Origin of the sequence: Micromonospora rosaria (assembly GCF_001567585.1) — a bacterium.
GTDB lineage: Bacteria > Actinomycetota > Actinomycetes > Mycobacteriales > Micromonosporaceae > Micromonospora > Micromonospora rosaria.
Genome location: NZ_LRQV01000003.1, coordinates 1 through 115,343, shown reverse-complemented (window position 1 = coordinate 115,343; position 115,343 = coordinate 1). Strand labels below are relative to the sequence as shown.

Here is a 115,343-nt window from a genome sequence, read left to right as displayed (position 1 = left end):
GCCGGCCAGATCGCCCGACTCAACGACCTGACCCCGGCGTCCGGCGCTCGCCACAGCAAGCCCGACATGGCCGTCATCGACGGTTGAGAACAGCAGAACGTGCGGATCGGCCCTGCCTCGGCCGCAGGTCAAACACCTGAAAGGGCATCATGCAGAGCAACGTGATCCGGGTCGGCATCATCGGCGCGGACACCAAGGCGACTCCTACGCCTGGCAGCTTGCTGATCAACTGCGTGGCTACTTCTACATCCGTCGAAACGCGCGACCCTGGCTGACCACCGGCATGTCGGCGTTGGCCGCCGTCGAGGCGGACCAGGACGCCCGGGCGCAGGCGGCAATGCACCAGACGATCGGCCAGGCGCACTGGGCGGTGGGGGAGCACGTGTGGGCGCTGGAACGGTTCCGGCACGCCGCCTCCCTGGCGAAGGAGTGCGGGTGGCGGGTCGGCCTGGCCTACCAGGAACACAACATCGGGCTGGTCCACGTCGCGCTCGGTCATCTGAACGAGGCGCCGGCGCACTGCCGGCGTGCGCTGGAGATGAGCCAGGACAACGCCTTCGAGCACGTCCGTGCCGTCACGCTCAACAACATGGGTTCGTTGTGCCACGATCGCGGCCTGCTCCGGGAGGCAACCGAGCACTTCTCGGCCGCCCTGAAGATCAACACCCGCGACTCCCGGCACCGATCGGCAATGGTCAACCTCGGCATGGTGCTGCGGCAGCTCGGCCGGTACCCGGAGGCCCACGACCATCTGAAGGCGGCGCTCGCCTACTACCGGCGGATCCGCTCGCACTCCGCCGAGATCGCCATCCTCGACGAGCTGAGCTGGCTGCACACACAGTCGGGCATGCCGAGCGCCGCCGTCGAGGCCGCCCAGCGCGGCCTGGCGATGAGCCGGCGGCTCCACAACCGGCGGACGGAGGCCGCCCTGTTGTGCGCGCTCGGTGCCGCGCTGCTCAGTTCCGGTGCCGTCGCCGCGGCCGAGCAGCGGTTCCGGCAGTGCCTGGACCTCGCCTACACCTGCTCCTACCCGTACCTGGAGGCACAGGCCCATGTCGGTCTGGCCAGGACCCACCTGGCCGCCGGTCGGGCCGACGACGCCGAGAGGGACGCCAAGACCGCCCGGGACATCGCCCGCCGCCGCGGCTACCACCACCTGCACTGCGAGGCACTGCTCGCACACGGCTCCGCCTGTCTCGTCGCCGGCCGCGCCGGCCAGGCGGTCGCGGACTGCACGGAGGCAGCCGAGCTGATCGAGAGAACGGGTTCGCCGTTGCTGGCCGACCAGGCCGCCCACATCATGGCGCTGGCCCGTCAGCCGCCAGCTCCGACGGGAGTCAGGTGAAGAAGGGGCGCGGGGACCGCACCGGTCACACCTCGGTGACGGTCATCAGGTCGGCGAGGCCGGCGATGGTCAGGACGGGAGCCAGCAGTGGGCTGGCGACGAGGTGGATCCGGTCGACGTGGGGGAACAGGACGGCCAGGCCGGCGCTGTCGAGGTACTCCAGGGCGGTCAGGTCGACCGTCAGCCGGCCGGGGGCGGCCTCCACGGCGCGGGTGAGGGCGGCCCCGAAGTCGGCGGCGTTACTCATGTCGACCTCGCCGGTCGCGGTCAGGACGGGGGTGCCGTCGGGCTGCTGGCCGCTGGTGAGGGTCAGAGCGGTGGTCATGGGATCCTCGCCTGCATGTCGATGGTGGTGCCGGTGGCGCCGGAGGTGACGGTGATGGAGTCCATCAGGGCCCGCATCAGGACCAGTCCGCGTCCCCGATGGGTGTCCTCACCCGGCTGCGGGGTCTTCCAGCGCCCGCTGTCGGTGACGCTGAGGTGCAGACCGTCGGCGGTCGCGGTGGCCCGCAGACGGATCCGCCCACCGGGGCTGTCACGGTGGCCGTGCTCGATGGCGTTGGCGCAGGCCTCCCCGGCGGCCACCAGGACGTTGTAGGCGTCGGTGGGATCGAGCCCGCAGCGGTTCAACCAGCCGCGCAGGGCGGTGCGCACCGGTGCGAGACCGGCGCTCTCGGCGGCGAAGTCGAGTTCCAGCGGGCCGGGGTGACGGTAGAGCAGGACCGCCACGTCGTCGTCGTAACCGCCGGACGGGGTCAGCTGGTGCATGACCTCGGTGGCGAGGGCCTCGATGGGCTGGTCACGCCCGTGCTGGAGCACCGTCACGACCTGGTCGATGCCGGCGGTCAACGGCTTGCGGCGGCGTTCGACGAGCCCGTCGGTGTAGAGCATCAGGATCGCCCGCGCCGGGAGGAACTCCTCGACCTCGGGCCGCTCATCTCTGCCCCGGACCCCGAGGGGACGGGAGTGACCCTGGTCGAGCAGCCGGGTGGTGCCGTCGGGAGCGGTGACGATGGCGGGAGGATGCCCGGCGCTGGCATATCGCAGCTCCCCGGTGGCCGGGTCGAGGACGGCGCAGAAGACCGTCGCGCAGAGGGCCCCGGGCACCTGGGCGGCGAACCGGTCGAGCGCGGTGAGTGTCCGGGACGGGCTGGAGTCCTGGAGCAGCAGGGCGCGACAGGCGCTGCGCAACTGCCCCATGACGGTGGCGGCCTGCAGCCCGTGACCGACACAGTCCCCGACGACGATACCGATCTGCCCGTCGACGAGCGCGATGGTGTCGTACCAGTCACCGCCGACCTTCAGCGGCCGGGTGGCCGGCGCGTACCGCACGGCGAAGTCACGGGGCAACTGCGAGGGGCCGAGGATGGCCCGTTGCAACGCGAGGGCGGTCTCCCGCTGCTGGTCGATCTGCTGCACCCGGTGCAGCCCCTGACCGAGGTGACCCGCCAGCAGGGCCAGCAGGGTCTCGTCCTGCTCGGTCACCGGGCGCCGCTCGCCGAGGTCGATCCAGAGCGCCATGGTGCCGCGGGGATGCTCGACCGCGATCCCGACCCCGGTGGTCTGGTCCGCGACCGTGGTGAGCAGGGGCCGGTCCCGCAGGTCGGTGAGGGTCCGCCGGCGTTGCTCGGTGAGGGTGTCCCACCGCTGGTGCGGGTCGGTCGTGGCCACCGTCGGGGTGGGGGAGCCGTCGAAGACCACCGCGAGGACCCGGGTGGCCCGCCACAGCCCCTGCAACTCCTCCAGGACCCCGTGCAGGGCGTCGGTGAGATCGTCCGCCCGGGACAGCCGGATGCTCAGGGCGGCCAGCGCGCTCTCCCGTTGCACCGCGTAGTGCTCCGCCGTGACGTCGCGGAAGGTGCCGACGATGACCCGCCGGCCGGTGTCCGGGTCCTGCACCTGGTTGAAGGCGGCGGCGACCCACAGCCGATGCCCGTCCCGGTGGGTCACCGGAATGGTGTACGTGCCGCTGGGGTGACCGACGAGCAGGGTGAGAGCGTCGGCGACCTGCTGGTGTGCCTCCGGCTCGGTCTCCCGGCTCGGCCACCACGGGTGGACGGGTGCGTAGGGAAGCCCGTCGGGGCCGTAGCCGAGGATGTCGGTGAAGGTGGGGTTGATCTCGACGACGGTGCCCTCCTCGTCGCAGACGAAGAAGGCCTCCTGGAGCGAGTCGACCAGCGCGGTGCGCCACCGGGCGTGGTGGTTGCGCAGCCGGGCCAACTTCACGTTCGTCCGCACCCGGGCCAGCAGCTCGGCGGCGGCGAACGGCTTGACCAGATAGTCGTCGGCACCCGCCTCCAACCCCTCGATGGAGTCCTCCTGCCCGGCCCGCGCCGACAACAGCAGGACCGGAGTCCCCGCCGTCCGGGGTTCGGCGCGCAGGGCTGCCACCAGTTGCAGACCGTCCAGGCGGGGCATCATCACGTCACTGACGACCAGGTCGGGCTGGGCGACGCGGGCCGCCTGCAGGGCCGCCTGGCCGTCGTCGACCGCCTCGACCCGGTGACCGGCCGCGCGCAGCAGGCGGGTGAGGTACTCCCGCATGTCGGCGTTGTCGTCGGCGACCAGGATGTGCGCCGGGTTGGCGGACACTGCGGTCGTCGGCGCCGGCACGCTCCGGGCGACCTCCGCGTCGAGGGACACGGAGGGCTCCGCATCCGTCGGAGCCTCCGGTGGCAGCCACCGCAGCACCTCCTCGACGAAGGGTTCGGCGGTGGCGAAGGGGTCGCGGTCCCGGGGCCGGGCGACGGTGCCCGGCGGCAGGTGGGCGCTGCCGAAGGGCAGCGCGATGGTGAAGGTCGTGCCCACCGCGAGGGTGCTGTCGGCGGTGAGGTCGCCGCCCTGCAGCTCGACGAGCTCCTTCACCAGCGCCAGGCCGATGCCGCTGCCCTCGTTCGATCGGGAGCGGACGTTCTCGATGCGGTGGAACCGTTCGAACAGCCGCGGCATCTCCTCGGCGGGCACCCCGATCCCCGTGTCGGCGACGGTCACCACGGCCCGGCCCTCCTCGGCCCGCAGCCGCACCCGGATCGTGCCGTCGAAGGTGAACTTCAGGGCGTTGCTGAGCAGGTTCAGGATGATCTTCTCCCACATGCCCCGGTCGACGTACACCGGCTCGGCCAGCGCCGGGCAGTCCACCTCGAAGGTGAGGCCCGCGCGTTCGACGGCGGAGCGGAAGACGCTGGCCAGGTCGGCGGTGACCGCGGCGAGGTCCACCGGCTCGTAGCGGGCCTGCATCCGCCCGGCCTCGATCCGGGAGAAGTCCAGCAGCGTGTTGACCAGCTTGCCGAGTCGCAGCCCGTTGCGGTGCATGACCTGCAACTCCTCGCGCACCCCCTCGTCGGTGTCGCCGAGGCGGGACCGCAGCTCCGCCAGCGGGCCCATGATCAGGGTCAGGGGAGTACGGAACTCGTGGCTGATGTTGGAGAAGAAGGCCGTCTTGGCGCGGTCGAGCTCGGCGAGCTCCTCGGCCCGCTGCTGCTGCGCCTGGTAGCTGCGGGCGCTCGCGATCCCGGCCGCCACGTGTCCCGCCGCCAGTTCGACGAAGCCCCGGTACCCGCCGTCGAGCGGCCGGTACCGGTTCAGCCCGGCGACCATGAAACCGTACGGGGCGCCGCCCTGTTGCAGCAGCGGCACCAGGAGAGCCTGGGTGGGCGGCTGGGACCAGGCGCCGGTCGGCAGCCCCACGAACGCGGCGCCGTCGAGGGGGACCAGGACCGACTCACCCCGCGCCAGCGCCGCCACCGGCCACACCGGGGTCGGCTCGTCGGCCGGAATCGTGCCGAGGGCTGCGGAATGACCCGCAGGTATGCCCGCGGCCGCCGCCAGGTGGGCGCTGCCGTCACCCGCCAGGAGGTAGATCGCCGTGAAGGGCAGGTCGAGGTCGTTGCGGCCGAGCTGCCGGGTGACGAAGGCCAACGTCTCGTCCTCGGTACGCACCACACTGGGATCGGAGCCGAGGTCACGCAGCGTGGCCATCCGCCGTTCCCCGACGACCCGCTCGGTGTCCTCGCTGACCACGCACAACATGCCGACGAGGGCGTTGTCGTCGTCGCGCAGCGGGCTGTAGGAGAAGGTGTGGTAGCTCTCCTCCCGGTAACCGGACCGCTCCAGGAAGAGCAGCAACGCCGCATCCCAGGTCGCCACCCCGGTGCCGAGCACCCGATCGATCCGGGGGCCGATGTCCGGCCAGATCTCCGCCCACACCTCACGGGCCGGGCGGCCCAGCGCCCACGGGTACTTGCGGCCGAGGGTGTCGCGCCGGTACGCGGCGTTGCAGAAGAACGTCAGCTCAGGACCCCACGCCATCCACATCGGGAAACGGGACGACAGCAGGATGTCCACCGCCGTACGCAGGCTCTGCGGCCAGCCGGTGGGCTCCCCCAACGGCGTCGACGCCCAGTCCACCTTCGTGAGGTCACTGCCGATCTCGCCGTCGCCAGCGAACACGTCGGCGCTGCTCAGAGGCCGTTGTTCAGCGCTGCTCATCGTCGCGACACTCCCTCGAACCGCACGCCCAACCCGGCAGCGACCAGCTGACCGCTCAGGACCGGTGCCGACCTCGGCGTCAACGTGCCGACGGCGCAGATGCCTCGCGCCATCGTAGAACAAGATCAGCCTGCCGGCCCGGCGACGCCGACGGCGTAGGCGCGGGGTGGTTCGCCCCTGCGCCTACGCCCCAGCGGGGCGGGATCAGAGCTGGAAGCCCGCCGGCTGACGCTCGGTCGTGGCGGCCAGCCGGGCGACCTCAGCGGCCGGGACCGGATTCAGGGGGACCGTGGCGAGCCAGGCCTGGAGCTCGGGCAGGCTCAGGCCCGGCGGGATCTCGCCCACGTAGGCCGGAAAGTACAGCAGGGTGTTGGGGCCCACCCGCCAGCTCTCGGCGAGGGCACCGACGTCCACGGCGTCGAAACCGATGGCGTCGAGCAGCTCCGCGACCCGCTTTTTGGCGTCCGGGTCGTCGCCGGTGACGGGCAGCGCGGTGCGGTCCGGGGCGCCGGCCGGGCGGGGCAGCTCCCGCAGCAGCCGGCCGTTGACGTTGTGGAACGCCTTGACCACGTGCGACCCGGCCAGGAACCGTTGCACGAGCTCGCTGGAGGTCAGCTCGTCGGCGTCGAGCTCCGGACGGGACCAGCCCGTGAACGCCGGCGCGTAGTTCATCGTGTCGATCACCGTCTTGCCGGCGAGTGCGGCACGCGGTAACTGCTCGTAGCGGGCCAGCGGGATGGCCGAGACGACGAGGTCAGCCGCCTCCGCCGCCTCGGCGGGAGTGGCGGCGCGGGCGAGCGGGCCCAGCTCGGCGACGAGGTCGACGAGCGTCTGCGGGCCGCGCGAGTTGCTGACCACGACGTGCCAGCCGGCGCCGACGGCGCTGCGGGCGATGGCGGAACCGATGGCGCCGCTGCCGATGAGGCCGAGTGTTCTGGTCATGTGGCTGCTCCGTGGCGAAAGGGGTGGAAGGGCTTGTGCTGGTTACGCTAGGAGCTGCCATTGATGTGAGGTCCCGAGGATGTGGCGGTGGTCATAGGTGCGCATCGGGGAGCTGGCACGCCGCAGCGGCGTGAGCGTTCGGTCGCTGCGCTACTACGAGGAGCAAGGATTGCTGACGGCCGAGCGCGACTCGGCCGGCCGCCGCCGCTACCCCGAGTCCGCCGTCGCCCGGGTCGCGCTGATCCGGCGCGCGTTCGCCGCGAGCCTGTCCAGCCGGGCCCTCGCCGATCTGCTGCCGCTGCTCGAGGCGAAGTGCATACCCCGGTCCCGGGCCATGCTGATCGCCGAGCGCGAGCGCCTGGAGGCGCAGATCGCCGCGCTGACCCAGGCCCGCGTGCGCCTCGACGAGGTCATCACGGTGGTGAGCGAGCCGGACTGGACGTGCGACTCCTGAAGGCGGAGACGGGTGCGTTGACACCCCACTCGTTCATCGCGTCGAGCACGGGACGGAGCGCCCAGCCCAGCGCGGGTCAGCTCGTACACGACGCGGGGCGGGATGTGACCCGGGCCGTCACGGGGACACCGCATCGCACCCTGGTGGCGCGGATCCGCGCCCTCGATCGGCGTGCGCTGTTCCTGAAGCAGCCGCCACCGCCGGTCGAGCCCGGTCAGCGGATGGAGACATCAGCAGGGACGGTACCTCGGCGGAAGCCGCTGCGGCCGGCAGGGTCTTCCACAACTTTGCCGTCATTCCTGGGGCTCCCTCGGCGCGCTGTCCGGCAGGGAGAACGCTCAGGTAACGGCGTGATACTCGGTCGCCCATCCGTGTGCGGACGCGCTCGGCGATGGCGTCGAGCAGGGGCTCACGGCGTCGTGGTCGAGCCTGCGGTACGGCGACAGCGAGCGAAGGAGATCCCGGCCGCACCCGGTCGTACAGCTCCGGCACCTCGTTGAACACCCGACCGAGGTCACGTCGGTCCGCGCCTGCCATCGCCCTATCCTGCCCGCCGCCGGGAGCGGCGGCGGCCGCCTCGCAGGGACGGGAGCCCTGCTCACCGGTCAGGGGCGCAGGAAGGTGACCCGTTCGGCGGTCTCGGTGAGCTGGAGGGCGAGGTCCCCCGAGTCCACCTCGGCCGCCGGCACCCCCAGGGACCCGGCGATCGCGGCGGCCAGCCCGGTCGGGGAGATCGTCCCCCGGGGGCCCAGGGGCAGGGGTCCGACCGGGTCGGGAACCCGTTCCGAGCCTTCCGGGGCCCGCAGGGTCTTGCCGTAGCTGCCGGGGGAGTGCGGCTCCACCGCCAGGTGCTGGGCCTCCGGGGGCTGGTGCAGGTCCAGCCGGGCCAGTTCCCCCTCGAAGAGGCAGAGCAGCACCTCCGGGCTCAGTCGGCGGGTCACCCAGGGGGTCAGGTGCCCGGTGCCGGCCCGGTCGGCGTACCCGTCGACGAGCAGCCCCGGGTAGCCCGAGACCACCTGGGAGCGGATCAGGGCCCCGGTGAGGGTGGGGAACTCCACCGGCAGGGGAGCGGCGGCGTCGCGGGCCTCGTCGGCGGGGCCCAACCGGCCCACACTGACGGCTCCGTCGACCAGGTGCCGGACCCAGGTCTGGTCCACGCCGAGGAACCGGATCGACTCGGCCGGCAGCAGCCCCTCCTCCGGTACCAGGTAGCCGAAGGGCACCCCGTCGAGCCGGGTCAGCCCGGTCAGCCAGTCCCGCACCCCGGGCGGGAGGGTGTCGTCGATCGGGGCCACGGACAGGGGGTACCCGGTGTCGGCGTTGCGGGCGGCGCGCTGGGTCCGGGCGGCCTGCTGGTCCCGGCGGCGACGCCACCCGTACAGGGCGGTGGCGGTGTCCCCGCTGCCCAGGGCGAGCAGCCGGCCGAGCTGCCAGGCGGCGGCGTACCCCAGGTCGAACATGCCCAGCTCCGGGTCGAAGCGCAGCAGGGCGTCCCCGGTGCGGACCGGGGCCACCCGCCCCCCGTCGGTGGGGCCGGGCACCAGGGGCCCCCGGTACCAGCCGATGCTGCTGCCGCCCTGCCGCAGCCGGTGCCGGGCGGGCACGAACCCCTCCGCGAGGTACCGGTCGGCGGCGGGCTGCCCGGCGGGGGGAAGCCGGAGGGCGGCCCCCTCCTCGGCGAGGTCCCGGACCAGCGTGGCGAAGGTGTGGTCGGCGCTCACCGAGGCGAACCGCCAACTGGTCAGGCTGACCAGCCGGACGGTGTCCCCGACCGGGGCGGGTCCCCGGTCCAGCACCCAGGACCCGTCGGTGGCCGGGGTGAACCGGTGTTCCAGGGAGACCAGGTGCACCACGCTGGTCATCCCGGCCGGCGGCAGTCGGGTGCCGACCACCACCGCCGTGTCGGCCGGGTCGTTCCCGTCGGCGCGGACATGGGCCAGCAGGGGCAGGTCGGCGTACCCGGGCAGCAGGTCGGCCAGCAGGGCGGCCGGGACGTCGATGACGGTGACCGGCTCCTGCGCCGACTCGTGGGACTCGGCAGCGGCGGCGGCCGGCGGCAGCCAGGGACCCGCCCCCACCTGCCCCAGGGGCACCGTCGAGACGGGCGGTGCCTCCTGCTCGGTGAAGAGCAGCAGGGCCAGCCAGGGCGGGGTCTGCGGCCCGGCTCCCCCCGGGCTGCGTTCCCAGGGCAGGGTGGCCCGCTCCAGCACGATGTGCGGCAGCACGGTGGCGTGGTCCCCGACGCTGCCCTCCGGCGGGAACACCGACCGGATGAGGGCGGGAGCCAGACCGAACCGGTCCCCGGCGACGGTGAACCGGCGGGTGGTGGTGAAGTCCGCCGGTTCCAGACTGACCCGGTGGGAGAGGGTGACCTGGTAGTCGCCGGCGGCGAGCACCGGGCGGTGCTCGCGGCGGAAGGTCACCGGGGACTCAGACATGGGCTGCCACCTGGGGGATCGCGTGGAACTGGGTGGTGTCGAAGCCGGCGGTGTCGAGCACCGCCGAGGGGAGCAGGGCGGCGGCGACCGCGCTGCGAGTGGCGGCGACCCCCGGGTCGGCCATCGCCGTGCGGATCGTGCTCGCCCGCGCCGCCGGCCCGTCCGGGACGACCGGCCGCCGCGGCGGCGGCGCCAGGGTGATCACCTCCCGCGTGTACAGGGGGGTGTCGGCCGTCAGGGCGGACCGGTCCACCCGGACCGCCCGGGCCGGGGACGGCGGCCGGGGCCGCAGCTCGTACCCGGTGACCAGGTCCTCCACCAGGGCCGGGTCGGTGACCTGAGGGGCGAGCCGGCCACCCCACAGGGCGAACGGCAGCCCCTGACGGACCGGGGTGTAGTCGAACCGGTCCTCGACCGGGAGCCCTTCGTGGGTGACCACGATCCGGTGCACGGCGGTGACGGCGCCCGGGGCCAGGTCGGCCGGGCCGACCCCGAACGCGGTCCGCCCTCCGCCGGTGGGCAGGGCCACCTCCCGCTCCCGGGTGCCCCGGACCGCCCCGCTGGCCGGGATGGCGCTGGTGGTCGACACGACCAGGGTGGCCGGGTCGACGATCCCCAGATCCTCGGCGGCGGCGTCGGGGGCGGCACGGTGGGTGTCGGCCCGTACCGACAGGCCGAGGACCCGGTCCCGGGGCGGCAGCAGGGTGTCCCGGAACCGGTCCCAGCTCACCGGCTCCGGTTTCGCCCCGCCGGCCGAGCCGAAGGAGATGCGCATGGTGACGATGCCCAGGTCGATGGCGGCGGTCCCGCCGAAGTCCGGACCCCACAACTGGACGTCGGTGCCGACCTGCACGCTCAGCGTGTGGGTGCCGAAGAGGCTGAAGGTGTACGACACCCCGATGCTGACGTGCAGGGACGCCTCGTAGTGGTACGGCTGCCAGGAGATCAGGAAGTCCATCGAGGCGTCGAACCCGGCCCGCAGGGAGTCGTCCTGCCACAGCGCGGTGACCCGGCCACCGGCCATCAGGGTGGTGGGGGTCAGCGCGAAGTACCCGGCCCCGGAGATGCTGAACTGCTTCGTGACCTGCCAGGCGAAGCCGAGCCGGGGCACCGTGGGGTAGTGGGCGGGCACCGGGAACTGGGGGTGGTAGCCACCGGCGGTGAGGGCGAAGTCCCCGGCGTGCTCCCCGGTGAACCAGGTGGCGAAGGCGAACCCGCCGGTCAGGTGGCAGTCCGGGGCGAGCAGGTACGAGGCCCGGGTGAGCTGGGCCTCCACCGCCAGGTACCCGTCGTCGGGGACCAGGGTGGCGCGGATGGCGAGTTGGATCTGGGCGACCGGGCTGACCGGTCCCGCCCCCGCGTCCGGGGCGGGCAGCACCACCGTGGCCATCCCCAGCACGTCCAGCTCGAACCGGTGCCCGAAGGCGGCGGCGACCAGCAGGAAGGCGTCCACCATCTCGAAGGAGTTGACCCGCAGCCCCAGGGCGAGGAAGTAGTCCCCGACCGAAGGCGGCAGGTAGTCGGCGAGGATCCGCAGCTCGTCGGCGAGGGTGGTGCCCGGGGGCGGCCCGGTGATCGCGTCGGCCACCAGGGGGAAGCCGGCCACCTGGTCGATGGCGGGGGCGATGAACCGCCGGTTGTACCCGAACCCGCCCGCCAGCCCCCGCAGCGACAGGGCGGGCGGGCCGGCGTGCAGGCCGTTGAGGTAGGCGTAGGCGAACAGGGACGGCCCGGCGGGGAGCTGGACGTAGGCGCCCATCGCCCCGACGGAGAAGGTCGGGGTCCGGACGCTCAGCCCTCCGCTGTAGGCCGGGTAGCGGACCCCCTCGTACTCGATCATGTCCTTGCGCAGGGCCCCGCCGATGCGCAGCGGGACGGTGTCGTAGGCCAGCCCGATCCCGGCCAGGTCGAAGGTGGGCATCGAGAGGGGGTTGGTGGCGGAGACCCCGATGGCCAGCCCGCTCAGCGAGAGGGTCAGCCCGGCGACGGTGACCGAGGCGTCCAGCAGCAGGGCGATCCGGGCCTCCTGGCCGGGGGACTGCCGCCAGGCCAGGCCGACCCGGGAGATGTGCAGGGGCCCGAAGGACCGCTGCACGGTGAGCCAGGTGGCGTCGTCGCCGGTCCGCACCGGCGCGGGGGCGCCCGTGGCGGGTGCCGGGGCGACCCCCGGAGGGCCGCCGACCGGTACCGCCAGGGCCTGGGTGAAGGGCCCGAGCAGCAGGGTGGCGTCCACGGTGAACCCGGCGGCCAGGTCCCCGGCGGGCAGGGCGAAGCCCGCCGGGAGCAGCGCGGCGAGGGCGGCGGCCTCCGCCGCCGGCAGGGCGGTGGTGGCGGCGAGCAGCCGCAGGGGGTCCACCCCCATCGTGGTGCGCCGCAGGTGGTCCCCGACCACCGGGAGCCGGCCCAGGTCCAGGGTGGCGGCGACCTCCACCCCGAAGAGGTACCCGGTGCGGGTGCCGTTGCCGGAGAGGGCGAACAGGGCCTGACGCAGGTCCAGCCGGATCCCCTCCGGCACGTGCGCGGCGGCGGTGGGGGAGAGGGCCCCCACCAGGGCTTTCAGGTCGGGTACCGGGTCGGCGGGCAGGTGCCGGTAGGAGGCGGCGAGCCGCCGGGCGGTCGGGTCCTGGGCGAAGTGCAGCTCCAGGGTGGGGTGGAAGGTGCCCCCCTGCACGGGTACGGCCAGGTCCAGGGTCCCGGCGACGGACCGGCGGGCGGTGTCCACGGCCAGGGTGAGGGCCACGTCGGTGCCGTCGACCGGGAACCGGGTCCGCCCGGTGAGGAAGAGACGCCCGGCGCCGGTGGAGACCTCGGCGGCCAGATTGTCCACGACGGACTCGGCCAGCGGCGCCGGCAGGGCCAGCCCCCCGAAGCGGTCGGCCAGGTCGGCGAAGAGACGCCCGATGGGGATCTCCTCCCCGGGGCCGGTCTCCCCGGCGAACTCCCAGCGCCGGCCGGGGTCCGGGTCGTAGCCGGCCCGGACCATCACCGCGACCCCGCCGAGCAGCAGCCCCGCCCGGGCGTGGAAGGTGGTGCCGGTGGGGTCGTGCAGCAGGTCGAAGCCGACCTGGGTGACGGTGACCTGCTCGGTGATCCGCCAGACGCCGTCGAGGACGATCTCCCCGTCGAAGGAGGCGGGTACGGTGGCCGAGGGCACCACCGCCCCGGCCTGGAACCGGGTGACCGTCAGGTCCGGGACGTGGTCGGGCTCGTCACCGGTGAAGTGCCGGTAGACCTCCCGGATGCGCAGGGGCGGGTCGTCGGCGCGCAGCCCGCCACCGATCCGCCGGGTGGTCGAGTCGGCGACCAGCTCCAGGGTGCCGTCCGCGCCGATCCCGAACAGGCCGCTGACCAGGACCGACACCTGGGCGGACGGGCCGGGGGAGACCACCCGCACGGTCAGGTCGATCTGCTGAAGGGTGAGCAGCCCGGGGATCACCACCCAGTCCGCCTCGGTGTACAGGGTCATGGTCAGGTAGTCGACCGGGTTGGCGGCGGTGGGATCCACCGCGAGGGTGACCGCCCCCAGGGTGATGCCGGCCCCCGGATCGATGCCGAAGGGGACCGGCAGGGTCTCCAGCCCGACCAGGCCGGCGATGTCGGCCAGGGTCAACGGCCCCAACCCGCTGAAGTCGGCGGTGAGGACCAGTTCCTCGCTCCAGGAGGCGAGGCGGGCGTCGATGGTGATCTTGTGGTCCTCGGTGAGCCCGGTCATGCTGCCCGCCGACACCGGGATGCCCGCCGCGATGACCAGCGCCCCGCGGACCTGGTGGTCGAGGGTGTTGTAGTTCAGCTCGGGCAGGCCGAACAGCCCGTACCGCAGCGTGGTGAGGGTGAACAGGCCCAGGTCGAGGCCGGCGTCGGCCGGGCCGTACAGGGCCACGCTCGGCACCAGGGGGGTGGCCGGGGTGATTTCGGGCGGGGCGAGGGAGGTCATGGTGACCTCCCCGGAGAGGGGATGGCTCTCGCCGGGGAAGAGCAGCCCGACCAGCTCCATCCCGGGCCGGACCAGCAGGTCCCCCTCGAAGGCCAGCGGGGTGGCGGTCGGGTCGGGCGGGTCCGCGCTCTCCGCGATGAGGTCGGTGTCCAGGCGCAGGACGGCCCCGCTGAACCGGAGGGTGTCCAGCAGGGTCCCGCGCAGGGGCGGGAAGGTGTCGGCCAGGGACCAGTCGCTGCCCGGCCGGACGATCACCTCGACCCGGCTGACCACGTCGCCAGTCAGGGTGAACCGGAGGGTCACCTCGGCCCGCTCGAAGGGGCCCGGGGAGCCGGTGCCGGTGACGGTGACCGGGTTGGCGGCCTCGGCGCGGACACAGCCGGTCAGGGCCAGCCGGCCGGCGGGCAGGAACCGGCCCAGGTAGGCGGCGGCCGAAGGGTCCAGGGCGGCGACGGGCAGGTCGAGCCGACCGGAGGGCACCCCGGCCAGCAGGGTCTCCAGGGCCTCGGGGGTCACGCCTGCTCCCAGGTGATGTCGAGGTCACCGTGGGACCCGGTGATGTAGACCGGGGCCGCGAAGGGGAACTGGAGGGACTTCGGGGGCACGTAGTTCTCGGAGTCCCAGGCCCACCCGGAGTGGGGCGGGGTCTTCCCCCGGCCGCTGTCGACGAACCGTTTCACGTAGCGGTCGACCACGGTCTTCGAGGGCAGGTGGTGGTTGGACACCCCCTCCTTCCCGGCGCTGATCAGGGCCCGCTCCTTCGGGTCCAGCAGGTTGACGAACTCCAGGGAGGAGGAGGTGCAGTCGCTGCCGTGGTGGGCGATGTGGACGATGTCGACACCCTTGAGCCGGACCCGGTTCTGGGCGGCGTACTTCCCCCGGGTCATCAGGTGGTGCTCGGTGCTGCGGGTGGAGTCGCCGCAGAGCAGCAGCTTCTTGCCGAAGACCTCCACCAGGAGCACCACGCTGCCCCGGTTCTTGCCCTGGGCCGCGTCCTTGTCCTTCTTGTAGTCGTTGGTGACCCCGGCGGCCAGGATGGTCACCGTGCAGGCCGGGTCGGTCTCGGCGACGATCCGGATGCCGCCCTGGGCGTCGAGGCAGTCGATGTCGGTGGCGGTCTTCGCCGCCGTGACAGCGATCCCCTCCAGGGTGATCTCCCCGGCCACCTCGCCGTCCTTCAGGGTCTTGGTGGGGTCGACCGCGTTGTGGATCACCCGACGGATCAGATTCTCGTTCCGCACGTGGGACCGCACCCAGCGGTTGGCGGCACCGTAGCCGGCGAAGTCCCCGCTGTGGTAGACCCGGCCGACCTCGACCCGGTTCGGCTTGTCGGCGAGCACCGTGGCGAGCTGGTTGTAGTGGTCCTCGTCGGAGTGGGTGAAGACCAGGATGTCGACGAACTGCGCCTTCGGGGTCTTCAGCGGCTTGCCGAAGGCGTCGGTGGCCTGCACCGGGCCGAGGAACTTCGGATCCTCCAGGCAGGCCCGGACCCGCTTGGTGTAGAGCTTCTCCTTGGTCTCATCCATCTCCTTCGAGCTGGAGCCGCAGTCGACGAGGATCAGCCGACCAGCCGGGGTGCTCAGGGCGATGCAGTCCCCCTGCCCCATCTTGACCATGCGCGCGTAGAACTTCCGGTCCCCCCGGGTGCCCGGGGTGGCCGGTGGCCGCTTGCTGATCTCGTCCTCCCAGAGCTTGGACAGGGCCGCGGCCTCCTCCCGGAGCTTCTTCGCGTGGTCCCGCTCCAGCTTGATCCGCTTCCGCCTGGACTCCTGGCGGTTCTCGTCGAGGATCGTCTCCCCGTCGTTCAGTCCGAGCCAGTCGTCGGCCGTCCGCCGCTTGCGCTTCGCCGGGGGGTTCGGGTGGGTCATGCTGCTCTCCTCAGCTCGGGAAGGCGATCCGCCAGCGGCCCTGGCTGACCCGCTCGCCCTTGCGCCGCCACGTGAAGACGTGCCGGCGGTCGTGGTCGAAGGGGCTGAAGTCGGCGGCGTAGGCGAACTCGTTCTGCAGCACGTTGTAGAGGTCGAACTCCAGCTGCCCGGCGGCCAGCCGCAGCAGGGCCCGCAGCTCGTGGGCGCCGATGGTGACCCCGTCCACGGTCAGCGCCCCGAAGATCCCCCGGGCGGCCTGCACGTCACTCAGCTCGTCGGAGCCGCCCTGCTTGAAGGCGAAGCCCTCGGGGCGGCCCTCGATGCGGTGCCAGAACTTGTGGGAGTGGTGGAAGCGGATGCTGGGGTAGACGTCCACCCCGGCCGGGGTCTGGTCCTGGTACAGCTCCAGGAACAGCACCCCGCCCCCGGTCTGCGCCTCCCGCCGGAGCTGGAGGTGGTCGGAACCGGCGGTGAGCACCGACTGGCCGGCGGCGAGCCGGGTACCGCGCACCTCGTCGGCCTGGAGCCGGGGGGTCGTCACGGTGCTGGCGGTCAGCGCCCCGGTCGTCACGCCGGTCAGCTCGTCGGAGGTGCCCTGTTTGAAGGCGAAGCCCTCGGGGCGGCCCTCGATGCGGTGCCAGAACTTGTGGGAGTGGTGGAAGCGGATGCTGGGGTAGACGTCCACCCCGGCCGGGGTCTGGTCCTGGTACAGCTCCAGGAACACCACCGCGCCCCCGCTCTGGGCCTCCCGCCTCAGTTGCAGATGGTCGGTGACCGCCTGCACGGTCAGCGGGGACGGGGGCGCGGTGGTGCCGATGCCGACCTTGTTGCCCACCGGATTGATCGCCAGCGGCGCGGCGCCGTGGGACTGGATCCACGAGTACCCGGTGTCGTAGCCCAGCCGCAGGTTCGGCTGGCCGGTGGGGCCGACGATGACGCTGCCCCCGTGGGCGTCGCCGGTGTCGTCCACGATGTGCAGCCGGGCCTGCGGAGCGGCGGTGCCCAGCCCGGCGTGGCGGGCAGAGAAGACCATCGGCGCCCGCTCCACCTCGGCGCTGAGCTGACCGTCCCGGAACCCGGGAAGGTTGCGGTAGGCCAGCACCACCGGGGCGTGACCGGGGTCCGGCAGCCCCTGCACCTCCTCCAGGGTCAGCTCCAGGCACCCCCCGGGCGGCAGGGTCGTGTCCTGCTCGGGAATCAGGGTCCACTGGGCCCGGTCCGCCAGCATCTCCCGGTGGACGTGCCAGCCCCCGGGAACCGACCCGCCGACCCGCAGGGTGACCGTGCCGGCGGTACCGGCGGTGGTCAGGGCCCAGTCCCGGGTCTCCTGCTCGCCCTGCACCTCGAAGGAGAGGACCAGTTCGGTGGGGGCGGTCCCGTCCGCCCCGGCCAGCGGCACGGGCATCTCCCGGGAGAGGTTGGCCACCCGGACCCGTAGGTCGCGGGGCGTCCGCCCGTCGCTGAGCACCCGGTCCCCGCCGACGAACCCCAGGTGCAGCGGCACCTCGGGGCGACCCCGGTGGTTGACGATCTCCACCACCTGGTGCCGGGCCCCGACCAACTCGCTGGGCTCCCCGCTGTACCCCACGCGCCGGTAGCCCAGCTCCACCCGACTGCCCCGGGTGCCCCCCACCCCGTCGGCCCGCAGCCCGCTCAGGGGCAGGTCGAGGGAGGTCCCCGCCGGCAGGGTCAGCCCCTCCGGCCCGCGCAGCCAACCGGTGGACCCGGCCACGAACAGCTCCCACCCCGGCACCTGCAGGGCCGGCCGGGAGTCCACGGCCAGCACCCCCTGGCGGAAGCCCACCGACAGGTGGTGGCTCTCCGGGCCGGTCGGCCCGGACGCCGACCAGAGCACCAGGTCCTGGCGGGAGGAGTTGCTCACCCGCAGGGTCAGGGTCTGCCCGCCCGGAGCGTCGTCGATGTACAGCACCGGCTGGTCGTCGACGTTGACCAGCTCGAAGGTCAGGGGATGGGTCCGGACGAAGGACGCGAGCAGAGCCTCGTCGGCGGCCATGTCCCGGGCGATCTCCGCCACCGAACGGGGACCGTCGTACACCCGCAGGTGAGCCGCGGCCAGGGCAAGGTGCGAGCTGACCGAGTTGGGGTCGCGGCCCAGGGCGAACCGCTCCCCGCTCGGCTGGACGGGCCCCGGCATCACGTCCTCGGCCACCACCACCCCGTCCAGCACGATCCGGGCGGTACTGTCCCGGCTGGTCACCGCCAGGTGGTGCCACTGGTCGAAGGTGAACGTGCCCGGCCCGGCCTCCTGCCGGAACGGCCCGTTGACCGTGGAGCCCTGGTACACGATCCGACCGTCGTCGTGCAGCCACAGCACGAAGTGACCGCCCTGACCGAAGACGACCGCCATCGAGTTCGACGGCATCGAGGGCACCCGCACCCAGGCCATGCTGGTGACCGGCCGGGCCACCCCCACGGTGCTGACCACCGCGTCGGAGCCCCCGCCCAGAACCAGGCAACTACCGAACCGGTCGTCGGCGCGGACCTGCGGGGCACCCTCGACCTCCCCGGTGGCCGGGCCGGCCGGGGAGCCGGTGACCAGCGGACCGGGGGCCAGGTCGTCGAGCTGCCAGTGCAGCAGCAGCGCGGCGCTCACGCCGGAGAACCCGGGACGACGGGGGCGGCGGAGCCGGTGGAGACGGCGGCCCCGGGAACGGTCGGTCGGGCCCCGGCCGGACCCCCCTCCGGGTGGAGCTGGGCCCCGGCCTGCTGGCCGATGCTCTCGATCAGTTCGTACACACGGACGTAGGGCATCTGACCCAGGGCCTCCAGGATCACGTTCGTCTGGTCGAGGGTGAGGGAGAGGGTGATCGGGGGCATCGCTCGCATCCTTGATCCGGCCGGGTCACCCGGGCGGTGACTCATCAGGTGGTGACTCATCGGGTGGTGGCCGCGGTGGGCAGCGCGAGCCAGCCCTCCCGCAGGGTCACATCGGTGGGGAACCCCGGGGTCGGGGCGGGCGGATCCTCGGTCTCGGTCCAGACGTCACCCGCCCGCTCCCGCCACGTCCACCGGCGACCCGGCTCGGTGGCGGGCAGCACCAGCCCGACCCCGGCCGCGTCGGTCAACACCGGGGCGGCGAGGAAACCGGTCTCCAGCCGGGCCAGGGCATCGTGGTGGTGGGCGGGATCCAGCCGCACCGAGACGGTGGGCAGGATCCCGGTGGTGGCGTGCAGCGCCCCGGCCGGCTCCAGGAGCACCGTCAGGGTCTCCTCGGGCAGACCGAAGGCGAGCCGGACCGGCGGGTCCGTGCCGGCGGCGGCCATGCCGGGCACGTCGTGGTACTCGACGCCGAGGCTCCCGTCGGGCTCGTGCCGCCAGTAGCCCAGCACCCCGTCGCCGAGCCGCCCGTACGCCCCCACCCGCACCGGGAACCGCACCAGCGGGAACCCGTTGGTCTCCCGACCGGTCCGCCCCAGGTCCTGCCGGAACACGTTCCAGTCCTGGTGGATCGCGGGCGGGCCGAGCAGCTCCAGCCCCAGGCTCAGGCGCAGCACCGCGATCGGCCGGCCGGTGAGCCGGGACCGGACCTGGTGGCCGCCATCGCCCTCCTCACCCACCGCGTCGAGGGCCTCGACCAGGGAACCGAACAGCTCCCCGAGCCGGTCGGCCCCGTACCCCCGCAGCCGGTCGACGACGGCCCGCAACCCCGGGTTCCCGATCTGCTCCACGGCGGGCACCCCCCGGCTGGGGGCCGGCAGCCACCGGGCCAGGTCCGGGCGGTCCGGGTCCGGGTCGGGCAGGAGACTGCCCAGCCACTGGCCGGCGGCGGCGTGCACCCGTAACCCGTCGTCGAGCAGGTCGGGCAGGAGCCACCCGCAGACCGGGGAGGACTCCACGAGCCCGCTGACCGGCCGGGCCGGCTGCTCGGCGTCGAGCAGCCGCAGCCGCAGCCGGGCCGGCTGCGCCACCCGTGGCGGCAGGGCGATCCAGCCCGGCCGGTCCGGCACCCGCAGCCGGGTGGTGGCGGCGGGCCGGTCCACCGACAGGTCGTGCCCGACCCCGAAGGAGTCCACCACCCGCAGCCGCAGCAACCGCAGGCAGCCGGCCCGCAGCGGGTTGAAGTCGGCCAGCGGCACCGGGCCCTGCCGGTTCTGCTCCCCGACCCGGTCCCGCACCTGCTCGGCGAGGAGCTGCCCGGACGGGAAACCGAGAGGATCGAGGATGGGAAGCTGGCGGGTCAACCGCCGCATCAGCAGGGCGTCGTTGAACCCACCCAGGCTCTGCGCCAGGTTGCTCCCCTCGTGTTCGGCCAGATGCGCGTAGGCGGCGGCGAGCCTCCCCAACCGGGGATCGGCCGACCCCTCGGCGCACCAGGCGAGCAGCGCCCCCGGCTCCCCGGTCACCTGCTCCGGGGTGAGCGGCCCCAACCCGGCCGCCACCCGGTCCTCGTTGTACCGGGCCAGGGGGCCGCCCGCGAGGTACCGCAGGATCCGGGCCGAGAGCAGCGGACGGGTGGCGGTGGACAGCACGGTGCTGCCGCTGTAGGTGACCGCCGCCCGCTCGGCCAGCCGGTGCCCGGGACGGGGCTCCAGCTCCACCTCCCCGGCCGGGAGCCGGTAGTTGAGGCTCACCACCTCGGGGTCGTAGTCCCGGTCGGTGGGGTCCAGGTTGGTCCCCGCCGCCGCCGGCAGGAACTCCACCTCCCAGTGCAGCAGCAGGGGATGCCACGGCTGCCCGGTCCACCGGCGCAACGCCGGGTGCGGCTCGGGCAGCCCGGTGAGGAAACCGTCCACCAGGTCACCGGCGGCGGCCACCCCCTCGGCGTCGGCCAGGACCCCGGCCGCCCCCGGGGCCTCCACCAGCACGCAGGGCAGCAGACCCGCCGGGTGCTCGCCGTCGCTGCCGTACCGGTCCGACCCGGTGGCCTCGGCGCCGGTCAGCAGCACCACGGGCTCGTTGGGCACCTGGTACGAGTCGTCGGGGAGCTGCTGGAGCCGGTACCCGGCCCCCTCCGGCAGCGCCGCGTTGACCCGGGCCACCACCGCCTCCACCGCAGCGAGGGCCGTCGCCAGCCGGTGGGCCCGGGTGTCCCCCGGCCCGGTCGGGGGGAACTCCCCGGTCTCGGCGAGCAGCGCGTCCAGGGCCGCCATCTCCCGGCGCAGGTAGGCCGCCGCCAGGTCCGGGTCGGGGTAGTCCGTCCGGTTCTCCGGCGGCGGGTAGGCGCAGGTCAGGTACCGGTGCCAGTCGGCGAACAGCCGCTGCCGCAGCCCGTCGGCCTGCGCCTGCGCCTGCTCGTGGGCGGCCTGGGCCGCGTTCAGGGCGACCAGCAGGTCACCCAGCTCGGCCGGCAGGTCGGCCACCTCCCGGGCCGGGGCGGCCCCCAGCGGGGCGAGACCGGCGGGCCCGGCGGCGGTGAGCAGGGCCGCCGGGTCGACGCCGGGGACGGCGTCCTGCGGCCGGACCGTCCACCGGGTCCCGGCGGCGACCGGGGTGAAGGCGGCGGTGTGCCGGGCCTCGGCGAGCCGTTCCGGCAGGTCCAGCGTGGCGGACTCCAGACGGTCGGCGACGTCGATCGCCTCCAGCAGCTGCTCCATCTCGTCGGCGTTCACCCCCGGCAGTTCCGCGCCCAGGTGGGCGGCGAGGGCCTCGGTGGCGCTGTCGCCGAGGTAGACCCCGGTTTCGGTGGTCCCTGTCTCCAGCAGGGACAGCTCCTCCTCCGGGTCGAGGGTCAACCGGCCGACGCAGACCATCCGCTCCGGGGCCGCCCCCTCGGGTCCCGCCGCCCAGCCCAGCTCGTCGGCGACCCGCTGCGCCCAGGTGCCGGCACCGGGCCGGGCCAGGATGCCGGCCAGCTCGTCCAGGGCGGGGGAGGCGTACCAGCCGAGGAGGTCGTAGCGGGTGCCGGCCGGGGGCCGGGTGCCCTGCGGGTCGAAGAACCCGAAGACGCTGGCCGAGTGGGGGTAGAAGGCGGCGAAGGTGGGCTCGCCGTACCCCAGGGCGGTCAGCCGGGCCACCCGGTCGGTCTCCGGCCCCGGCCACGCCCCGAGGGGCAGCACCCGCCCGAGCCGCCGCCACGGCCGACCCGACGGGCCCGGCGGATCCTCGGGGGAGAGGGGGTACGGCACCGACGAGGTCGACCCGTCGGTGAGGGCGTCGCTCTCCACCACCCACCGGGCCCGCCGGCCGTCGGGGTCGGTGCGGGTCACCAGCCACCGGTCCGGTACCCGGGGCGGCTGCCCTGCGTGCGGGCCGTGTACCAGCCGGGTCAGGGCGTCGGGCAGGGCCCAGTGCAGGTGCACCCCGGCCCGGAGGGTCAGCTCCTCCTCGAAGGGGGCGGGAAGGATCCCCTCGCTGAGGAACGGCTGGTCGGGGTGCACGTCCCGCCCGGTGACCGGGTCACGGTAGGGCAGGCGGGTGAAGTCGGCGACCGGGCCGGCGACGGTCCGCTGGGCCGGGAGCCACAGTGCGTCGATGCGGACGGGTACGGCGAGCAGACGCATGGGGCATCCCTCTGGGGGCGGACGGGCAGCGCGGACCACCCTACAAACGAGATGGGATTCCCACCCTCCATAAAGTCGACAGTGGACTTGTGCGGAGCGCCGTAGCGGTGTCAGCCCTCCGTGATGTAAGACCGACTTCGGCGGTCTGTCCAGGTATCGACGACGATGGCCACCCTGGAGATGCCGAAGCCGGCGGCGAGCGGGGCCATGTCCTCGGCCTTGCGGAACCAGACGAGCACCATCAGAGCCTGGTAGAAGCAGATCAACACCCGGGTGCCACGGCGGGTACCGCAGGCCCGATGCTGTGCGTACAGCAGGCCCGCGAGGTGCTGGAAGAGTTCCCTCGGAACGTCCACCATGGCGCGATAGGCAATCACGTGGAGCCCGTCTCGAAGACGTGTTTCGACCGTCACAAGTGGCGGACGCCATAGCCGGCTTGTCTGGGCTCAACGCCCCACCAGCAGGGAAGCCCTGCCCGGCGAAAGTACGTGCGAGAATTTAGCATTCAAGGAGGACAGAGTCTTCGCCGATCAAATTAACCTACTCAGGCCTTCGCGAAACGGTCAATTCACCTGCCATCAAGAACCCTGACGCCTTGCCAGGACGGGACCGTGTGCGTACACTGTCGACACAGCCGACGGGGGTCGCTTCATTGTCCACTACTCAAGGAATGAACGAAGGCTAACAGCCGTCTCGACAGTTGAAACGTCGAGACGATGCAATGTCTCACCTGACCTCCGTCAGCGGATCAACGGTTCTCGCTGTGGAGGTAAAGTGGCAAAGTTCTCGTCAGGCAAGAGGCCCCTCACGGCCCTTGCGGCAGCCTTAACTGCAGCTTCCATGTTGGCCGTGCCCGCCCCTGCGCAGGCTGGCACCTGCTCCACTCCCGGCTGCGGCGGAGAGGCAACCAACGCAAGCACGCGCGGCATCATGATCACCAATAACTGGTGCGCCGAAGCGGGCACCATCACCTACACCGGCGAGTTCTTGCCGACGGCCTGCGTTCCGGTGGCGAACCGACAGAACGGATACACTTTCCCCGCTTCCTTCACTCTCCAGCCAGGACGCCGCTCGAACGAGTACCCCAAGTATTACGACACCGACGGGATTCGCCTCCCTGCGAACTGCATCACCGACGTGGTCATCGACGGCAACGGCGTTCGCTACGACAGGCAAGGCATAAGCACTCACCAATGGCGTAAATTCAGCAACAGCCAGACATGGGTCGTCACCGGAATCTACTGCTAGGCCAAACTCAATCCACCGCCAAGCCCTGGCTCTGACCAAGATATAGGTTTGGGTTAATTTGGGACGTGGAGCGGGATTCGTCGCTGACGGCGCACCCGAATGTGGACACTTTTAATGCTGCAACGGCAGTTGGTCAGGGGTGGCCGCGTCGTCGGTAGTGGCAGGTGCGGGCCTGGCGTTGGCGGCGTCGTCGCCAACGGGACCAGGCCCATACCTGTTCAGGTTCGTAACGATCAACACCCCGGCCGGGTCACCGAGATGCTCGACCACGTAGTCCCGCACATCGTCACGGACGGCGTCGACGTCCCAGTCCGCCCACCGCACCAACCGCTGCATCCCGTCCGGCGACACCTCACCGGCCTGCTCAGCCAGGGTCCACCCGTTCTTCCGGTCCACGCCCGAGACCAGCCCACACAGGTACTGCCGCGCCCGCCGACGCGGCTCCGACCGGCGGAACCGCACCCCGATCCGAGCATGGAGCCGGTCGAGTTCCGCATGCCACCGGTCGGCATCAACATCCGTCTCGACCTGACCAACGAACACGAGCAGCGCTCGACTCGCTCAGTGCCGTTGCATTACTGGACCGCCTCGAGCAGCAGCCCGGCGAGCTCGACGGGCGTGGTGATCATGCAGTCGTGGCCGGTCGGCAGTTCCCGCACCCGCTCGCCTGCCGGGACGGGACGCCGGGTGATGCCCGCCGGCCGACCGCTGACGCAGTGGATGTGCGTGCGTGGGATCGTGCGCGCGGCCGGGTTGTCCAGCCGGACCGGCTCTTGGAGGCACCGCACCGGGTGGTCCGACAGCATCGAGCGCAACCAGGCGACGTCGTCGGGATCGGTGACCCCGAACAGGCCGAGCGGCGGTGGCTGCTCCGGCATCGGCGGAACCCGCCAGCCGTCCACGGCGACGTCGATGAGCTGCTTGGTGACCGGAAGGACGTCGACTGCGGTTTCGCCGTCTTCGGGGACCATCGCGTCGAGGAACACCAGGTGCGCGATCGACTCCGGGGCCCGGTTGGCAACTCCCGATACGACCATCCCGGCGTAGCTGTGCCCGACGAGCACGACGTCGTGGAGACGCTCGTCCTCGATCAGGCCGGCGACGTCGTCGATGTGGGTGCTGAGCCCGACCTCGGGGCCCAGCAGGTGTGCCTTGTCGCCGTAGCCGGTCAGCGACGGCGCGAGCACCCGGTGCCCGGCCGACTCCAGGAGCGGGATCACCCGGTCCCAACTCCGCCCGCTGTGCCAGGCGCCGTGTACCAGCAAAAATGTGGGCATGGTCGTGCGGTTCCTCCTCGTGCCTCGGTACCCTTCGGTAACCGAGAACATCGTGATCCCCACGACGTGCCCCGGGCAATACGGCACTTTGCGGTGCCCCGGTTCTCAGGAGGTAACCATGCAGGATCCGTGCCAGGCCCGCGAAGTCCTCGGGATCGTCGGGGACAAGTGGGCGCTGCTGATCGTGCGTACGCTCAAGGACGGGCCGCGGCGCTTCACCGAGCTCAAGCGGGCCATCGACGGCATCAGCCAGCGCATGCTCACCGTGACGCTGCGCGACCTCGAGCGCGACGGGATCCTGACGCGCACGGTCCGCAACGTCATGCCGCCGCACGTCAGCTACGAGCTGACCACGATGGGCCGGACCCTGCGCGAGGCCACCGCGCCGCTGCTCGAGTGGAGCATTACGCACCTGCCGCACATCGACGCCGCCCGTGCGGCGTACGACAACCGCTAGTCTGCGCCTCGGATTCGTTGACCATGTTCAGTCTGAGCCACATGCCGAAGACCGGAGGGCCGGAGGCCGTGTTGACGTTGACCGACGAGGAACGGGAGGTGTAGGCGTCCCCTCACAACGGAGCGACCGAGCGGCGTTGGCCGACATGAGCCTGGTGTGCGCCGCCAACGATCCCGTGGCGGGACCTGCCGCAGCGTTACGGGCCGTGCAAGACCGCGCATGAACGACTGCGGATCTGGACGGCCGACGGCACCTGGGAAGGAAGGGCGACCAGATCGCCCGCCGCCAGGCGAAGGGCTCACGAGGTGGCCGTCCACCAGGCTTCGACCCGAAGGTGTACGCCGACCGCAACGTCGTCGAGCGCTGCCTCAACCAGCGCGAACAGGTCCGCGACCTGGACACCCGTTATGCCAGGCGCGTGGCCTCCTACCGATCCGAGATCATCATCGCCGTCATCGTGTTGTGGCTGCGTACCGGCGTCCAGGGCACGCCCTGGTCCATCTGGCTCTGCGCGGCTCACAGCAGCGTGGTCAGCACACCTCCGTCGACGCGCATGGCCGATCCGTTGATCGCGGAGGCGAGGGGACTGGCGAGGAAGGTCACCGTGTTCGCGATCTCTTCCGGTTCGATGAACCGCCCCAGCAGGGAAGTCTCGTTGGCGCCGATGACCGCCGCCTTCATCTGCTCCTCGGGGACGGACTGCGCGTCGGCCAGCGCCCTGACCGTCCCGGCGACGCCGTCGGAGTACGTCGGGCCGCCCAGCACCGAGTTGACGGTCACCGCGGTGCCCTTCGTGAGCTTCGCCAGTCCGTTGCCCACCGAGAGCATCGCCGTCTTGGAGGTGCCGTAGTGGATCATGTTGGCGGGGATGTTGACGCCCGATTCGCTGCTGACGAAGACGATCCGTCCCCAGCCCTGCTCCAGCATCGTCGGCAGGAGCCGCCGGGCGAGCCGGACGCCGCTGAGCACGTTGACCTCGAAATAGCGCCGCCAGTCGTCGTCGGAGATCAGCTCGAAGGGCTTGAGCTCGAAGAGCCCGACGTTGTTGACCAGGATGTCGACGCTCGGGATCTGCTCGCACAGCCGGTCCACGTCGGCGGTGACCGCGAAGTCGGCGGGCAGGCCGGTGACGGACACGCCGGGCACCTCGCCGCGCAACGTTGCCACGGCCTTGTCCAGCTTCACCGCATTGCGGCCGTTGAGGATCACGTCGCAGCCCTCGGCGGCCAGGGCCCTGGCCGCCGCGTAGCCGATGCCCTGACTCGATCCGCTGATGAACGCGGTCTTGCCCTTGATCTGCAGGTCCATGTGTTCTGTTCTCCTCGGGAATGGGCCGCCGGCCGGAGCCGGGACCTCGTCACCCCGCCGGATCTCGGCAGCGGCAGGTTCGATGGTGTCAGCGGCCGATGAGCAGGCGATGAGCGAACAGAGCAGGACGGGTTCCCGAGGCGGCCCCCACACCTGCTCGGCACCTGACCACGCGCGATCCGGCCAGGCCCCTGCCACGATCCCGGCCTTCGGCCGTGTTCAGGGCCGGTACCGGGCGATCATGGTCTCCACCGCTTCCGCCACGGCCCGCTCGATCGCGGAGGGTTCGGGCGCCCAGTCGGTGAGCAGGAGGGTGGGCCAGAAGACGAAGTTGGAGATCATGCCGAGGAACTGGGTCGCCGCGAGGGTGGGGTCCTCGACCTTCGCGGAGCCGGCGACGTGTGCGGCGGCCAGGTATCGGCTGACCGACTCGAAGTAGGGCAACTTTCCCTGGCTGAACTGGGCTTCACCGAGTTCGGGGAAGCGCGGCAGCTCGGCGATGACGATGCGGAACAGCGCGGTCATTCCGGGGCGGGTGAGCAGTTCGACGTACCGGTGGCCGATCGCGGTCAGGCCGGCCCGCAGGTCCTCGGCGGACGGGTCCGGGCCGCCGGAGTCCTCGGCCCCCCAGGATTCGGTCACGATGGCGTCGAAGAGTGCCGCCTTCGTGGGGAACTGCTTGAAGAGGGTCGCCTTCGAGACCCCCGCCGCCTCCGCGATCCTGGCGAGCGAGGTGCTGTCGTAGCCGGACGCCAGGAACAGGCCGGTGGCGGCCTTGAGGATGGCCGCCCGCTTCTCTGCTGCCACGCGTCGGTGGTACGCCGAGGGTTCGGTGCTCATGGGTTCCAGTATGCCCGATCGCGAGGTGAGTCACTTGACTCACCTTTGCTCGGGCCGGTAGCGTCCGATGGTGAGGTGAGTCGGTCAGCTCACTTAACTAATCCTCTCTGAAGGGGTGCACATGACACGCTTCACCCACCAGACCGCCCTGATCACCGGCGGCACCGGCGGACTCGGCGAGAGCCACGTACGGGCCTACCACGCCGAAGGCGCGAAGGTCGTCATCGGCAGCACGGCGGGTGGTCTGAGCAGGGCCACGCAGCTCGCTACGGAACTGGGCGAACGCGCCCTCGCGGTCCGCCTCGATGTCACCAGCGAGGACGACTGGGCCGCTGCGGTCACCGCCACCGAGCAGGCCTTCGGCACGCTGACGATCCTGGTCAACAACGCGGGCGTGCAGAACCCCGCCACCACGATCGAAGCCACCGACCAGGCCCGCTGGGACCGCGCCTTCGCGATCAACGTGACCGGCCAGTTCCTCGGTATCAAGACCGTCACCCCGGCGATGCGGCGCGCCGGCGGCGGTTCCATCGTCAACATCGGATCGACCATGGGGTACGGGGGAACCGCACTCTACGCCTCGTACGTCGCCAGCAAGTGGGCGGTCAGGGGCCTGACGCTGAGCGCCGCCCTCGAGTTGGGCCGCGACAACATCCGGGTGAACGCCATTCACCCCGGCGTCATCTCGACCAGGCTGATCCACGAACCGGCCGCACCCGGCGAGCGGCCCATCTCGGACTTCTACGACCCAGCGCCGTTCGCGATCCCCCGACTCGGCGCCCCGGCGGACGTGAGCGCGGCACTGCTCTACCTGACCTCACCGGAGGCATCGTTCGCGACCGGCACCGAGCTGGTGCTCGACGGCGGCCTGCTGCTCGGCCCGGCGCTGCCGGCGGGTGTCGCCGAAGCCGCCTGACCTTCCCGACCCCGCTGCGGGTCGCCTCGGAGAGGCCACCGCGCCAGGCGAAGTCCAGCCGTAGGTACCCGGGCCGGTGGTAGGAGCCGGACTGCGACACGGTCGGCCGAGGAGCTGCCGCGGCACGCGACGGCTCGACCGCCGCCGGTCGGCGACGATCGCAGCTACCCCACCCCCTACCGGCGTACCACGTCAAGGTCGCTACCCCGGTGTGATGCCCCACCCCACACCGCTTCCCTACCTTCTCCTCGTCACCACGGACGAGACAGAGGGAGACGGATGGATGCGCCGCTTCGGGACGTTGCTGACCACCGCGGTAGTGACCACCCTGGTGATCGGCGGCACGCCCGGCACCGCCTCGGCGACCAGCCGGAGCGCGCCGGACGGTCCGCTCCCGGGCACCGCCGCCTGGCTGGCCGACCGCTCACTGGGCAGGCAGCTACCGGACCCGGCCACGGCCAGCCCGCCGGAGGTGGCGGCCTTCTTCGCCGGCCTCACCAACGCTGAGCGGCACCGGCTCGTCGAGGACCACCCCACCGTGGTGGGCAACCTCGACGGCACCCCCGTGGAGCTCCGGTACGAGGCCAACGCCGCCGCCGGCGACCAGGTGCTGGCGTACGATCCGCGTGGCCGTGGGCTGATCACGCAGGTCGTGGGTGACCTGCGGCGCGCCGCCCACGTGGCGGTGGTCGTCCCCGGTGCGGACGTCGACGCGGCGAGGTTCGACCGGACGGTACGACAGGCCGCCGATCTCCAGGAGGAGGCGGGCGACGACACCGCCGTCATCGCCTGGGCCGGCTACCGCACCCCCTCCGGCATCGGCCTCGATCTGGCGACGGGTCGGCTCGCCGAGAGCGGTGCCGAACGCCTCGCCCGTTTCGTCGACGGCCTGGACGCGGCCGGCCTCCCCGACCCCGTCCTCTTCTGCCACAGTTACGGCTCGGTGGTCTGCGGCCTCGCCGCCGCCGGCACCGACGCGAGCGACATCGTCGTCCTGGGCTCGCCCGGCCTGCGTGTCGACGACGCCGCCGCACTGCGCACCGGTGCGCGCGTCTGGGCGGCGAAATCCCCGCGGGACTGGATCGACCGCGTGCCCAACGTCGAGTTCCTGGGTCTGGGCCACGGCGCGGACCCCACCTCGCCCGGGTTCGGCGCGACCGTCCTGCCCGCCGACGACGTCCCCGCGCACGACGCGTACTTCACTCCCGGCACCACCACCCTGACCGCCTTCGCGGAGATCGCGGGTGGAGGCCGGCGATGAGGGTTCTCACGGCCTCCGCGACGCTCGCCGCCGCGATCGACGCCCGGACCCCCGCCCACCGCGACCGCGCCGTCGACGGGCTGCGCGCGCTGGCGCTCCTGGCCGTCCCGACCGGCCACTGGCTGGTCGGGGGTTTCACCCTCGACGCCGGCGGGGGACTGCACAACGCCAGCCCGCTGGCCACGGTCGGGGCGCTCGCCCCGGCGAGCTGGATCCTCCAGATGCTGGGCATCTTCTTCCTGGTCGGCGGCTACTCCTCGTACCTCTCCTACCAGCGCCGCGCGGGCTCGGCCCGCGAGTGGACCGCCGGCCGGCTGCGGCGCCTGGGCCGTCCGGTCCTCGGGGTCACCGCCGGGTGGGCGCTGCTGCTCCCGATCCTGTACTACGGCTTCGGCTTTCCCACCGTCACGCTGCACACCGCGTCGACCCTGGTCGTCCAGCCCCTGTGGTTCGTCGGCGTCTACGCGGTGATCACCGCCCTCACGCCGTACTGCGTCGGCGCCTCCCGGCGGCTGGGCTTCTGGGCCGCCGCCCCGCTGCTCGGCTCCGTCGCGGTGGTCGACTTCCTGCGGTACGGGCCGTACGCGGACACGGTGCCGCCCTGGCTGGGCCTGCTGAACCTGCTCACCGGCTGGATGTTCGCCTATCAGGTGGGGGTGTCCTGGGCGGACAAGCGGCTCAGTCGCCGCCAGGCGTGGCTGCTGCTGGCGGGTGGCGCGGTCCTGTTCGCCACGCTGCTGCTCGCCTTCCGGTACCCGGTGTCGATGGTGGGCGTGCCCGGCGCGGTCCGTACCAACTCCCATCCGCCGTCCCTGCTGGTCCTGGCGCTCGCGGCCGCCCAGTCCGGTGCGGCGGTCCTGCTGCGCGACAGGCTGGCGCGCCTGCTGAGCCGCCCCACCCTGTGGGCCCCGGTGGTGATCATCAACCTGCTGGCGATGACGATCCTGTGCTGGCACCAGAGCGCGATGCTCGCCGTCGCGCTCCCCGCCTCGTCCGTCGGCGAGATCGCCGGTCTGACCGCAGCGCCGGACACGGCCGGATGGGTGCTGGCGCGGCTGGCCTGGATGCCGCTCTTCGCGGGGCTGCTCGTGGCGATCGCGAAGGTCGCCCGGCCCCTGGACGCCCCGTGGGAGCGTACCGGCGTGGCCCGCCGCGTGGCGGTGGGCGTGCTGGCGGCCGGCTTCGGCTACTTCGCGTTGGCGGCGTGAGCGATGGAGCCACGCCCCACCTCCACACCATGCATCGAACAAAGGAGTACCACCATGTCCTCGGCCGTCGACACCGTTGCACCGCAGCCCGGCAGCACCCCCGCCGGAGCCCTTCCCCGCAGCTCCGGCAGCGAGTTCACGCCGCTGTTGCGCGCCGTCAAGGAACGGGGACTACTCAAGCGGCGCACCGGCTGGTACGCCCGCACCATCGTGACCAACGCCCTCGGCCTGGCCGCCGTCGTCACCGGGATGGCCCTCGTCGGCGGCTCGTGGTGGGTCCTGGTGCTGGCCCCCGTCCTCGCCGTCCTGTCCGCCCGCACGGCGTTCATCGGCCACGACGCCGGGCACGCCCAGATCAGCGAGCACCGCGCCGTCAACCGCCGCATCGGGCTCATCCACGGCAACCTGCTGCTCGGCATGAGCTACTCGTGGTGGAACGACAAGCACAACCGCCATCACGCCAACCCCAACCACATCGACAAGGATCCCGACGTCGCCGCCGACATCCTGGTCCTCACCAGCGAGCAGGCCGCCACGCGCACGGGCCTGCGCGGCTGGCTCACCCGCCACCAGGCCTGGCTGTTCTTCCCCCTCACCCTCCTGGAGGGGATCGCCCTGAAGGTGTCCGGACTCCGGTACCTGCGCCGCCAGACCGGCCGTGAGCGGCTGGTGGAGGGCGCGCTCCTGGTCGCCCACGCCGCCGGCTACGTCACCCTGCTCCTGGCCACCCTGCCGCTGACCCACGCGCTCGTCTTCGCCGCGATCCACCAGGCCCTCTTCGGGCTGCACCTGGGGATGGCCTTCGCACCCAACCACAAGGGGATGGAGATGCCCGACCCCGACGGCGAGAAGTGGGGGCACCTGCGGCGGCAGGTCCTGACCTCCCGCAACGTCAGGGGCGGGGTGCTCACCGACTGGTTCCTCGGCGGGCTCAACTACCAGATCGAGCACCACCTGTTCCCCGGCATGCCCCGCCCTCATCTGCGGCTCGCCCAGCCCCTGGTCCGGGCCCACTGCCGGGACCTCGGCATCCCGTACGCGGAGACCGGTCTCATCGACTCCTACCGCCAGGGCCTGCGACACCTGCACACGGTGGGAGAACCGCTGCGCGCCGACCGTACGCCGACGCCCCGCTCCTAGGGTGGTGACCATGACCGCAGCGCAGGAGGACCAGCCGCGGGCGCTCCTGGCGGATGCCTCCCGTCGGTGGGTACGGCTGCTGCCGTGGGGGGTGGCGCTCGTGCTCTGCGTCGTCCTGCTGCCCACCACCATCGGGGTGCTCAGCGCCACCTACGGACTCGGCGGCGGCATCGCGAGCGCACTGGCCGTCGCGCAGACGGCGCCGCTGCTGCTCGCCGTCGTCCGCCCGCTGCAGGCCTGGTACGTGATCTTCGTCGCCGACGTGGCGGGGGCGCTCGTCCTGCTCGGTGTCGGCTTCGACGCGGGACTCCCGTGGCCGTTCCCGCCCATGGAGATCGTCGGGTACGTCGGCCTCTGCCTCGCCCTCGGCCTGCGCGAGCAGCGCCGGACGCTGCTGCGGGTGTGGCTGGCGACGACGGGCGTGGGCGTCGTCCTGGCGTTCGTCGCGCCCGACGGGACGAGCGGCAACGGCGTCCTGCTCACCATTCTCGGCGGGGTGGCCCTGCTGGTCGCCGGTGCGCTCCGTGAGTGGCACGAGGTGCGGCGCAGACTGGTCGTGCAGGAGACGATCAGCGAGGCCGAGCGGGGTCGGCGGACGCTGCTGGAGGAACGCACCCGCATCGCGCGTGAGCTGCACGACGTGGTGGCGCACCACATGTCCGTCATCACGGTGCAGGCGGGCACCGCGGAGTACCGTCTCGACGGGCTGACGCCGCAGGCGAAGGAGGAGTTCACCTCCATCGCAGCGACCGCGCGTGAGTCGCTCGGCGAGATGCGCCGGCTCCTCGGCGTGTTGCGCAGCGAGGAGGCGCACGGCGAGCTCGTGCCCCAGCCGGGCCTGAAGCAGGTCGGGCACCTGGTGGAGGCGACAGCGAGGGCCGGCGGAGCGGTGGAGTTCACCCCCTGCGACGCCGACGTTCCCGAGGCGGTGGGCCTCTCGGCGTACCGTATCGTCCAGGAGGCGCTCGCGAACGTCGTGCGGCACGCGCGGGGTGCCTCGACCCTGGTGTCGCTGTCCCTGTCCGAGGACGGGGAGCAGCTCACCGTCCTGGTCGTCAACGGCGCGCCGCCGGTGCCGCCCACCGTGCCGCTGGAGGTGAACGGCACCGGACACGGCCTGGTCGGCATGCGGGAGCGGGTACGGCTCCTCGGCGGCAGCCTCGACGCGGGGCCGCTGCCGGACGGCGGCTTCCGGGTGGCCGCCCGGCTTCCCCTGATGGAGAGGGACGGCACGTGACGACGCGGGTCATCATCGTCGACGACCAGGCCATGGTGCGGGCCGGTTTCGCCGCGCTGCTCGGCGCCCAGAGCGACATCGACGTGGTGGGCGAGGCCGCCAACGGTGCGCAGGGCGTCGCGCTGAGCCGCCGTACCCGCCCCGACGTCGTGCTGATGGACGTCCGCATGCCCGAGATGGACGGCCTGGAGGCTGCCCGCCAGCTGCTCACGCCGTCACCCGGTGTGGCGCACCGGCCGCGCGTCCTGATGCTCACCACGTTCGACGTCGACGACTACGTGTACGAAGCACTCCGGGCGGGCGCGAGCGGCTTCCTGCTGAAGGACGCCCCGCCGGCCGACCTCATCGCGGCGGTACGCGTCGTGGCCTCGGGTGACGCGCTTCTCGCTCCCTCCGTGACGCGCCGTCTCATCGCGGACTTCGCCAGGCAGCGTCCCGTCGCGAGGGGCAGGCCCGCGCTGCGGCTCAAGGGTCTGACGGAACGCGAGACCGAGGTCCTCACCCTGGTCGCCCGGGGCCGCTCCAACGCGGAGATCGCGGGCACGCTGGTCCTGGCCGAACAGACGGTGAAGACCCACGTGAGCCGGGTCCTCACCAAGCTCGACCTGCGCGACCGGGCCCAGGCGGTCGTCTTCGCCTACGAAGCGGGCCTGGTGACCCCGGGCGAATAGCACCGCCCCCACGCCAGGCCCCGGACCTGGCTTCGCCGCCTCCGCGCCCGCTGGGAGATCCGTGGCGGCATCGACGGAGCCTTGCGCGCCCTCGCCTGCGCCAGCAGATGATGGCGCAGACCCCACACACGGAGGGTCAGGAGTTGTCAGCCGACGTGGTGCTCGCCCGTCGAATCGGTGACCGTCACCGGCGTGCCCACACTGCGCAGGAGGGCGAGCGTGCCGGGATCGCCGCCGTAGACGAGCAGGTGCTGGCCGGTCGTTTCGGAAACGGTGAAGCTGTGGTGGGTGAGCGCGATCCGGCCGATCGCCGGGTGGTGGAAGGTCTTGTCGCCGGGCGGTTTGCCGGCCACCGTGTGCGAGTCCCAGAGGCGGGCGAAGCCGGCGCTGCGGTGGTAGACGTCGTCGACGAGCGCCTGGACGCGGGGGCGCGCGTCGGCGCGGCCCCACGCGCGCCGCAGCATGGCGACGTTGCCGGCTGCGATCGTGTCCCACTCGGTGAAGAAGCGCGGTCCTGCGGGATCGAGGAAGATCATCCGGGTGAAGTTGGTGGGGCGGGTGAATCCGGCGTGCAGCGCCGTGCCGAGCGCGTTGGCCGTGAGGATGTCCTGGGCGTCGTCGTAGACGAAGGCTGGCGTGGTCTCCCACTGGTCCAGCAGTCGCCGCAGCGCGGGCGAGACCGGTCTGCCGGGCGCGGTGGCGCTGTCGAGGACACCGGCGCCGGCGAGCCGGTGCAGGTGTGTCTGTTCCTCGCTGGTCAGCCGCAGCACCCGGCTGAGCGCGCCGAGGAGTTGCGTGGACGGGTGTCGTTCCCGGCCCTGTTCCAGCCGTTTGTAGTAGTCGACGCTGACGCCGGCCAGGGCCGCGACCTCCTCGCGTCGCAGGCCCTCGATCCGCCGCCGGCCCCGGGGCAGCCCGGCGTCCTCGGGGTCGACCCGGGCGCGGCGGGCGCGCAGGTACGTGCCGAACTCCGTCTCGGTCTCGCCCATCCCGCGAGGGTAATCCGGAAACGATCAGGTTGCGGGGGTGTGCGGCACCCCCGCGAACCGCGGCCTCCACGACCGGCCCGCCGCGACCCTAGCGTCGAGATCGTGCCCCCGGACCGGCGGCGCGAGTGCACCGGATGCACGGATATGACGAGCAGAGGGAGATCGGCATGTCGTACACGGCCGTCGAGGAGCGCAACCTCGACATCGTGCGGACCGCCCTGCGCGGAGCGGCGAGCGACTTCACCAGGTTCTTCGACGAGATCTTCGCCGACGACGTGGAGTGGACGATCGCCGGGCACGGTCCGGTGGCCCGCACGTACCAGGGGATGAAGGATCTCTACGACAACGCGGAGGCGGCGCTCTACCAGCGGCTGGCCGAGCCGCTGGCCGTCACGCCGCACGGCTCCTGGGCCGACGGGGACGAGGTGATCGTGCGGATCAGGAGTGCGAGCCGCGCGATCGACGGCGAGCCCTACCGCAATGAGTACCTCTATGTCCTGACGATGGCGGATGGGAAGGTCGTCTCCGGCATCGAGTGGCTTGATTTGCACGCCTACTACGGGATCGTGGAGCGCGTGCACCGGTGAGCCGGTGCCGTGACCTGAGACCGGCGTCCGGGACACGGTACCTCGGCTCAGCCGCCTGACGCCGTCCACGGGACGCCGGGGCCTGCTACCTGGGTGCGGACGAGTGGCCGACCGGCACCTCGGCCCTCGACGGCCGCCGCAAGCTGGTGGCGGGTCGGGAGTTCGGCGAGTCGCAGTCGGGGGTGGCCGTCGTCGCCTGAGGCGACTCGCCCAACGCGAATCCCTCACGTTGACGGGTTGTCGTCAAGCAGCGCACCCCGATCTCGCTTGTCAACGCCGGACACTGTGCGGGCGGGTGCAGATCCGCGACCGCGCCGACGAAGCGGGCCCGGCACACTACGCTCGGCGACCACCCCTCGCGGCGTCGTGATCCTGGCCGGCGGCCTGTTCCTCGGCTACCTGGTGGCCCGGTCCCGGCACCGTCCCTGACACCGGTCAGCTGCCGAGCAGACGGCGGATCTCCGGGGCCGCGGGGTGCGCCGGCGCGACGGCGAGGAACCGGCGCAGCGTCGCCGACGCGACGGTGGGACGGGTGATGCGCTGGGCCAGACCCAGGACCAGCAGCCCGTCCGGTGACTCGGGCGCGTGGTCGAGGACCTGCCCCGCCGCCTGCTCGGCTCCGGCGGCGTCCGCCGCGCGCAGCAGGGCGAAGGCCAGACGCAGCCGCACCCCGTCGTCGGGGCGGTCCCTTAGCGCCTCCCGGTACATCTGCGCGGCGGCGTCGTAGCGCTGCTGGCCCTCCAGGTCGTACGCGAGCTTGAGCGCCACCGCCGTCGGGTCGGTGCGGGGAGTGACGGTCGGCGGGGCGAGGCGGTCGGCGGCCACCGCCACGGCCACCACCAGTGCGACCAGCCCGGCTGCGGCGAGCCACCAGACGGGCCGGCGCGACCGTCGCCGGGTCGGGCGGTCCGCCGGGCTGACCCGCGCCGGACGACGGGCCCGCATCGTCCGCGCGGCGGCGGCACCGGCACCGAGCAGCGCCAGTGCGGGCACCACCCACAGCAGCAGCCCCGGGCCCCGCGCGGGCGGCTGGGCCAGCACCTCCTCGCCGTAGCGCGCCACGAACCACCGGCGGATCTCGTCAGGGCTGCGGCCCTGCGCCGTCTGGTCGGCGATCACCTGCCGCATCGACACGGCGATGGGGGACCGGGAGTCGACCAACGACTCACCCTGGCAGGCGGGGCAGCGCAGGCCGGCGGCGACTGCGGCGACCGGGTCCGCCCGGCCGGCCGGCACGGCCGAACGGAACAGCCCGGCGGCTGCCGCCGCGAGCAGCGCCACCAGCGTCAGTGCCACGCCGGCGCGCCGGATCACGCCGCCGCCAACAGGGGTGACAACCGGTCCCGCAGCCACTGCCGGGTGACCACGCCGGGCTGGTGCGCGACGACCTGTCCGTCGCGGTCGACAAGGAAGGTCTCCGGTACGCCGCGGACGCCCCAGTCGACGGCCCGGGAACCGTCCGGGTCGGGCAGCACGGTGAGCGCGTCCGCCCGGGTCCGCTCCAGCAGGTCCCGCACCGCGTCCGGCCCGTCGCGCAGGTTGAGCCCGACCACCCGCAGCCCCTGTGGTGACCCCTGCCGGGCGGTCTCGGCCAGCAACGGCAGTTCGTCCCGGCAGGGACCGCACCAGGATGCGAAGACGTTCACCAGCACGACCTGCCCGCGTAGCGTCGCCAGGTCGAACTGGGCACCGTCGAGCGTGGTGCCGGCCAGCGCCGGCGCCGCCCACGCGGGTCGCTGCCCGGCGTCGGTCGGGCCGGCGAGGCGCTCGGTGGACAGGACGACCCCGAGGGCGACGGCGAGCAGCAGGACCGCCGCCGGGACCGGCCGGATCCGCCACCACCAGGGCCGTCGGGCACCACAGCTCATGGCGACGCCCCGGCCGCCACCGGAACACGCCGCCCGGTGGGGTGCGGTCGTCGTACCCGCCGTGCCCGCACCGTGTCGGAGAGGGCGAGCAGGCCTGCGGCCGTGCCGACCGCGCCGCCGGCCCAGATGAGGCCGACGAGCGGGTTCACCGCCAGGCGTACGCTCGCGCTGCCGCCGTCGGCCGCCACGGCGAGCAGGGTGAGATAGACGTCGCGGCGGGTCCCGGCGTCGATCGCCGGAACGGTCACGGCCATGTCCCGGGCGGGGTCGTACCGCAGCACCGGCGCGGCGAGGTGACTGTGCCCGCCGGACGACACGACCAGCCGGGCCCGTACCGTCATCCTGCCGCCGGGCGCGGCACGCTGCACCGACTCCAGCCGTGCGGCCACGTCGCCCACCCGGATCGTCTCGCCCACCCGCAGGGTCCGCTCGTCCACCCGTGCGTAGGTCGCGGACGCGGCGACGCCCACGGCGAGCAGGGCGAGGCCGGCGTGCCCCAGCGTGGCGGCCCGACGCCGGGACCGGCGGAGTCCTGCGGTCGTCGGAACGCCGGGGGCGGTGAGGAGACCGGTGAGGACGAAGGCCGCCGCTCCGAACGCGGTGAGCGCGGCTGCACCGGGCCGGCTGAGCAGGCCGACGGCGGCCACGGTGGCCAGCGCCGCCGCGCCGGGCAGGGCGAGCCGGCGCAGCACGCCGGCCCGGTCCCGGACCCGTAGCGCGGGCGGCAGCCCGGCCAGCAGCAGCACCACCACGGCCAACGGCACGGCGGTGCGGTGGTAGTAGCCCGGCCCGACGCTCGCCCGGGTGCCGGTGACCGGCTCGGCGATCAGCGGCAGCACGGTGCCGATCAGCACCACCGCGGCGACGGTGACCAGCAGGACGGTGTTGACCAGCACGGCGGTGGGCCGGGACCACAGGGGGACCCCCGGCCGGGCGGGTGGGGGCTGGCGGGGGCCGGTGAGCACGGTGGTGGCCAGCACGGCGAGCAGTACGAAGCCGAGCAGCAGCGGCCCCAGCGGGGACTCGGTGAAGGCGTGGACGCTGGCCACGGCGCCGGAGCGGGTCAAAAACGTGCCCAGCAGCACCAGCAGGAAACCGGCACAGGCCAGGACGCTGTTCCACCGCTCGCGGCCCCGGCCGCCGCCCAGGCTGGTGTGCAGGAGGGCGGTGGTGGTCAACCACGGCAGCAGGGAGGCGTTCTCCACCGGGTCCCACGCCCAGTAGCCGCCCCAGCCGAGGACCGCGTACGACCACCAGGCCCCGAGGACGATGCCGGCGGTGAGCGTGGTCCAGGCCACGAGCGCCCAGGGCCGGGCCAGCCGCAGCCAGTCCCGGCCGTCCGGGCCGGCCAGCGGGGCCGCCAGGGCCAGCGCGAACGGCACCACCATGCCGAGGTATCCCGCGTACAGCAGGGGTGGGTGGACGCCCATCGCCGCGTGCTCCTGCAACAGCGGATTGGGGCCCGGCCCGTCGGGCGGGACCGGGTGCACGGCCCGGAACGGGTTGGCGGCGAAGGTGGAGAGCGCGAAGAAGAACGTGGTGACAACGCTGATGACCACCATCGCGCAGGCGCGCAACCGGTCGGGCCGCCCGCGCGCGAACAGGGCGCCGTACCCGGCAAGGACAAGGAGCCACAGCAGCAGCGATCCGTCCATGGCCGACCACAGGCTGGTCACGGCGTAGTAGAGGGGCACATGCCGGCCGCCGTTCTCGGCCACGAACCGCACGCTGAAGTCGTGGCCGAGCAGCGCCGCCTCCAGTACCGCGCATGCCGTGACGGCGGCGAGCAGCGCGCCGACCGACGCCAGCCGGGCCGGCCGGGCCGGCGCTCCCGCCAGCGCCACCCGCAGCCAGAGCAACGCGGCGAGAGGCGCGGCGAGCAGGCCGGCGACGAGGCCGGCGGTACCGAGGTCACCGAGCATCGGCGGGCTCCGCAGGGGGTGGGGCGGGACGGTACTCGTTGCCGTGCCGCACCACCACGTGCTCGGCGTCGAACACCCCATCGACGCCGAGCCGTCCCTCGACGACCGCGTCCTCTCCCTCACGGAACGTCTCCGGCGGCATCCCGCTCTGCCGCACGGCCACCTCGTGCCCCGAGTCGGCGAGCCGGAACAGCACCACCTCGCCGTCCCGTCGCACCGACCCCGGGACGACCTCGCCGCCCAGGCGGACCCGCTCGCGTGCGGCGTCCGGGTCGGCGAGCACCTCCCCGGGTGTCCGGTAGTAGGTGAGGGTGTCGCGCAGCGCGCCGGTGACCAGCAACGCGCCGCCGGCGAGCAGCACCGCCACCAGGGCCAGGCGGCCGGGGCGCCGGATCACCGTACGAGGTCCGGGCGGCGTGCGGGCCGGCGTGCGGTGGTGGTGCGGGCGGCGTCGGCCTGCCGTCGCAGCCGTACCACCCGGTCTGCCAGCACCCAGGTCGCGGCGACGCTGACCGCGGCGACCGCCAGCAGCAGCGCCAGTGCCATCCGCGGGTCGATCGGTGGTCGTTCCGGGGCCAGCACGGTGGCCTGCTGGTGCAGTGAGCGCCACCAGAGCACGGAGAAGTGCACCACGGGGACGAGCAGGAAACCACCGATGCCGAGTACGGCGACCGGCCGGGTCACCCGGATGTCGCCGTGCGCCGGCGGACCGGCCCGTTCGGCGAGCGCCCGGCGCAGGGCCAGGGCGGCGGCGTAAACCAGGAACAGCAGCGCGGTCCCGACCAGCCGTGGGTCCCAGGCCCACCAGGTGCCCCAGACCAGGTGCCCCCAGAGCGCGCCGGTGGCGAGTGTGAGGGCGGTGAGCACGACGCCGATCTCGGTGGCGGCCCGCGCGATCCGGTCCCACCGGGCGTCGCCGCGCACCAGGTGGGCGCCGCTGGCCACGAGCACGACGGCGAACGCCAGGTAGGCCACCCAGGCGGCTGGTACGTGCAGGTACATGAGCCGCTGCGCCGGTCCCTGCAGGGCGTCGGTCGGGGCCAGCAGGCCGCCGGCGAGGCCGGCAGCCGCGGCGAGGCCGGCAGCGGCCCAGGCGGTGGTGCGCCGGGCGGCGGCACCGTGGGGGGAGTCTGCGGTCAGCTCCACGGTAGAGGTTCGCATCATCGTCCCGTCGACGGTCGCCTGCTGCTTGCCGAGTGGTGAATCTATCGGACTTCAAGTACTAAAACTGCTATTCGCCCCGAAAGGTCCATAACGCCGTTCTTGTTACTAAGATCCGCTCTTGGTGGACACGCGATCTGGACCAGGGACGCCCACCCGGCATCTTGCCGGGGTGGCGATGCTGGGTGGCGTGCTGGCGCTGACCGGCTGCGCCGGCGGAGCGCCCTCCGCCCTCGACCCGGCCGGCACGGGCGCGGGCCGGGTCGCCGACCTGTGGTGGGTACTGTTCTGGATCTCCATGGCGGTGTTCGCCGAGGTCATGGTGCTGCTGGTCTGGGCGCTGGTGTTCCGCCGCCGACGCGACGCCCGAGTCCGGCACGGCCAGCCACTGCGATTCGTCGCGATCGCCGGCGCCGGCATACCCCTGGTGATCCTGGTGACGGTCTACGCGCTGGGACTGCGCGACCTCGTGGCGTTGGGCGACGGGCCGGGACCCGAGGCGACCACCATCGAGGTGACCGGCCACAGGTGGTGGTGGGAGGTGCGGGTGCCCGGTGTCGCCGGCGCCACCGCCAACGAACTGCACATCCCCGTCGGAGAGAAGGTCCGGATCCGGCTCAGGACCGCCGACGTGCTGCACAGCTTCTGGGTACCGCAACTGATGCCGAAGACCGACCTGATCGCCGGCGAGGTCCGCGAGACCTGGCTGCAGACCGACCGGGCCGGCACCTACCGGGGCCAGTGCGCCGAGTACTGCGGCACCCAGCACGCCCACATGGCGTTCCTCGTGGTCGCCGAGCCCCGCCGTGAGTTCGACGCCTGGCTCTCCCAGCTCGGGTCACCCGCCGCCCGGCCCCAGACGGACGCGCAGCGGCGCGGGCAGGAAGCGTTCGAGCAGGGTAGCTGCGCCGGCTGCCACACGATCCGGGGCACCGGGGCCGACGGGCGGATCGGCCCGGACCTGTCCGACGTCGGCTCACGGTGGAGCATCGGCGCCGGAGCGGTGTCCAACGACGGCGGCCATCTCGGCGGCTGGATCGCGAACTCGCAGACGGTCAAGCCGGGCAACTTCATGCCGCCGCAACCGGTCGACGCACAGCGGCTACCAGACCTCATCGCGTACCTGCAGTCGCTGACGTGAGCGGAGGGGAGGGAACAATGTCCACGACCGCCGCACCGGCCCCCGGCGCGAGCCGGGGGGACCTGGCCCGGCTGGAACGGCACTGGGGCGAGACCCCCTCGGTGCGCTCCTGGCTCACCACCGTGGACCACAAGAGGATCGGCCGTCGCTACCTGGTCACCGCAGGACTGTTCTTCGCCCTCGCCGGGCTGAGCGCGCTGGCGATGCGCACCCAACTCGCCCGCCCGGAAGCCGGAATGCTCTCCCCCGAGGAGTACAACCAGCTGTTCACCATGCACGGCACCACCATGATCTTCCTGTTCGCCACCCCGATGCTGTTCGGCTTCGGCAACGTCCTCGTCCCGCTGATGATCGGGTCGCGGGACATGGCCTTCCCCAAGCTGAACGCGCTGGGCTACTGGGTGTTCCTGTTCTCCGGCCTGTTCATGTGGGCGAGCCTGCCCTTCGGGGCCGCACCCAACAACGGTTGGTTCGCCTACGTGCCGCTGAGCGACGAGCAGCACAACCCCGGGCTGCACATGGACGTCTACAGCCTGGGACTGCTCTTCCTCGGCGTCGCCACCACCGCAGGGTCGATCAACTTCATCGTCACGGCGCTCAAGCTGCGGGCCCCGGGCATGTCACTGAACCGGGTACCGCTGTTCGTCTGGGCGATCGTCGCCACCGGCTTCATGGTGATCTTCGCGCTGCCCGCCCTGAACGTCGACAACGCCATGCTCTTCCTCGACCGCCGCTTCGGCACCCACTTCTTCGACCCGGAGGCCGGCGGGAACGTGCTGCTCTGGCAGCACCTGTTCTGGATCTTCGGGCATCCCGACGTCTACATCATCGTGATGCCGGCGCTGGGCATCGTCTCGGCGGTGCTGCCGGCGTTCACCCGACGCGGGGTGGTCGGCTACCCACTCGTGGTGCTGGCCATCGTGTCGATCTCGATCATCTCGTTCGGCGTCTGGGTGCACCACATGTTCGCCACCGGGCTGCCCCAACTCTCCTACAGCTTCTTCAGCGCGGCCAGCACCATCATCACCATCCCGTCCGGGATCCAGATCTTCGCCTGGCTGGCCACGATGATGCTGGGCCGCCTGGTCCTCCGGGTGCCGCTGCTGTTCGTCATCGGGTTCATCGTGACCTTCGTGCTCGGCGGCCTCACCGGCGCCATGTTCGCGCTGACCGCGTTCGACCAGCAGGTCACCGACTCCTACTTCGTCGTCGCCCACTTCCACTACGTCCTCATCGGGGGAGCGGTCTTCCCGATGCTCGCCGGCATCTACTTCTGGCTCCCGAAGATCACCGGGCGGATGTACCACGAAGGGCTCGGCCGGTGGGCGTTCTGGCTCGTGTTCGTGGGCATGCACGTCACCTTCTTCCCGATGCACCTCTACGGCCTGTTCGGCATGCCCCGACGGGTCTACACCTACCGCAGCGAGGCGGGCTGGGACGGCTGGAACCTGGTCAGCACCGTCGGCTCGTACGTGCTGGCACTCGGGCTGCTGCTGGTCCTGGTCGGCGTGGTGCACGCGATCCGACGAGGCCGGCCGGCACCGCCGGACCCCTGGGGCGGCGACACCCTGGACTGGTCCACCGACTCGCCGCCGAAGCCGTACAACTTCCCCGTCCTCCCCCGGGTGCGCAGTCTGCACCCGAACTGGGACGGACCGAGCCGGGAGTCGATGGCCACCGGCGCCGAGCCGGACCGCGTCCTCGCCGACGGTCGGCGGACGCTGCGTACCAGCGAGCTCGACGGCCGGCGGGAGCGGGCGGTGGAGATGCCGGAACCGTCCTTCCAACCCCTGGTACTCGCCCTGGCGATGCTGACCTTCTTCACCGCGCTGCTGCTCGCCTGGTACCCGGTGGCCGCCGGGGCCGCCGCGACGGTCGCCGTCACCCTGGCGGTGTGGCTGTGGCCGCCGCGCCGCCCCGACACGGAGGTCGGGGTGAGCGCATGAGCGGCAGCATGACGGCGGCCACCGGCACCGAGGCCCTCACCACCGAGATGCCGGTCGGCAGGTCGACCGGCTGGTGGGGCATGGTGATGTTCGTCGCCACCGAGGCCACCCTCTTCGCCTGCCTCCTCGGCAGCTACTTCTACCTGCGCTTCCAGTACGGCCCCACGTGGCCGCCACCCGGAATCACCGAACCCACGCTGCTGCGCCCGCTGGTGATGACCGCCGTGCTGCTGCCCAGCAGCCTCCCGGTGATCTGGGCCGAGCACGGCATCCGCAGGGGCGAACGCTGGCGGCTGCGCGCCGGGCTCGCGACCACCCTGGTGCTCGGGGCGACGTTCCTCGCCCTGCAGGCCAGCGAGTACACCGAGAAACTGCGCGAGTTCACCATGACCACCAACGCCTACGGCTCGCTGTTCTACGTCATCACGGGCTTCCACGGCCTGCACGTCCTGATCGGACTGACCATGATCAGCTGGCTGCTCGCCGCGTCCCTGCGCGGGGGCAGCTTCGGGTCGCACCGACACGACCGCGTCCGCAACGTCGCCATCTACTGGCACTTCGTCGACGTCGTCTGGGCAGCCATCCTGTTCACCATCTACCTCTCGCCGAGGCTGTGATGAGCACCCATCCCGACCCCCGCGCCCGCCTCGCCGGCGGCCTGCTGTTCTGGTACGCCGTGCTCGGCGGCGCCATCGCCTGGGCGCTGCACCTGCTGACCGGCTGGGGGATCGACGAGCTTGCCTGCGCCGCCGGATCCGAGGCCGTCGGTCCCGTCCCGCTGCGCACCGCCCTCAGCGCCACGGTGGTGCTGCCGGCGCTGGCCACCGTCGGTGCGCTGCTGGCCGCCACGCTGCTCTGGCGACGCACCACCCACGTCGTGACCGACGGCGAAGACCGGCCAGTGGGACGCAGCCGCCTGCTCGCCCTCGTGGGCATCTGGTCCAACCTGCTGTTCCTGACCATCATCGTGCTGGGCGGCATCGCCCTGCTGGTGCTGCCACCATGTCAGCGCTGACCGCCGCCGCCGGCACCGACGACATGGCCGGCGGGCTCCTCGCCATGCTGCTGGGCGTCGCCCTGGCGCTGCTCGCCGCCGGATACGGCCGAGGCGTGCACGAGCTGTGGGCGCGACGCGGCGTCGGGGACGTCCTTCCCGGCTGGCGGGTGACCGCCTTCGGGGCCGGACTACTCACCGTCCTGGCGGCCCAGAGCGGACCGCTCACCGCGCTGGCCGAGCGCGGACTCGCCGGGCACATGACGCAGCACATGCTGCTCCTGCTCGTCGCGGGGCCGCTGCTCGCCGCCGGCGCCGCCGGTCTGCCACTGACCCTGGCCTGCCCCCGGACGGCCCGCCGCCGGGTGGCCCGCCTGCGCGCCGCCGCAGCGGGCCGGTGGCTGCGCCGGCCCGTCGTGGTCGCGCTCGTCGCCGGCGGCGGCCAGACCGTCGTGCTCTGGTTCTGGCACCTGCCGGTGCCGTACGCGGCGGCCGAGCGGAATCCCGTGCTGCACGTGCTGGAGCACGCCTGCTTCGTCGCGTCAGCCTGGCTGCTGTGGGCGCCGCTGCTCGGCGCGGCCCGGCAACGGGTGCCCGCGCCGGCCGGGATGCTGCTGCTGATCGCCACCATGCTGCCGGCGACCGCGCTGGGCGCGGTGCTCACGTTCGCCCCCCGGCCGATCTATCCGCCCGAGGTCCTCGGCGCCGACCCGTTGACCGACCAACAGCTCGCCGGGCTGCTGATGTGGGCCCCGATGGACGTGGTGGCACTGGTCGTCACGCTCGTGCTGTTCCTGCGCTGGCTCCTGAGCCTGCAACGGCAGCGCCCGGAGCGGGTGACCTCGCCGGAGACCGGGGCCCGGCTGGCCGCCACCGAGGGAGTGGTGTCATGAACCGCGGCCTCCGCGCGCCGCTGGCCCTGCTGCTGACGCTGCCGTCCCTGCTGGCCGCACCCGGTTGCGCCCGCACCGATCCGCCCCCACCACCACAGGTCCGCAACGGGCAACCGGCCCGCGGGGCGGAGCTGATCGCCCGGTACGGCTGCGGCTCCTGCCACACCATCCCTGGCATCGACCGGGCCGAGGGCCTGGTGGGCCCACCGCTGACCCGCTTCGGAGCCCGCTCCTACGTGGCCGGCGAGCTGGTGAACAACGCCGACAACCTGCAGCGCTGGATCACCGACCCGCAGGCCGTGGAGCCGGGCACCGCCATGCCCAACCTGGGGGTCAGCCCGCTCGACGCCCAGGACATCGCCGCCTACCTGCACACCCTGGAGTGAGCCATGGCCGTCTGGACGTACCGATGGCGACCGCCGGCCCGGGCCGCCACGGCGGGCGCGGTGCTCGCACTGGCCGCCGGGCCCGCCGTCCTCGCCGCGCCCGCCGCCGTCGCGCCGGCACCCACCAGCGTCGCACCGGCGCCCACCGGCGGCCAGGACCAGGGAGAGAACCTGTACCGGCAGAACTGCGCGAGCTGCCACGGCGACCAGGGCCAGGGCGGCCCCCGAGGTCCCTCGCTGATCGGCGTCGGCGCCGCATCCGTGGACTTCCAGGTCGGCACCGGACGGATGCCGATCCCCCACGAGATGCAGCAACCGCGCCGCGGCGAGCCGGCATTCTCGGCCGACGAGATCGCCGCCCTGGTCGAGCACGTGACCAGTTTCGGCGGCGGCGGCCCGGCGATCCCCCAGGTCGAGCCGGGCAGCCTGCCCACCGGGCGGGAACTCTTCGCCGCGAACTGCGCCCCCTGCCACGGCGGCACCGGCGCGGGCACGGAGCTGACCAACGGATGGATCGCCCCGCCGCTGTACGAGGCGACCCCCGTCCAGGTCGCCGAGGCGATCCGGGTCGGCCCCGGCCTGATGCCGGTCTTCCCCAGCCAGGTCTTCACCGACCAGCAGGTGAACGACCTGACCGCCTACGTGCAGAGCCTCCGCAGCGAGCGCCTGGACCGCGGCGGGAACCCGCTCGGCCGGCTCGGTCCCCTGGCCGAGGGCCTCGTCGCCTGGGCCGTCGCGCTGGGGCTGCTCGTCGCGGCGGCCCGTTGGCTGGGCCGCGGGGCCGGCGAGTGAGGCGGCCACGGGTCGCGCCGGCCCCACCCGGCGTCAACGGGCGGATCATCCTGTCCTTCCTGGTCAGCGCCGCTGGCGCGATCGGCTTCGCGGTCACCTACGGGCTCGGCGGACAGACCCAGTGGGAGGGGGTGTGCCTGGCGGTGGCCTTCGCCGGCCTGGCCATCGGCCTGGCGATCTGGGGCCGGCGGTTGGTACCGGTCGGCGGCTACGTCGAGGAGCACGAGGGTTTCCCGCCGCCGCCGGAGGAACAGGCGATGGTGGCCGCCGTCCTGACCGCGCCGGACAGCCCCGTCCGCCGCCGCGGCCTGCTCGCCGCGCTGGGCCTGGCGCTGACCGCGCTCGGCGTCGCGGCGCTGTTCCCGCTGCGGTCGCTGCTGCCGTCGGACCGGACCCGGCCGGTGCGGGCACGCGAGGTCACCCCGTGGGGGCCGGGAGTGCGTCTCCTGAACGCCGACGGCCGACCCCTGCGCCCCGGTGACATCCCGGCCGGATCGGTCGTCACGGTGTTCCCCGAAGGCGGAGCCGACGCCGGCGACGCACCTGCCTTCGCGGTGCGCCTGCGGCCGGAGCGGTTCACCCGGCCACCGTCCGCCGGCCACCTGGACGGGCTGGTCGTCTACTCGTTGCTCTGCACCCACGCCGGCTGCCCGGTACGCCTCTACCTCAAGGGCACCGGCCGGCTGCTCTGCCCGTGTCACCAGTCCTCGTTCGACCTCTTCGCCGACGCGCAACCGGTCGCCGGCCCAGCCGCCCGGCGGCTGCCCGGCCTGCCCATCGAGGCCGACGCGGACGGCTACCTGCGCGCCACCGGCGGCTTCACCGCTCCACCCGGCGCGGGCTACTGGAGCCGACCATGATCATGGACAGGCTGGCCCGCGCGCTGGACGACCGGCTGCGGTTGTCCCCGCTGACCCGCAGGGCGCTGGCCAAGGTCTTCCCGGACCACTGGTCGTTCATGCTCGGCGAGATCGCGCTCTACTCCCTCGTCGCGCTCGTGCTCACCGGCGTCTTCCTGACCCTCTTCTTCGACCCCAGCTCCGCCGACCGGGTCTACCACGGCTCGTACGCGCCGCTGGAGGGCACCACCACCTCCGCCGCGTACGCCTCCACGATGAGGCTGAGCTGGGATGTCCGCGCCGGTCTGCTGATTCGCCAGACCCACCACTGGGCCGCCCTCATCTTCGTCGCCGCCATCCTGGTGCACCTGGTGCGCATCTTCTTCACCGGCGCGTTCCGCAAGCCCCGGGAGGCGAACTGGCTGGTCGGCGTCACCATGCTGATGCTGGCGCTGGCCAACGGATTCACCGGCTACTCCATGCCCGACGACCTGCTCTCCGGCCTCGGCCTGCGGATCATCGTCTCGGTGGTGGAGTCGATCCCGGTCGTCGGCTCGCGGCTGGTCTCCCTCGGCCTCGGCGGCGAGTTCCCGTCCGACGAGATGATCCCCCGGCTGTTCGTCACCCACGTGCTGCTGGTGCCCGCAGCGCTGGTCGCGCTCGTCTCGGTGCACCTGGCGATGATCGTGCGGCAGAAACACACCCAGTTTCCCGGCCCCGGGCGCACCGAGCACAACGTGGTCGGCTCCCGCCTCTACCCGAGCTACAGTCTGCGCTCCCTCGCCCTGCTCGCATGGGTGCTGGCGGTCCTGTTCGCCCTCGGCGGGCTCGTGCAGATCAACCCCGTCTGGCTCTACGGCCCGTTCGACCCTGCCCAGGCCACCTCGCCGGCACAGCCGGACTGGTACGTCGCCTGGGGCGACGGGGCGTTGAGGCTGTTCCCACCCTGGGAGATCCGACTCGCCGGTCACCTGGTGCCCGCGCCGTTCTTCCCGGGCGTGGTTCTCGGCGGCGTCACCTTCCTCGCCCTGTACGCCTGGCCGTTTCTGGAACGCTGGTGCACCGGCGACCGCCGCGCGCACCAGTTGCTGGACCGGCCCCGGGACCACCCGATCCGTACCGGCGTCGGCGTGACGGCGTTGACCTTCTTCGCGGTGCTGGTCGTGGCCGCCGGCGACGACATCATCGCGCGGTTGCTGCGGGTACCGGTGTACGACGTGCTCAACGTGCTGCGCGTGATGGTACTGGTGCTGCCGCTGCTCACCGGGGCGCTGGCCGTCCTGCTGGCGCGGGCCCTGCGCCGCAGCGAGGCCACGCACCTCGGCGACCTGACCCGGGCGGATTTGCGGGCCGCCCGACGGCCGGCCCGCGCCGACGAGCGGACGACGGCGGACGAGCCGGAACTGCCGGCGCCGGACCGGCCCGGGGAGCGCATCGAGCTGTGGCCGGATGGCGAGCAGTGGCGCTGGCGCTACCGGAACGAGCCGGCCGGTGTCGCGATCCTCGGCAACCGCAAGGCACCGACCGAGCGGGAGGCGGCCGACTCCGCCCGGCTCGCCTACCCGGGCGTCGACCACGTGATGGTGCCGGGCCCGCCGCCCCCGCCACCCCACCCGGTCCGCGCCGCGCTGCGTCGCTGGGCCACCACCGCCATCGGCGCGTCGCTCCTGGCGGCGGCGCTGCGTCACCGCCGACGCCGGCGCTGGGGCCGGAACGGGCCCCGGCCGAAATGAACGAGGTACGCCGAAGCCACCGGCACCTGGAGACGAGGTGTCAGCGGCCGGGACGAGCGCTGCGACACATGGCGGTGGCGGGTCGGTTGGTCTGGGGCAGCCTGCTGCTGATCGCCCCCGGTACGCGGACGATCGTCGGCGCGGCGGACCGACCCGGGCGCCGGGAGTACGGGGTGGGTACCTCGACCGTGCTGACCATTCTCGGCAACCGGGTCGCCCCCGGGCTGCTCGATCGATACCTGGCCCGTACCGGTTACCGGTCGCAGCAGACCGCTCGGGCAGCCGACCATGATCGGCCGAACCTGTGGCACCCGCTGGACGGGCCGGGCGGGCACGACTACGCCGCCCGCGGTAGCTTCTCCGCCCGCTCCCACAGCCGCAGCCCCCAGGCGTGGCTGTCCCGGCGCCGTCTCGTAGCCCTCGCCGGGCTGGCCGGGGCCACCGCCGGCACCCTCGTGTGGCTTCGGTGCTGGAGCCCGCGGAGCCGACCCGCCGAGCAGCGACCCGCCCGGCCCCGGGGACTTCCGGAGACCCGACGATGACCGCACCCGGGCGTCACGACACCTCCTCGGCCCGGCGCCTGCCGGTGCGGGTGTACCTGCTTCTCGTCGTCGTCTACCTCGCGATCGTGCAGGGACTGGGCCACGTGCTCACCCGTGGGCTCGACCTGAGCTACGCGACCCCGCCGAACGTCGACGCGACCTGGCGGATGTTCACGGTGCCCGTCACCGCCACGCTGCTGTTCACGGTGGCCGTGATCACCGTCCTGCGGTGGTGGCGGCCCGTGTGGCGCGACGACCGGCCGGTACGGTCGTGGGTGATCGTCGTCCCGATCGTCATGGTCGCGAGCATCCTCCTCGTCACCAACTACGGCGGCCTGGCGAGCAAGGGCGGGACATACACGCTGCTCCTGCTGTTCTCCACCATGCTCATCGGCTTCAGCGAGGAACTCATGTTCCGAGGAGTCGGCGTGACCACGTTCCGCAGCCACGGCTACCGAGAAGGCATCGTCGCGCTGTGGTCGACCGTCATCTTCGGCGTCGCACACCTGGCGAACCTCTACAGCGAGGGACCCAGAGCGGTCGTCCAGGTGATCGCCACGATCATCGCCGGCTACTTCCTCTACCTCATCCGTCGGCGCACCGGCGGAATCCTCGGCCCGGCGCTCGTACACGGCGCCTGGGACTTCTCACTCATCTCGAACTACGTCGTCGAGGGACAGATCCGCATCCTCCCGATCGTCTCCATCGGCGCGATGATCGTGCTGGCCGTCGTGGTGCTGGTCGGACACAAGCGCGTCGAACCGGCCGGCCCCGCGCGTACCGCCGGCCCCACCGGTGCCGACCCGACGTGACGGTCTGACCCTCGGCGGCGTTCCGCCAACGGGCAAATGGTCGTCGGTCCTCATCCGGGGATGAGGTGCAGTTGTTGGGCGACGAAGGTGAGACTGACGGTGGTGACCAGGGCGGCGATGAGCCACGCGGCGGCGCGCAACCGCCAGTGGATGGGCGCTGAGCCGACGAGACTGGTGTTCCCCGCGGTGAGCGCGAGCATGACCAGCCCGAGAGGCGTGGCGACACCGGCGACGAGGCCAGCCACGAACAGGAGCTTAATCGCGCCGATGCCGCTGGCCGCGAGGGCGACGCCCGCGACGGTCTGCGCGACGACGATCGTGTAGAAGCGGGGCGCCTGCCGGGGCGTCCTGCTCAGCCCCCGCTCCCAACCGAACGCGCTGGCGGTGGCGTACGCGCCGGTGGACAGAATGACCGGAACGGCGATGATCGCCGAGGCGAGCAGACCGACGGCGAACAGTTCGCTGGCGAACGGCCCGGCGAGGGGGCGCAGCGCCTGGGCGGCCTGCTCGGCGGTGGTGACCTGCTCGTGGTGGGTGCCGAGCGTGGCGCCGCTGGCGACCAGGATGCTCCAGAAGATGACCACCGCCAGCCCGGCACCGGTGATCGCGTCACCCTCGCGGACCTTGAGTTGCTCGTGCGTGCACGGCTGCTCGACCTGCTCGATGGTCTGCCACACGTACATGTAGCTGGTCAGGGTGGTGCCGACGATGGCGAGCGCGCTGGCGATGTGAGCCGACGTCAGCGGCACGGCGGGAACCAGACTTCCCCGCGCGACCGCGAGCCAGTCGGGGTGCGCCAGGACCGCGGCGGCGGCGTAGGCGAGCAGGCCGAGCATCACCACTTTGAGCACGTGTTCGACCTCGTCGTACCGGCCGATGAGAAGCAGCGTCAGGACGGCGACGGCGAAAGCGGGGATCAGCCACCGGGACTCCACCCCCACGAGCAGACCGATCGCGGCGGCGCCGGCGGCGACGTCGGCGGCGATCGTGACGATGTTGACCGCGACGATGGAGATCAGCAGGACGACGCTGGCCGTCCGGCCGTAGCCGTCGCGGACGGCCTTCTGCAGGTCGCGGCCGGACAGCACGCCGACTCGGGTGGCGAGGATCTGCACGACCACGAGGGCCGGCATCATCAGCAGGGTCAGCCAGGCCAACCCGAAGGTGGTGCTGGCGCCGACCACGACGAGCGTCGTCACGGTGGTGGGATCGGTGTCCGCGGCACCGCTGATGAGACCCGGCCCCCACAGCCGGAGCCGGAACCGCGGCGCGCGTCGTCGGTGCGGGTGGCGGTGCCGGGGGCCGGGCTCAGGGCGAGCCGGCTGCTGGGTCACCCGGCTGGCCCGGACGGGCAGGCACCGTGAGAGCCACCCCGCCACACGGTGCCTGCCACGTCTGCCATCTTCGTCGAACGGACAGGGCACGGGGGCGTGAATCAGGGACCCGACCGGGGTTTCCGCCGACGACAACCGGTGGCCGGCCGCCGGAGGACACACCGGCGCGACGCGCCGCCGAGGGTTCAGACATGGCCAGGGTCGGGAAACCTGACCGGGTTCTCGGCGCTGACCAACCTGGTGTGGGCCTGGCCCCTCTGCCCGGACCGGGTCGGGGGCGGCGGCGGCTCGCTCAGGGGCGTAGGCCGGTCGGCCTGGTGGCGCGCCCACCACCGACGTCACGGGCGGCGCCCGCCACGACGGTCGCGGCCGGCAGCGGCGGAGCGGGCATCAGCGGCGCGTCCCGGCCGGTGCCGCGCCCCCCGGCGCCGCGCCCCGTCTCCTCGTGGTAGTCCTGCTCCACGTTGACCGACCAGACGTCGTGGTCGGTGCCGTGCGCGATGTTCTCCGCGGTCAGCATGGCCGTCAGCATCGAGTGGTCCTGGTTGTTGTAGCGGTGCATGCCGTTGCGGCCGACCGGGTACACGTTCGGCACCTCCCGCGCCAGCCACTCCCGGATGACGTCGACGTTGCGCTGGTAGCGCTCGTCGTAGACCGGGTACGCCTTCGGCATCCGCACCACGTAGCCGGCCTCGACGACGCCGGGCCGGACCAACCCCAGCTTCTCCAACTCCCTGGTCGCGGCCACGATCAGGTCGGCGTCGGGCGTCCGCCAGGTCTCGTCGTCCACCGACACGAAGTACTCCAGGCCGAGGCAGGTACGGCCGTCCTTCACCAGGTACGGCGACCACGAGCCGAAGTTCTGGATGCGGCCCACCCGCACGTCCGGGTCGTGCACGTAGATCCAGTTGTCGGGGAACGAGAACTCCGCCGGCACGACCAGCGCCACGGTGAGGAAATCCCGGTACCGCAGGTCCTCGGCGGCGGCCCGGACCTCCGCCGGTGGGGCCGGACGCAGCGCCCCCACCAGCTCGGAGATGGGCATCGAGGAGACGACGTGGTCGGCCGGCTCGGTGCGCTGCCCCCCGGCGCCGTCGACGGTGACCGCGACCGCGCGGCGTCGCTGCGGGTCCCGGTGCACGGCGGTCAGGCAGGAGCCGGTCTCCACCGTGCCGCCCCGCCGCCGGACCTCCTCGGCACAGCGTTCCCACATCATCCCGGGCCCGAGCCTCGGGTACTGGAACTCCTCGATCAGGCTGGTCACGTCCGTGCGGTGACGTCGGGGCAGCACCGCGTTGCGGACCGCCGTGGCCAGCGACAGGTTCTTGATCCGCTGCGCCGCCCAGTCCGCCTGCAACTGGTCGGCCGGCATGCCCCACACCTTCTCCGTGTACGTCTTGAAGAAGATCGAGTACAGCCGCCAGCCGAACCGGGCCGACACCCACCCCTCGAAGTGGGACTGGTCCGCCGGTGGCCGCAGCCGGGCCCGCGCGTACGAGCCCATGCACCGGGCGGCCTCCCAGAGCCCCAGGTTGCGCAGCGCGTTGCCGGCGTTGAGCGGATAGTCGTAGAGCGCCCCCCGGTAGTAGATCCGGCTCATCCGGGGGCGGAGCAGGAAGTCCTCGTCGGGCAGGATCTCGTGCCAGAAGTCCTCGACCCGGGACACCTTCGTGAAGAACCGGTGCCCGCCGATGTCGAAGCGCCACCCGTCCCGCTCCACGGTCCGGCTGATCCCGCCGACCACCTCGTCGGCCTCGAAGACCCGCACCGCGCAGCCACGGCGGAGCAGTTCGTACGCCGCGGTCAGCCCCGCGGGACCCGCACCGATCACCACCGTGCCGTGCTCGCCACCCATGCCCCGCGCCCCCGTCACCCCTCGACCAGACGGCCGCCCGCATACCCGCCAGGACGCCGATGTCACCTGCCACCGGCAGGCATGACCCGCCACGGACCGGGTAGGCGGCACCGGCTTTCGGGGCGGGAACGGTCGGGGGACGGATGGTCGGGACGGGCCGGGTGGGCCGACTGCTCACGCGGGTCCCCGCGCCCTGGCCGTACGTGCTGGCGGTCTTCGTCGGCACCAAGATCGTCCTCAGCCTGGTCGGGGTGCTCACGCTCGCCGCCTTCGACGAGATCCCCTCGGCGCCGCCGCCGGACGAGGTGCTGATGCGCCAGCAGCAGCGGGAGGCGTCGCCGCACCGGTGGTTCTCGCTCTGGTTCGCCTGGGACTCGTTCATCTACGACCACCTCGCCGGGCTGCCGCTGGACGAGCCGTGGCGGGACTTCGCCTTCCCCCTGCTGTACCCGTTCCTCGCCCGACCGCTGGCCCCGCTGCTGGGCGGCGACACCGCGCTCGCGTTGCTGCTCGTCGCCAACGCGGCCTTTCTCGGCGTCCTCTACTACGCCCACCGGCTCGGCGAACACCTGCTGACCGATGCCACCACCGGCGACCCCCGTGACCCCGCCGCCGACCACGGGACCGACCGCGACGGCGACCGGGCGGCCCGGCGGTTCGTGCGGTACCTGGTGCTGCTGCCCACCGCCTTCCTGTTCCACGCGGCGCTCACCGAGTCGCTCTTCCTCTGCCTGGCGCTGGCGACCTTCTACTACGCGGAGAAACGCCGGTGGCTGCTGGTCGGCGTGGTCGGCTTCTTCCTGGCGCTGAGCCGGTCGGCCGGGTTCGTCGTGGTCCTCCCGCTGGCCCTGGTCCTGCTCCGGCAGGGCGGCTACCGGCTGCGCCCACCCGCCCTGTGGGGGTACCTGCGGTCCGGGTGGCCGCTGCTGCTGGTGCCCGCCGGCTGGCTCGCCTTCATGGCGTTCTGCCGGTGGCAGGGCGGGGACTGGTTCGCCTACAAGCGCGCACAGGAAGAGGGCTGGAGCATCCGGGTACAGAACCCGCTCGGCGTGCTCTGGCACGGTCTGACCGGAGCGCCGCCGCGCGACGCCGTCCGGGTCTGGATCGCCGTCCTGGTCCTGGCCGTCCTCGTCGCCGGCGCCCGCCGCCTGGGCCTGCCCTACCTGGTGTACGGGGTGCTGATGGTGCTGGTGCCGCTGTCGATGGGGCCGCCCGTCTACAAGAGCCTGCTGCGCTACCTGCTCGCCGTCTTCCCGGTGGCTCTCGTGCTGGCCAGGTGGGCGCGGCGGCCCGGGGTCGACGTCTGGTCGGCCGCCGTGCTCGCCCTGCTCCAGGGCGCCCTGTTCGTCCTCTGGCTCGCCTACTGGACCCACTTCGTCATCTGAGTACGACGCGGCGCGGGGGCGTGACGAGCACTGCTGTCCACCGGTGCTGCAGACGGTTACCCGACAGGGGGCGAGATCGTCACAGTCCCTCGACGGCGGGGGAGCGGGCGTGACCGTGGACCTGCGGTTGGCGATCCACAGTAGAGCTTTGGTGCTTTGTGGTTAACCCAGAAGATCAGTCGGTGCCGGAATGCCGACAGGCTGACCGCGTTTATCGATCCCTCTTGTTGCGTACGGTGGGTCGGCCCCCCTGGAACCGCCCGTGTCGCTCGACGGGCGGCTTCCACCTGGCCCGGGGCAACTGTTCGCACACCCTCGTCCCACCTCCGTCCTGCGCGAGCCCGCAGGTGGAGCGGCTCAGGGTGCCGAGGCTCTCGAAAGGGCAGGCATGTCACCGGTGCAGCGCACGGTCTCGCCAGCGGGCCGCGACGACGGGCACGCTCCCGTCCGCCGTCCCGTCCACACCCGGCGGCTCCCACGCCGACGTGCCGCGGCGAGACTCCACAGCGGCCCCGACGCCGGCAACCGCACGGCCGACCCCGGCGACACCGCCTTCCCCTGCTGACCCACCCACCACCTACCCCGTGAGCGGGGAGACCGGCCAGAGCGGGCCGGCCCGCCCCGCCCGGGAGTGACTCCGCGCCGGACCGGAGCGGCAGCCGAATGCCCCTGCGGCGACATCGCCTCGCGCGTCGCCGCCCGTGGCGCTGCCGACGGGAGACGGCATCAGGCCCGCGAGGCCTGCGGTGCGGACCCCGACATCAACCGCGCGGTGGACCGGCGGCCGAGCAGGAGGCCGCCGTTCCTCCGTGCCCCTGCCACGAGCGAACCATGGACCCGGAGGTAAGCGTGTCGCACAGCAATCTGGTCAGGGTGTACACCGACAGGAAATACGTGTACACGACAATGGTCCGCCACCAGGGGACGACGGTGGCGTTCGCCATGGACGACTCCCGGCGCATCTACTACAACGTGCTGAACCTGGATCTGGGCAGCCGCGAGCGGGGCGAGATCGACAGCTCGTACTGGAACGACAACCCGCCCGCGCTGACCTTCCCGACCGAAGTCACCGAGGTCGGCTTCGGCAACGGCGAGACGCTCGCGGTACCGGCGGTGCGCCTCGGCGGCCGGGCCGAGGTGAGCGCCGGCACGCAGCTCCAGCCCGAGGACCTCGACCCGTTCCTGTCCACCACGGCCCGGCTGGGCGCCCGGGCACCGTTCCAGGTCGTCTCCGACGGCCGGTACCTGCTGCTGTTCCGCCAGTCGATCGACGAGGCCCACCCGGACGCGCTGTTCCGGCTCACCGCCGGCGGCGCCTCCGCCGACGCGAGCCGGACGGACTACGCCCAGGCGGGCGGGGCGAAGGTGCCGCTGGTGACCCGTACCCTCCTGTGCGACCGGTTCGTACAGACCGGCGCGACCGTCAAACCGGTGCTCGAGGTGCGCTACCGGCGCAGCCGGAGCAAGACCTCGCCCGCCTCCACCGGTGACACCCTCGGCACCCGGGACCTGGACGGCAACCCCTTCTACGAGCCCACCCGCCAGTTGTCGTTCGTCCGTGACGTCACCGACGGGGAATTCTCGGTGCTGCTGCTGCCGACCCAGGTCAACGACGTGTCCCGGTGGCAACTGTTCACCGTCAACTCGGCGACCAACCGCGTCGACGGGTTCAACGTCGAACGCTCCGACGACGGGCTGTTCAACCTCACGGGCACCCAGTTCTACACCAGCCCCGACCCGAGGTACGCCCCCTCGGTGCTCGAACGCGAACCCGGTGTGGACCCGTTCACCAAGAAGCCGCTGGTGCCGGTCCCGCTGCCGACCGACCGGGCGGGCACCGCCCTGCGCCTCGACGGCCAGGACGACTACCTCGACCTGGGGACCGCCCCCGGCGCGCGGCTGCAGGGCGCCTACACGGTGGAGGCGTGGGTCAAGCCGGCGGCGGCCGGCGGGGTGATCCTGGCCGTCGGGGACGCGTCGCAGGCGGGGTGGTTCAGGCTGAGCGTGAGCACCACCGGTGCGTTGGTGCTGAGTCAGCATCCGGGCGCCGGCAACAGCATCGTGTCGTCCGGTTCGGCGGTGCCGACGGGCCGGTACACCCACGTCGCGGCGGTTCTCGACGGCGGCAGCACTCCGGCCAAGGGCCGGCTGTACGTCGACGGCGTCGAGGTGGCCAGCGGTACGTTGACGTTCACCCCTCCCTCCTCCGGGTCGGCGACGCTCGTCGGCGCCCGCCCGTCCGGGACCGGTGTGTCCGACTTCTTCGCCGGTGACGTCGACGAGGTCCGGATCTGGAGTCAGGCGCGGACGGCCGCCGACCTGGCCCGCGACGTCCGCCGCCGCCTCGCCGGCGTCGAGCCCGGCCTGGTCGCCTACTACCGCTTCGACGAGGGCGGTGGGACCAGCGTCGCCGACCACACCGACAACGGGTTCGACGGCACCGTCCGGGGCGGCCCGGCCTGGGTGACCTCGGGCGCGCCGGTGGGGGACAGCCCCGGACTGTCCCGGGAGACCTTCGCTCTCACGGGCCGGTCCCTCGCCTCCGGCGTGGCCGCGACGCTGTATTTTCAGCAGGAGGAGACCACCGCCGGGTACGCCGCCCAGCCCAGCCCGGCGAAGCGGCAGGCCAGGGTCCTGCTGGCGTTCCCCACGGCCGACACCACCGCCCCGGCCGGCAACCCCCTGCTCGCGACCCTCGACCTCGCGCTCGCCGCCGACGGCCGGCTCGCGCAGGTACCCCGCTCGGTCGCCCTGTCCACCGTCGGTCGCCCCGACCCGACCACGGACATGGATCGGCTCAGCGCGGCGCAGGGAGCGGTCACCGCCGCCCAGGCGAAGCTGATCCTGGACAGGAGCAATCTCGACCAGGCGGACCAGGCGGTGCGGGACACCCACCCGGCGTACCAGTACTGGAACAACAGGTACTGGGCCTTCGTCAACTCCAACTACTGCTACGACGAGGGACACTGGATCTCGCCGCACCACCGGTCGCCCCGGGCGAACGAACTGCTGGCATCGCTGGGCTCGGCCTCCTCGACCTACAACGCCGCCGTCCGCACCCAGGAGGACGCCAAGGCGCAACTCGCCCGGGACCAGATCCTGCTGGCGGACCGGCAGGCCGCGCTGACCGCCCTGAGCGGGGGACTGCAGGGCGGCGACGACGTGACCGTGGCGATGCCGACCGTCGCCGTCGACACCACCGGGCTGAGCATCTTCGGCGCCGTGCTGGCCTTCGCCTGGAGCCGGGACACCCCGGTCCTGCTCGACAGCGCGACAGGCGAGGTGGTGCTGTACTTCCGTGGTGTCGACGGGCAGTTCTTCTCCGTCTACTACGACGTCACCGCCTCCCGCGCGGCCAAGCAGATCACGCTCCCTGCCGGCCGGCTCAAAATGACCAGCCGGGACACCGGGGTCGCCCTGCCCGACGTGGGTCTCACCGTCTCGGCCGGCCCGGACGCCGACCGCTGCACGGTGGTGGTCACCCGGACGGCGAACGCCACGACCCACACCGAGACCTTCACCGCGGTACCACGACGCGCGGACCACTTCGCGGCCGTCCTCAACGGCAACCCGGTCGGGGACCTCCTCGGCAAGGTGGCCTCGATCCAGGGCAACACGGTGACGCTCACCGCGTTGCTGCCCACCGGCCTCCTGGCGGGCACCAAGATCAGTCTGGCCGGCTCCGTCTACCAGGTGCGGGACTCCGTACCGGTCACCTCCAGCTTCACCCTGACCACGGCCCCGACAGGGGTACCGGCCGGGACCGAGGTCCGCACGGTCGTCTACGACTACGCCTCGGCCACCTCCAGCCGACCCGGCACCCGACTGGACCGTGGGTCCCTGATCGTCGCGGTCGACGCCGGTACGGCCACCGCCGCCGTGCCCAACGGCACCGCCGCCGACGTGGTGGCCGGCCGGGGCAACCGGTGGCAGGGCCACGCCCCCGGACGGGCGTTCTCCTTCGACGGCACCAAGCGGCTCGCTCTCCCGGCAGCCCAGCGTGCCCGGGCGACGATGACCGGCGACCTCACCCTGGAAGCCTGGGCCAACCCGGGCTTCGCCGGCACCCAGAGCCGCATCCTGCACGCCCACCTGCCCGGCACCACCCCCACCCGGTACGCCCTCGGCGTGTCCGGCGCGCCCTACCTGTCGGCGCTGGAGTTCAACGGGAGCGGCGACAGCCTCGACTGCGGCGCGGGCATCGACCTGACCGGCACCTCCTTCACCGTGGAATTCTGGGTCAAACGCCTGTCGAACGGCCGCTGGGACCTGATCGCCGGCCTCGGCGCCACGGGCGCGACGGACCAGAGCCTGCACATCGGATTCCGTTCCAACAACGCCTTCACCATGGCCTTCTTCGCCGACGACCTGGACGCCCCGACCTCCTACAGCGACCAGAACTGGCACCACTGGGCGTGCGTGTACGACCGGGAGGGCACCAACCGCGACCAGATCATCTACCGGGACGGCGAGGAGGTCGCCCGACGCCCAGCAAACGGGCACTTCACCGGCACCGGCAAACTCGTCCTCGGTCAAGGCCCCGTCGGAGCGGAGAAGGCGTACGTCCAACTGGACGAGGTGCGGGTCTGGCGCCGGGCCCGTACCGCACAGGAGCTGAAGGCGGACAAGGACCGCCGGCTCACCGGGCGGGAGCCCGGCCTGCTCGGCTACTGGAACTTCCCCGGCCGGCGGACCACCGACCTGACCGGGCGGCGCAACGACGCCACGATCGTCGGGAACCCGAGGTTGGTCGGCTCCCCGTTCCCCGGCTACCGGATCCTCGCCGGGGTGGGCGACCAGTTCGTGCGCAGCCGGGACGTCTACCCGGCGGGCCAGTGGGGCCACCTGGCGGCGGCCTTCGAGCAGGACTGGGCGCTGCGCTTCGACGGCGCCGCGTGGGTGGACACCGGCCGCGCCGACGCCCTCAACGTCACCGGCGACCTGACGATCGAGGCCTCCCTCCGGCTCGACACGCTGGGCCACACCCACGGACTCGTCGGCAAGGGCGGGCTGGCCGACGGCGCCGGCGGCACCGTGCCGTACGCCTTCTGGGTGCAGCCCGACGGGGCGCTGGCCTTCAGCTACGAGAACACCTCGAACACCCAACCCGGCACCGCCGTCTCCACGACGAAGCTGTCGGCAGCCACCTTCACCCGCGTCGCGGTCACCCGCAGAACCAACCAGGTCAACCCCAGCGCGCAGGACATCGTGTTCTACGTCAACGGCGTACACGCCGGCAGCGCCACCCTCCCCGGCCCGACCCCGACCGGCAACCACGGGCTGCTCGACATCGGCCGCTACCGCAGCGGTCAGACCGGTTACGGACTGCGCGGCGTGCTCAGCGAGGTGCGGCTCTGGAACGTCGCCCGGGAGGCGGCGAAGATCGACGCGGCGGTCACCGGGAACACCCCCGGGCTGGTCGCCCAGTGGACGTTCCCGGAGCATGCCGGGAACACCACCGCCGACGCCGCCCGCACCTACACCGGCAGGCTGCACGGGGCGAGCTGGGTCAAGACCCCGGACCCGGCCGGGAACCGGTTCCGGCTCTACTGCAACGGTGACGCGACCCCCGCCGACCCGGTCCTCGCCACGGACGCCGTCGTGACCACCGGCTACGGACCCGAGCAGTTCACCGTCGGCGGCTGCACGACCACCGGCGACACCGTGCGCGACGGCTTCGCCGGCACCCTCGACGAGATCCGGGTGTGGCAGACCGCGCGGACCGGCGAACAGATCCTCGACAACGTCTTCACCCGACTGCGCGGCGAGTCCGAGGATCTCGTCTGCTACTACCCGTTCGACGCCGCCTCCACCGCCGCGGGCGCACCGGTCCTCGACGCCGGGCCGCGCGGGAACAACCTCACCACCGCCGCCGCCACCGAGCCGGCCGTCGTGCTCTCCACGGCGCCCGTCTCCACCGACACCGCCGAGGTCCGCTCCGCGCTGACCGGCATCCGCACCACCTTCCACGACCTGATCGGCGCGTCACCCGCGGTCGGCGAGTACGCCGATGTGCAGCGGATCCCGCACCGCGGTGTGCGGGGGGTGATGAAACGCTGCTACGCCTACCAGCAGGGCGGGCGCTGGCACCTGATCACCGGCTACAAGGTCGGCAACCTGGTCAGCAAGTGGGTCGGCCAGGCCCAGTTCGACCCGCAACTCGTCGGCTACATCGAGGGGGCACCACCGGTCCCCTCGGAGAACCTCGTCCAGCGCCCGGGCACCGACGACTACGTCGACGCCGCCACCGTCTCCTTCGTCCAGGCCGACGAGGTGACCAACACGCTCTCCTCCAGCCAGGAGATCAGCATGGACGTCTCGGCGAAGATGAAGTTCTCCTGGGAGGTCTCGGCGGACGTCCTGAACATCACCGCCCCGCTGGGCATGGGCACCGCCCAGCCGATGGTCAAACTCGCCAAGGAGGGGAACCTGGAGTTCGGCCTCGACTACTCCAACGGCTGGACCAGTGAGACCGAGGTGTCCGAGGGCCACAACACCACGCGTACCAGCACCGTCGCCCTCAGCGGCGCGTGGGAGGACCCGAACCGTCCGCTCAACCCTGCCGCCGGCCAGCGGTGGATACCGGCCAACACCGGCTACGCCCTGGTCCAGTCCGAGACCGCGGACGTCTTCGCGCTACGCCTCGAACACACCGGCGCGCTGGTGGCGTACCGGATGATGCCCAACCCCGACATCCCCCGGGACTGGAACATCATCGAGTTCCAGATCAACCCGCTCTACACCAAGCAGGGCACCCTCGACGGGCTCATCGGCTACGGCCTGGCCGGCCCCTTCGCCGACCCCACCCACTACCCGACCGCCGGCGACGGCGCCGAGTACAGCTACTTCAAACCCCGCGAGGCGTACGCCCTCAAGCGCCGCGTCGAGCGTCAGGCCCAGCAGTTGCAGAGCTACTACGACTCGGTGTCCACCGAGACCCATGCCCCCGACCGGACCAGGGAAAAGGCCAAGGAGGTCGCCAACAAGTCCTCCGCCCGCCGTAACCTGGCCAACACCTACGTCTGGACCGCCGGCGGCGGCTTCTTCGCCGAGTCCACCGAGACCACCGACACGGTCACCGAGACCGCCGGCGGCTCCTACTCGATCAAGGGCACCCTCAGCGGCGGTGGCATGTTCGAGGTCAAGGGCGCGGCCGGTGGCACGAAGATGGGCTTCGAGGCCAGCATCGGCGGCGGCAGCAGCGTCACCCGCACCAGGGCCAAGTCCGCCACGAAGACCTTCGGGCTCGAGGTCGCCTGCACCGGCGGCCGGGACCTGCAGCGCTACGCCGCCGACGGGAAGCCCGTCTACGATCCCGCCACCAACCAGCCGGTCACCGCCCCCGGCCGGGTCGACGCCTACCGGTTCATGACCTTCTACCTCGACGTCACCAAGGACAACTTCGAGGACTTCTACGGCAAGGTCGTCGACCCGCTCTGGCTGGCGACCTCACCCCAGGCCGCCGCCCTGCGCCAGGCCCACCAGGCCGACCAGAAGCCCCCCTGCTGGCGCGTCTTCCACCGGGTCACCTTCGTCAGCCGCCTCCTCGACCCGGTCGCCGCCACCGCCAACGCTCCGGCGTCCCTGGCCAAGGCCCTGCAACGGGAGGGTTTCAGCAGCATCTACGACCTGATCCAGACCCTCGAACCGGACATCAAGAACAGCCCCACCAACCTGGCCACCCTGGCCAACCTGACCACCGCCACCACCGACACGCTCACCAAGAAGCTGTACCGGCTCACGCCCTACACCCAGGAGATCGTCGTCCACCTCGCCCGCTACCTCGGTATCGACCGATGACCACCTCAATCGGACCACGAGTGACCAACCCGTAGCAGGGCCGATGGCCCCGGCGCTGCCACCCGCGGCGCCGGGGCCCACGGGCGTGGGCAACTCGCCGTCCACGCGAACACCCGCGACCCGCTCGTGTGCGTCGACGGGCGGTCCGCCGCGCTGCGCACCCGGCACGTCGCCGGCACCGCCACCACGGCACCCGCCGCGACGTTGTCCTGACGTGCCGTAACCGCCGGGAAGGGTGCGTCATGCCACCGTCGAGCCCCACGAGCCCCGAGCCGCCGACGCTGGTGGTCATCCGGGGGAACTCCGGCAGCGGAAAGACCACGGCCGCTCGGGAGGCCCGGCGTCGCTTCGGCCGCGGCGCCGCCCTGCTGGAGCAGGACTACCTGCGCCGAACCGTGCTCCGGGAACACGACACCGCCCGCATCGACCCGGTCGCCCCCGCGTTCATCACCGCGACCGCGCGCACCGCCCTCGACCTCGGCTACCACGTCATCCTCGAAGGCATCCTGCACACCGAGCGCTACGCCACCGTGCTGCGCCAGCTCATCGGCATGCACGCCGGGCCGGTCGCGGTCTTCTACCTGGACGTGTCCTTCGACGAGACCGTCCGCCGCCACCTCCACCGGGACGAGCCGATCCCCGTCACCCCCGGCGAGATGCGCCACTGGTACACCCACCGCGACCTGCTCGGCGTCGCGGGGGAGACCGTCATCGGCGAGGCCAGCACCGTCGAGCAGACCGTCACCACGATCCTGCACGCCAGCGGCCTCACCGCGGTCGTACCGCAGACGCCCTGCCCGCGACGATGCGCCCACTGCGCCCACGACGCCGACCAGCCGACCGCCGCGCCGCAGACTCCCTGACCCCCGTTCGTCGTCGAGTCACACCTCGGGCGGGTGGCGAACGGCTGCCACCTGCGCGTACCGGCAGGTCGCGGGGTCGGTGTCGTGGGGGCCGTGGGTGGGCCCGGCGACCCCCGGTGTTAGGTTAGGCATTCCTAACTTCCCGGAAGTGGAGTACCCCAGCATGCGCGCCACCCGGTTCCTCGCCGGAATCGTCACCGCCGCCACCGCACTCGCACTCACTGCCTGCGGCGGATCGTCCGACACCACAGACACCCCCGCCGCCTCCGGCACCGCGGCGGGGTCGTTCCCGGTCACCGTGACCCACGCCTTCGGCACCACCACCATCGAGAAGAAGCCCGAACGGGTCGCCACCGTCAACTGGGCCAACCACGAGGTGCCGCTGGCCCTGGGCATCGTCCCGGTCGGCTACGCCAAGGCCAACTTCGGCGACGAGGACGGCGACGGCCTGCTGCCCTGGGACGCCGCGAAGCTCAAGGAACTGGGCGCGTCCACCCCGGTGCTGTTCGACGAGACCGACGGCATCGACTTCGAGGCGGTGGCCGACACCAAGCCCGACGTCATCCTCGCCGCCTACTCCGGGCTGACCCGGCAGGACTACGACACCCTGACGAAGATCGCCCCGGTCGTCGCGTACCCGAAGGCTCCCTGGGCCACCTCGTGGCGCGAGAGCATCAAGCTGGAGAGCCAGGCCCTCGGCCTGGCCGCCGAAGGCGACGCGCTGATCGCGACGATCGAGAAGCAGATGAAGGACGAGGCGGCCCGCTACCCGAAGCTGGCCGGCAAGTCGGTGATGTTCCTGACCCACCTCGACCCGACCGACCTCAGCAAGATCAGCTTCTACACCACGCACGACACCCGGGCCCAGTTCTTCACCGACCTCGGCATGAAGCACCCGGACAGCATCGCCAAGGCGTCGGCGACCACCGAGGAGTTCAGTCTCACCCAGAGCGCCGAGCAGGTGCAGAACCTCAGCGACGTCGACATCATCGTCACCTACGGCGACGCCGAGGGCAGCACCCTGGCCGCCCTCCAGAAGGACCCGCTGCTGTCCAAGATCCCGGCGATCGCCCGGGGCTCGTTCGTCTCGCTGCCCGGCAGCACCCCGGTCGCCACCGCCGCCAACCCGACACCGCTGGCCGTGTCGTACGTCCTCAAGGATTACGTCGACCTGCTCGGCGCCGCCGCCGACAAGATCTGATGACCGTCGACACCAAGCCCGGGCCGGACGTCGCGCACCTGCGACGCCCGGCCCGGGTGCGCCTGGCCTGGCTGCTGCTCGTCCTGGCCGTGCTCACCCTGGTCATGCTCGCCTCGGTCGCCTTCGGCTCCCGGGCCGTCGGCTGGTCCGACATCACCGCCGCCCTCGCCGGCACCGACGACACCCTCAACCAGGCGGCCGTGGTCAAACGCATCCCCCGGACGATCCTCGCCGCCCTCGTCGGCGCGGCGCTGGCCCTGTCCGGCGCGGCGATGCAGGGCGTCACCCGCAACCCGCTCGCCGACCCCGGCATCCTCGGCGTCAACATGGGCGCCATGCTGGCCATCGCCGTCGGCATGACCACCGTCGGCCTCTACACCGCCACCGCCTACATCTGGGCCGCCATCGCCGGCGCCGCCCTGTCCAGCCTCTTCGTCTACGCCGTCGGCTCCCTCGGCCGCGCCGGACCCACCCCCCTCAAGATCGCCCTCGCCGGCGCGGCCACCTCCGCCGCCCTCGCCTCACTGGTCGTCGCGGTCGTGCTCCCACGCGGCGACATCGCCGAGAACTTCCAGTCCTGGCAGGTCGGCGGCGTCGGCGGCGCCACCTGGGACAGCATCGGCCACGTCCTGCCGTTCCTGGCCGCCGGCCTGGCCATCTGCCTGCTCTGCGCCCGGGCCCTGAACTCGCTGGCCCTCGGCGACGACATGGCCGCCGCCCTCGGCGAACGCGTCGCCGTGATCCGCGGGATCGCCGCCCTCGGCGCGGTGGTGCTCTGCGGCGCGGCCACCGCTGTCGCCGGACCGATCGCCTTCGTCGGCCTGATCGTCCCGCACCTGTGCCGGCTCCTCGTCGGCCTCGACCACCGCTGGCTGCTGCCCTTCGCCACCCTCGTCGGCGCCGCGCTGCTGACCGCCGCCGACGTCGTCGGCCGGGTCGTGAACCGACCCGACGAGATCGAGGCCGGCATCATCACCGCCCTGATCGGCGCCCCGTTCTTCATCTACATCGTCCGCCGGCAGAAGGTACGCGAACTGTGACCAGCACGACCCTCGACGCCGTCACCCGCGGCCGGGTCCGGCGCACCAGACGGCGTCGAGCCGTCCTGGCCACCCTCGGCGTGGCCGTGGCGGCGATGGCCACCGTCTCCCTGATGGTCGGGCAGACCTTCTACCCACCCGGCGACGTCCTACGGGTGATCCTCGGCGAGACCGTCCCCGGAGCCTCCTTCACCGTGGGGGAGCTACGGCTGCCCCGTACCGTCCTCGCCCTGGCCACCGGGCTGTGCTTCGGCATGGGCGGCGTCACCTTCCAGACCATGATGCGTAACCCCCTGGCCAGCCCCGACATCATCGGCATCAGCTCCGCGGCCAGCGCCGCCGCGGCCTTCGCCATCATCGTGCTCGGCCTCGGCGAGACCGGCGTCTCGATCTTCGCCATCGTCGCCGCCCTCGGCGTCGCCGTCATCATCTACGTCCTGTCGTTCAAGGACGGCGTCGCCGGCACCCGGCTCGTCCTCATCGGCATCGGCATCGCCGCCATGCTCAACAGCGCCACCTCCTACATCCTCAACCAGGCCGGACAGTGGGACCTGCAGGCCGCCACCCGCTGGCTCAACGGCAGCCTGAACGGCTCCACCTGGGACGAGACCATCCCCGTCCTGATCGCGCTGCTCACGTTCGGCCCGGTCCTGCTCGCCCAGGCCCGCAACCTCACGATGCTGCAACTCGGCGACGACACCGCAGCCGCGCTCGGAACCCGGCTGGAACGCACCCGGCTGGTCTCGATCGTCGCGGCCGTCGGCCTGATCGCCTTCGCCACCTCGGCCACCGGACCGATCGCCTTCGTGGCCTTCCTGGCCGGCCCGATCGCGGCCCGGCTGGCCGGCCCCGGCGGGTCGCTGCTGTTGCCCGCCGGACTGGTCGGCGCGCTGCTGGTCCTGGTCGCCGACTTCCTCGGCCAGTTCGCCTTCGACACCCGCTTCCCGGTCGGTGTGATCACCGGCGTACTCGGCGCCCCGTACCTCATCTACCTGCTCGTCCGCACCAACCGCGCGGGAGGCTCACTGTGACCACCATCCACTCCCTGACCGTGGAGAAACTGACCGTCGGCTACGGCGACCGCCTCGTCATCGAGTCCCTCGACCTGCTCGTGCCGCCCGGCAGGATCACCGCCATCGTCGGCGCCAACGCCTGCGGCAAGTCGACCCTGCTCCGGTCGATGTCGCGGCTCCTGGCACCACGCACCGGTCACGTCCTGCTCGACGGCCGGGAGGTGCACCGGATGCCCGCCAAGGAACTGGCCCGTACCCTCGGCCTGCTCCCGCAGTCACCGATCGCGCCGGAGGGCATCACCGTGGCCGACCTCGTCGGCCGGGGCCGCAACCCCCACCAGCGGATCCTGTCCCGATGGAGCAGGCAGGACGACCTCGCGGTGGCCGCCGCGCTCGACGCCACCCACACCGCCGACCTGGCCGACCGGTCGGTCGACGAGCTCTCCGGCGGGCAACGCCAGCGGGTGTGGATCGCGATGGCCCTGGCCCAGCAGACCGACCTGCTGCTGCTCGACGAGCCGACCACCTTCCTCGACGTCAGCCACCAGGTCGAGGTGCTGGACCTGCTCACCGACCTGAACACCGACCGGGGCACCACCATCGTGATGGTGCTGCACGACCTGAACATGGCGGCCCGCTACGCCCACCACCTCATCGCCCTGGCCGACGGCGGCCTGCACGCGGCGGGGGAGCCGGCCGCGGTGCTGACCGAGGACTGCGTCCGCGCGGTCTTCGGCCTGGACAGCCAGGTCATCCTCGACCCGGTCTCCGGCAAGCCACTGATGCTGCCGATCGGCCGCCACCACGCCCAAGCCGCGATGTCGTAGCCCTCGCCACGGCAGGTTGCGTGGGGAGAGGACAAGCAGAAGGGGAGCCGTGATGCCGTTCTTTCGCTCTGGGCATCGTCAATCATGCGTGAAGCCGCTCTGATGCCGGCGAGTGCGGAGACCGGACAGACCCCAGCCCGGTTGATCGCGTCATCTGACGGACGTCAATGACGGAGGTTGTCGCAAGCCCCTAGGATGCATCTGGTCTGTGACTGCCACGGAGTTGACTGGTGTGGCATTGACCATCTCGGAAGGCAGGTTGGGTGAGCGGGCCCCATTTCGGTGAGAACAGTGACTTCCAGGAATCCGACCGTCGTGACGACGCCGCACGACAGGCGGGCAATGAGGTCGAGGTCTCCGGATCCTCCCGGGCAGTCGATCGTGGTCGCAGCAACTCGGACGAGACGTCACCGCAGGTGCTGCGGCCACGGCCGATCGAGCGGGCCGGTGCCTCGCCTGTTCCCACCGTGGTGGTGGCGACACAGGGGAGCAGGATGGTCACGGTGCCGACGGCCTGGTTCTGGGGGGTGGCGGGCCTGCTCGTCGTGTTGATCCTGATGGTCGTTTCCCTGCTGGTCATGGTGGTGTCGCGAGGGTCGGACGGCCCGGCGCAGCCGGTCGTGGCGGGCGAATCTCCGTCCCCGTCTTCGTCTCCGTCGCCCTCGCCGTCTCCGTCCGTTGAGTTGCAGACGCCTGAGCCCGAGACGCCGATGCCCTCCGCTGAGCCCTCGCCGTCGACGGCTGCTTCCGCGAGCGGTCCCACGGTGCCACCGGCCACGGAAGTGAGCGTGCAGTACCAGGGCCCTTTCGTGCTCGACTCCTACTACAAGGACCTCGACCTGGTGCCGCCTGCGAGAAGGAGCCTCACTGCCGGTGGGGAGCTCTGGTACGGCCGCTACAAGGGCTTCAACGCCGATGAGGACGCCAGTATCGCGGTGTGGAACGAGCGGAGCGTGCCGACCTACGAGGATTGCCGACACGTCGCCACGGCCGCCGGGATCGAAACGGTCGATACCCATGATCTTGAGGAAGGTCAGACTGTCTGCGTGCTGACGGACGAGGGGCGAATCGCCCGTCTGAAGCTCGTCAACAAGGGTTTTGATGAGTGGGGCTTCGACGCCACCGTCTGGGACAATTAGGCGGGTCAACGTCCTCGAACAGGTCGAGTGGACGCGTGGTGGCCAGGGCGCCCAGCGTTGCCGGAGATTCCCTCGAAGACGGGCCGGTTGGTATCGCTCACGCGGAGCCCGTGATCTCGGCGGGCCGCGACGAGCCGCCGCCGTTCACAAAGGTGAGGCCGGAGACGTCGACGGCCTGGATTGCTTGGCCGAGCAGGAACGTCATGGCCTCGCCGACGCACATGAGGCGCCACGCCTCGTCGCATCTGCTCGGTGTGACGAACGCTGGCGGCTGGCGACGGCCTGTTGTGAGCCGGTGCGGCGGCACTCAAGGCGGCCGGAAGCTCCTCCGACCGCATCAGCCTGGGTGTTGGCCGTTCTCATCCCGGTCGGAAAACCGGCAGATCGGTGTCGGAGCTGCCACTGGAGATCGAGTGGCGGTCGTTCGGCCGTGAATCGACTCCGGGTCGGGTCGGGGCGGAACGTCTACGCCAGTTCCGACGACCCACCGTACGTCAGAACCACTGACGGGCGGACAACCTGCTGGTGTCCCGGCCGCTACGTCGCGGGTGCCACCAGGATCCGGTGGGTCCATTCCAGGAGGCCGGTCACGCGGAACGGCCCGGTCCAGCCGACCATCGGCTCGCGATCGGTGTACTCGACCGTCGACCAGCAGTCATCGAACGCCACTGTGTACTCACGGTCGCTGGGGAACACGTGGGTGACCGTACCGGTGACGACGGCGTCCACCGGGTAGCGCCGGGCGACCGCCGCCCACTCCGTTCCTGACCAGCGAGAGAAGCGGGTACGTCGGCCACGCATGCCGGCGTCCAGCGGAAACAACCGGACCAGCCCGGGTTGATGTTGCAGGACCTCGAAGAGTCCCGTCGTGCCGATCGGTGGCCAGTCGGTCGGATCGTCCGGCAGGTGCAGGACGTCCACCCATCCCTGGGGCGGCTGGGCAAGGTCGACCAGGATGCCGGACCTCCCGGGACCCATCGGGATGGCGCTCACGACGCCCCGGACCCGGCTGCCGACGGGGAAGGCCCGACGCGCCGCGACCAGCTCACTGATGTCGGTTGTCACCGGGCGATTCTCGCGGCACGGTCGGCCGCGTGCACGACTGCAACTATGGCGCGTCCCGGCCACCGGCGGTCTCTGGCCCCTCCCCGGTGTCGCAACGAATCTGTGGCAGGACGTCACCTTGGTATGGTCAGCGCCTCTTCTGGAGGAGGCGGGCGTGGCCAACTCTGTCGTCGAGGCGGCTCGTGACGGCCGTACGGCGGTGGTCGCGACCGCCGGGGCCACGCTGGGACTGCTCGCGTTCGCGGCCGACTTCGTCGCAGGCGCTGCGGGGCAGGTGCTGATCGCCGTCGTCAGCAGCGGCTTCGCGTGGGGGCTGGCTGCCGTCCTCGTCGGCCGGTCAGCCGCCACGGCGAGACGAGCGGCAATCGAGGCCACCAGGCTGCTGGTGCTGGCGACGCTGCTCTACTACCTGCTCGTCCTGGTGGTGAGTCGCCGGTGGAGCGGGGGCTATCTGGAGGACGGCACGTCGGCCGATCTGCTGGGGCTGCGGTCGGTTGCCGTCATGACGGCCGCGTGGCTGGCCGGAGCCGTCGTGGCGGGCCCGATCCTCGGGATGCTCGGTCATGTCGTGCGGGTCGGCACAACCTCACTCGCGGCGGGGGCTGCCGGAGGGCTGTGCGGGCTGCTCTCCGGTGAGGGCTGGCAGGCCCTGGTGCTGGCACCGCCCTGGCAACTGCTGGCCGTGACCGACCCGCACCACGCGCAGTTCGTCCGGGGTGTGCTGGCCGGACAGGTCGTCAAGATCGGGCTTCCGATCGTCGTCCTGGCCTGGCTCGCCACGACGCGCCGGCTGTGGCGTGCGTGGCCGATGCTGCTCATCGCGGCCGTCTCATGCGGCGCGCTGAGCGCGGTGCTGTGGCACGTGCTCTACGTCGCGTGAGCTCGACCCGCCCACACCATCCCGCGCCGACCAGGCTGGCGCTGCGACGTCGGCGTCCGCCAGGGCCAAGGTCGGCCTGGACCACGATCAGGTGCGTCGCTCCAACGCCGGGTGCCGGCACGTGACGGCGATCGCGAGCCCGCCGGCGAGCAGCGCCCTCCTCAGGCATAAATGGGCGCATGCGGGTAGCCGGTCGCACAGCGCCGCGCGAGGAGACTCCGCGGCCGCGTAGGTCGACGCGGACGGTGCTGACGGGTGCGGTGAGCGACCCCGGTCCCGGAAGGAGCGGTCCCCGGTCATGCCGTGGAGCGCGGGGGAGAACGGTCCGGCACATCGATGTCATGGGCAAGGGGGACGGGCCGGCTCCCCGTAGCCCCGGACCGGACGCCGCGAATCCGCAGGTCAACGACGAGTCGGTGGTGATCTGACTCTTGCTTCACGTTCCGGCTGGGTGTAGAACTATCGGCAGCTAGGTACACACCTAGCACTCTTCTAGTCTGCAACAGTTGGAGGCCTGGCGTGGACCGCCTCAGGATTGGTGTCGTCGGTATCGGGGTCCAGGGACAACTGCACGCCCGCGCGCTGCGCGACGTGCGGCAGGCAGAGCTGGTCGCCGTCGCCGACGTCGCACCGCACCACCGCGACTGGGCCGAGCAGAACCTCGGGGTACGCGCCGTCGCGGAGATCGGCGACCTGCTCGACGACGTCGACGCGGTCAGCATCTGCACCCCCGACCACCTGCACGAGGAGGCGACCCTTGCCGCGCTCGCCGCCGGCAAGCGGGTGCTGCTGGAGAAGCCGATGGCGCTCTCCACGGCCAGCTGCGACCGGATCATCGCCGGGTGTCCCGACCCGGACGCGCTGATGATCGGCCACGTGCTGCGGTTCGACCCGCGTGTGCGCCGGCTCCGGGAGGTCGTCCGCTCCGGCGACCTCGGCGACATCTGGCACGTCAAGGTCTGGCGCTGCACCTCGCAGGCGGTCGGCGTGGGCATCTGGGACCGCACCTCGGTGGCCTGGTTCCTCGGCATCCACGACGCCGACCTGGTCCGGTTCGTGACCGGCCGGGACGTCGAGGTCACCGGCGCCGTCGGCCGCAAGGTGCTCTCACCCAGTTACGACGTCGTGCACGCGACCATCCGCCTCGACGGCGGCGCGGTCGGCACGATGGAGAACAACTGGACGCTGCCGCACTCCCGGCCGTCGCGGGCCGACGCCGGGCTGCGGATCGTCGGCGAGCACGGCGTCCTGGAGATGGACCTCTCGCACAACGACCTCCTGTACGCCCGCCGCGACGGCGCGGCCAGCTTTATGGACACGTACTTCTGGCCCAGCCGCGAGGGTGGCGGCGCCTACAACCTGCGTACCGAACTCGAAGCGTTCGTCGACGCGGCCCTGACCGGCGGGCCGACCCCGGTCAGCGGCGCGGAGGGCCGGGCCGCGGTCGCCGTCGTCGAGGACATCGAGGCGGCCCTGCACGCCGACGCGGCGACCGCGCCGCCCGGACGCTGAGGCACCGGCGATGCTGCGGTACGCGCTCCGCCGCCTCGCGATCTCGGCGCTGGTCCTGTTCGGCGCGGCGACGGTGGTCTTCTTCGCGATGCGGCAGGTCGACGGCGACCCGGCGGTCAACCAGCTCGGACCGGACGCCGACCCGGCGGCGGTCGAGGCGCTGCGCCGCGAGTACGGGCTGGACGCCGCTCCGGTGGTGCAGTACGTCCGCTTCCTGCAACGGGCCGCGACCTTCGACTTCGGCGACTCCTTCCGGCTCAACGACGCCGCCACGAGCCTGGTCCTCACCCATTTGACCGCGACCGCCGCGCTGGCGGCGACCGCGTTCACCATCGCGATCGTCCTCGGGTTCGCCCTCGGGGCGCTGGCCGCGACCCGCCCGAACGGCATCGTCGACCGGGTCGTGTCCGTGCTGTCGATGCTGACCCAGTCCCTGCCCTCGTTCTGGGTCGGCATCATGCTGATCCTGGTCTTCTCCCGGTGGCTGCACCTGCTGCCCAGCTCCGGAGCGGGATCACCGGCGGCGATGGTCATGCCCGCGGTCACCCTGGCCCTGCCGCTGCTCAGCGTCGTCCTGCGGCTGGTCCGCTCCGGCCTGCTCGACGTGCTGCACGAGGACTACGTCGTCACCGCCCGCGCCAAGGGCCTGTCCGAGACCCGCGTCGTCGGCTGGCACGCCATGCGCAACATGCTGATCCCCGTCGTCACCGTCGCCGGACTGGAGTTCGGCAGCCTGCTCGGCGGCGCCGTGATCGTCGAGACGGTCTTCGCCTGGCCCGGTATCGGCCGGCTGATGACCGACGCCATCGCCGCCCGCGACTACTCCGTCGTGCAGGCCTGCGTGATCACCGTCGCCGCCGTCTTCATCGTCATCAACCTGGTCGTCGACCTGCTGTACGTCCGGCTGGACCCGCGCGTGCGCGAGAGCGTCTGAGGAGGGGAGCGACGTGACCGACCCCGTAACCGCGTCCGTGGCGCTCGGCACACCGGGCCCACCCGTCGAGGCCGACACCACGGGCGACGACGGCCGGCCCGCCGCCGTCCCCCGCCGGCCCCGCCGACGGCGGCTGCGCCTGTGGATCCCGCTCGGGGTGATCGCCGGCTACGTGGTGGCCGGCCTGATCGGGCCGGTCCTCGCCCGCTACGACCCGATCGCCACCTCCGTCACCGACCGGCTGCGACCCCCGGGCAGCCGGCTGGCCGACGGCAGCCTGGCCCTGCTCGGCACCGACCAGGTCGGCCGTGACCTGCTGCCCCAGATCATGCAGGGCGCCCGGGTCTCGATCCTGGTCGGCGCGGCCACCCTGCTGCTCGCCGGCGTCGTGGGCGCCGCGATCGGCATCCTCTGCGGCTACCTCGGCGGCGTCGTCGACGCGGTCCTGATGCGGCTTGCCGACATCCAGCTCGCCTTCCCGTCGATCCTGCTCGCCGTCTTCGTCGCGGCCGTCCTCGGCTCCAGCGTCACCAACGTCGTCCTCACCCTGTCCATCACCACCTGGCCGATCTTCGCCCGGGTCGCCCGGGCACAGACCCTGGCCACGAAGTCACGGGACTTCGCCAACGCGGCACGGACCCTTGGCGCCGGCTCCTGGCACATCGTCCGGCACTGCGTCCTCCCGGCGGTCGCCAGCCCGCTGATGGTCATCGCCACCGTCCAGCTCGGCTTCGTCATCGTCGCCGAGGCGTCGTTGAGCTTCCTGTCGCTCGGCATCCCGCCCGGCACCCCGAGCTGGGGCACCACCATCGCCAACGGCCGCGACTACCTGGCCAGCGCCTGGTGGATCGCCACCATCCCCGGGCTGGTCCTGGCCCTGTTCGTCGTCTGCGTCGGCGTCCTCGGCGACGAGCTGCGGGACCGCTCCGACCCGAACCTCTCCACCCGGTAACCGTCAGTGAAATGGGATGACATGAGATCTCTGACCACCCGCCTCGGTGCGCTGGCCCTCGTCGGTGTACTCGGACTGACCGCCTGCTCCTTCGACTCCGACAGCACCACCGGCACCGGCGACGGCGCCGGCACCCTCCGGGTGGCGAACCCCACCCCGGTGGTGTCGCTGAACCCGTTCGCGGCGAACTCCGCCGACCAGCCCACCCTCACCGTCGTCCAGGAGGTCTTCGAAACCCTCGTGGTCCGCGACAACGGCGAGATCGCCCCGAACCTCGCCGAGAGCTGGACCAACCCGGACCCGCTGACCTGGCAGTTCGCGCTGCGCGACGACGTCACGTTCGCCGACGGCACCCCGCTGACCAGCGCCGACGCCAAGGCGTCCCTGCAGGCGCTGATCGACGGCAAAGGGCCCCTGGCGGGCCTGTGGGCCACCGTCGAGGAGATCGGCACCCCCGACGAGCACACCCTGACGATCCGTACCAGCAGCGCGCTCGGCACCGTGCTGAGCAACCTCACCCTGCTCTGGATCGCCCCGGCCGCCAAGATCACCGACAGCGCGTTCTTCGACGCCCCGTACGGCACCGGGCCGTTCAAGGTCTCCTCGTTCACCGCCGGGCAGAGCGTCGAACTGGTCCGCAACGACGCCTACCGGGGCGACCAGCCGAAGCTCGCCACCATCTCCTACCGCTACATCCCCGAGGTCTCCGGCCGGGTCACCGCCCTGACCAACAACGAGATCGACGTGACCTGGGGACTGCCGCCGGACCAGCTGACCGGCCTGCGCGGCAACGACGCCCTGACCGTCCAGTCGTTCCCCACCTACGCGAACTACTACATCTGGTTCAACAGCTCCCGTGAGCCGTTCACCGACGCCCGGGTCCGGCGGGCGATGTGGCACGCCGTCGACTTCGCCACGATCAGCGGCTCCCTGTTCGACCAGGCCGGCACCCCGGCCACCGGCCCGCTGCCGGAGGCCATCTTCGGCGCGGCCGCCCAGAACCCGTACCCCTACGACCCCGCCAAGGCCAAGCAACTGCTCACCGAGGCCGGCTACCCGAACGGGTTCACCACCTCGATGATGTGGAGCACCGGCTGCTGCACCAACGGCAACTCGTTCGCCGACGCGATGATCAGCGACTGGGCCAAGGTCGGCATCGTGGTCAAGCCCGAGGAACTGGAACGGGCCACCTGGCTGGACAAGCTGCTCAAGCTCGACTGGAACAGCACGATGACCACCGGCAGCACGATCACCGGTGACGCCGACTTCACCCTCGCCCGGCTCTACCTGTCGACCGCCAAGCGCAACGGCTACACCAACCCCGCGCTCGACGAGATCCTGCTGGCCGCCCGCGCCGAACTCGACCAGGACAAGCGGGCCGACCTGTACGCCCAGGCCGGCAAGATCGTCTGGGACGACGCGGTCGGCATCTTCCCGCTCGACCTCAGCGGCAACGTCGTGCTCCGCACGGGCGTCAACGGATTCACCCCCACCCCGAACGACCTGCCGAGCTTCGCCGGCGTCTCGCTGAGCTGAGCCGTACCGCGCGCCGGCCGGCACCGCACCGCCCGCCGGCCGGCGCCACCACCGCCCCACCCGACCCGGACCCGGAGGACCCGATGGTCGCACCACCGCCCACCCGCCAGCCACTGCTGGCCGTCGACGACCTCGTCGTGTCCTTCGACGGCCCGCTCGGCACCTACCGGGCGCTCGACGGCGTCTCGTTCCACGTCGACGCGGGCGAGACGCTGGCCATCCTCGGCGAGTCCGGGTCCGGCAAGTCGGTCACCGTCCGCACCGTCATGGCGCTGCTGCCCCGACACAGCGCCCACGTCGAACGCGGCACCATCCGCTACGCCGGCGAGGAGATCTCCGCCAAACCGGTCCGCCGGACCCGGGAACTGTCCGCCACCGAGATCGCCATGGTCTTCCAGGACTCGCTGACCGCCCTCAACCCCGTCGTCCGGGTCGGCCAGCAGATCGCCGAACTGTTCCGGGTCCGGCAACGCCTCCCGCGCCGCGAGGCGTGGCGCCGGGCCGTCGCCGGTCTCGACCGCGTCGGCATCCCCCACGCCGCCCGCCGCGCCCACGACTACCCCCACCAGTTCTCCGGCGGAATGCGGCAACGCGTCGTGATCGCCATGGCCCTCGCCCTCCAGCCCCGGCTGCTCATCGCCGACGAACCGACCACCGCGCTCGACGTGACCGTCCAGGCGCAGATCATGGACCTGCTGCGGGACCTGCGCGAGGCCGACGGCATGGCGATGATCCTCATCACCCACGACCTCGGCGTCGTCGCCGACGTCGCCGACCGGGTCGCCGTCATGTACGCCGGCACCGTCGTGGAGTCCGGCCCGCTCCGGCAGGTCTACGACGCCCCGGCCCACCCCTACACCCGGGGACTGATGAACTCCATCCCCGCGCCGGACCGGCCCGGCACCCGGCTCACCCCGATCGAGGGCATGCCGCCGTCCCCACTGCACCCACCGACCGGCTGCCCGTTCCACCCCCGCTGCCCCGTCGCCCGCCCGAACTGCCGCACCGACCGGCCGACCCTGCGGATCGTCGCCGCCGGCCACCAGGCGGCATGCCACTACGCGCAGGAGGTGATGACCGGTGTCGACAGCCACGGCGCGGCTTGAGGTCAGGCAACTACGGGTCAGCTACCCCGCCGGCGGCGGCCCCTTCCACCGGGGGCCGGACATCCACGCCGTCGACCGGCTCAGCCTCACCGTCACCCCCGGCCGCACCCTCGGCCTCGTCGGCGAGTCCGGCTGCGGCAAGTCGACCCTGGCCCGCACCATCGTCGGCCTGCGCCGCCCCGCCGGCGGCGAGATCTGGTACGACGGCCGGCGCGTCGACCACGCCGACCCGGCGACCCGCCGCCGGCTCACCGCCGAGATCCAGATGGTGTACCAGGACCCGTACTCGTCGCTGAACCCGCGCAAGAAGGTGTCGTTCATCGTCACCGAGGGCTGGCGGGTGCACCGCGACCGGGTACCCCGCCACGAGTGGGCCGACCGCACCGCCGACCTGCTCGCCCGCGTCGGCCTGGCCGCCGAACTCGCCGACCGTTACCCGCACCAACTCTCCGGCGGCCAACGCCAGCGGGTCGGCATCGCCCGCGCCCTGGCCCTCTCGCCGCGGATCGTCGTCTGCGACGAACCGGTCAGCGCCCTGGACGTGTCGGTCCAGGCACAGACCCTGAACCTCCTCGCCGACCTGCGCGAGGACCTCGGCCTGGGCTACCTGTTCATCGCCCACGACCTGTCCGTCGTCCGGCACATCAGCGACGACCTCGCCGTGATGTACCTCGGCCGGATCGTCGAGACCGGACCCGCCGCCGCCGTCTACGACAACCCCGCCCACCCCTACACCCAGGCGCTGATCTCGGCGGCCCCGGTGCCCCGGCCGTGGGCGGTACCGCCCCGCGAGCGCATCGTGCTCACCGGCGAGGTGCCCTCACCCGCCTCCCCGCCGTCCGGCTGCCGGTTCCGTACCCGGTGCCGGCTCGCCCAGCCCCGCTGCGCCGAGATCGAACCGGAACTGCGGACGGTCGCCGGCCGCGAGGTCGCCTGCCACTACGCCGAGACCAGCCTGACCGGCGGCGCCACCCTCGACCCGGCGGTGCGGTAGTGGACGCCGACACCGTACGGGTCGGGGTCGACCTCGGCCAGGGCGGCTGCCGCGCCCTCGCCACCCACGGCCCCCGCACCGGCCGCGCCGACACCGCCGGCTTCTGGGGCGCCGACCCCGACACCCTGGTCGTCGAGGCGGTCCGGGCCGCCCTGGCCGACCTCGGACCCCGCCCGGACGTCCCGGTGCACGTCGGCGTCGGGATGACCGGCCTCAACGGGCAACCACCGGCCGTGGACCGGATCCGGGCCGGACTCCGCGACCTCGTCCGGCACGGGACGCTCCGGGTCGCCGACGACAGCGTCACCGCGTACCTCGGCGCGCTCGGCCCCGTCCCCGGCGCCGTCGTCGCCGCCGGCACCGGCGTCGTCGTCCTCGCCCTCGGTGCCACCGTCGCCCGCGCCGACGGCTGGGGCGCCGCCCTCGGCGACCGCGGCTCCGGACACTGGATCGGCCGCGCCGCGATCCGGCTGGCCCTGCGGGACCACGACCACGGCCGGCCCGGCCCGCTGCTCGACGCGGTCACCGCGGCCTTCGGCCCGGTCGAGGCGCTCCCGGCCCGCTGGCGCGACCAGCCACCGACCCCGGAACACGTCGCCGGCCTCACCACCACCGTCGCCGACCTGGCCCGCGCCGGCCACGACGGCGCCCGCCGGATCTGGGACCGCGCCGGCCGGCTCCTCGCCGAGTCGGTGACCGCCGCCGTCCGGCGCAGCGGACCGGTCGGGGCCGAGGTGCCCGTCGCCGGCACCGGCGGCCTGTTCACCGCCACCGACCTGCTGCTGCCCCCGTTCACCGCCGCGCTGCGCGCCGGACTGCCGCAGGCCCGACCGGTACCGGCCGCCGGTGACCCGCTCACCGGCGCCCTGGCCCTGTCCGACGGCCGCACCACCCCGACCCCCCTCGCCGCACTCACCGTTCACGTCGACCTCGCCGCAGGGGTCGACATCGCAGAAGAGGTAGAGAACAGATGAACGTGGCCGATGCCATCCGGGGACGGCTGGTCGTCTCGTGCCAGGCCCAGGACAGCGACAGCCCCTTCGTGGACACCGCGCACATGATGGCGATGGCGTCGGCGGTCGTCCTCGGCGGCGCCGCCGGCCTGCGCGGTCAGGGCATCGCCCACGTCCGCGGCATGGCCGGCCTCGGCGTACCGGTCATCGGTCTGATCAAGCGCGACACCCCCGGCAGCGACGTCTACATCACCCCGACCGTCGCGGACGTGACCGCGCTGGCCCAGGCCGGCGCGCAGATCGTCGCCGCCGACGGCACCGCCCGGCCCCGGCCCGGCGGGGAGAAACTCGCCGACCTCGTCTCCGCCGCCCACGCCGCCGGCGCCCTGTTCATGGCCGACGTGGACAGTCTCGACGCCGCCCTGGCCGCCGTCGACGCCGGAGCCGACCTGGTCGGGACGACCCTGTCCGGCTACACCGGCGGCCCTGTTCCGGAAGGGCCGGACATCGCCCTGGTCGGAACCCTGGCCCGGCGTTGTCCGGTGCCGGTGATCGCCGAGGGGCGGTACCGTACCCGTGCCCAGGTATCGGCGGCATTCGTCGAGGGCGCGTGGGCGGTCGTCGTCGGCACCGCCATCTCCGACCCGGTCAACGCCACGCGCTGGTTCGCGCAGGCCTGCCCACACCCCACAGTGGAGCCGTCATGACCACCAAGATCAGCCATGTCCGCGCGGAACTGCGTCACCGCGTCTCCGCCCTGGCACCGCACGCGGCGTTGCCCCGCGAACGCGACCTCGCCGAGGAACTCGGCGTCAGCCGGACCACGCTGCGCCAGGCGCTGCGCGAACTGCTCGACACCGGCGTGATCTACACCATCCGCGGCCAGGGCACCTTCGTCTCCGACACCCGCATCGCCAAGGACACCAGCCTCAGCGGCTTCAGCGAGGACATGCGGGCCCGCGGGCTCATCCCGAGCAGCAAGACGATCACCACCGACGCGGTCGTCGCCCGCGACGCCGTCGCCACCGAACTCGGCCTGCCCGAAGGATCGCTGCTCTACCGGATCGAACGGCTGCGACTCGCCGACGGCGCCCCGATGTGCCTCGAAGAGGTCCACCTCCCCGCCGACCTCTTTCCCGGACTGCTGGTCGAGGACCTCGGCGGCGGCCTCTACGAGACCATGAAGGACCGCTACAACATCCAGGTCACCGTCGCCCAGCAGATGATCGCCGCCGTCGTACCCACCAGCCGGCAGTGCGACCTGCTGGAGATCCCGGCCGCCGCCGCGCTGCTCGAGGTACGCCGCCTCGGCTACGACGGACGCGGCCGGGCGATCGAACGCGCCGTCTCCTACTACCGCGGCGACCGCTACCACTTCTCACTGACCGCACGACGAGGCGAGGACGACTGATGGGCACGGGTACGACAACCGCCGAGGAGTTCACCGACGTCCTGGTCGTCGGCGGGGGAGTGGGCGGAATCGCCGCCGCCGTCGCCGCCTGCGAGGGCGGCGCCCGCGTCGTCGTCATCGAGCCGTACGAGTGGATCGGCGGGCAGCTCACCTCCCAGGCGGTGCCACCGGACGAGCACCGCTTCATCGAGAGCCACGGCTCGACCCGCGCCTACCGCCGCTTCCGGCAGGGTGTCCGCGACCACTACCGCGCCTGGTACCCCCTGGCCGACCCCACCGACCTGCTCAACCCCGGCAACGGCTGGGTCAGCCCGCTGTGCCACGAACCCCGGGCGGCGCTGGCCGTGCTCCGGGCGATGACCGCCCCCTGGCGCGCGTCCGGACGGCTGACCGTCCACACCCGGGCGCGGCTCGAACGCGCCCACACCGACGGCGACACGGTCACCGGCGTCGCCGTACGGCTGGCCGACGGCACCGTCCGCCACATCGGCGCCCGGCTGGTGCTGGAGGCCAGCGAGACCGGCGACCTGCTGGCTCTGGCCGGCATCGAACACCGCACCGGTACCGAGTCACAGGCGCAGACCGGCGAGCCGAGCGCGCCCCGCGAGGCGGCGCCGCTGAACATGCAGGCCGCCACCGTCTGCTTCGCGCTCGACCACGTCGACGGCGACCACACCGTCGACCGGCCGGCCGACTACGCCCACTGGCGGACCATGTCCGCACCGGGCTGGCCCGGCCGACTCTTCAGCTGGACGTACCCCGACCCGCGCACCGGCGAGCCGATCACCGGCCGGTTCACCCCCAACCCGTCGGCGACGGCCACCACCTCCATGGAGGAGGCGCTGCTCGCCCCGGAACTGTGGACCTACCGGCGGATCCTGGACCGGCAGGCGTTCCGGCCCGGCCTGCTGACCAGCGACGTCACGATCGTCAACTGGCCGATGACCGACTACCTCGACGGACCGCTGTTCGGCGTCCCCGACGCCGAGCGGCACCTGCGCCGGGCCAAGGAGTTCAGCCAGGCGTTCCTGTACTGGCTGCAGACCGAGGCACCCCGGCCCGACGGCGGCACCGGCTATCCCGGACTGCGGCTGCGACCCGACGTCACCGGCACCGTCGACGGCTTCGCCCAGGCCCCGTACATCCGTGAAGCCCGCCGGCTGGAGGCGGTGACGACCCCGACCGAGCAGGACCTGTCCGTCGCCGTCCGGGGAGACGCCGGGGCGGTGCGGTACCACGACTCCGTCGGCACCGGCCACTACCGGATCGACCTGCACCCGACCACCGGCGGCGACGGCTACCTCGACGTGGCGGCGCACCCGTTCGAGATCCCGCTCGGCGCGCTGCTGCCCAGACGGGTCACGAACGTGGTCGCGGCCGGCAAGACGATCGGGACGACCCACATCACCAACGGCTGCTACCGGGTGCATCCGGCCGAGTGGTCGATCGGCGAGGCGGCGGGCGCGCTCGCCGCGTACTGCCTGGACCGCCAGACCTCGCCGCACGGCGTGCGGGACACCGCGAAGCTGCTGGAGGACTTCCAGGCCGAACTGGACCGGCGCGGCGTCGACCGGCACTGGCCGGCCGGCGTGACCGTTCCCCCGCAGCGCTGACCTCGCGGTGCGGCGGCGCATCGCCGGGTGCCGGCTCGCGCCCGAGGCGGACGAACGCCGGGACGTGACGGCGAGGTCGATCCGGCGTCGCGCGGACCGGTAGCCGAGGCGCGGGTGTTTGCCCGCCGGGCGGCCCGGATACTCGTCGCGCATGTTCGACGGCTTCGAGGACGAACGGATCGACGTCGGGGAGGTGGACCTCCGGGTCCGGCACGCCGGGCAAGGACCACCGGTTCTCCTGATCCACGGGCACCCGCGTACCGGATCGACGTGGCATCGGGTCGCGCCGCCGCTGGTGGATCGCGGGTTCACCGTCGTCTGTCCCGACATGCGCGGCTACGGGCAGTCCGGCACGGCGACGGTGCTCGCGGACCACTCCCAGCAGTCCAAGCGGGTGGTCGCGGCGGACATGGTGCGGCTGATGGAGGAGTTGGGCCATCCGACGTTCGCTGTGGTCGGGCACGACCGCGGATCGTATGTGGCGTTACGCCTGGCGCTGGATCACCCCGACGCGGTCGGTCACCTGGTCGTCATCGACGGTGTACCCATCAGTGAGGCCCTGGCCAGGTGTGACGCGACGTTCGCCCATGACTGGTACCACTGGTTCTTCTTCGCCCAGCCCGACAAGCCGGAGCGGGCCATCACCGTCGACCCCGATGCCTGGTACGCCGGCCAGGCGCGGCCGGAGAGCATGGGCGCCGAGAACTACCAGGAGTTCCGGGATGCCATCCATGACCCGGCCACCGTACGGGCGATGCTGGAGGACTACCGGGCTGGCCTCGGCGTTGACCGGGCGCACGAGGAGGCCGACCGGCGTGCCGGTCGCACCGTTCGCTGCCCGACGCTGGTGCTGTGGTCGACCCGGGACGACCTGGAAGACCTCTACGGTGATCCGCTGGCCGTCTGGCGCCCGTGGGCCGACGATCTGCGCGGTCACCCGGTCGAGGCCGGACACCACGTCGCCGAGGAGAACCCCGACGATCTGGTGGCGGCGGTGCACCGGTTCCTCTCGTGACGGTACCGCCCGTCCGCAGCCATAGTGTGGCGTCGTGCCTCTGGTCCGGCGTCTCGTACCCGGAGGCGGTAGCCGTGCGGGGAACGCGACGTGCGCCGGGGTCCCACCAGACGAGTCACCATCAGCTCCGTGCTCCGTTGATCAGTCAGCGGTAGGTGTGCCTCGGGCCGGTCCCGCCGCCGTTCAACACCGTGGCCGGGGAAGGCGGAGCGCAGAGATGTTGACCATGTCGGTCGTGGCCGGGCTGCTCGTCCAGGCAGCCACCGTGCTCTGGGTGCACCTGGCCATCGGCGGTGAGTGGGTACGCCGACCGGGAGCCCTGATGCTGCTGGTCGCGGTGGTCTTCCACGGGGTTACCGAGGTGATGCAGTGGCTGTGGCCGGGCCGGAACTTCTTCCGCGCCTACCTGGATCAGGCTGCCGTCGATGCCTGGACACTGCTCGTCTCGGTGGCGATCGCCGCCTATGGCGCGGTCTACGGTGCGCTCGTCGGCTGGAGTCGGCGGCGCGGGCCGGCGGGACCGGTCGACCGGGGCGCGGGACTGCACCGGCTCCGGATGCGGTGGCTGCTCGTGCTGGTGGTGCCGTTGCTCGCGGCGACGTGGCAGGGGCGGGGGGCGCTGCAACCACTCGCCCCGGCCCGGGCGGACGAGGTGATCCCGGAACGCGAGGGGATCCTGGTGGACCTGGCAGGGCAGTTCCTGGTCCCCTTGATCGCGTTGGCCGGAGCGGTGGTGGTGATCCGTTACGGCATGCGGTGGCTGCTGCCCGTACTCCTGGTGGAGAGCCTGGCCCTGGTCGTGGCCGGCACCCGAGCGATGATCGTCTTCGCCGGGGTGCTCACCGTCGTGGGCGCGGCGATGCACGGGGTGCGGCCGTCGCGGCGGCAGATCGCCATGATCGTGGTGGTGCTGACGGCGGCCACCGCGCTGATCTCGTCGACCCGGGCGGTCGCCGGCCGGGAGGTGTTCCACGCGGGGGAGGGCAGCGGCGGGCGGCTGACGGCCCTGGTCGAGGGTGCCGGGCGGATGCACACCGGCGAGAGCCGGCAGGCGATCCTGGACGACGTCGTGTACCGCTTCGACGGCAACACCTTCGCGGCCATCGTCTACCAGGGGCTGCGCGGCAGCGGCGAGCCGATCGGCCTGGCGACGGTGGGAAACAACCTGACCATGCTCGCACCGAGCCTGCTCGTGCCGGACAAGGTGGCCAGCCGCACCCTCGAGTCCCGCAGCGAGGAGGCCTACATCGCGCGGGCCTTCGGGCTGTCCCAGCGCGTCGACTGGTTGCCCACCATCCTCGGGACGGCGGTCGCCTACTACGGCGCGGTCGGGCTGATCGTGATCGCGGTGCTCCTCGCCATGGCCGTGGCCGGGGTGGAGGCGGCGCTGCTGCGGGTTGTCACCACCCTGCGGGCGGTGTGCGTGTTCGGGTTGGCGCAGTGCGCCCTGCTGTACGGGTCGGGCCCGCAGACCGTCATCACGACCCTGCGGGTGGTCGTGGCCCTCGCTGCCCTGATGTGGGTCGTGGAACGGCTCCGACGCCGGCACGCGCCGGTGCGCGAGCGGTCCGGAGGCACCCTGACCCGGCCCGGTGCCGCGGCACGGGTCCCGGGGGCACCTCAGCCCGTGTGACGCCGCCCGGCAGTGGCCCCGGCAGCCTGACCGCCGCACACCCACCCGCGGCGATTCGTGGCCACCATTCACCGGACGCGCCCCCGAAGACCTGCCCGCGTCGCGTACACGAGGCATGTGCGCTGCCGTCGATTTCGCGGGTGACCGGGTGACGCTTCCTGGGCGTGCCATCGACATGTGCGCCGCAACGCTGGCGGCGTACCTTTCGAGGACGGACGACTCGCCTGCGTGATCCTGCCACGACCACGGCCAACCCCGTGGCATCTCGCCGCGTCCAGATTCTCCCCGCGCTTGCCGGGATGGTGGCCGCCGCCGTGTCGATCGGGTTGATCGCTGCCGAACCGACTCCCCGTACCGCCCAGGCTGATCCGGGCGGCCAGCTGGCGACGCCGTTTGCTTCCGACTCGGCAGGGAACCCGTGCCGGGCCGGAGGCAAGGAGACGTGATGATCGAGGTCCACCGCACCATACGCACCTCTTCCGAGAGGGTCTTCGCGGTGCTCGCGGATGGTTGGAGCTACGCCAGTTGGGTTGTCGGTGCCGCCCACATCCGGGCCGTCGACGCCGGCTGGCCCGCAGTGGGCGCCCAAGTGCACCACCGGCTGGGCCCCTGGCCACTGCAGGTCAACGATCGGACCGTCGTACGCGAGATGGAACCGAACCGGATACTCGAACTCGAAGCGCACGCCGGGCCACTCGGCATCGCCCGTGTCCGCCTGACCCTGGAGCGTGTCTCGGACACCACCACTTGCGTACGGATGGGCTGGATGGCGGTCTCCGGAGCCGCCCGGTTCCTCCCGAAAGCCCTCATGTCACTGCTGCTGCGCCCCCGTAACGCGGAGACCCTGCACCGCGTGGAAGACCTGGCCGTACACCGGGAATTCACGCAGTCCCACGACCTCGGAGCCGCTGCTGGCACCCACCGGGATCACCCGCCAGTGGGGAGCCGGCAGCCGATCGCGGGGCGTGGCGAGCGTAGGCGTTGATCCTGCCGCAGTGCCTGCAGGCCCCACAGGGAGGCACAGGCACTCGGGACGCGGCCGAGATCGCCCATGTCGGCCGTCCCGGACGCCTCGTGTTCTGCCGGTCGGCCGCAGCAGCCGGCAGCCGTCCGCGTCGGGCCGGCAACTCGGTTCCGACGGCCCGGTAGGACGTCACGGCTCGGGAGCCGCGAGGCGCCCGCAGTGGCCTGCCTCGCCAGTGAGGTCAGCGAGTATGCCGCGCCGTGGTGTTTGTGGGTCAACGCGGCTGCCATCCGATCGGCCTCCGGCGGGGACCGATCGTGACTCCTGGGCACGATAACCCCACCCTGTTGCACTATGTTGGCAACAACCACAGATTCGCATCAAGGGGTGAAGGAGTTCTGATGGCGGTCTACAACCTGCCCGACATGCCGTACGACTACGGTGCCTTGGAGCCGGCGATGTCCGGGCAGATCCTGGAGCTGCACCACAGCAAGCACCACGCCGCGTACGTCAAGGGCGCCAACGATGGTCTGGAGCAGCTCGCCGAGGCCCGCGCCAAGGGGGACTTCAGCACGGTGGTGGGTCTGGAGAAGACCTTCGCGTTCAACCTGTCGGGGCACGTCCTGCACACGATCTTCTGGGGCAACCTGTCCCCGGAGGGCGGCGACCGTCCGGACGGCGAGTTGGCGGCGGCGATCGACGAGCACTTCGGCTCGTTCGACGCGTTCGCCGGGCAGCTGTCAGCGGCGACCAAGAGCGTGCAGGGCTCCGGCTGGGGTGTGCTGGCCTGGGAGCCGCTCGGGCAGCGGCTGATCGTGGAGCAGGTGTACGACCACCACGGCAACGTGGGGCAGGGCGCCACCCCGCTGCTGGTCTTCGACGCCTGGGAGCATGCCTACTACCTGCAGTACAAGAACGTCCGGCCGGACTACGTCGACCGGCTATGGAACCTGGTCAACTGGTCGGACGTGATCGCCCGGTTCGACGCCGCCCGCGCCGCCACGCCGAAGGTCTGAGTGGCGTGACCGGCCCCACCCCTGCCACGGCGGAGCTGGTGCAACGCGCCGCCGGGGTCATCGCCGCCACACACCGCGGTGATCTCGCCGACGCCGAGGAACTGCTCGCCGCGTTCAGCTCCGAGCAGGCGAAGACCCTCGGCTTCTACCTGCTGGCCGACCTCACCCTCGGACTGCTCCGGACGCACAGCGGCCAGTCCCTGGACGACCTCGTCCGGGAACTGTCGCTGCTCGTGGCCGCCACCGCCGGACAGCCCGACACCTGACCGGCAGGTGATCATCCGGCTCGGGGTAGCCGACACCCGCCGCTACTCCGACCGGACCGCGCCGGGCGAACCCGGGAAGGGTCCGCCCGGCGCGGGGAGGTCAGCGGTTGCGGACCTCGGCGGCGGCAGCGACCAGGCGCCGCAGGGACGCCTCGACCTCGGGGTAGGCGCGGGTCTTCAGGCCGCAGTCCGGGTTGACCCACAGCCGCCGGGCCGGCACGGCCGCGACGGCCCGGCGCAGCGCCTCGACCACCTCGTCGAGGGAGGGCACCCGGGGGGAGTGGATGTCCCACACGCCGGGGCCGACGCCCCGCCGGTACCCGATCGCGGCGAGGTCGTCGAGGACCTCCATCTTGGAGCGGGACGCCTCGATGCTCGTGACGTCGGCGTCGAGGGCGTCGATGGCGTTGATCACGTCGCCGAACTCGGAGTAGCACAGGTGGGTGTGGATCTGGGTGTCGTCGGCCACGCCGGCGGTGGCCAGGCGGAACGCGCCCACCGCCCAGTCCAGGTACGCCGGGTGGTCGGCGGCCCGCAGCGGCAGGGTCTCCCGTAGCGCCGGCTCGTCGACCTGGATGACCCGGATCCCGGCGGCCTCCAGGTCGCGGCACTCGTCGCGCAGGGCGAGCGCGACCTGGTCGGCGGTGTCCGCGAGAGGCTGGTCGTCGCGGACGAACGACCAGGCGAGGATCGTGACCGGGCCGGTGAGCATGCCCTTGACCGGCTTGCCGGTCAGCGACTGGGCGTAGCTGGACCACTCGACCGTCATGGGCGCCGGGCGGGCCACGTCCCCGTAGATGACCGGCGGGCGGACGCAGCGGGAGCCGTAGGACTGCACCCAGCCGTGCTCGGTCGCGGCGAACCCGTCGAGCTGCTCGCCGAAGTACTGGACCATGTCGTTGCGTTCCGGTTCGCCGTGCACGAGCACGTCCAGGCCGAGCTGCTCCTGCAACCGGACGACGTGCTCGACCTCGGCGCGCATCCGCGCCGTGTAGCCGGCGTCGTCGAGGGTGCCGGCCCGGTGCGCGGCCCGGGCCCGGCGCAGCTCGCCGGTCTGCGGGAACGAGCCGATCGTGGTGGTGGGCAGCTCCGGCAACCGCAGCCGTTCCTGCTGGCGGGCGGCCCGCTCACCGTAGCCGCCGCGCTGCCGGTCGGCGGGGCCGAGCGCGGCGAGCCGGGCCCGGACGTCGTCGTTGCGCCACGCCGCCGGGGCGGGAGGCAGCGGCGCGGGCAGGTGCGCGGTGCCGTCGCGCAGCGCCCGCCCGAGCAGGACGACCTCGTCCACCTTCTGCCGGGCGAACGCGAGCCGCTCGTACAGGCGCGCGTCGAGGCGGGTCTCGACGGACAGGTCGACCGGCACGTGCAGCAGCGAGCAGGACGTGGACACCGCGAAGTGGTCGGCCAGCCCGGCGACCGTCGCCCCGGCCGTGACGGCGGCGCGCAGGTCGGTCCGCCAGATGTTGTGACCGTCGACCAGCCCGGCGACGACGGTCGTGCCGCGCAGCGGACCGGCGGCGGCGAGGCGCTCGAGGTTGCCCGGCCCGGCGACCAGGTCCAGGCCGATCGCCTCGACCGGGGTGGCCAGCAGCGCCGGCAGCGCGTCCCCGAGGTCACCGAAGTAGGTGGCGACGAAGATCCGGGGCCGGTGCGTGGCCTCACCGAGCCGGGTGTAGGCCCGCCGCAGGGCGTCGATCTCGGCCGGGCTGCGGTCGGCGACGTAGCCGGGTTCGTCGAGCTGCACCCAGGCCACACCCGCCTCGGCCAGCGAGGCGAGGATCCCGACATACGTGTCGACCAGGTCGTCGAGGCGGGCGAACGGTTCGTCGCCCTTGGCCAGCAGCAGGAACGTGGCCGGCCCGACCAGCACCGGCCGGGTGGTGACGCCCAGGTCCCGGGCCTCGCCGTACTCGCGCAGCGCCTTGGCCGGGTTCGGGGCGAAGACGGTGTCCGGGCCGATCTCCGGTACCAGGTAGTGGTAGTTGGTGGCGAACCACTTCGTCAGCTCCAACGCCGGCTCGGCGTCGACACCCCGGGCCATGGCGAAGTAGGTGTCCAGCTCGGAGAGGCCGAGCCGGGCGAAGCGGTGCGGGATCGCGCCGACGGCGACGGCGGTGTCGAGCATGTGGTCGTAGTAGGAGAAGGTGTTCGACGGGATCGCGTCGAGGCGGGCGTTGCGCAGCGTCCGCCAGACCTCGGCGCGCAGGGTGGCGCCGGTGCGCTCCAGGACGGTGGCGTCGATGGCGCCGGCCCAGTAGGCCTCGACGGCCTTCTTCAGCTCGCGGTTGGCGCCGATGCGCGGGTACCCGAGCACGGTGCTCTGACCGAATGCGGTGCTCACAGGTGGTCCTTCCCTCGAGGTGCCCGGCGGGCACGGGAGGGGGAAGGCGGGGTGCGGCGAGGCACCGGCTTCCGCCCTGGCCCTCCCGAGGGACCGCCGGCGGCGCACACCGGCGGTGTGCGCAGCGCTGGCAGGTCTTCGGACTCGTGGGCGTGACACCTGGTCGCCTACTGGCCGTCGCTTCCCAGACCTCGCGGTCCAGTGCTCTGGTGACGGCGGTCGTTCCCACTCACCGCTGCGGGGCAGTCCCGGTCTCGCACCGGGTTCCCTCTTACGACGCCCCACCCTCACGGATCGGGCGAACCAGCTCCGCCCGCCATCCTACGGCCCGGTCGGCGACGGCCGGGTTCGGCCCTGTCCCGGTGAACCGGTGGCGGTGCGCGGTGCGTGCGGACGGCGATCGGCGATCGGCACGCCAGCTGTCGGTGCCAGGGTCAGTCCTGACCAGGGATGCCCTCCACGTAAGGTCCTTTGTGGAAGGCTACCGGACCGGTTCGATGACGGGACGGTTCGCCTGCGGTGCGACCCGATCGGGCAGCAGGGGTGCTCGAACGTCGCCAGGATGCAGCGGACCGTTGCACCCTGCCGGTGCCACCCCGCCGCCGGGGGGTGCTGCCGTACTCGAACATCCCCGCCCGGATCGCCGGAGCCGTCGGCACCGCCGGCGGGAAGGAACGGGGAGTCGGCTTGCGTCGATGACGACAATGGCGATATGGGTGAACTCAGCAGACGTGTACCCGGATTGACGGCCGGTTCGCGTCGTTGTTCCTGTCGGTAGACCTCATCCCCAGATCGGAGATCGCGGGACTCCCCATGGAATCATCGGACATCCTGGCATTGGTGGCGATCGTGACGGCGTTGCTGTCCGCGGTCTACAGTTATCGCCTGTCGAGGAAAGCGCACCGCGTCGCCACCTACTACGGCGTCATCGGCCTCTTCCGGGAGCTCGACAAGACCTTCATCGAGTATCCCGACGTCCGGCCGTACTTCTACGACGGGAAGCCGGTCGACGTCGACGGCCCGACCGCGTACCGGATCCGCGCGGTGGCGGAACTGGTCCTGGACACCTTCGAATGGATCTGGCACCGGCAGAAGGACCTGGACACGAACGGCGAGGACGGCTGGCGGGCGTACATCGTGGACATGTTCTCGTCCAGCCCGGCGCTCCAGCAGCACTACGCCGGCTCCACGTCCTGGTATCCCGGGATCACCCGTCTGATCGCCGACCGGGCGGTCGTCCTCCACGCCGGCACCGCCGGTCCGGGCGGCGGGGGCACCGTGGAGCGGCGCGGACCGGGTCGTGGTGACGGCACCGCCGACGACGTACCCCACCAGGAGCGCGGCGCGTAGCCGAGGGTTCTCACCCCGCGACCGGGCCTCCGGCGGTGGCGGCCTCGCGGCGGGCGGGGCTCAGTGCAGCAGCGCCTTCTGGACCTTCCCCATGGCGTTGCGGGGCAACTCCGCGACGAAGCGGACCTCCCGGGGACGTTTGTGGGCCGACAGGGTCCGGGCCACGAAGTCGATCAGGTCGGCGGCGTCGACGGTCTCTGCCACCACGTACGCGGTGATCTGCTGACCGAGGTCGTCGTGCGGGGTGCCGACCACCGCCGCCTCCCGGACCGCCGGGTGCGCGAGCAGGGCGTTCTCCACCTCCCCGGCACCGACGCGGTACCCGCCGCTCTTGATCAGGTCGGTGGAGCGGCGCCCGGCGATGCGGTGCCAGCCGTCCGGTCCGACCGCCGCGATGTCACCGGTGCGGAACCAGTCGCCGTCCCGCTGAGCGGCGGTGGCCTCCGGCTGGTGCAGGTAGCCGTCGAACAGCATCGGGCCGCGTACCCACAGGTCACCGACCGTCTCGCCGTCGGCGGCGATCTGCTGGCCCGCGTCGTCGAGGACCCGGGTGTCGACCCCCGGCAGCGGCAGACCGACCTGCCCCGGCCGGCGGTCTCCGTCGGCGCGACCGCTGAGCGTGATCAGGGTTTCCGTCATGCCGTAGCGCTCGACCGGGCGGTGGCCGGTCAGCTCGTGCAACCGGTGGAAGACCGGCACCGGCAGCGCGGCGCTGCCGGACACCAGCAGGCGGCTGCCCGCCAGCGCGCGGGCGGAGCCGGGGTCGGCGCAGATCCGCGACCAGACCGTGGGCACACCGAAGTACATGCTGCCGCCGGCCGCCGCGTACGCCTCGGGCCGGGGCCGGACGGTGTGGGTCAGGCGGCAGCCGACCCGCAGGACGCCCAGCACGCCGAGGACCAGGCCGTGCACGTGGAACAGCGGCAGCCCGTGGACGAGATGGTCGTCCGGGCTCCACTGCCACGCGTCGACCAGGGCGTCCAGCCCCGCTTCCAGCGCCGCGTGCGAGAGCAGCACACCCTTCGGTGCCCCGGTCGTGCCGCTCGTGTACATGATCAACGCGGCGTCGCCGGGTGCCGGCGCGGGGTGTCCGGTGTCCGACCGGCGGCGCAGGTCGACGGGGACGAGCGGCACCGTCGTCGGCAGGGCCGCCCCCGGCGCCGCGAGGACCAGCGACGCGCGGGAGTCGCCGAGGATGTGTGCCGTCTCCGCGTCACCGGAGTCGGGTGGCAGGGGGACCACCGCGACGCCCGCGAGCAGCGCCCCGACCACCGCCACCATGGTCTCCGCCGTGGGGACGGTGTGCACCGCCACCACCCCGGCGCCGCGGACGTCGTCGGCGACGGCGCGGGCACAGGCCAGCAACCGTTCCCCGGACAGCGTCGCGTCGCCGACCCGGACCGCGTCCGGCACGTCCAGCAGATGCGTGGACAGTCCCGTGAGCAACCGCATGCGTTTCTCCCTCCAGGACACCGTGGCGGCGCGGACCAGGTCGTCCCACCGGCCGGCGTCCGGCCGCCGGGGCTGCGGATACCGCGCGGGCGCAACCCGACTGAAGGATATGCGCACCGGCGCGGTCGCCGGGACCGGCGACCGCGCTGGCGGCGGCCCCGCTGGCGCGGAACCCACGGCGGGCCCGCTGGCGGCGGGGAACACGGCGGGCCCGGTTCGCACCGGGCCCGCCGTCCTCATCTCCAGCCGGGCCTGACCGCCGGCCCGTGCCGCCGCTCGCCCGATCCGGCGTCACGGCCGTCGCTCGCGACCGTCAGGACCAGGCCGGAGCCGGACCTGCCGCACGCCACTAGCGCTGCAGCGTCAGCACCCCCGGCCGGTACGGCAGGCGGCCGTAGTCGCCGCCGGAGTTGGGGTCGCGGCCCTGGTAGAGCAGTTGCAGGTTGCACGGGTCGACGGTCATCGTCTGGTCGGCGCTGCTGCGGATCAGCTCACCGTGGCTGATGTCGTTGGTCCAGCTCGCGTTGCTGTTGGCCCGGCCGGCGAAGGGGTTGCTCTCGGACGCGGCCTGCGGGGTCCACGTGCCGCCCAGGCTGGTGGCCGTGAACGACCGGAAGTAGCGACCCTGTGCGCCGATCGCCTCGACGAGCATCAGGTACCGGTTCTGGCCCGCGAGCTTGTAGACCTGGACACCTTCGAACAGGTTGTTCGTCGTGTCGGTCATGATGGTGGTGTAGTTCGAGCCGAAGCTGCCCGGGAAGTTGCCGATCGGCATGCTGGCCCGGTAGATCCGCCCGTTGTCCCCGGCGAAGAACAGGTACATGTTCTGGTCGTCACCGATGAGCGCCTGGTCGATCGGGCCGGTGCCGGAGTTGGAGATGCTCCCGGTGAACAGCGTCTGGTGCGCCGACCACGAGTTGACGTTGGTGGGGTCGGTCGACGTCCGGTAGGAGAAGGCGGGCCCACCCCACTGGTAGGCGAGCACCCAGATGTTGCGCGGGGCGAAGTAGAACAGCGACGGCGCGACGGCCGAGAACGGCATCGGGTTCTGGCTGGCCGAGGCCATGTCCGACCAGTTCGTGAACAGGCCGAAGTTCATCGAGCCCCAGCTCGTGCCGTTGTCGTGGGTGGTCGCGTAGACCAGGTGCCGGCCGTTGTAGGGGGCGTGGGTGAAGTCCTTGAGCGACGCCCAGCCCGCTCTCGGCTGCGCCAGCGGGCCCGTCGACGACCAGCGGTACGACGGCGGGAGGTTGCAGCCACCGGTCGGCGGCGGCGTGGTGGGGTTGGTCCCGCCGTCGACGCGGACGAGTTGCCACTGCTGGTTGTTGCCGCCCCAGTCGTCGTACTGCACGATGTTGGCACCGTCGGCGGTCGAGGCGCCCTGCACCTCCACCGCCCTGTTGCTGTTGCGGTTGATCAGCCGGACGTAGCCACCGGCCGAGTCGGCCAGCCGGAACTGCTGGTTGGCGCCGTTGCTGTCAGCCCACTGCACGATGCTGCCGCCGTTGGCGGTGGACCAGTTGTAGACGTCCAGCACCTTGCCGGAGTGCCGGGACTTCAACCGGTAGTAGCCGCCGCCGGAGTCGACGAACTGCCACTGCTGCTGGTTGCCGTTGTTCCGGGTCCACTGGGTGATCCGCGCCCCGTCGCTGGTGGCCAGGTTGTACACGTCCAAGGCCTTGCCGCTGTTGCGGTTGACCAACACGTACCACGCGCTCGTGTCGACCGTCGCCGCGGCGGCGGGCGTCGACACCATCACGGCGGCGGCGCCACCGACCATCACCGCCGCCACGCCGGCGGCGACGGCGCGCGGCAGCCACCGCCGCCGCCGTGGCGGCGACACTATCGCTGCAGACCTACCGAAGGCAAACATGATCCTCCTCAATGACCATGATCCGGACGGTCCACCCGGAGACGGGTGTACCGCGACGCGCGGGTCGGGCGTACGCGGCGGAGATGTTCGCGGTAACACGACCTCCGCGTGCCCTGTCCGCGCGCCTGATCCAGGGGTCCGACGAAGCAGGCTCGCCCGGTAAGCCACGGGCTTCGCCCCCCTTGGCCATCGACTGTGAGCGATAACATGGCGTTAGTCAAGTCGTAACGTCCCTGGTTTCGATGCGTGTCGGCCGACGCCGCCGCGGCTGTCCTGAGCGCGCCCACCCTCCTCGCCGGGCGTGCGCCACCGACCCGACCTGCCCCGAGATGACCGCCGGCGGAGCGCCATCTGTTCGCGTTAACATTGATGTCTGCCGCATGATTCGGCCGCGCTGACCCCCGGGCGAGGGTGGTCGGTCGGGGTGCCGCACGACCTCAGTCGCCACGGTTGCGTGGTCGGCCGCCGGTCCGGCGGCCGGCGGCTGGTCGTCGGAGGGGCGCGCTCTCCGGGCTGTCGTCCCGGTCGCCCTGGTGTCGGGGCCGATGTCGGCGGCCGGCGCGATCACCCACGGTCACCCACGGTGCCGTGTCCGGCGCGACCCGGTGACGCTCTCAACCCGGGCGCGGCGGCCGTGTCTGGGGTTGCCAAGGGGTCGGGCGAGTGGCCCGACCCGTCCGGAACGTCGCTGAAACTTTCGGTGACGTCACGCCCCGCCGGAGATCGTCGGTAGACGATCTCCGGCGGGGAACCCGCAGCCCGTCCCTTGGCCGCGCGCTGCTGAGCAGCATCAACACGTTTTAACACGGAGGCGTCATGAAGCCAAGGTTTCCCGAGTGTTTCCGGAAATTGTTGACGGGTTGACGGCGTCGGACCAATACTGAAGGCCATCGACGCAGCTAGATAGGTGTCGAACGGTGCGACCTGCTCCGCCGGTCACCGTCCGGAACGACCGGCACCCACCACCATCACCGCGCGGTACCACGCCGACACGTCGACGGCGGTCGCCCGGCCCCCGAGACCCGCCGGCTCGTCGCGCACCGCTGGCCACCGGCCAGCCGCCACGAGGAGGAAGCATGAACAACGGACCCGTCCCCCGAGACGGCCGCCGGCGTCGGCGCCTGCGGTCGCTGCTCGGCGCCGCCTGCGCCGCCGCGCTGATCACGACCGGCACGGTGGCGGTCGTCGCCAGCCCCGCCCAGGCCCAGACCGTGACGTCGAACCAGGAGGGTACCCACAGCGGTTACTTCTTCTCCTTCTGGAAGGACAGCGGCAACGTCTCCATGACCATGGGCAACGGCGGCCAGTACAGCACCCAGTGGAGCAACGTCAACAACTTCGTCGCCGGCAAGGGCTGGAACCCGGGTACCCGTCGGACGGTGACCTACTCGGGCACCTTCAACCCCAACGGCAACTCGTACCTGACCCTCTACGGCTGGACGAGGAGCCCACTCGTCGAGTACTACATCGTGGACAGCTGGGGTAGCTGGCGGCCCCCGGGCGCGAGCTCCATGGGCACCGTCAACACCGACGGCGGCACCTACGACATCTACCGCACCCAGCGGGTGCAGCAGCCCTCGATCGACGGCATCCAGACCTTCTACCAGTACTGGAGCGTCCGGACGTCGAAGCGGGTGGGCGGCACCATCACCACCGGCAACCACTTCGACGCCTGGGCCAGCCGGGGCATGAACCTGGGCAACCACTACTACCAGATCATGGCCACCGAGGGGTACCAGAGCAGTGGAAGCTCCAACATCACGGTGGGCAGCTCCGGCTCCGGCCCCGGCCCCACCAACCCGCCGACCGGCGGCTGCACGGTCAGCGTGAGCCGCGCCGACGAGTGGAGCGACCGGTTCAACGTGAACTTCGCGGTGAGCGGCAGCAACAACTGGACCGTGTCCATCCGCACGAACGGCAGCCAGAGCCTGCAGAACAGTTGGAACGCCTCGGTCAGCGGGAGCAGCGGCACCCTCACCGCCCGCCCGAACGGCAACGGCAACAACTTCGGCATCACCCTCTACAAGAACGGCAACAACACCACACCCACCGCGAGCTGCGCGGCGAGCTGACCGCCCGGACGATCAGAGGTGGGGCGCCGGTGACCGCCGGCGCCCCACCGGCGCGTCCGGGCACGGGCCGGCCGCCACCCCACCGGCTCCTTCTGCTGAGAGCGCTTCCGCGCCTACAGTCCCGTCGACGGACACGTCGACGACCGACCCCGGCTGCGCCGGGACGGGATCGCGGCGCGGCAACGAGCGGCAGGCGGGCGTGGTGGAGAGCATTACCAAGAATCGGCAGCCGGTGGACGTGCTGCGGGCGATGGCCGTCCGGGCGTACGGCGCCGACCAGGTCCCCGACGACCTGGAGGCCGAGGAACTCGGCCACGGCTGGTTCAACGTGGCGTACCGGATCCGGCTGCGCGACGGGCGACAGGTCGCGGTGAAGATCGCCCCACCGGCGGGGGTGGAGGTGATGACCTACGAGCGGGACATGATGCGGACCGAGGTGCACGCGCTGACCCTGATCCGGCGCGAGACCACGGTACGGGTGCCGCGGGTCCACCACTACGACCCGAGCCGGGAGCTGTGCGACGCGGAGTACTTCTTCATGGAGTACGTGGACGCGGCGAACCTCGGCGTCGTCATGGACCGGCTGCCCGCCGGCGAGTACGCCCGCTACGCCGAGGCGCTGGGGGCGGCGAACCGGGAGCTGAACCAGGTCCGGGGCGGCCACTTCGGCCCGCTGCTCGCCGGCGACCCCACGGCCACGTGGCGGACGGTGTTCACCGGCATGGTGCGCGACGTGCTGCGCGACGGGCAGCGGCGGGGCGTCGACCTCGGGGTCGACTACGACGTGGTCCGGGCGGTGCTGGCCGAGCACGCCGGCTGCCTCGACGAGGTCGTCGAGCCGGTGCTGGTCGAGTGGGACCTGTGGGAGAGCAACGTCCTGGTCGACGACGGCGCGATCGTGTGCCTCATCGACCACGAGCGCGCGTTCTTCGGCGACCCGTTGATGGAGGCGGGCTTCGCCGCGACGGAGCTGGCCGGCGCGTTCGGCGACCCGGCGCCGTTCCTGCGCGGGTACGGACGGCGACCGGTGACCACCGCGGAGCGGACCCGACGTCGGCTGTACAACCTCCACCTGATCCTGGTCATGGCGATCGAGACGGTGTACCGCGGACACACCGACCCGACCCAGTACGACCAGGCGAGAGCACGTCTCGCCGAGGTGCTGGCGGGCTTGCGGGCCGGCCGGTAGCCGCGGGACGGAGGGCCGCGTGACGCGGGGCGCGACGACCCGTCCGCCGCGTTCCCACCGGGAGCTGGCGGCGGCGCTGGGGACCGAGCCGGTCGGTCGGCTGCTGTGGCGCTCGTGCGCGCAGACCATCATGTCGGTCAGCGTGTACGGGCTCTACGCGGTGACCAACGCGTGGTTCGTCGCGTGGGGGGTGGGGCCGGTCGCGCTCGCCGCCGTCACCACCGTGGCCCCGGTGCTGCTGGCGCTCGGCGCGGTGGCGGCCACGGTCGGCGCGGGCGCCGCGTCGCTGGTGTCGCGCAGCCTCGGTGCCGGCGACCCGGCGCAGGCGGCCCGGGCGGCCGGCACCGCGTTCGTCGTGTTCTGGACGACGGCGGTGGTGGGCGGCGTCGCGGGTGTCGTCCTGATCGACCCGCTGCTGACCCTCCTCGGCGCGACCGGGGAACTGCGGGGCTACGCCCGCGACTACGCGGTCGTCATCCTGGGCGGGGCGATCACCGGGACGGGCTTCTCCAGCCTCGTCCGCGCCGAGGGGCGGCTGCGCTTCTCGACCATGATGTGGGTGTGGGCGCTGGCCACCCAGATCGTCCTGGACCCGGTGCTGATCTTCGGCTTCGGGCTGGGGGTCCGGGGCGCGGCGTGGGGCACGGTCGCCGGGCAGGCGGTGTCGACGGTGATGAGCCTGTGGTTCTTCTTCGGCCCGCGCCAGCACCGCCGGCCGTACCGGATCGGGCTGACCGATCTGCGACCGCACGGGCCGACGCTGCGCCGGCTGGTGGCGGTCGGGTCGCCCTCGTTCCTGGCCGGGGTGGGAGCCACCCTGCTCGCCGCGCTGACGAACACCCTGCTGGTCGCCGCCGGTGGGGCGGTGGCGTTGAGCGCGGGGGCGTTGTGCGTGCGGATCGGCACGCTGGTGGCGATGCCGCAGCTCGGGATCGCGCAGGGCCTCCAGCCGGTGGCCGGGTTCAACGCCGGCAGCGGGGCGGTCGACCGGGTCCGGCGGGCCACCACGCTGACGGTACGGGCCACCGTGGGGTACGGCGTCGTGGCGGGGCTGGTCCTGCTCGTCGCGGCCGACCCCCTGGCGGGGCTGTTCACCAGCGATCCGGCGGTGTGCGGGCAGGCCGCCACGGCGCTGCGGATCGTGGCGCTGGGGTGCCCGTTCGCCGGCCTCGTGCCCCTGCTCTCGGCCCGGTTCCAGGCCCTCGGCCAGCCCCTCCCGTCGTACCTGCTCTCGATCGGGACCGTCCTGGTGGTGAAGATCCCGCTGCTGGTGGCCGGCGGCTCCGTCGGCGTGACCGCGTTGTGGATCAGCGTCCCGGTCGCCGAGCTGGTGTCGGCCGGGGCGGCGCTGCTGGTGCTGCGCCGCTGGCCGTGGCCCGCCGAAGGCGACACCACCGGAACCCGGTCGGCCCGGCGGCGGCCGGTGACCCGGGCGCGGGCTTCTGGTGAGAGCGCTTCCGGGCCTATCGTGCACGGGGCCGGACGTCCTTCGCGTCCGGGCGGGTGACGACGTGTGGATTCAGCCATGAGGATCTCCAAGCCGACGATCGACGACGTGGCCCGGGTGGCGGGGGTGTCCCGCGCGACCGCGTCCCGGGTGCTCAACGACGCCCCCGGAGCGTCCGGGCCGGTCCGGGCGCGGGTGCACGACGCGGTGGCCGCGCTGGGCTACCGGCCCAACGAGACCGCGCGGGCGCTGGCCTCCGGCCGGCAGCGCACGGTCGACGTGCTCGCGATCACGTACGGCCCGAACGAGGGGTGGCTGGGCGGTCACCCGTACTACAGCCGGGTGCTGGCGGGGATGATGTCGGTGCTGGAGGCCGTCGACGTGCAGCTACGCCTGTGCGCCGTGGGCAGCGACGCCACGCCGGCCGCGATCGACGCGATCGCGGCCAACGCCACGGCGGGCGCGGTGCTCGCGACGGTCACCCCGACGATGGCCGCCCGGTTCCACCGCCGCTGCCGGCGCGCGGTGTCGCTGGTCGCCACGGCCCCGTCGGTGCCCGCGATCGAGGCCGACAACGTCGGCGGCGCGTACACCGCCGTGCAGCGGTTGCACGCGCGGGGCCGCGGCCGGATCGCCGCGATCCACGGGCCCGCCGGCAACCCCTGCGCGATCGACCGCCGGACCGGCTACCGGCGGGCGATGCGGCAGCTCGGGTTGCCCGACATCAGCGCCGACGGCGACTTCCTGCGCGCGGGCGGCTACCAGGCGGCCCTGCGGCTGCTCGACCGGCACCCCGACCTCGACGCGATGTTCGTGGCCTGTGACCTGATGGCGGCCGGCGCGGTCCAGGCGATCGCCGCCACCGGTCGCCGGGTCCCGGACGACGTCAGCATCGTCGGTTTCGACGACAGCGTGGCGGCGATCTGCGCCAACCCGCCGTTGAGCACCATGCGGCTGCCGGTGGAGGAGATGGCCGCCGCCGCGACCCGGCTGCTGCTGGCCGGCACCGTCCCGACGGGCCACCGGGAGAGGTTCGCCGTCGACTTCGTGGAGCGGGGGAGCACCCCCCGGTCGACCGCCTGACCACCCGCCGCCCGGCTCGGCTCCCGACCCACCGGGGACCGGCACGGGACGGCGATCACTACCGGTCGCGCAACTCCCGTCACTCATTGCTATCGAAGGCGCGGGTTGCTACCGTGACACGCAGCGCAATCCAGCGAATCTCATCGATAGATATCGGGTCGTGGCGGTGACCCGGGCTGTCTCCTGTCGCACGTCCACCCACCGGTCGACCCTGGCCGGGGCGAAGCCGTGACCCGGGCCTGCCGCCGCCAACTGGGGAGCGGTCATGACCACGTTGATCATCGGCAACAGCCGCACGGCGGAGATGGTCGGTGACCTCGCCGCGCTGACCCCCGCCCAACGTCGCGGCGGCGGCTGGATCGCCCAGCGGATGCTCTGGTTCGCCCGCGACGGCGACGTCCTGGTGCTGCCGTTCGCCCCACCACCGGAGTACCTGTCCTACGTCACCGGCCTGACCGGCACCGACCCCGCCTCGCTCACCGTCGTGGTCCCCCCACCCGGCAGCCTCGGCCCCGACATCCTCACCCCGGACCGGCTCACCGACCCCGGCTTCCTGGCCCGCCTCCGCGACGCCCTCGGCGACCGGCCACCACACGGGATCCTCGCCGTCTACAAGGACCTCCCCGTCACCGGGCTCGCCCGGGCGCTGGCCGCCGAGGCCGCGTTGCCCGGCTACGCGTTCAGCGCCCAGGCCGGCGACGCGCTGGTCAACAGCAAGGCCGGCTTCCGGGCGCTGGCCGCCGGAGCCGGCGTGCCGATCGCCCCCGGCACCGTGGTCACCCGACCGGAGCAGGCGCTGGAGACCATCACCGACCTGTTCGACCAGGGTCACAGCGTGATGGTGAAGCTGGAGTTCAACGGCGGGGGCTTCGGCAACGAGATCCTCAGCCGGACCGGCGGGATCACCCCGGCGGGAGCGCCCCGGGTGGTGGTGCTGCCGGACCGCCCCGCTCTCCGCGCCTACCTGGAGCAACGGTGGGAGTGGCTCACCGCCGGTCACGCGCACCGGCTGGTGGTCGAACGGTTCTTCCCCGACTCCACCACCGTCTACGCGGAATACCTCATCACCGACGACAGTGCCCACCTCATCGGGGTGGGGGAGCTGCTGATGGAGCCGGTGGCCGTCGGCGCGGTGCTGCCGGCCCAGACCATCGACGCGCGGACCAGGGCCGACCTGCTCGACGGCGCCGCGCGACTCGCCGAGTCCCTGCGCGTGCTCGGCTACCGGGGCGTGGTCAGCGCCGACGCCATCCACACCCCCGACGGGCCGGTGCTGTTCACCGAGACGAACTGCCGCCTCACCGGCTCCACCCACGTGCACCTGGTGCTGCACGGCCGGGTGGTCGACGCCGCCCACGCGGCCGACCGGGTCTTCCTGGAACGCGACGGCTGGGCCGTACCGTCGTTCACCGCAGCCCTCGAACGGCTCGCTGCCGCCGGTCTGGGCTACGACCCGGCCAGCCGGACCGGGGTCGTGGTCACCTCGAACGAGGTCGACGCCGACGGCACCGTCGCCTGCTGCGCCATCGCCACCGACCTGGCCACGGCGGAGCGGATGCAGCGCCGGCTGCGCGGGCCCGACGCGGACGGCCCGACGTGACCCGCCCCGCCACGGACCTTCCGAGCGGGCGCGGGCGGCCCGCGTCGGGCCGACCGATGCGGGCGGTGCTCCTGCGCCACCCCGGCGGCCCGGACGCGCTCCGCGTCGAACAGGTACCCGAACCGGTGCCGGAACCCGGCCAGAGCCTGATCGACGTGACCCTGACCGGCGTGAACTTCGACGACCTGGACCAGCGCGCCGGCGCCCACCCGCACCTGCCGCTGCCGGCGATCCTCGGCGTGGAGGCGGCCGGTCGCCGCCGGGCCGACGGCCGCCGGGTGGTCGCGCTGCTGCGCCAGGGCGGCGGGTACGCCGAGGTGGTGGCCGCACCCGACGCGCACACCGTGGAGATCCCGACGGGCCTGGCCGACGCGCAGGCACTCGGCCTGTTCGAGCAGGGCGGCACCGCGTACGGGGCGCTGGTGCTGGCTGGGCGGCTGCGCCCCGGCGAGAGCGTGGCGGTCACGGCGGCGGCCGGCGGGGTGGGACACCTCGCGGTGCAACTCGCCGTGGCGCTCGGCGCCTCCCCGGTGATCGGGCTCGCCTCCACCCCGGCCAAGCGGCGGTTCGTCACCGGGCTCGGCGCGGACGCGGCGCTGGGTCCGGCCGACCCGGACCTGCCCGCCCGGCTGCGGGCGGCGACCGGCGGCGTCGGGGTGGACCTGGTCGTCGACTCGGTGGGCGGCACGGTGGCCCGGGCCGCGCTGGCCGCCCTGGCGCCGTTCGGGCGGCTCGTCTGCCTGGGCTGGCGGCCCACCGCCGCGCCCGACCGCGCCCGACCCGCCACCGGTGTGGGCGACCCGGCGGGCAGCGGCGCGCTGCCCGGCGGGGAGGCCGGGATCATCGCGCTGAGCACGGCGGAGCTGGCACACGGCTCCATCGGCTGCGCCGGGTTCTGGATGCGGCACGTGGTCGACCGCCGGGCGCTGCTGTGCGACGTCGCCGACCGGCTGTTCGCGCTGGCCGCGCAGGGCCGGCTCACGGTGCACGTCGACCGGACGGTCCCGTTGGCCGACGTCGGCGCCGCCCACGCGGCCGTCGCCGCCCGGACCACCACCGGCAAGGTCCTCATCGACGTCCGACGGGAGGGGTGATGTTCACCCGGTACTGCCGTTCCATGCTCTGCACCCCGGCGACCGCGACCCACCGGTACGCCGCCTGCCACCACTCCGGAGCCGACATCTGCCTGGTGGACCTGGAGGACTCGGTGCCGGCACCGGCCAAGGCCGAGGCACGGGTCCGGGCCACGGCCTTCTTCACCGGGGAGAGCGCGGCCGGTCGTCGGTGTGCCGTCCGGGTCAACGTCCTCACCGACCCGGACGGGATGCGGGACCTGCTCGCCCTGCGCGAGTACCCGGTCACCCCGGCCATCGTGCTGGTACCCAAGGTCGAGTCGCCCCGCGACGTCGAGATCGTGGCCCGCCTCCTCGGACCGGTCCGCCCCGACCTGGAACTGTTCGCCGTGATCGAGACGCCGCGCGGGGTGGAGAACGCCGCCGCCATCGCGGCCACCTCACCCCGCCCCCGAGCGCTGATCTTCGGATCCGCGGACTACGCCTCCGCCCTCGGGATCCGACTCCGGTGGGAACCGCTCGTGCAGGCCCGGACCCGGATCGTCAACGCCGCCCGGGCGTCCGAGGTCGAGGCGATCGACTCGCCCACCTTCGAGGTGCAGGACCTGGCCGCGCTGCGGCGGGAGGCCGCCCTGGCGCAGGACCTCGGCTTCAGCGGCAAGATCGCGCTGCACCCCCGGCAGGTGGCCGTCATCAACCAGGTCTTCTCGCCCGACGCGGAGTCGCTGGAGGCGGCCCGGCGGGTGGTGGCCGCCGGGCAGCGCAGCGGTCAGGGCATCACCACCGTCGACGGGGTGATGGTGGGACGGCCCTTCTTCGAGGCTTCCCGGCGGTTGCTCGACGAGTTCGACCCACCCGGCTGACCGCCGCCGGGACACCAGCCGTCAGCCCATCGGCAGGGAGAGGCAGATGACGAGCACCGACGAGCAGCAGAGCATCACCGGCCCGCACCGGTACCGCAACGGCGACAAGATGATCCGGACCGCCGACCCGGTGTGGCAGGCCGCGGCCGACCACGGCCTGACCGGGATCAGGGTCGACACGCCCTCGGGCGACGCGAACAACCGACTCGTCGACCGGGAGACCGGCCGCGAGTTCGTCAACATGTGTTCCTGCGCGTACCTCGGCCTCAACCATCACCCGGCGGTGATCGAGGGCGCCGTGACCGCACTGCGCGAGACCGGCGCCACCTGGCTGGTCACCTCCACGACCCGGATCCGCCACCAATTGCTGGCCCAACTGGAGGAGGAACTGGGCGACCTGTTCGGCGCCCCGGTGCTGCCCGGCACCTCGTGCAGCGCGCTCACCGCCGGGATTTTGCCCCTGGTCGCCTCCGGGCACCTCGCCCCCGGCGGCCCCCGGGTGATGGTCTTCGACCGGTTCTGCCACTTCTGCATGTCGTACGTGAAGCCCATCTGCGCCGAGGAGAGCCTGGTCCTCACCTGCGACCACAACGACCTCAACTACCTGGAGGACGTCTGCCGGCGGTACCCGAGCGTGGCGTACGTCGCCGACGGCGCGTACTCCATGGGTGGCGCGGCGGCCATGGACGGGCTGCTGGACCTCCAGGACCGGTACGGGCTGTTCCTGTTCATCGACGACTCGCACTCGCTGTCGATCGTGGGGGAGCGGGGCGAGGGGTTCGTCCGCTCCCGGATCACCATGAACCCGCTCACCGTCGTCGTCACCAGCCTCGGCAAGGGCTTCGGCACCGGCGGCGGGGTGGCCATGCTCGGCGACCCGGCGACGTACGGCTTCCTGACCCGGCACGCCGGGCCGGTGGGCTGGTCGCAGAACATGGCCCTGCCGCTGGTGGGCGCCTCGCTGGCGAGCGCGGCCATCCACCGCTCACCCGAACTCGGCGAGTTGCAGCGCCGGCTGCACGACAACGTGGCCTACTTCGACGAACTCCTGCCCACCCCCTTCGCGGGCAACGGCCTGCCGGTCCGGCGGATCACCGTGGGCGACGCCGACCGGGCGGTCCGGCTCTCCGCGCAACTGTACGAACGCGGCTTCTACAGCTCGGCGGTGTTCTTCCCGATCGTGCCGCGCGGGCAGGCCGGGCTGCGCATCATGATCCGCGCGGACCTCGACCGGGCGGTCCTGGCGACCTTCGCCGACCACGTCCGGGAGCTGACCGATGCGCGGTGAGCCGGAGGGCACGTCGACGGAGCGGCCCTGGCCGACCGGGTACCGCCGGGTGGGGGAGAACCGCTACCGCGAACAGGTCGGCTTCTACTACGACGAGATCGTCGTCGGCACGGTCATCGAGCACCGGCCCGGCCGCACCGTGACGGAGATGGACAACGTGCTGATGAGCATGTTGAGCATGAACGCCGCGCCGCTGCACATCGACGGCGCGTACGCCGCCCAGGGCCGCTGGGGTCGACCACTCGTCTCCAGCCTGGTGACGCTGAGCATCGTCGGCGGGATGACCGCCCGCAGCACCAGCGGCCGGGCCATCGCCAACCTCGGGTGGGACCGCATCCGCCTGTCGCACCCGGTCTTCGTCGGCGACACCCTGTACGCGCAGAGCGAGGTGACCGCCAAGCGGCTCTCCGCGAGCCGGCCGGGCGAGGGCATCGTGAGCTGCCGGACCACCGGGATCAAGGCCACCGGCGAGGTGGTGCTGACCTTCGAGCGCAGCTTCCTGGTGCCGACCCAGGAGTCCAGCACCGACGACAGGACAGGATACTGACCGTGACCGTAGAGCAGACCGTCACCACGCCAGCCCCGTCCACCCCCGAGCGTGCCGGCCTGCCGGCGGTGAACTCGTGGGACGAGTTCACCGCGCTGCGCGAGATCGTCGTCGGCCACGCCAGCCACTACCGGCTCCCCGCGCAGGACGACCCGTCGGCGTGGCTGACCTGCTTCCCGAAACTGACCCGGGCGGAGCTGGAACGGATCGCGGTGGGCCAGGCGCCGGCGCAGGTCGTCGAGGAGACCAACGAGGACCTGGCCGTCCTCTGCGCCAGCCTGAGCGCGCTCGGCGTGACCGTGCGCCGCCCGGACGTCGTCGACCACAGCGTCGAGTTCGCCTCACCCCACTGGCGCACCGCCGGCTTCAAGTCGTACTGCCCACGCGACCTGACCCTGGTGGTCGGCTCCACCATCATCGAGACCCCCAGCCCGACCCGGGCCCGCTACTTCGAACTGTTCGGCCTCCGCGCGCTCTTCCAGGAGTACCTGCTGCGCGGCGCCACCTGGCTGGCCGCCCCCCGCCCGCAACTGCGCGACGAGCTGTACCCGGTCGACGCGGACGGCCTGCCCGACCTGGCGGAGACCGAGCCGGTCTTCGACGCCGCGAACGTGCTGCGGCTCGGCCGCGACCTGTTCTACCAGGTGTCGCGCAGCGGCAACGAACTCGGCCTGCGCTGGCTGGAGTCCACCGTCCGGCTGCTCGGGGACATCCGGGTCCACCCGCTGCGCGGGATCTACGGCTACACCCACATCGACAGCACGATCACCCTCCTGCGGCCCGGCCTGGTGCTGCTCAACCCGGGCCGGATCAGGCCGGACACCGTGCCGGAACCGCTGCGCGGCTGGGACGTGCTGTGGTGCCCGCCGTTGCGCCAGCCGGCGCTCGGGCCACCCACCCTGAGCGAACACTGGATCGCCATGAACCTGCTGATGGTCGACGAGGAACACGCCGTCGTCGACGCCGACCAGCCGGCACTGATCGCCGCCCTGGAGGGGCGCGGCATCACCGTCCTGCCGCACCGGCTGCGCCACGCCCGGGCGCTCGGCGGCGGCTTCCACTGCGTCACCCTGGACACCGTCCGCACCGGCGGCCCGGAGCACTACCTGGACTGAGCGCCCCCGTTCCGGACCGAGTGAGGAGCACGATGACCACCTCCGTGGACCTGGTGGTGGCCGGGTCGACCGTCCGGGTCCTGGTGGACCCGGCACCCGTCACCGCACCCGGCGTCCCCACCCTCGGCCCCAGCGTCGGCGAGTACCCGTGCTACGACACCGCGTCGTACGCCACGATGACCGACGACGAGGAACGCAACCAGCGGTTCCGCGCCGCGCTGGCACGGGTGGCCGCCGGTCGGGTGGTGCTCGACATCGGCACCGGCGCGGACCTGCTCTGGGCCCGCGAGAGCGTGCGGTACGGGGCCCGCCGGGTGATCGCGGTGGAGGCGATGGCGGAGTCGTTCCGCCGGGCCCGGACGTGGCTGGCGGAGCCGGGCCTCGCCGACCGGATCACCCTGCTGCGCGGGGTCTCCACCGACCTGGACATCGGGGCGAGGGCGGACGTCTGCGTCGCCGAGATCATCGGGTCGATGGCCGGGGCCGAGGGGGCCGCCGCGGTGCTCACCGACGCGCGTCGCCGGCACCTCACCGCCGACGCCACCGTCGTACCGCACCGGTGCGTCACCCTCGCCGCGCCGGTCGCCTTCCGGCGGCTCTTCGCCGACGCCCCGGTGGCGTTCGCGGCCGACGCGCTCCCCTATCTCAGGAGCGTCTTCGCCTGGCACGGCGCCCCCTTCGACGTCCGGCTGCGGGTCACCGACCCGGCCACCGAGGCGCTGCTCGGCGACGGCCAGGTGGTGGAGGTCCTCGACCTCAACGGCGACCTGCCGCTGGAGCAGCGGCGGTCGGTGCGGCTCACCATCGACCGGCCGGGCACCGTGGACGGGGTGCTGTGCTGGCTGCGACTGTGGTGCCAGCCCGACGGGAAGCCCCTGGACGCGCTGCGGGTGGCCAGCAACTGGGCCTCCATCTACTTCCCGCTGTTCGACTCCGAGCACCCCGTCGAGGCGGGCGACGCGCTCGACCTGACCGTCACCTCGACCCTCGGTGAGGACGGGGTGCACCCGGACTACCACCTCGACGCGGTGCTGTGGACCGCGACCGGCACCCGGTCGGCCCGCCACTGGTCCCCGTACCGGGGCGGCGGGTTCCGCCGCCACGTCGTGCATCGGCTCCTCTTCCCGTAGCCCGCCGGGTTGGACCCCGGCGTGGAGCCCGTCCGACCGGCTCTGGTCGGACATCGACACCCGTGCCAGGATGACCGAAAGCAGTCACGGTGATCACTACGCAGGGTCGTGGTCAACGCCGGCGCGCACCCATTCGGCATGCTCTGGAGCAGAGGCTATCCAGGACCAGGACCGCCAAGATTGGCACGGCTTTCGCGGTTTTCGCAGCGTCCGTCAGCTTCCTGATATCCCTCGCCGGATCGTCCCTGAAGAGCACCGTCCAGGTGTTCTTCCTGGGTATCGCGGACAGCTTCGAGGTCAGCCGGGGCAGCCTGGCGATCGCCACCACCCTCTTCGCCGTGGTCACCGCCGTGACGTCGTCGGTGATCGGGCACCTCGCCGACCGGATCGGCGCGATCCCGGTGCTGGCGGTCGGCACCGCGCTCAACGGGGTGGTGCTGCTGCTCGCCGCCACCGCCGGCGACCTGTGGCTGTTCGTCCTCACCTACGGCGTCGTCGGCGCCGTCGCGGTCACGATGCTCTCCTTCGTCCCGCTGGGCGTCCTGGCCGACCAACTGTTCCAGGGCCGCAACAGCGGCCTGCTCTACGCGCTGCTGACCAACGGCGCCGCGGTGGGGTTCATGGTGCTGGTGCCCCTGTGGGTCCACCTGGACCGCACCATGACCTGGAACCAGGTCCTGTTCGCCCTCGGCCTGGTCTTCCTGGTCGTGCTGCTGCCGCTGTCGCTGATCCTGGTGCGGCTCTCCGTCCGGCGGCGACCCGTCGCCCCGGTGGCACGGGTGTCGCTCTGGGCCGCCACGGTCACCACCTTCCGGCACCCGCAGATCCGGGCCCTGGTCCTGGCCTTCGTCGGCTGCGGCAGCACCATGGCCTTCATCGACGTGCACCTCTTCTCGCACCTGCACGACCACGGCGATGAGCGCCGCGGACCTGGCCGCGGTGCACGAGGCGGTCACCGCCGGCATCCGCGCGCAGGGGCTGCGCCGCAGCGTGGGGCACGCGGAGGTCCGCTTCCACGACGGTCGGCCGTACCTGCTGGAGATCGCCGCCCGGGTCGGCGGCGGCGGGCTCGACGAGATCGCCCGGCTGACCGCCGACCATGATCCGATCGCGGCGGTCGTCGACATCGCCCGGGGCGTGCGCCCCCGGGTGCGCCACTTCCAGCCCATCGGCACGCACACCACGTCGATGTGCCTGATCTGCGCCGCCGGCACCATCGCGGCCGTCCACGTGCCCGCCGAGGTCAGCGAGTCCGACCGGACCTTCCTGCTGAAGATCGTCGCCCGGCCCGGCGACGTCATCACCCGCCCGCCGCACGGCAACAGCATCCTCGGCCTCCTCGACACCACCGGGATCTCGAAGGAGGACGCGGTCGAGTAGGCGCTGGCGGCGGCCGACACGATCGGCTACCCGGTGATCCTCAAGCCCCGTGGCCTGGGTGCCAGCCTCGGTGCCGTCCGCGTCGACGACCCCGACGCGCTGCGCCGGTTCTTCCCCTTCACCCGGGACACCCCCGCACCCGACCCGGTCCGGTACCGCACCGACGAGCCCGTCCTGGTCGAGGAGTGCGTGACCGGCGAGGAGATCAGCGTCGACGCGGTGGTGACCGACGGACGGGTCGTCCCGCTCTTCGTCGGCCGCAAGGCCGTCGGGTTCCCGCCGTACGCCGAGGAGACCGGTCACCTGGTCGACGCGGCGGATCCCCTGCTGCGCGACGACGCCTTCGGTGACCTGCTCCAGCGCACGCACGCCGCGCTGGGCTTCCGGGACGGGTGGACGCACACCGAGTTCATGCTCGGTGACCGGGGACCGCAGCTGATCGAGGTCAACGGCCGGTTGGGCGGTGACCTGATCCCGTACCTCGGCACCCTGGCCACCGGCCTGGACCCGGCGCTGATCGCGGCCGGGGCGGCGTGCGGCCGGCTTCCGGCGACGACGCCGACCCGGCGGCGGGTGGCGGGGGTGCGCTTCGGCTACGTGGACGCCGACGACACCACGATCGGCCGGGTCAGGGTCGACCGCGCGCAGCTGCCCGACGCCGTCGACCGGGCGGTGGTGCTGGTGCAGCCGGGCCGCACCGTGTCCCCACCGCCCCGGGGCACCGTCTGGGGACGGATCGCGTACGTGACGGCGGTGGCCGACACCGTCGAAGAGTGTCAGGCCGCCCTCGACGCGGCGGCCAAGGCCGTCTCCTACACCGTGGCCTGAGCCGGGCCCGCGGCCACCGGCGTGCCGCCGGGCCGTGCACCCCACGGCCCGGCGGCGGGCCGGAATCGTGCTGCCCGGAACCGGGGCGCGAACAGCGCAATTTCATGGGTTACGCGAGTTTCACACCTTATGCTCAGCGGTCCGGCTACATTTTAGAAACCCGCAGGATAGAAGCCGGACATCATCGAGAAACTTCCATACGAATAGTGTCGTGGTACTTGCACGGAGTCGGGTCTCGCCTATACTCGTGATGCAGGCATGGGAAAATGTTTGATGTACAAGCATTCGGCCCGGGAGGTGGTCGATCCCGATCGCTCGACCCCTGCCGGGTCGAACTGTGCTCCCGCTCGATTCCGAACCCCTGATCGGGCTGCTTCGCCATGGAGTGGCGCCTCGTGCGTGGGCGCTCTCCGGTCATCCACCGCTCCGGCTCTCCGGCCGCCTGGGCGGGCGACCGCGTGCCCCGGAAACCGGATGTCCGACTGTCTGCCGGACTGCCTGGAAACTGTCCCAGATTAGCAACTGTTGATCCACATGTTGGCTCTACTCTAGCCATCGCTCCTGTCCCCGGCAACCGCAGGTATTCAGGGAGTTCGACTATGACGGCGACATTCCGCATGCCCACGTTCGAGGAGCACGTGGTGATGAGCGGGCTGACCGACGGCTACTGGATCCAGGCCGTCGACGTCAACGGCGACAACCGGCCCGACCTCGTCACGTCCGGACTGATCGACGGCGAGATCTCGTGGTTCGAGAACCCGGGCTGGACCCGGCGGACCATCGCCCGGGTGAACCGGCCGGTGGGCCTGGACGCCGCCGACCTCACCGGCGACGGCACCCTCGACCTGGTCGTCACACACGACTACGGCCAGTCGATGTGGGCCTGCGGACCGGGCGACGGCACCGTCTCCTGGCTGCGCAACCCGGGCGACCCCGACCACCGGGGGCCGTGGGAGCGACGCCTCGTCGGGGACCTGCTCTCGGCGCACCGGGTGCAGGTCGGCCGGTTCCGTGCCCCCGACCGCCCGGAACTGGTCGCCCTGCCCATCGTCGGCCCCCACGGCGGCCCGGAGGCGCTGCGGGAACCGGTCCGGGTGACGCTCTACCAGCCACCCGAGAACCCGCTGACCGCGCCACGGTGGCCGGCGACGGTCGTCGACGACGCCGCGTTCCACATCCTGCACGACCTCACCACGACCCGGCACGGGCCGGCCTGGGGCCCGACCGAGAAACTCGTCGTGGCCAGCGCCGAGGGGCTCAGTTGGCTGGGGGTCGACGACGCCACCGGCCGCTGGCGGCACCAACGCATCCACGAGGGTGAACGCGGCCAGGCGGCGAGGACCGGCTTCACCGGCAGCAACAGCGTGGCCGTCGGCCGGCTGGCCGGCGCCGAGGTCGGCTACCTCGCGACCCTCGAACCCTTCCACGGCAACACGGTGGTCACCTACGTGCCCGCCCCCGACGGCACCTGGACCCGCCACGTGCTCGACGTCTACGCCGACCCGAACGAGGCGGGCGAGGGCCCCGGACACCACGTCGTCGCGGCGGACCTGGACAACGACGGCGAGGACGAGTTCCTCGTCGCGCTGCGCGGACCGATGCCGTGGCAGGGCGTGTTCTGCTACAAGGCCGTCGACGCCGCCCGGGGCTGGTGGGTCAAGACCCGGGTCTCCTCGGCCTCGGCGGCCCGGATCACGGTCGCCGACTTCGACGGCGACGGGCTGCTCGACTTCGCGACCATCGGCTACTACGTGCCCGGCTACTTCCTCGCCGACAACCCCACCGTGTCGATCCACCGCAACACGGGGCGCCGGCCGTCGTCCGACCGTGAGCACACCCGACTGAGGGGAGAACTGATCCGATGAGACGCGCGCTCTATCTCTGCGGCGGGTGGGCCGGCCACCAGCCCTACGCGGTGGCCGAGTGGGCGGTGCCCCAGCTCGACGATCTCGGCTTCGCGGTGGACCTGACCAGCGACCCCTACCGCTTCGAGGACGACCTGACCGGCTACGACCTCATCCTGCTCGGCTGGACCCAGGGACACACCACGGAGAACCTCACCCGGGCCCAGGAGGAGGGCCTGCTGGGCGCGGTCGAGCGCGGTACCGGGGTGGCCGGGTGGCACGGGATGGCCGCGTCCTTCCGGGCCAGCCTCCGGTACAACCACCTCGTCGGCGGGTCGTGCGTCGACCACCCCGGCGGTGAGGGCGTCCGGGTGCCGTACGAGGTGTCCGTGACGGCGCGGCACCCGGTCACCGAGGGGGTGGCCTCGTTCCCGGTCGCCTCCGAGCAGTACTACATGCACGTCGACCCGACCAACCTGGTGCTCGCGGAGACGGTCTTCAGCGGCGAGCACCTGCCCTGGATCGAGGGCGCCCGGATGCCCGTGGCGTGGATCCGCTCCTGGGGTGCCGGCCGCGTCTTCTACTGCTCGGTCGGCCACTATCCGGAGGATCTCCAGCACCCGGACGCCACCCGGCTGGTGCGGCAGGGCATTTCCTGGGCCGCCCGCTCCTGACATCGCAGCCGGTACGGGGAGACGGTGCGATGGATTCATTGCGGATGGCAACACATGAAACGGCTGTCGACGTCGGTGCGGAAAGTCCGTTGGAGCGGCCCCGCTGGCTCTCCGCGGTCGCCCGGATACCCCTGCTGACCGACCGGGAACGCGAGGTGGCGACGCTTCTCGGCGCAGGTCTGTCCAATCGTGCCATTTCCGGTTCCCTGAACATATCGGAACGGACGACGAAGGCGCACGTCGCGGGGATCATGCGGAAACTCGGCGTGGAGTCCCGGCTCCAGGCGGGACTGGTCGCGTTCGCGTACCAGCAGTGGACCAAAGAACAATAGAAGCGATCACCCTCCACTTGGGAATATCGGTTGTGGCGAAGCGGTCGGATGCGATCCCGACCAGCCGGAAACTGCTTCGCCGGACCCGGTCGGCCAGGCTTCCCGAGAAAGGGAAAGACATGACTTCTGTCCATCGGAGGGCGGTTCCCGTGCCCTCGCGGCTCGGTATCGGTCCCATGTCGAAGAATGCCGTCGACGCCTGCATCGCGGTGGCCCACCGTCGTCGCCAGCCGCTGATGCTCATCCCGAGTCGCCGGCAGGTCGAGGCCGAAGCCCAGGGCGGCGGCTATGTCGAGGGCTGGAACACCGAGACGTTCGCCGCGTACGTCCGCCACCACGACCCCGAGGGGCTCATCCTGCTCTGCCGCGACCACGGCGGCCCGTACCAGAACCCCCGGGAGCGCGCCGAGCGGCTCAGCGGTGAGGCCGCGATGATCTCGGCCATGGCCTCCTTCCGGGAGGACGTCCAGCAGGGCTTCGACCTGTTGCACATCGACACCTCGATGGACCTCGACGGGGTGGCCGACGTCCAGGTGGCGATCGACCGCGCGGTCGAGCTGTACGGCGAGTGCGCCGAGGCCGCCGCACAGGCCGGCCGGAGCCCGATGTACGAGATCGGCTTCGAGGACCAGGGGCGGGACACCAACGACCCGTTCGAGTTCCGCGACCAGCTCGACGCCGTGCTGGCCGCGCTGGCCCGGCACGGGTTGCCCCGGCCCACCTTCGTGGTCGCCCAGACGGCGACCAAGGTGGTGGAGACCGACAACGTCGGGGCGTTCAGCGCCGCCCCGAGCGCGGTGACCTACACCGTGTCGGCGCTGGCCGGGCTCACCGCGGACCGCGGCATCGCCCTCAAGGCGCACAACTGCGACTACCTCACCGGGGCCGAGGTGCGCGCGTTGTCCGGGGCCGGGGTGGACGCCCTCAACGTCGCCCCGGAGTTCGGTGTGGTGGAGACCCGCGCCTTCCTCCGCCTGCTGGACCGTCTCGGGCTCACCGCGCAGCGCGACGCCTTCCTCGCCGAGGCGTACGCGTCGGGGCTGTGGCGCAAGTGGATGGCCCCGGACACCACCGCCACCGACACCGACCGGGCGGTCATCGCCGGCCACTACGTGTACGGCTCGGCGAAGTTCGCCGAGATCAAGGAGGTGGCGGCGAAGGCGGCGATCCGCGAGGGCATCGACGTCGACACCTACCTGCGCGACGCGGTCGCCGAGGCGATCGAGAGGTACGCCGCCGCGCTGCCGCACCCCGTGCCCTCGCCCCTGGCCGTGGCGGGCAACTGATGCCGGCGCGGCACCGCCCGCCGCGACCCCGTGAGGAGGGTTCCGTGATGCTGACCCCGAACGACACCGTCGTCGCCGACAGTCCGGTCGTCGCCGACAGCGCCGTCATCGCCGACAGCGCCGTCATCGACGACAGCGCGGTCATCGACGACATCACCGCGCACGCCGAGGCGATGAGCCGCCGCGAGGAGGAACTGCTGGCCAAACTGGTCGGCGAACTCGGCGCGGAGGTGGTGGGGGAACTGACCGAGGGCGGTTCACCGGCCCGGCTGCTCAAGGTCACCCTGCCGGACGGCGCCCCGCACGTCATCAAGCTGCTGGTCGACCTACCCGGCGCGGTGGACGGCCACGACCTGGGGTCGTTCCGCCTCAAGATTCGGCAGATCGACAAGGTCCGCGACGAGAACCCGGACCTGCGCTACTTCTACACCGACAAGACCCACGAGTTCCACGGCGAGGACTGGGCCGCGTACACGATGCCGTTCTACCCGAACGAGGACGTCGCGGCCTGCCTGCGGGCCGACGAGCCGCAGGTGGAACTCTTCTACGACCGGCTCGGCGCGGCGCTGCGCCTGCTGGTGACGCACGGGTACCGCAAGGACCGGGTGGCCGGCGGGCGCGGCACCATCGCCGACGTGCACGCCGACCGGCTGGACCGCCGGTTCTGGCTGCTGGCCAAGTACCTGCCGGAGGCGATGACCGGCCCGGACCGGATCGTGGTCAACGGCCGCTCGTGCCGGCATCCGCAGCAGCTCGCCCGACTGATCATGGCCCGGCCGGAGCTGACGGCGGGCATCGACCCGACCTGGCTCTACTACCCGGTGCACGGCGACCTGAACACCCGCAACATCCTGGTGACCCCGCCCGGGGCGGGCCTGCGCGACGCCGAGGAGGGGTTCCGGATCATCGACCCCCGCGGCACCCTCGACCTCTGGGACATCTCCTACGACGTGGCCAAGGTGCTGTTCAGTCTCAGCGTCTGGGACGGCGGCCTGCGCAAGGGCTTCGAGATCACGCAGCCGCCGGACGCCGACGGGTCCACCTTCGACCTGCGCTTCCGGGGGCAGCCGTACCCCGGGTACGTCACCGCCGCGCACCGCTTCCTCGGCTTCCTGACCGAGCACCCCGAGTTCGCGCAGCTCAGCCGGGAGGACCCCGGCTGGCGGGACCGGCTGCTGCTCGGGCACGCCTTCCACCTCCTGGCCGAGGCGGCGTGCCGGCTGTCGGACATCAAGAAGCGCACCGACGAGCAGAGCGAGTCGGAGATCAGCCCGCTGGAACTCGCCGCCGGCCACTACCTCTACGGCGTCCTGTTCCTCGAGGACGCGGTGGCGCAACTGGAGGCCACCGGCCACATCGACCCGCAGACCCACCTCGGTCTGCTCCCCGCCGCGTCGTGACCGTCACCGGCGGGGAGGTACGCCCGACGGCGACGTCGACGGGGCTGCGGGCGTACGACGCGCTGCTGTTCGACCTGGACGGCACGCTGGTCGACTCGGGCGCGGCCATCGAACGGGCCTGGCGTGGCTGGTCCGACCGGCACGGTCTCGACGCCGAGCGGGTGCTGGAGACCTCGGTGGGGCGCCGGGGCGTGGAGACGGTGGCCCTGGTCGCGCCGCACCTGGACAGTGCGCGGGAGGCCGGGAACCTGGAGGCGGGGCAGGCGCGGGACACCGTGGGCGTGGTGCCCACGCCCGGCGCCGGGATCGTGCTCGCCGCGGCGGCCGGCGGGCCGTGGGCGGTGGTGACCTCGGGTACCCGGCCGGTCGCCCTCGCCCGGCTGCGCGCCGCCGGCCTGCCGGTGCCGACCGTGCTGGTGACCGCCGACGACGTGACGGCGGGCAAGCCCGACCCGCAGGGATACCTGCTCGCGGCGCGGCGGTTGGGCGTCGAGGCGGGGCGGTGCGTGGTGTTCGAGGACACCTGGCCCGGTGTCCTGGCCGGTCAGCGTGCCGGGATGGCGGTCGTCGGCATCGCCGGCGCCGGGTTGGGCGCCACCGTCACCCCCGACCTGGTGGTGGATCGGCTCAGCCGGCTGGACGTGCGGTGGTCGTCGGGGACCGTGTCGGTGACGCTGCGCCCGGCGGGCGACCGGGGCGACACCTGATGGTCCGGTCGCCGGGGGTGGGTCCGTCCGGGGCGGTGTGTCGTCCCGGACGGACCGGCCCGTCCGC

Annotated in this window: 91 protein-coding genes, 4 pseudogenes and 1 riboswitch (1 of these 96 running past the window's edge); of the genes and pseudogenes, 69 read left to right on the top strand and 26 right to left on the bottom strand. The window is 72.4% G+C overall.

The genetic code is table 11. The features are described 5' to 3' along the window. Positions 1-87 carry the 3' portion of an aldo/keto reductase gene (locus tag AWW66_RS01880; RefSeq protein WP_067359549.1) on the top strand. 885 nt of this gene lie to the left of the window's left edge, so only the last 87 of its 972 coding nucleotides appear in the window; its start codon lies off the left edge, out of view; its stop codon occupies positions 85-87. Positions 88-283: 196 nt separating this feature from the next. Continuing rightward, the gene (locus AWW66_RS01875) at positions 284-1,345 is read left to right on the top strand and encodes a tetratricopeptide repeat protein (protein ID WP_067359548.1); all 1,062 of its coding nucleotides are present in this window, start codon (positions 284-286) and stop codon (positions 1,343-1,345) included. 25 nt (positions 1,346-1,370) lie between these two features. Here AWW66_RS01875 and AWW66_RS01870 read toward each other — a convergent pair whose 3' ends face one another. The 3 genes from AWW66_RS01870 to AWW66_RS01860 all read right to left on the bottom strand — a co-directional run bounded on the left by AWW66_RS01870 (position 1,371) and on the right by AWW66_RS01860 (position 6,775). Continuing rightward, on the bottom strand, positions 1,371-1,670 hold the full coding sequence (locus AWW66_RS01870) for an STAS domain-containing protein (protein WP_067359547.1): 300 nt from the start codon (positions 1,668-1,670) through the stop codon (positions 1,371-1,373). Next, a complete protein-coding gene (locus AWW66_RS01865; RefSeq protein ID WP_067359546.1) occupies positions 1,667-5,833 on the bottom strand; it encodes a SpoIIE family protein phosphatase in 4,167 nt (1,388 codons plus the stop codon). Before AWW66_RS01865 ends, AWW66_RS01870 begins: the two co-directional genes overlap by 4 nt. A 204-nt stretch (positions 5,834-6,037) precedes the next feature. Next, complete coding sequence (locus tag AWW66_RS01860) at positions 6,038-6,775, bottom strand: NADPH-dependent F420 reductase (protein WP_067359545.1); 738 nt, start codon at positions 6,773-6,775, stop codon at positions 6,038-6,040. 97 nt (positions 6,776-6,872) lie between these two features. On the opposite strand from AWW66_RS01860, the gene AWW66_RS01855 reads away from it, so the two are divergent. Next, positions 6,873-7,229: a MerR family transcriptional regulator gene (locus tag AWW66_RS01855; protein WP_067359544.1), complete on the top strand. Its 357-nt coding sequence runs from the start codon at positions 6,873-6,875 to the stop codon at positions 7,227-7,229. A 605-nt stretch (positions 7,230-7,834) separates the two neighbouring features. Here AWW66_RS01855 and AWW66_RS01850 read toward each other — a convergent pair. The 7 genes from AWW66_RS01850 to AWW66_RS01820 form a co-directional block, all read right to left on the bottom strand. Beyond that, positions 7,835-9,667 (bottom strand): hypothetical protein, encoded by a 1,833-nt coding sequence (locus AWW66_RS01850; RefSeq protein ID WP_157527078.1) that lies wholly within the window; start codon positions 9,665-9,667, stop codon positions 7,835-7,837. Beyond that, positions 9,660-14,117 (bottom strand): DUF6603 domain-containing protein, encoded by a 4,458-nt coding sequence (locus tag AWW66_RS01845; protein WP_067359542.1) that lies wholly within the window; start codon positions 14,115-14,117, stop codon positions 9,660-9,662. Before AWW66_RS01845 ends, AWW66_RS01850 begins: the two co-directional genes overlap by 8 nt. Continuing rightward, positions 14,114-15,469, bottom strand: coding sequence for a ComEC/Rec2 family competence protein (locus AWW66_RS01840; RefSeq protein WP_067359541.1), 1,356 nt, complete (start codon positions 15,467-15,469; stop codon positions 14,114-14,116). The genes AWW66_RS01845 and AWW66_RS01840 overlap by 4 nt, the downstream gene beginning before the upstream one ends. A 10-nt stretch (positions 15,470-15,479) precedes the next feature. Next, positions 15,480-18,083 carry a LamG domain-containing protein gene (locus AWW66_RS01835; protein WP_067359540.1) on the bottom strand — a complete coding sequence of 868 codons (2,604 nt, stop codon included), beginning with the start codon at positions 18,081-18,083 and terminating at the stop codon, positions 15,480-15,482. Beyond that, positions 18,080-18,307, bottom strand: coding sequence for a hypothetical protein (locus tag AWW66_RS01830; RefSeq protein WP_067359539.1), 228 nt, complete (start codon positions 18,305-18,307; stop codon positions 18,080-18,082). The genes AWW66_RS01835 and AWW66_RS01830 overlap by 4 nt, the downstream gene beginning before the upstream one ends. 56 nt (positions 18,308-18,363) lie before the next feature. Then, positions 18,364-21,930 (bottom strand): hypothetical protein, encoded by a 3,567-nt coding sequence (locus AWW66_RS01825; RefSeq protein WP_067359538.1) that lies wholly within the window; start codon positions 21,928-21,930, stop codon positions 18,364-18,366. A 110-nt stretch (positions 21,931-22,040) separates the two neighbouring features. Continuing rightward, on the bottom strand, positions 22,041-22,307 hold the full coding sequence (locus AWW66_RS01820; protein ID WP_245647826.1) for a hypothetical protein: 267 nt from the start codon (positions 22,305-22,307) through the stop codon (positions 22,041-22,043). Between the two features lie 397 nt (positions 22,308-22,704). On the opposite strand from AWW66_RS01820, the gene AWW66_RS01815 reads away from it, so the two are divergent. Beyond that, on the top strand, positions 22,705-23,178 hold the full coding sequence (locus AWW66_RS01815; protein ID WP_157527077.1) for a hypothetical protein: 474 nt from the start codon (positions 22,705-22,707) through the stop codon (positions 23,176-23,178). 228 nt (positions 23,179-23,406) lie between these two features. Here AWW66_RS01815 and AWW66_RS01810 read toward each other — a convergent pair. Both AWW66_RS01810 and AWW66_RS01805 read right to left on the bottom strand, forming a co-directional pair. After that, positions 23,407-23,721 (bottom strand): annotated as a pseudogene (locus AWW66_RS01810) (transposase); the annotation flags it as partial. Positions 23,722-23,753: 32 nt separating this feature from the next. Then, positions 23,754-24,455 (bottom strand): alpha/beta fold hydrolase, encoded by a 702-nt coding sequence (locus tag AWW66_RS01805; RefSeq protein WP_083978148.1) that lies wholly within the window; start codon positions 24,453-24,455, stop codon positions 23,754-23,756. A 118-nt stretch (positions 24,456-24,573) separates the two neighbouring features. Between AWW66_RS01805 and AWW66_RS01800 the strand changes: the two genes are divergently transcribed. Then, the gene (locus AWW66_RS01800) at positions 24,574-24,912 is read left to right on the top strand and encodes a winged helix-turn-helix transcriptional regulator (protein WP_067359535.1); all 339 of its coding nucleotides are present in this window, start codon (positions 24,574-24,576) and stop codon (positions 24,910-24,912) included. 173 nt (positions 24,913-25,085) lie between these two features. Next, positions 25,086-25,172, top strand: a pseudogene (locus AWW66_RS36290) (transposase); the annotation flags it as partial. Positions 25,173-25,428: 256 nt separating this feature from the next. Here AWW66_RS36290 and AWW66_RS01795 read toward each other — a convergent pair. Together AWW66_RS01795 and AWW66_RS01790 are read right to left on the bottom strand one after the other, a co-directional pair. After that, a complete protein-coding gene (locus AWW66_RS01795; RefSeq protein ID WP_067359534.1) occupies positions 25,429-26,220 on the bottom strand; it encodes an SDR family NAD(P)-dependent oxidoreductase in 792 nt (263 codons plus the stop codon). Between the two features lie 219 nt (positions 26,221-26,439). Beyond that, complete coding sequence (locus AWW66_RS01790; protein WP_067359533.1) at positions 26,440-27,060, bottom strand: TetR/AcrR family transcriptional regulator; 621 nt, start codon at positions 27,058-27,060, stop codon at positions 26,440-26,442. 121 nt (positions 27,061-27,181) lie between these two features. On the opposite strand from AWW66_RS01790, the gene AWW66_RS01785 reads away from it, so the two are divergent. The 6 genes from AWW66_RS01785 to AWW66_RS01760 all read left to right on the top strand — a co-directional run bounded on the left by AWW66_RS01785 (position 27,182) and on the right by AWW66_RS01760 (position 33,493). Further along, complete coding sequence (locus AWW66_RS01785) at positions 27,182-27,976, top strand: glucose 1-dehydrogenase (RefSeq protein ID WP_067359532.1); 795 nt, start codon at positions 27,182-27,184, stop codon at positions 27,974-27,976. Positions 27,977-28,259: 283 nt separating this feature from the next. Next, positions 28,260-29,237, top strand: a complete 978-nt coding sequence (locus tag AWW66_RS01780; protein WP_067359531.1) for an alpha/beta hydrolase — start codon at positions 28,260-28,262, stop codon at positions 29,235-29,237. Continuing rightward, positions 29,234-30,445: an acyltransferase family protein gene (locus tag AWW66_RS01775; RefSeq protein WP_067359530.1), complete on the top strand. Its 1,212-nt coding sequence runs from the start codon at positions 29,234-29,236 to the stop codon at positions 30,443-30,445. Before AWW66_RS01780 ends, AWW66_RS01775 begins: the two co-directional genes overlap by 4 nt. Before the next feature lie 54 nt (positions 30,446-30,499). Continuing rightward, the gene (locus AWW66_RS01770; protein ID WP_067359529.1) at positions 30,500-31,585 is read left to right on the top strand and encodes a fatty acid desaturase family protein; all 1,086 of its coding nucleotides are present in this window, start codon (positions 30,500-30,502) and stop codon (positions 31,583-31,585) included. 10 nt (positions 31,586-31,595) lie between these two features. Continuing rightward, a complete protein-coding gene (locus AWW66_RS01765; protein WP_067359563.1) occupies positions 31,596-32,822 on the top strand; it encodes a sensor histidine kinase in 1,227 nt (408 codons plus the stop codon). Further along, on the top strand, positions 32,819-33,493 hold the full coding sequence (locus AWW66_RS01760) for a response regulator (RefSeq protein ID WP_067359528.1): 675 nt from the start codon (positions 32,819-32,821) through the stop codon (positions 33,491-33,493). Before AWW66_RS01765 ends, AWW66_RS01760 begins: the two co-directional genes overlap by 4 nt. A 146-nt stretch (positions 33,494-33,639) precedes the next feature. On the opposite strand, the gene AWW66_RS01755 is transcribed toward AWW66_RS01760, so the two are convergent. Then, the gene (locus AWW66_RS01755; RefSeq protein ID WP_067359527.1) at positions 33,640-34,482 is read right to left on the bottom strand and encodes a helix-turn-helix domain-containing protein; all 843 of its coding nucleotides are present in this window, start codon (positions 34,480-34,482) and stop codon (positions 33,640-33,642) included. A 167-nt stretch (positions 34,483-34,649) separates the two neighbouring features. On the opposite strand from AWW66_RS01755, the gene AWW66_RS01750 reads away from it, so the two are divergent. Continuing rightward, positions 34,650-35,069, top strand: a complete 420-nt coding sequence (locus AWW66_RS01750) for a nuclear transport factor 2 family protein (RefSeq protein ID WP_169807045.1) — start codon at positions 34,650-34,652, stop codon at positions 35,067-35,069. A 435-nt stretch (positions 35,070-35,504) separates the two neighbouring features. Here AWW66_RS01750 and AWW66_RS33320 read toward each other — a convergent pair whose 3' ends face one another. The 5 genes from AWW66_RS33320 to ccsA are packed head-to-tail and all read right to left on the bottom strand — an operon-like array spanning position 35,505 to position 40,023. After that, the gene (locus AWW66_RS33320) at positions 35,505-36,365 is read right to left on the bottom strand and encodes a cytochrome c-type biogenesis protein CcmH (RefSeq protein ID WP_169807044.1); all 861 of its coding nucleotides are present in this window, start codon (positions 36,363-36,365) and stop codon (positions 35,505-35,507) included. Between the two features lie 14 nt (positions 36,366-36,379). Next, on the bottom strand, positions 36,380-36,937 hold the full coding sequence (locus tag AWW66_RS01740; protein WP_067359524.1) for a TlpA family protein disulfide reductase: 558 nt from the start codon (positions 36,935-36,937) through the stop codon (positions 36,380-36,382). Then, complete coding sequence (locus AWW66_RS01735; protein ID WP_067359523.1) at positions 36,934-38,859, bottom strand: heme lyase CcmF/NrfE family subunit; 1,926 nt, start codon at positions 38,857-38,859, stop codon at positions 36,934-36,936. Before AWW66_RS01735 ends, AWW66_RS01740 begins: the two co-directional genes overlap by 4 nt. Further along, positions 38,849-39,256: a cytochrome c maturation protein CcmE gene (locus AWW66_RS34185; RefSeq protein ID WP_067359522.1), complete on the bottom strand. Its 408-nt coding sequence runs from the start codon at positions 39,254-39,256 to the stop codon at positions 38,849-38,851. Before AWW66_RS34185 ends, AWW66_RS01735 begins: the two co-directional genes overlap by 11 nt. After that, a complete protein-coding gene (gene ccsA / locus AWW66_RS01725; protein ID WP_083978146.1) occupies positions 39,253-40,023 on the bottom strand; it encodes a cytochrome c biogenesis protein CcsA in 771 nt (256 codons plus the stop codon). The genes AWW66_RS34185 and ccsA overlap by 4 nt, the downstream gene beginning before the upstream one ends. A 175-nt stretch (positions 40,024-40,198) precedes the next feature. Here ccsA and coxB point away from each other — a divergent pair, with 175 nt between their 5' ends. The 11 genes and pseudogenes from coxB to AWW66_RS01670 all read left to right on the top strand — a co-directional run bounded on the left by coxB (position 40,199) and on the right by AWW66_RS01670 (position 50,098). Beyond that, complete coding sequence (gene coxB / locus AWW66_RS01720; RefSeq protein WP_067359562.1) at positions 40,199-41,161, top strand: cytochrome c oxidase subunit II; 963 nt, start codon at positions 40,199-40,201, stop codon at positions 41,159-41,161. A 17-nt stretch (positions 41,162-41,178) separates the two neighbouring features. Further along, complete coding sequence (gene ctaD / locus AWW66_RS01715; RefSeq protein WP_067359520.1) at positions 41,179-43,107, top strand: cytochrome c oxidase subunit I; 1,929 nt, start codon at positions 41,179-41,181, stop codon at positions 43,105-43,107. Then, positions 43,104-43,724 carry a cytochrome c oxidase subunit 3 gene (locus tag AWW66_RS01710; RefSeq protein ID WP_083978144.1) on the top strand — a complete coding sequence of 207 codons (621 nt, stop codon included), beginning with the start codon at positions 43,104-43,106 and terminating at the stop codon, positions 43,722-43,724. The genes ctaD and AWW66_RS01710 overlap by 4 nt, the downstream gene beginning before the upstream one ends. Beyond that, positions 43,724-44,122 (top strand): hypothetical protein, encoded by a 399-nt coding sequence (locus tag AWW66_RS01705; RefSeq protein WP_067359519.1) that lies wholly within the window; start codon positions 43,724-43,726, stop codon positions 44,120-44,122. The genes AWW66_RS01710 and AWW66_RS01705 overlap by 1 nt, the downstream gene beginning before the upstream one ends. Then, positions 44,110-44,994 carry a cytochrome c oxidase assembly protein gene (locus AWW66_RS01700; protein WP_067359518.1) on the top strand — a complete coding sequence of 295 codons (885 nt, stop codon included), beginning with the start codon at positions 44,110-44,112 and terminating at the stop codon, positions 44,992-44,994. Before AWW66_RS01705 ends, AWW66_RS01700 begins: the two co-directional genes overlap by 13 nt. Further along, the gene (locus tag AWW66_RS01695; protein ID WP_067359517.1) at positions 44,991-45,380 is read left to right on the top strand and encodes a c-type cytochrome; all 390 of its coding nucleotides are present in this window, start codon (positions 44,991-44,993) and stop codon (positions 45,378-45,380) included. Before AWW66_RS01700 ends, AWW66_RS01695 begins: the two co-directional genes overlap by 4 nt. A 3-nt stretch (positions 45,381-45,383) precedes the next feature. Further along, entirely contained in the window at positions 45,384-46,172 is a 789-nt protein-coding gene (gene qcrC / locus AWW66_RS01690) for a cytochrome bc1 complex diheme cytochrome c subunit (RefSeq protein WP_067359516.1), read from the top strand. Further along, complete coding sequence (locus AWW66_RS01685; protein WP_067359515.1) at positions 46,169-47,032, top strand: QcrA and Rieske domain-containing protein; 864 nt, start codon at positions 46,169-46,171, stop codon at positions 47,030-47,032. The genes qcrC and AWW66_RS01685 overlap by 4 nt, the downstream gene beginning before the upstream one ends. Then, on the top strand, positions 47,029-48,744 hold the full coding sequence (gene qcrB / locus AWW66_RS01680; protein WP_157527070.1) for a cytochrome bc1 complex cytochrome b subunit: 1,716 nt from the start codon (positions 47,029-47,031) through the stop codon (positions 48,742-48,744). Before AWW66_RS01685 ends, qcrB begins: the two co-directional genes overlap by 4 nt. A 125-nt stretch (positions 48,745-48,869) precedes the next feature. Beyond that, a pseudogene (locus AWW66_RS33315) lies at positions 48,870-49,211 on the top strand (SDR family oxidoreductase); the annotation flags it as partial. A 71-nt stretch (positions 49,212-49,282) separates the two neighbouring features. Further along, complete coding sequence (locus tag AWW66_RS01670; RefSeq protein ID WP_067359512.1) at positions 49,283-50,098, top strand: CPBP family intramembrane glutamic endopeptidase; 816 nt, start codon at positions 49,283-49,285, stop codon at positions 50,096-50,098. Between the two features lie 50 nt (positions 50,099-50,148). On the opposite strand, the gene AWW66_RS01665 is transcribed toward AWW66_RS01670, so the two are convergent. After that, positions 50,149-51,297 (bottom strand): NRAMP family divalent metal transporter, encoded by a 1,149-nt coding sequence (locus AWW66_RS01665; RefSeq protein WP_169807043.1) that lies wholly within the window; start codon positions 51,295-51,297, stop codon positions 50,149-50,151. Positions 51,298-51,724: 427 nt separating this feature from the next. Continuing rightward, positions 51,725-53,287, bottom strand: coding sequence for an NAD(P)/FAD-dependent oxidoreductase (locus tag AWW66_RS01660; RefSeq protein WP_067359510.1), 1,563 nt, complete (start codon positions 53,285-53,287; stop codon positions 51,725-51,727). A gap of 161 nt (positions 53,288-53,448) precedes the next feature. Between AWW66_RS01660 and AWW66_RS01655 the strand changes: the two genes are divergently transcribed. The 8 genes from AWW66_RS01655 (at position 53,449) to AWW66_RS01620 (ending at position 68,555) form a co-directional block, all read left to right on the top strand. Beyond that, entirely contained in the window at positions 53,449-54,672 is a 1,224-nt protein-coding gene (locus AWW66_RS01655; RefSeq protein WP_245647822.1) for a hypothetical protein, read from the top strand. An 849-nt stretch (positions 54,673-55,521) separates the two neighbouring features. Then, on the top strand, positions 55,522-62,472 hold the full coding sequence (locus tag AWW66_RS01650) for a laminin G domain-containing protein (RefSeq protein WP_169807042.1): 6,951 nt from the start codon (positions 55,522-55,524) through the stop codon (positions 62,470-62,472). A gap of 242 nt (positions 62,473-62,714) precedes the next feature. Next, positions 62,715-63,335: an AAA family ATPase gene (locus AWW66_RS01645; protein WP_067359507.1), complete on the top strand. Its 621-nt coding sequence runs from the start codon at positions 62,715-62,717 to the stop codon at positions 63,333-63,335. 148 nt (positions 63,336-63,483) lie between these two features. Further along, positions 63,484-64,536: an iron-siderophore ABC transporter substrate-binding protein gene (locus tag AWW66_RS01640; RefSeq protein ID WP_245647820.1), complete on the top strand. Its 1,053-nt coding sequence runs from the start codon at positions 63,484-63,486 to the stop codon at positions 64,534-64,536. Beyond that, positions 64,536-65,576: a FecCD family ABC transporter permease gene (locus AWW66_RS01635; RefSeq protein ID WP_083978142.1), complete on the top strand. Its 1,041-nt coding sequence runs from the start codon at positions 64,536-64,538 to the stop codon at positions 65,574-65,576. The genes AWW66_RS01640 and AWW66_RS01635 overlap by 1 nt, the downstream gene beginning before the upstream one ends. After that, positions 65,573-66,607 (top strand): FecCD family ABC transporter permease, encoded by a 1,035-nt coding sequence (locus tag AWW66_RS01630; protein ID WP_067359505.1) that lies wholly within the window; start codon positions 65,573-65,575, stop codon positions 66,605-66,607. Before AWW66_RS01635 ends, AWW66_RS01630 begins: the two co-directional genes overlap by 4 nt. After that, positions 66,604-67,416: an ABC transporter ATP-binding protein gene (locus tag AWW66_RS01625; protein ID WP_067359504.1), complete on the top strand. Its 813-nt coding sequence runs from the start codon at positions 66,604-66,606 to the stop codon at positions 67,414-67,416. The genes AWW66_RS01630 and AWW66_RS01625 overlap by 4 nt, the downstream gene beginning before the upstream one ends. 263 nt (positions 67,417-67,679) lie before the next feature. After that, positions 67,680-68,555, top strand: coding sequence for a hypothetical protein (locus tag AWW66_RS01620; protein WP_157527066.1), 876 nt, complete (start codon positions 67,680-67,682; stop codon positions 68,553-68,555). A 537-nt stretch (positions 68,556-69,092) separates the two neighbouring features. Here the strand turns inward: AWW66_RS01620 and AWW66_RS01615 are convergent. Next, positions 69,093-69,620, bottom strand: coding sequence for a hypothetical protein (locus AWW66_RS01615; protein WP_067359502.1), 528 nt, complete (start codon positions 69,618-69,620; stop codon positions 69,093-69,095). A gap of 154 nt (positions 69,621-69,774) precedes the next feature. Between AWW66_RS01615 and AWW66_RS01610 the strand changes: the two genes are divergently transcribed. The 16 genes from AWW66_RS01610 to AWW66_RS01535 all read left to right on the top strand — a co-directional run bounded on the left by AWW66_RS01610 (position 69,775) and on the right by AWW66_RS01535 (position 86,405). Then, on the top strand, positions 69,775-70,500 hold the full coding sequence (locus tag AWW66_RS01610; RefSeq protein ID WP_067359501.1) for a hypothetical protein: 726 nt from the start codon (positions 69,775-69,777) through the stop codon (positions 70,498-70,500). A gap of 519 nt (positions 70,501-71,019) precedes the next feature. Further along, complete coding sequence (locus tag AWW66_RS01605; protein WP_157527064.1) at positions 71,020-72,012, top strand: Gfo/Idh/MocA family protein; 993 nt, start codon at positions 71,020-71,022, stop codon at positions 72,010-72,012. Between the two features lie 10 nt (positions 72,013-72,022). Continuing rightward, positions 72,023-72,946, top strand: coding sequence for an ABC transporter permease (locus tag AWW66_RS01600; RefSeq protein WP_067359499.1), 924 nt, complete (start codon positions 72,023-72,025; stop codon positions 72,944-72,946). A 13-nt stretch (positions 72,947-72,959) separates the two neighbouring features. Then, the gene (locus AWW66_RS01595) at positions 72,960-73,898 is read left to right on the top strand and encodes an ABC transporter permease (protein WP_211271813.1); all 939 of its coding nucleotides are present in this window, start codon (positions 72,960-72,962) and stop codon (positions 73,896-73,898) included. Positions 73,899-73,919: 21 nt separating this feature from the next. Then, positions 73,920-75,434, top strand: a complete 1,515-nt coding sequence (locus AWW66_RS01590; protein ID WP_067359498.1) for an ABC transporter substrate-binding protein — start codon at positions 73,920-73,922, stop codon at positions 75,432-75,434. 83 nt (positions 75,435-75,517) lie between these two features. After that, positions 75,518-76,540: an ABC transporter ATP-binding protein gene (locus AWW66_RS01585; RefSeq protein ID WP_067359497.1), complete on the top strand. Its 1,023-nt coding sequence runs from the start codon at positions 75,518-75,520 to the stop codon at positions 76,538-76,540. Next, the gene (locus AWW66_RS01580) at positions 76,515-77,534 is read left to right on the top strand and encodes an ABC transporter ATP-binding protein (protein WP_067359496.1); all 1,020 of its coding nucleotides are present in this window, start codon (positions 76,515-76,517) and stop codon (positions 77,532-77,534) included. Before AWW66_RS01585 ends, AWW66_RS01580 begins: the two co-directional genes overlap by 26 nt. Next, a complete protein-coding gene (locus AWW66_RS01575) occupies positions 77,534-78,508 on the top strand; it encodes an N-acetylglucosamine kinase (protein ID WP_067359495.1) in 975 nt (324 codons plus the stop codon). Before AWW66_RS01580 ends, AWW66_RS01575 begins: the two co-directional genes overlap by 1 nt. Then, positions 78,505-79,194, top strand: a complete 690-nt coding sequence (locus AWW66_RS01570; RefSeq protein ID WP_067359494.1) for an N-acetylmannosamine-6-phosphate 2-epimerase — start codon at positions 78,505-78,507, stop codon at positions 79,192-79,194. Before AWW66_RS01575 ends, AWW66_RS01570 begins: the two co-directional genes overlap by 4 nt. After that, entirely contained in the window at positions 79,191-79,898 is a 708-nt protein-coding gene (locus AWW66_RS01565; RefSeq protein ID WP_067359493.1) for a GntR family transcriptional regulator, read from the top strand. Before AWW66_RS01570 ends, AWW66_RS01565 begins: the two co-directional genes overlap by 4 nt. Then, a complete protein-coding gene (locus AWW66_RS01560) occupies positions 79,898-81,511 on the top strand; it encodes an FAD-dependent oxidoreductase (RefSeq protein ID WP_067359492.1) in 1,614 nt (537 codons plus the stop codon). Before AWW66_RS01565 ends, AWW66_RS01560 begins: the two co-directional genes overlap by 1 nt. A gap of 151 nt (positions 81,512-81,662) precedes the next feature. Then, complete coding sequence (locus AWW66_RS01555; RefSeq protein ID WP_067359491.1) at positions 81,663-82,526, top strand: alpha/beta fold hydrolase; 864 nt, start codon at positions 81,663-81,665, stop codon at positions 82,524-82,526. A 217-nt stretch (positions 82,527-82,743) separates the two neighbouring features. Then, positions 82,744-84,159 carry a hypothetical protein gene (locus AWW66_RS01550; protein WP_067359490.1) on the top strand — a complete coding sequence of 472 codons (1,416 nt, stop codon included), beginning with the start codon at positions 82,744-82,746 and terminating at the stop codon, positions 84,157-84,159. A gap of 445 nt (positions 84,160-84,604) precedes the next feature. Continuing rightward, a complete protein-coding gene (locus AWW66_RS01545) occupies positions 84,605-85,144 on the top strand; it encodes an SRPBCC family protein (protein ID WP_067359489.1) in 540 nt (179 codons plus the stop codon). A gap of 380 nt (positions 85,145-85,524) precedes the next feature. Continuing rightward, the gene (locus AWW66_RS01540; protein ID WP_067359488.1) at positions 85,525-86,139 is read left to right on the top strand and encodes a superoxide dismutase; all 615 of its coding nucleotides are present in this window, start codon (positions 85,525-85,527) and stop codon (positions 86,137-86,139) included. Between the two features lie 5 nt (positions 86,140-86,144). Further along, positions 86,145-86,405 carry a hypothetical protein gene (locus tag AWW66_RS01535; protein ID WP_067359487.1) on the top strand — a complete coding sequence of 87 codons (261 nt, stop codon included), beginning with the start codon at positions 86,145-86,147 and terminating at the stop codon, positions 86,403-86,405. 100 nt (positions 86,406-86,505) lie between these two features. Here AWW66_RS01535 and metE read toward each other — a convergent pair whose 3' ends face one another. Next, the gene (gene metE, locus AWW66_RS01530; protein WP_067359486.1) at positions 86,506-88,743 is read right to left on the bottom strand and encodes a 5-methyltetrahydropteroyltriglutamate--homocysteine S-methyltransferase; all 2,238 of its coding nucleotides are present in this window, start codon (positions 88,741-88,743) and stop codon (positions 86,506-86,508) included. A 112-nt stretch (positions 88,744-88,855) separates the two neighbouring features. After that, a riboswitch (cobalamin riboswitch) is annotated at positions 88,856-89,066 on the bottom strand. A gap of 517 nt (positions 89,067-89,583) precedes the next feature. Between metE and AWW66_RS01525 the strand changes: the two genes are divergently transcribed. Beyond that, positions 89,584-90,093 (top strand): hypothetical protein, encoded by a 510-nt coding sequence (locus AWW66_RS01525; protein ID WP_067359485.1) that lies wholly within the window; start codon positions 89,584-89,586, stop codon positions 90,091-90,093. Positions 90,094-90,153: 60 nt separating this feature from the next. Here the strand turns inward: AWW66_RS01525 and AWW66_RS01520 are convergent, their stop codons facing one another. Both AWW66_RS01520 and AWW66_RS01515 read right to left on the bottom strand, forming a co-directional pair. Continuing rightward, positions 90,154-91,545: an acyl-CoA synthetase gene (locus AWW66_RS01520; protein ID WP_067359484.1), complete on the bottom strand. Its 1,392-nt coding sequence runs from the start codon at positions 91,543-91,545 to the stop codon at positions 90,154-90,156. Positions 91,546-91,894: 349 nt separating this feature from the next. Then, on the bottom strand, positions 91,895-93,418 hold the full coding sequence (locus AWW66_RS01515; RefSeq protein ID WP_067359483.1) for a non-reducing end alpha-L-arabinofuranosidase family hydrolase: 1,524 nt from the start codon (positions 93,416-93,418) through the stop codon (positions 91,895-91,897). Between the two features lie 1,076 nt (positions 93,419-94,494). Here AWW66_RS01515 and AWW66_RS01510 point away from each other — a divergent pair. From AWW66_RS01510 to AWW66_RS01420, 20 genes and pseudogenes are all read left to right on the top strand, one after another. After that, on the top strand, positions 94,495-95,490 hold the full coding sequence (locus AWW66_RS01510; protein WP_067359482.1) for a glycoside hydrolase family 11 protein: 996 nt from the start codon (positions 94,495-94,497) through the stop codon (positions 95,488-95,490). A 199-nt stretch (positions 95,491-95,689) separates the two neighbouring features. Then, positions 95,690-96,679, top strand: coding sequence for a phosphotransferase family protein (locus tag AWW66_RS01505; RefSeq protein ID WP_245647817.1), 990 nt, complete (start codon positions 95,690-95,692; stop codon positions 96,677-96,679). A gap of 19 nt (positions 96,680-96,698) precedes the next feature. Then, complete coding sequence (locus AWW66_RS01500; protein ID WP_067359481.1) at positions 96,699-98,186, top strand: MATE family efflux transporter; 1,488 nt, start codon at positions 96,699-96,701, stop codon at positions 98,184-98,186. A gap of 18 nt (positions 98,187-98,204) precedes the next feature. Then, positions 98,205-99,209 carry a LacI family DNA-binding transcriptional regulator gene (locus AWW66_RS01495; protein WP_067359480.1) on the top strand — a complete coding sequence of 335 codons (1,005 nt, stop codon included), beginning with the start codon at positions 98,205-98,207 and terminating at the stop codon, positions 99,207-99,209. A 265-nt stretch (positions 99,210-99,474) separates the two neighbouring features. Further along, on the top strand, positions 99,475-100,809 hold the full coding sequence (locus AWW66_RS01490; protein WP_067359479.1) for a preATP grasp domain-containing protein: 1,335 nt from the start codon (positions 99,475-99,477) through the stop codon (positions 100,807-100,809). A gap of 56 nt (positions 100,810-100,865) precedes the next feature. Next, positions 100,866-101,903: a quinone oxidoreductase family protein gene (locus AWW66_RS01485; protein ID WP_067359478.1), complete on the top strand. Its 1,038-nt coding sequence runs from the start codon at positions 100,866-100,868 to the stop codon at positions 101,901-101,903. Continuing rightward, positions 101,903-102,745 carry an HpcH/HpaI aldolase/citrate lyase family protein gene (locus AWW66_RS01480; RefSeq protein ID WP_067359477.1) on the top strand — a complete coding sequence of 281 codons (843 nt, stop codon included), beginning with the start codon at positions 101,903-101,905 and terminating at the stop codon, positions 102,743-102,745. Before AWW66_RS01485 ends, AWW66_RS01480 begins: the two co-directional genes overlap by 1 nt. Before the next feature lie 46 nt (positions 102,746-102,791). Then, positions 102,792-104,033, top strand: a complete 1,242-nt coding sequence (locus AWW66_RS01475) for an 8-amino-7-oxononanoate synthase family protein (RefSeq protein WP_067359476.1) — start codon at positions 102,792-102,794, stop codon at positions 104,031-104,033. Next, on the top strand, positions 104,023-104,580 hold the full coding sequence (locus tag AWW66_RS01470) for a MaoC family dehydratase (protein WP_067359475.1): 558 nt from the start codon (positions 104,023-104,025) through the stop codon (positions 104,578-104,580). Before AWW66_RS01475 ends, AWW66_RS01470 begins: the two co-directional genes overlap by 11 nt. Positions 104,581-104,582: 2 nt before the next feature. Next, positions 104,583-105,695, top strand: coding sequence for a scyllo-inosamine-4-phosphate amidinotransferase (locus AWW66_RS01465; protein ID WP_083978139.1), 1,113 nt, complete (start codon positions 104,583-104,585; stop codon positions 105,693-105,695). A 32-nt stretch (positions 105,696-105,727) separates the two neighbouring features. After that, complete coding sequence (locus AWW66_RS01460; RefSeq protein ID WP_067359474.1) at positions 105,728-106,825, top strand: SAM-dependent methyltransferase; 1,098 nt, start codon at positions 105,728-105,730, stop codon at positions 106,823-106,825. A gap of 89 nt (positions 106,826-106,914) precedes the next feature. After that, positions 106,915-107,928 carry an MFS transporter gene (locus AWW66_RS32280; protein WP_157527060.1) on the top strand — a complete coding sequence of 338 codons (1,014 nt, stop codon included), beginning with the start codon at positions 106,915-106,917 and terminating at the stop codon, positions 107,926-107,928. Continuing rightward, positions 107,816-108,205 carry a hypothetical protein gene (locus AWW66_RS35055; RefSeq protein WP_245647815.1) on the top strand — a complete coding sequence of 130 codons (390 nt, stop codon included), beginning with the start codon at positions 107,816-107,818 and terminating at the stop codon, positions 108,203-108,205. Before AWW66_RS32280 ends, AWW66_RS35055 begins: the two co-directional genes overlap by 113 nt. Further along, positions 108,206-109,033, top strand: a pseudogene (locus tag AWW66_RS32275) (ATP-grasp domain-containing protein); the annotation flags it as partial. Between the two features lie 599 nt (positions 109,034-109,632). Continuing rightward, positions 109,633-110,898 (top strand): FG-GAP repeat domain-containing protein, encoded by a 1,266-nt coding sequence (locus tag AWW66_RS01445; RefSeq protein ID WP_067359472.1) that lies wholly within the window; start codon positions 109,633-109,635, stop codon positions 110,896-110,898. Then, entirely contained in the window at positions 110,895-111,551 is a 657-nt protein-coding gene (locus tag AWW66_RS01440) for a ThuA domain-containing protein (RefSeq protein ID WP_067359471.1), read from the top strand. Before AWW66_RS01445 ends, AWW66_RS01440 begins: the two co-directional genes overlap by 4 nt. Positions 111,552-111,595: 44 nt before the next feature. Then, a complete protein-coding gene (locus tag AWW66_RS01435) occupies positions 111,596-111,883 on the top strand; it encodes a response regulator transcription factor (RefSeq protein WP_169807040.1) in 288 nt (95 codons plus the stop codon). 176 nt (positions 111,884-112,059) lie between these two features. Then, positions 112,060-113,169, top strand: a complete 1,110-nt coding sequence (locus AWW66_RS01430; RefSeq protein WP_083978136.1) for a class II D-tagatose-bisphosphate aldolase non-catalytic subunit — start codon at positions 112,060-112,062, stop codon at positions 113,167-113,169. A 44-nt stretch (positions 113,170-113,213) separates the two neighbouring features. Continuing rightward, positions 113,214-114,569, top strand: a complete 1,356-nt coding sequence (locus AWW66_RS01425; RefSeq protein WP_067359468.1) for a phosphotransferase — start codon at positions 113,214-113,216, stop codon at positions 114,567-114,569. Continuing rightward, entirely contained in the window at positions 114,566-115,276 is a 711-nt protein-coding gene (locus AWW66_RS01420) for an HAD-IA family hydrolase (RefSeq protein WP_211271812.1), read from the top strand. The genes AWW66_RS01425 and AWW66_RS01420 overlap by 4 nt, the downstream gene beginning before the upstream one ends. Positions 115,277-115,343: the final 67 nt, after the last annotated feature.

Excerpts from the sequence above, each read along its gene's own strand:
- AWW66_RS01875 (WP_067359548.1), top strand. The coding sequence starts at position 284 with ATGTCGGCGTTGGCCGCCGTCGAGGCGGACCAGGACGCCCGGGCGCAG.
- AWW66_RS01870 (WP_067359547.1), bottom strand. The coding sequence starts at position 1,670 with ATGACCACCGCTCTGACCCTCACCAGCGGCCAGCAGCCCGACGGCACC.
- AWW66_RS01865 (WP_067359546.1), bottom strand. The coding sequence starts at position 5,833 with ATGAGCAGCGCTGAACAACGGCCTCTGAGCAGCGCCGACGTGTTCGCT.
- AWW66_RS01860 (WP_067359545.1), bottom strand. The coding sequence starts at position 6,775 with ATGACCAGAACACTCGGCCTCATCGGCAGCGGCGCCATCGGTTCCGCC.
- AWW66_RS01850 (WP_157527078.1), bottom strand. The coding sequence starts at position 9,667 with ATGTCTGAGTCCCCGGTGACCTTCCGCCGCGAGCACCGCCCGGTGCTC.
- AWW66_RS01840 (WP_067359541.1), bottom strand. The coding sequence starts at position 15,469 with ATGACCCACCCGAACCCCCCGGCGAAGCGCAAGCGGCGGACGGCCGAC.
- AWW66_RS01830 (WP_067359539.1), bottom strand. The coding sequence starts at position 18,307 with ATGCCCCCGATCACCCTCTCCCTCACCCTCGACCAGACGAACGTGATC.
- AWW66_RS01825 (WP_067359538.1), bottom strand. The coding sequence starts at position 21,930 with ATGCGTCTGCTCGCCGTACCCGTCCGCATCGACGCACTGTGGCTCCCG.
- AWW66_RS01805 (WP_083978148.1), bottom strand. The coding sequence starts at position 24,455 with ATGCCCACATTTTTGCTGGTACACGGCGCCTGGCACAGCGGGCGGAGT.
- AWW66_RS01800 (WP_067359535.1), top strand. The coding sequence starts at position 24,574 with ATGCAGGATCCGTGCCAGGCCCGCGAAGTCCTCGGGATCGTCGGGGAC.
- AWW66_RS01795 (WP_067359534.1), bottom strand. The coding sequence starts at position 26,220 with ATGGACCTGCAGATCAAGGGCAAGACCGCGTTCATCAGCGGATCGAGT.
- AWW66_RS01790 (WP_067359533.1), bottom strand. The coding sequence starts at position 27,060 with ATGAGCACCGAACCCTCGGCGTACCACCGACGCGTGGCAGCAGAGAAG.
- AWW66_RS01785 (WP_067359532.1), top strand. The coding sequence starts at position 27,182 with ATGACACGCTTCACCCACCAGACCGCCCTGATCACCGGCGGCACCGGC.
- AWW66_RS01780 (WP_067359531.1), top strand. The coding sequence starts at position 28,260 with ATGCGCCGCTTCGGGACGTTGCTGACCACCGCGGTAGTGACCACCCTG.
- AWW66_RS01775 (WP_067359530.1), top strand. The coding sequence starts at position 29,234 with ATGAGGGTTCTCACGGCCTCCGCGACGCTCGCCGCCGCGATCGACGCC.
- AWW66_RS01770 (WP_067359529.1), top strand. The coding sequence starts at position 30,500 with ATGTCCTCGGCCGTCGACACCGTTGCACCGCAGCCCGGCAGCACCCCC.
- AWW66_RS01765 (WP_067359563.1), top strand. The coding sequence starts at position 31,596 with ATGACCGCAGCGCAGGAGGACCAGCCGCGGGCGCTCCTGGCGGATGCC.
- AWW66_RS01755 (WP_067359527.1), bottom strand. The coding sequence starts at position 34,482 with ATGGGCGAGACCGAGACGGAGTTCGGCACGTACCTGCGCGCCCGCCGC.
- AWW66_RS01750 (WP_169807045.1), top strand. The coding sequence starts at position 34,650 with ATGTCGTACACGGCCGTCGAGGAGCGCAACCTCGACATCGTGCGGACC.
- AWW66_RS01740 (WP_067359524.1), bottom strand. The coding sequence starts at position 36,937 with ATGAGCTGTGGTGCCCGACGGCCCTGGTGGTGGCGGATCCGGCCGGTC.
- AWW66_RS01735 (WP_067359523.1), bottom strand. The coding sequence starts at position 38,859 with ATGCTCGGTGACCTCGGTACCGCCGGCCTCGTCGCCGGCCTGCTCGCC.
- ccsA (WP_083978146.1), bottom strand. The coding sequence starts at position 40,023 with ATGATGCGAACCTCTACCGTGGAGCTGACCGCAGACTCCCCCCACGGT.
- coxB (WP_067359562.1), top strand. The coding sequence starts at position 40,199 with ATGCTGGGTGGCGTGCTGGCGCTGACCGGCTGCGCCGGCGGAGCGCCC.
- ctaD (WP_067359520.1), top strand. The coding sequence starts at position 41,179 with ATGTCCACGACCGCCGCACCGGCCCCCGGCGCGAGCCGGGGGGACCTG.
- AWW66_RS01710 (WP_083978144.1), top strand. The coding sequence starts at position 43,104 with ATGAGCGGCAGCATGACGGCGGCCACCGGCACCGAGGCCCTCACCACC.
- AWW66_RS01705 (WP_067359519.1), top strand. The coding sequence starts at position 43,724 with ATGAGCACCCATCCCGACCCCCGCGCCCGCCTCGCCGGCGGCCTGCTG.
- AWW66_RS01700 (WP_067359518.1), top strand. The coding sequence starts at position 44,110 with ATGTCAGCGCTGACCGCCGCCGCCGGCACCGACGACATGGCCGGCGGG.
- AWW66_RS01695 (WP_067359517.1), top strand. The coding sequence starts at position 44,991 with ATGAACCGCGGCCTCCGCGCGCCGCTGGCCCTGCTGCTGACGCTGCCG.
- qcrC (WP_067359516.1), top strand. The coding sequence starts at position 45,384 with ATGGCCGTCTGGACGTACCGATGGCGACCGCCGGCCCGGGCCGCCACG.
- qcrB (WP_157527070.1), top strand. The coding sequence starts at position 47,029 with ATGATCATGGACAGGCTGGCCCGCGCGCTGGACGACCGGCTGCGGTTG.
- AWW66_RS01670 (WP_067359512.1), top strand. The coding sequence starts at position 49,283 with ATGACCGCACCCGGGCGTCACGACACCTCCTCGGCCCGGCGCCTGCCG.
- AWW66_RS01660 (WP_067359510.1), bottom strand. The coding sequence starts at position 53,287 with ATGGGTGGCGAGCACGGCACGGTGGTGATCGGTGCGGGTCCCGCGGGG.
- AWW66_RS01645 (WP_067359507.1), top strand. The coding sequence starts at position 62,715 with ATGCCACCGTCGAGCCCCACGAGCCCCGAGCCGCCGACGCTGGTGGTC.
- AWW66_RS01635 (WP_083978142.1), top strand. The coding sequence starts at position 64,536 with ATGACCGTCGACACCAAGCCCGGGCCGGACGTCGCGCACCTGCGACGC.
- AWW66_RS01600 (WP_067359499.1), top strand. The coding sequence starts at position 72,023 with ATGCTGCGGTACGCGCTCCGCCGCCTCGCGATCTCGGCGCTGGTCCTG.
- AWW66_RS01590 (WP_067359498.1), top strand. The coding sequence starts at position 73,920 with ATGAGATCTCTGACCACCCGCCTCGGTGCGCTGGCCCTCGTCGGTGTA.
- AWW66_RS01585 (WP_067359497.1), top strand. The coding sequence starts at position 75,518 with ATGGTCGCACCACCGCCCACCCGCCAGCCACTGCTGGCCGTCGACGAC.
- AWW66_RS01570 (WP_067359494.1), top strand. The coding sequence starts at position 78,505 with ATGAACGTGGCCGATGCCATCCGGGGACGGCTGGTCGTCTCGTGCCAG.
- AWW66_RS01565 (WP_067359493.1), top strand. The coding sequence starts at position 79,191 with ATGACCACCAAGATCAGCCATGTCCGCGCGGAACTGCGTCACCGCGTC.
- AWW66_RS01560 (WP_067359492.1), top strand. The coding sequence starts at position 79,898 with ATGGGCACGGGTACGACAACCGCCGAGGAGTTCACCGACGTCCTGGTC.
- AWW66_RS01555 (WP_067359491.1), top strand. The coding sequence starts at position 81,663 with ATGTTCGACGGCTTCGAGGACGAACGGATCGACGTCGGGGAGGTGGAC.
- AWW66_RS01550 (WP_067359490.1), top strand. The coding sequence starts at position 82,744 with ATGTTGACCATGTCGGTCGTGGCCGGGCTGCTCGTCCAGGCAGCCACC.
- AWW66_RS01545 (WP_067359489.1), top strand. The coding sequence starts at position 84,605 with ATGATCGAGGTCCACCGCACCATACGCACCTCTTCCGAGAGGGTCTTC.
- AWW66_RS01540 (WP_067359488.1), top strand. The coding sequence starts at position 85,525 with ATGGCGGTCTACAACCTGCCCGACATGCCGTACGACTACGGTGCCTTG.
- AWW66_RS01520 (WP_067359484.1), bottom strand. The coding sequence starts at position 91,545 with ATGCGGTTGCTCACGGGACTGTCCACGCATCTGCTGGACGTGCCGGAC.
- AWW66_RS01515 (WP_067359483.1), bottom strand. The coding sequence starts at position 93,418 with ATGTTTGCCTTCGGTAGGTCTGCAGCGATAGTGTCGCCGCCACGGCGG.
- AWW66_RS01510 (WP_067359482.1), top strand. The coding sequence starts at position 94,495 with ATGAACAACGGACCCGTCCCCCGAGACGGCCGCCGGCGTCGGCGCCTG.
- AWW66_RS01495 (WP_067359480.1), top strand. The coding sequence starts at position 98,205 with ATGAGGATCTCCAAGCCGACGATCGACGACGTGGCCCGGGTGGCGGGG.
- AWW66_RS01490 (WP_067359479.1), top strand. The coding sequence starts at position 99,475 with ATGACCACGTTGATCATCGGCAACAGCCGCACGGCGGAGATGGTCGGT.
- AWW66_RS01485 (WP_067359478.1), top strand. The coding sequence starts at position 100,866 with ATGCGGGCGGTGCTCCTGCGCCACCCCGGCGGCCCGGACGCGCTCCGC.
- AWW66_RS01480 (WP_067359477.1), top strand. The coding sequence starts at position 101,903 with ATGTTCACCCGGTACTGCCGTTCCATGCTCTGCACCCCGGCGACCGCG.
- AWW66_RS01475 (WP_067359476.1), top strand. The coding sequence starts at position 102,792 with ATGACGAGCACCGACGAGCAGCAGAGCATCACCGGCCCGCACCGGTAC.
- AWW66_RS01470 (WP_067359475.1), top strand. The coding sequence starts at position 104,023 with ATGCGCGGTGAGCCGGAGGGCACGTCGACGGAGCGGCCCTGGCCGACC.
- AWW66_RS01460 (WP_067359474.1), top strand. The coding sequence starts at position 105,728 with ATGACCACCTCCGTGGACCTGGTGGTGGCCGGGTCGACCGTCCGGGTC.
- AWW66_RS01445 (WP_067359472.1), top strand. The coding sequence starts at position 109,633 with ATGACGGCGACATTCCGCATGCCCACGTTCGAGGAGCACGTGGTGATG.
- AWW66_RS01440 (WP_067359471.1), top strand. The coding sequence starts at position 110,895 with ATGAGACGCGCGCTCTATCTCTGCGGCGGGTGGGCCGGCCACCAGCCC.
- AWW66_RS01435 (WP_169807040.1), top strand. The coding sequence starts at position 111,596 with ATGGCAACACATGAAACGGCTGTCGACGTCGGTGCGGAAAGTCCGTTG.
- AWW66_RS01430 (WP_083978136.1), top strand. The coding sequence starts at position 112,060 with ATGTCGAAGAATGCCGTCGACGCCTGCATCGCGGTGGCCCACCGTCGT.